Source organism: Nocardioides turkmenicus, assembly GCF_011045035.1.
Lineage (GTDB): Bacteria > Actinomycetota > Actinomycetes > Propionibacteriales > Nocardioidaceae > Nocardioides > Nocardioides turkmenicus.
This window is the reverse complement of record NZ_JAALAA010000013.1, coordinates 55096-146595: the sequence shown is the minus strand read 5'-3', so window position 1 is coordinate 146595 and position 91500 is coordinate 55096. Positions and strand designations below refer to the sequence as shown.

The window sequence follows — 91500 nt, the reverse complement described above, 5'->3', positions numbered from 1 at the left end:
GGGAGGAGGTGGGTGTGGGGCTCGCCGGCGAGCTGGTCGTGGGTGAAGGAGCCGGTGGCGACCCCGACGACGAAGCCGGCCCCGGCGTTGGTGCCGGCGCCGAGGTCGTTGGGGGTGTCGCCGGCGACCAGCACGCGGCGTACGTCCTGGACGCCGGTGGCCTCCATGCAGTGGAAGACCAGGTAGGGGGCGGGACGGCTGGCGGCGACGAGGTCGGAGGTGACGACGGCGTCGACGGTGGCGTCGGAAGCAGGTCCGACGGTCCAGCCGAGGCCGTCGAGGATGGCGGCGGCGATCTCGGCGGAGTAGCCGGTCTGCAGTGCCACCTTCACGCCGCGCGACCGCAGGGCCTCGAACATCTCCGGAACGCCGGGAAACGGCTGGGGCGGGGTCTCGCGGTAGGCGGTGACGAGGCGCTCGCCGAAGCCGTCGAAGATCTTGTCGACCTGGGCGGTGCTGGGGTCCTGGCCGAGTCCGCGCAGCAGCCCCTGGATCGCCTCCCACTTGGAGGTGCCCTTCCACTGCAGCAGCAGGTCGTGGGGCACCGGCTCGCCGGCGGCGTCGGCGACGGTCGACTCGAGCACGTCGTAGACAAGCCCGCCCTCGTCGACGGTGGTGCCGGCCATGTCGAGGGCGGCAAGCTGGAAGGCGGTCACGAGATCTCCTTGAGGATGCGTACGTCGGTGCGGATCCCCGCCGTGGACGGGCGGGTGTTGTCGATGGTGAAGGTGACCCGGTCGGGCCGGTAGCGGTCGTCGGCGTACTCCAGGGGCGTGCCGTCCGAAGAGGTCGCCCGGCGCCGCTCGCGCAGCAGCGGGCTGCCGACGGCGATGTCGAGCAGGTCGGCGTCGGTCTCGTCGGCGGCGACCGCGTCCATGGTGTGCCGGGCGCCGTGCAGGTCGACGCCGGCGGCGGTCAGGTAGGCGTAGAGCGAACCGGTGTCCGGGTCGAAGTCGAAGAGCAGTCGCCCGACGCTCTCGACGAAGGTGCTGCGCTCCAGCATCGCGGGATGGCCGTCGAGGAGGCGGAGCCGGAGCACGTCGACGACTGGGTCGCCCTCCGCGATGCCGAGCGCCTCGGCGGCAGTGGCGGTGGCGCCACGCCGGGCGACCTCGATCGTGCGCTGGCCGGCGGTGTGGCCGATCTGTTCGACCCAGGCGCTGAACGAGATCAGTTGCTCGAAGGGCTGGCCGAGAGCGGTGTCGCGGACCGTTGGCGGGCGACCCTGGCCGCCGCTGAGCAGCCCTTCGCGGCGGAGGGTCGCCAGGGCCGTACGGATCGTGCCGCGGGAGGCCCCGAACTGCTCGCACAGCTGCGCCTCCGAGGGGATCGGGGCGCCGGTCGGGAGCTCGCCGCCGATGATCCGGGCTCGGATGGCCTCGGCGACCTGGGTGTGCAACGGACGGCTCATGCGAGCAGGTTACAACTTGATCAGACAAGTTGGGGCGGTCGAATTGTGAACAGCGAGAGAACGCTGATGAGCAGCGATAGGACACAGGAAAACGGGCGGTTAACTTGTCTGTACATGTTCATCCAGCCTGTTGACCAGGCCGCTGGGGAGACAGAAGTGTTCGGGCCGTGCCAACTCATACGACCACCACCGACACGGCTGCCGACCTCGTCGTCATCGGCGCCGGGATCGTCGGTCTCGCGCACGCCGCCGAAGCACTGGCGCGCGGCCTGCGAGTCCACGTCATCGAGCGCGACGAGCGATCCGTGGGCGCCTCGGTGCGCAACTTCGGACACATCTGCGCCACGGCCCAGTCGGGCCAGGCGCTGACGTACGCCCTCGCCTCCCGGGACCGCTGGGTCGCCCTCGGCACGCGGGCGGGCTTCGAGGTGAAGGAGACGGGCACCGTCGTCGTCGCACGCACCGAGGCCGAGATGGCCGTGGTCGACGAGTTCGCCGCCGCCCGCGGCGTCGAGCAGGCCCGCCTGCTCGACGCGGACGCCACCCGCGAGCTGTTCCCGCCGGCCGCCGCCGACGTCGTCGGTGGCGCTCACCTGCCGCTCGACCTCCGGGTCGACCCGCGCGAGGCCCTGCCCGCGATCGCCGCCTGGCTCGAGGCCCAGGGGGTCCGGTTCAGCTGGGCGACCCACGTCGGCGCCATCGACCAGGTCGCGGACGGCATCGACGTCCGCACCAGCCGCGGAACCGTCCGTTCCGCGTGGGTCGTCCACGCCGCCGGCCACGACGTCGACCGGCTCTTTCCGGAGGTGGCCGAGAAGGCAGGCGTACGCCGCTGCCGGCTGCAGATGCTCGAGGTCGCGCCTCCGGGCGACGTCCGGATCGAGCCGGCGGTGCTGACCGGGCTCTCGATGCTCCGCTACGGCGGGTTCGCCGAGACCACGGCCGCGGCCGGCGTACGCCGTCAGTTCGAGGACGCCGCCCCCGAGCTCCTCGACGTCGTCATGAACCTGATGCTCACCCAACGCCCGGCGACCGACGGCCGGCCCGGCTCGATCGTCCTGGGCGACACCCACCACTACGACCGCACGCACCTGCCCTTCGACGACGAGTACGTCGCCGAGCTGGTGCTGCGGGAAGGGGCGCGGCTGCTCGGAGCCCCGCTCACCGTCCGGCGTCGCTGGCGAGGGGTCTACGCGGACTCCCCGCACACCGACTTCCTCGTCGACGAGCCGTTCCCGGGCCTCCGGGTCGTCTCCGTGACGTCGGGCATCGGCATGACCACCGCACTGGGCCTCGCGCCCACCGTTCTCGACCAGCTGCTCTGATCACAGGAGAAGAACCGACATGTCCAAGCTGCGCTCCCTGACCGCGCTCGCGGGTGCTGCGACCCTGACCCTCGCCCTGGCCGCATGCGGCAGCGAGGCCACTCCCGAGCCCGCCGACGCAGCCGCCGCCGGCGGCAAGGTCGGCCCCGACCAGATCTGCCCCGACGGCACCCTGACCATGGGCGTCGAGCCCTTCGAGGACCCCAAGAACCTGATCCCCGTCTACGAGACCCTCGGCAAGGCCCTCGGCGAGGAGCTCGGCTGCGAGGTCGACGTGCAGATCTCCGACACGTACGTCGCCGAGATCCTCGCCATGCAGAACGGCAAGCTCGACATCGGCCAGTTCGGCCCGCTGGGCTATGTCTTCGCCCAGAAGCAGGCCGGCGCCACGCCGCTGGCCTCCTTCGCCGGGAAGGACGGCAAGGTGTCCTCCTACACCGGTGGCATCTGGGTGCCCAAGGACTCGCCGGTCACGTCGGTCGAGGACCTGAAGGGCAAGACCCTGGCGCTTTCGGAGTCGGGTTCCACCTCCGGTGACGCCGTGCCGCGCAAGGCGCTCATCGACGCCGGGATCGAGAAGGACGTCAAGGCCGAGTACGCCGGGGGCCACACCGAGGCGCTGCTGGCCCTGGTCAACGGGAAGGTCGACGCGGCCGAGATCAACAGCCAGACCCTGGCCTCGGCGACCGCCGAGGGCCAGTTCGACGAATCGGCCTTCCGGCAGGTCTGGGAGTCCGAGCCGATCCTGAACGACCCGATCGCCGCGGGTCCGAACATGACGCCCGAGGTGTCGAAGGCCGTCCAGGAGGCGCTGCTGAGCCTGCCGGCCGAGTCGGTCGAGAAGATCGGCGAGTACCTCGACTTCACCCCGCCGGCCGGCAAGCCGGCGCTGGTCGCGGTGACCGAGGAGGACTACCAGCCCGTGTCGGACCTGGCTGACGCCCTCGACCTGACGACGGACGACCTCTGATGGGCGCTGACCACCTCTCCGGCGCGGCCATGCTGCGCATCGACGGCCTGAGGAAGGCGTTCGGGGAGAAGACGGTCCTGGACGGTCTGGCCTTCGAGGTCGCCTCCGGGGAGGTGGTCAGCCTCCTCGGGGCCAACGGTTCCGGCAAGTCCACCTCGCTGCGCTGCGTGGTCGGTCTGGAGCGTCCCGACGGCGGCACGATCACCGTCGACGGCGTCACCGCCAAGCCCGGCGAGGCGATGCCGACGGTGGCGATGGTCTTCCAGAAGATCCACCTGGTGCCCCGCCGCAGCGTGCTCGACAACGTCTGCGCGGGCGCGCTCGGGCGGCTGGGTCTGAGCCGCTCCTGGTCGGTGCTGGCCTTCCCGCGTGAGGTCCAGGCCGAGGCGATGGCATGCCTGGACCGGGTCGGTCTCGCCGACCGTGCCCGGGAGAAGGCGGGTCGCCTCTCCGGCGGTCAGCAGCAGCGGGTCGCCGTGGCCAGGGCGCTGTGCCAGCGGGCCACGGTGCTGCTCGCCGACGAACCCGTCTCGGCGCTCGACCCGGCCGCCTCCGAGCAGGTGATGAACCTGCTCCGCTCGCTGGCCGACGACGACGGCCTCGCCGTGGCCGCGGTGCTCCACCAGCCCAACCTTGCCCGCCGCTTCTCCGACCGCATCCTCGGGCTCGCCGGCGGGCGTCTGGTCTTCGACAGCCGCAGCGCCGAGGTCACAGACGAGACCGTGGCGAGCCTCTACCGACCTGCCCTGGAGGCGCTGGAGGCGGCCGAGTCCGCCGAGTCTGCCGAGTCCGCGGAGATGAGGGAGTACGCATGACCGACCTGACCAAGGCTCCCGAACCACGCCTCGACATCCCGCCGCGCTTCCGCCCGAGCGGCGTCGCGACCGCGGTGGCCATCACGATCGGCCTGGTCGTCGTGCACTGGTACGCCGCCGTGCAGACCAACACCTCGCCGAAGGAGCTCCTCGAGGGCTGGCGGGGGCTGTGGAACTTCCTCTTCGGGGTCGACCGCACCTACCCGAACGGCAAGACGATCCACCAGGACGGCGCCTTCCCGCTCGACCTGCGCTGGTCCGAGACGATCCGGCCGGGTCTGGAGTACTGCCTGCTGACGATCTGGATCGGCCTGCTCGGCACGACCCTGTCGATCCCGGTGGCGCTCTTCTTCGCGGTGATCTCGTCGCGGACCACCAACCGGTTCGCGCCCCTGTGGCTGACGGGTCGCGCGGTGATGTCGGTGCTGCGCGCCATCCCGGAGACGGTGTACGCGCTGATGTTCATCGCCGCGGTCGGCTTCGGCGCCTTCCCCGGCGTGATCGCGCTGGCCATCCACAACGTCGCGGTGATGGGCAAGCTCTGGTCGGAGGCCATGGACGAGGTGGACCAGGGGCCCGTCGAGGCGCTCCGCGTCGCCGGCGCCTCGCCCGCGCAGTCCGCCGCCCACGCGGTGCTGCCCGCGGTCATGCCGTCGCTGCTCGGCCTGCTGCTCTACCGGTTCGACACCAACGTACGCAGCTCGGTGATCCTCGGCACCGTCGGTGCCGGTGGCATCGGGTTCTTCATCAAGACCGAGGTGGACAGCTTCCACTTCGACACGATGATGACCTACGTCTGCATGGTGATCGTCCTGATCATCGTGATCGACCTGTTCAGCGCCTGGCTGCGCCGGAAGGTCGGCACGGTCTGATGGCACGGGTGGCGGTGTGGCGCGGCGGCGCCGAGGTCACGCTGGAGAACGTCGCCCTGCCCGAGCCCGGGCCGGGCGAGACCCTGGTCGAGATCGACCTCGCGACGGTGTGCGGCTCCGACCACCACACCGTCGCCGGCCGGCGGCCCGGCGCCTGCCCGAGCGTGCTCGGCCACGAGGGTGTCGGCCGGGTCGTCGGCACCGGCCGGCGAGTCGTCTGGGGCGTCACGGTCTCCTGCGGTGCCTGCGACCGCTGCCGGCGTGGCCTCACCGCGAAGTGCCGCTCGGTGCGCAAGCTCGGCCACGAGGCCTACGAGGCGGCCTGGCCGCTGTCCGGCACCTACGCCACCCACGTGCTCCTGCCCGCCGGCACCGCCGTCGTGCCGGTCCCGGACGCGCTGGCCGACGAGGTCGCCGCGCCGGCCGGGTGCGCGACCGCCACGGTGATGGCGGCGCTGGAGCGGGCCGGCTCGCTGCGCGAGCGCCGGGTGCTCGTGGTCGGCGCCGGGATGCTCGGGCTGACCGCGGTCGCCGCCGCGGCCGATGCCGGTGCGGCCGAGATCGTGGTGAGCGACGTCGACCCGGCCCGCCTGGAGCTCGCCCGGGCCTTCGGTGCGACGTGGACGGTGACCGCGGGCCAGGCACTTCCGCCGGTCGATGTCGCGCTCGACTTCTCCGGTGCGGCGGCAGCGGTCGAGGCGGCTCTCGGGGCGCTCGACATCGGTGGCTCGCTCGTGCTCGTGGGGTCGGTCTCCCCGGGACGCGCGATCGCGGTCGACCCGGAGGCGGTCGTGCGTGGGTGGCGGTCGGTCAGCGGCGTACACAACTACGAGCCGCGGCACCTCGAGCAGGCGGTCGCGTTCCTCGCCGCGTCGGAGCGCCCCTGGGCCGAGCTGGTCGAGGAGCCCGTCGGGCTCGACCGGCTCGGCGACGTCCTGACGACGGAGCTGGGGAGACCGCGCGCGTCGGTGCGCCCACGGGAGGACTAGGCTCGCCCCTCATGACCGAGTTCGCCGCCGTGATCCTTGTCGACCGTCGTGGCTGGGTGCTGCTCCAGGAGCGCGACGAGCATCCGACGATCGCGCCGGAGAAGTGGTCCTTCTGCGGCGGACACCTGGAGCCGGGGGAGGACCCGCTGAGCGGCGCGGCTCGTGAGCTCGAGGAGGAGACCGAGGTGCGCCTCGCCCCGGAGACGCTCGAGCTGGTCGGGGTCCAGGAGCTCCGGCACCCCGAGACCGGCACCGACGACAAGATCCACCTCTACGCCGCCGGCGTCGACCTCACCGACGCCGACATCGTCTGCCACGAGGGCCGCCAGATCGTCTTCGTCGACCCCGCGACGGCGCCTGACCTGGACCTCAGCGACTCGGCCCGGATCGGGCTGGCTCGCTTCCTCGGATCGCCCCAGCACGCGGCGCTATCCGGGTCGGAGCCCGTCAGGGTGGAGACGTAGAATCCCCTCCTATGGGTCTCCTCGAACGCATCGCCGCGCCGCAGGATCTTCGTGATCTCTCCGACGACCAGCTCGAGCTCCTCGCGAGCGAGATCCGGGACCTGATGATCCGGACCGTGGCCACCAACACCGGCCACCTCGGTCCCAACCTCGGCGTGGTCGAGCTGACGCTCGCCATGCACCGCGTCTTCGACAGCCCCAGCGACAAGATCGTCTTCGACACGGGCCACCAGTCCTACGTCCACAAGCTCGTCACCGGCCGCGCCGGCGACTTCGGCACCCTGCGCCGCGAGGGCGGGATGAGCGGCTACCCGAGCCAGTCGGAGTCCGACCACGACCTGGTCGAGAACTCCCACGCCTCCACGGCGCTCTCCTACGCCGACGGTCTGGCCAAGGCCTTCACGATCCGTGGCGAGGACCGCCACGTGGTCGCGGTGATCGGCGACGGCGCGCTGACCGGCGGGATGGCCTGGGAGGCGCTCAACAACATCGCGATCCAGCACGACTCCAAGCTGGTCATCGTGGTCAACGACAACGGCCGCTCCTACACCCCGACCATCGGCGGTCTGGCCACCGCGCTGACGTCGCTGCGTACGAACCCTCGCTACGAGCTGCTCCTCGACATGGTCAAGCGCCGCCTCAACGCGGTGCCCGGGATCGGCGCGATGGCCTACGACGCGCTGCACGCGGTGAAGAAGGGCCTCAAGGACGCGGTCGCGCCCCAGGGCCTCTTCGAGGACCTCGGCCTGAAGTACGTCGGCCCCGTCGACGGCCACGACCGGCACGCCGTCGAGCAGGCGCTGACCTCCGCCAAGAAGTTCGGTGGCCCGGTGATCGTGCACGCGATCACCCGCAAGGGCTACGGCTACGACCCGGCCGAGCGCCACGAGGCCGACCAGTTCCACTCGCCCGGCCCGTTCGACGTCCAGACGGGCGCCGAGAAGCCCAAGGGCAGGATCTGGACCGACCACTTCTCCGACGCCATGGTGCGGCTGGGGGAGAGCCGCCAGGACATCGTCGCGATCACTGCGGCGATGATGCACCCGGTCGGTCTGGACGCGTTCCAGGCCCGGTTCCCCGAGCGCACCTTCGACGTCGGCATCGCCGAGCAGCACGCCGCCACCTCGGCCGCCGGGCTGGCGATGGGCGGCCTGCACCCGGTCTTCGCGGTCTACGCGACGTTCCTCAACCGCGCCTTCGACCAGGTGCTGATGGACTGTGCGCTCCACCGCGCCGGGGTAACGTTCGTGCTCGACCGCTCCGGTGTGACCGGTGACGACGGCGCCTCCCACAACGGCATGTGGGACATGTCCCTGCTCCAGGTCGTCCCGGGCCTGCGGCTGGCCGCCCCGCGCGACATCGCCCGCCTCAACGAGCTGCTCGACGAGGCCGTCGAGGTCGACGACGCGCCCACCGTCGTCCGCTTCCCGAAGGGCCCGCCGCCCGAGGACATCCCCACCGTCGGCAAGCTCGGCGGCGCCGACGTGCTCGTCCGCAACGGCACCAAGGACGTCCTGGTCCTCGGCGTGGGCTCCATGGCCGAGGTCGCCGTGGGCGTCGCGGAGCGGCTCACCGCCCAGGGCATCGGCGTCACTGTCGTCGACCCGCGCTGGGTCAAGCCGATCGACCCGGCCCTCGTCGAGGCAGCGGCCGACCACGGCCTGGTGGTCACCATCGAGGACAACGGCGTCACCGGCGGCGTGGGGGCCTCCTTCCTGCAGGCGCTGACCGCCGCGGACGTACGCACCCCGGTGCGGATCCACGGGATCCCGCAGGAGTTCCTCGACCACGCCAAGCGCCCGAAGATTCTCGAGGCGATCGGTCTGACGCCCCAGTCGATCGCCCTCGACACCATCGAGCGTCTGGGTGCTCTCACCCCCGCTCCGCTGCCCCGAGACGTCAGCCTCTGACGCCCGCGGCGCCGAATTTTGACCATCCGGACTCGGTCTCTCCGGTCGAGCCACTGGCGAAGTTCGGCTCCTCTGCGTTTAGAGTGGGGTCCGTCGGGGGCGACGAGGGCCCTCGATTTCGTCACCACACAGCACTCGGGGGAATCCATGCTCTATGACGACCTCGTGGCCGAGTTCGCCTGGTCACCTGAGCAGATGTCGGCGCCGTTCGACCTCAAAGCGGCCGATGAGCAGATCCGCAAGCGGATCGAGAGCCGGCGTCGCTCACCGCAGTCTGCGGTGCGCCAGCAGGCCCCGCGAGAGCGGCAGAGCGCCGGCGCGCCGGAGAAGGCATGAGCTGACGCTCCTGGACAAAGGATCGGCCCCCGACCGCTTGGCGATCGGGGGCCGGGCGCATCCAGGCGTCAGTGGAACTTCTTGCCGGTGACCTTCTCGGAGATGCCCTCGCGGTCGAGGAGCTGGGTGATGCCGCCGTTCCAGAACTGGAAGCCGGCACCGGTGATCATCCCCAGGTCGATGTCCTCGGCGGCCTGGGCGACGCCCTCGTCGAGCATCCGGCGGATCTCGTCGGCGATGGCCTCGAGGGTCTGCTGACGCACCTCCTCGGCGGTCTTGACCACGTCGCCGACGGTGAGGAGCGCCTCGACCTCCGGGTCGAGGGTGCGGCCGTCGGCACCGAAGAACGAGGCCTTCTTGGCCTCGACGACCTTGTGGAGGTTCTCCGAGAGGTAGAACCGCTCGGGGAAGGCCTTCGCCAGGGTCTCGTTGTTGTGGTATGCGATCGCCGGCCCGACCAGCCCGATGAGCTGGTAGGGCGACATCGGGGTGACGCCCGCGAAGGCGGACTCGACGACGTCGATCGGGGTGCCCTCGTCGGCGATCTTCGCGATCTCGCCCATGAAGCGGCCCAGGAGCCGGTTCACGATGAAGGAGGGGCTGTCCTTGACCAGGATCGAGGTCTTCTTCAGCGCCTTGGAGGTCGCGAACGCCGTCGCCAGCGCTGCGTCGGAGGTCTTCTCGCCCTTGATGATCTCCAGCAGCGGCATGACCGCGACCGGGTTGAAGAAGTGGAAGCCCACGACCCGCTCGGGGTTCTTCAGGTCGGCCGCCATCTCCGTGATGGAGAGGGACGAGGTGTTCGTGGCGAAGACCGCGGTCTCCGGCGCGACGGCCTCCGCGTTGGCGAAGACGGTCTTCTTGACGCCCATCTCCTCGAAGACTGCCTCGATGATGAAGTCGGCGTCGGAGAAGGCCTCCGCGTAGTCGACCGAGGAGGTGACCAGCGCCTTGAGGCGGTTGGTCGCGTCCTGGGACGCGCGACCCTTGGCTAGCTTCTTGTCGAGCTCGGCGTGGACGTACGCCACACCCTTGTCGGCGCGCTCCTGGTCGAGGTCGACCATGACGACCGGCACCTTGAGACGCTGGACGAAGAGCAGCGCGAACTGCGAGGCCATCAGACCGGCACCGATGATGCCGACCTTGGTGACCTTCTGCGCGAGCGCCTTGTCGGGCGCACCGGCGGGACGCTTGGCGCGCTTCTGCACCAGGTCGAAGGAGTAGAGCGAGGCGAGCAGCTGCGGGGTCTCGGACATCGCCACGAGCGCGTCGTCCTCGGCCGTGAAGCCCTCGTCGCGGGTCGCGGTCTTGGCCAGCGTCAGCAGCTCGACGGCCTTCTTGGCGGCCGGGGAGGCGTCGCCGGTCTTCGCCCAGGCGAAGAAGCCGGCGTTCTTGGCGGCCTCGTCCCAGGACTCACCACGGTCGATCTCCTCGCGCTCGACCGACACCTTCCCGGACAGGACACCGTCGGCCCACAGCAGCGACTGCTCGAGGTAGTCGGCGCCACCGAACATCGCGTCCGCGATGCCGAGGTCGTACGCCTCGGTGCCCTTGAGCACCTTGCCGTTGTTGAGCGGGTTCTCGATGAAGACCTTGGCGGCCTTGGCCGGACCGATCAGGTTCGGCAGCAGGTAGCCGCCGCCCCAGCCGGGGATGAGGCCGAGCATGACCTCGGGCAGGCCCACGGCCGGCACCGAGTCCTGGATGGTGCGGTAGTCGGCGTGCAGCGCGACCTCGAGGCCGCCACCCAGCGCGAGCCCGTTGATGAAGCCGAACGACGGCTTCTTGGTCCCGTCGTGACCGTCGCCCAGCTTGCGGAAGACCGCGTGGCCGAGCTCGGCGATCGTACGGATCCCCTCGGGGCCGCCCGCCTGCAGCGAGGTCAGGTCGGCACCGGCCGCGAGGATGAACGGCTTGCCGGTCACCGCGATCGCGTCGATCTCGGGGTCGGCCAGGGCCGCGTCGTACGCGGTGTTGAGCTCGACCAACGACTTCGGCCCGAACGTGTTCGGGCGGGTGTGGTCGTGGCCGTTGTCGAGGGTGACCAGGCCGAGGACCTTGCCGGAGGGCAGGGTCACCTTCTGCAGCAGCGCCTTGGTGACGACCTCGTCGTCGGAGAAGAGCTTCTCCACGTCGGCGAGCAGCGTGTTGATGTCCGTCATGTCAGGCCTCCGCGCCGTTCCAGTGAGGGTTCTCCCAGATGACCGTGCCGCCCATTCCCAGGCCGATGCACATGGTGGTGAGGCCGTAGCGGACCTCGGGGCGCTCCTCGAACTGGCGGGCGAGCTGGATCATCAGCCGCACGCCGGAGGAGGCCAGCGGGTGACCGAACGCGATCGCGCCACCGTAGGGGTTCACGCGGTCGTCGTTCTGGTCGATGCCGAAGTGGTCCAGGAACGCGAGCACCTGGATCGCGAAGGCCTCGTTGATCTCGAAGGCCTCGATGTCGTCGATCGTGAGCCCGGCCTTGGCCAGCGCCTTCTCGGTCGACGGGATCGGGCCGACGGCCATGACCTCGGGGGCGACGCCGGCGAAGGCGTACGACACCAGCCGCATCTTGATCGGCAGGCCGAGCTCCTTGGCGACCTCCTCGGAGGCCAGCAGCGAGGCGGTCGCGCCGTCGTTGATGCCCGCCGCGTTGCCCGCGGTCACCCGGCCGTGGGGGCGGAACGGGGTCTTCAGCTTGGCGAGGTCCTCGGTGGTGGTGCCGGGACGCATCGGCTCGTCGGTGGTGGCCAGGCCCCAGCCGTTCTCCGCGCTCCGCGTGGCGACGGGGACCAGGTCGGGCTGGATCTTGCCGTCGGCGTACGCCTTGGCGGCCAGCTCCTGGGAGCGGACCGCGAACGCGTCGGTGCGCTCCTTGGTGATCGCCGGGTAGCGGTCGTGGACGTTCTCGGCGGTGTTGCCCATGACGAGCGCGCTCGGGTCGACCAGCTTCTCGGAGATGATCCGAGGGTTCGGGTCGACGCCCTCGCCCATCGGGTGGCGGCCCATGTGCTCGACGCCACCGGCGATGGCGACGTCGTAGGCGCCGAAGGCGATGCCGCCGGCGGTCGTGGTGACCGCGGTCATCGCGCCCGCGCACATCCGGTCGATCGCGTAGCCCGGGACGGACTGCGGGAGACCGGCGAGCAGGCCGGCGGTGCGGCCGATGGTGAGGCCCTGGTCGCCGATCTGCGTGGTCGCGGCGATGGCGACCTCGTCGATCCGCTCCGGGGGAAGATCGGGGTTGCGGCGCGTGAGCTCACGGATGAGCTTGACGACCAGGTCGTCTGCGCGGGTCTCGGCGTACTGGCCCTTGGCCTTGCCGAAAGGTGTGCGTACGCCGTCGACGAAGACGACTTCTCGCAGCTGTCGGGTCACCGTGTCACTCCATGTGAATTGCCGGTCGGTTGCCGCCGGGCGGCGCTGTTGATGCGGGCACCGGTGGTGCCCCGGCGCTTACATTACCCGCTAGTAACAACGACTGCATCGAGGGGGAGGTCACACCGGCCGTCCGGGGGAGATCGCCGGTCTCCGCGCGTCGACTTGGGAATATCGTGGGCGTCCAGAATGCTGCCCTGTCGTCATGTGGAAGCGTGTATTCAGAAGGTTGAGCCCGAGGGTCGAGATCCCGGGCGAGGCAAGCGACGGCGCGGCCCGTGAGGGCCGTACGCGACGGGAGGAGGCACCGATGGCCGGATCACGTCTGGTGCACATCGTGGACGACCTGCCCGAGGAGATCCTCCTCGCCGGCGGCGACCGGCTGCCGATGGTGGTGGTCCTGGACGGATTCCTCGACGCCGGGAAGGCCTCCGAACGAGCCGCCGCCCACCTGGTCCAGACCTCCCGGCGCGCGCCGGCGGTCGCGACCTTCGAGGTCGACGAGTTCCACGACTACCGGGCCCGGCGCCCCGCGATCTCGTTCGTCAGCGACCACTACGAGTCCTTCGACGCCCCGCGGCTGGTCGTCCGGCTGCTCAAGGACGCCGGCGACACGCCCTACCTGCTGCTGCACGGACCGGAGCCGGACAACCGATGGGAGGCCTTCGCCGGCGCCGTACGCGAGGTCATCGAGCGCCTCGGCGTGACCGAGGTGATCTCGCTCACCTCGGTGCCGATGGCGGTGCCGCACACCCGGCCGCTGACCACGACCAGGCACGCCAACGCCCCCGCGCAGGAGCTCGCCGGCCAGGTCTGGGAGAGCCCCTGGAACGGCGAGATCCGGATCCCGGCGTCCGCCCAGGCCATGCTGGAGATCCGGCTGGGGGAGTGGGGTCTGCCGGCGGGCGGCTTCGTGGTGCACATGCCGCACTACCTGGCCCAGAGCGACTTCCCGGCCGCGGCGGTCGTGCTCGTCGAGGAGCTCGAGCGTGCCGCCCGGCTGACGATCCCCGTCTCCGACCTGGAGGCCGAGGCGCAGCGCCGCGAGGAGGAGATCGCCTCCTACATCGAGGACAATGCCGAGGTGCGGGAGGTCGTCGCCGCTCTCGAGCAGCAGTACGACACCTTCCGGCGCGGCGAGGAGTCCGGGCGCTCCCTGCTCGCGCCCGACGAGCCGCTGCCGACCGGTGACGAGCTCGGCGCGCAGTTCGAGCAGTTCCTCGCCGGGCTGAACGGCCCGGACCCGGATGACAACCCTGAGAAGGATTGAGAGACACTCACTCCCATGACGACCGACGCCGTACCGGCGGATCAGGCAGTGGCCGAGCTGGTAGGCGTGCTCGACCTGGTCGAGATCGACAAGGACCTCTTCCACGGTGCGACCACGACCCGCAACTCGCGTGGACGCGCCTACGGTGGCCAGGTGGCCGCCCAGGCGCTGATGGCTGCCATCCGCTCGGCCGACCCGGCCTTCACGGTGCACTCGATGCACTCCTACTTCCTGCTGCCCGGCGACCCGTCCTACCCGATCGTCTACGACGTGGAGCGGATCCGCGACGGGCGTTCCTTCGAGACCAGGCGGGTCCGGGCGCGGCAGAAGGGCCGCGACATCTACTACCTCACCGCCAACTTCCAGCGTGAGGAGACCGGCTTCGAGCACCAGGACGCGATGCCGTCCGTCCCACCGCCCGAGAAGTGCATCGACTTCCTGAAGATGATGGCCGACTCGGGGTCGCCCGAGGCCGTGTCGCTGGCCCGCGAGTGGGAGGCGGTCGAGGTGCGCGCCGTCGGCAACTCCCTGCTCGGCATCGAGCCCGACCCAGCCCGCCCCGCGCAGCAGCGCCTGTGGATCCGGCTGGGCGCCTCGCTCCCCGACGACCCCGACATCCAGCGCGGCGCCTTCACCTGGGCCTCCGACATCTCGCTCCTGGGCGCTTCCCTGGCCGCCCACTCGCTGGACCACAAGGGCATCCAGATGGCCTCGCTCGACCACACCATCTGGTTCCACCGCCCCTTCCGCGCCGACGAGTGGTGGCTCTACGACCAGGAGAGCCCCTCGGCCTACGGCGGCCGCGGCCTGTCCATCGGTCGCGTCTTCACCGCGGACGGCACCCTGGCTGCCACGGTGGCCCAAGAGGGCCTCATCCGCCCGCCCCGCGCCTGATCCTCCGCCGAGTCGGCCCGTCTTGACGGGCCGACTCGGCGCGTCTGTCTCATCGGCACGCCGGGAATAGGTCGGCGCACTATCGCACAGCCTGGGTGCCTGCCGCGATAGCGCACCCAACCCGCGGGCTAAGGTGGCGCCGTGGACCAGATCACCGTGTACGAGAAGCCGACCTGCACGACATGTCGGAACCTGTTCGCGCTCCTCAAGGAGGAGGGCATCGACTTCGAGAAGGTCGACTACCACGTGCTCGGCCTGCGGGCCGAGGAGGTGCGGGACATCCTCGCGAAGACCGGTCTGAGCGCTCGCGAGGTGCTGCGTAAGCGCGAGCCGGTCTACAAGGAGCTCGACCTCGGCAACCGCGACCTCTCCGAGGACGAGCTGGTCGACCTGATGGTGGAGCACCCCCAGCTGATGGAGCGTCCGGTCGTGCTCAAGGGCGATCGCGGCGTGCTGGCCCGGCCGATCGAGAAGGTACGCGAGCTGTTCTGAGAGGTCGCGTCAGGCGCGGAGCCGCTCGACCGGCTGACCGGTGGTGCGGGTGATGAGGTCGACGTCGTTGTCGGCGTGGAGCACGGTGAGGTCGGCCTCCTCGGCGACCGCCGCGACGAGCAGGTCGGGCACCGAGGGCGGCCGGTGACGGCCGCCGCGCAGCACGATCCGCTGGATCTCCAGCGCCCGCGCCTCCGTACGCGGCGTGAGGGTCGCGAGCGGCATGTGGATGACCGGCACGTCCTCGACGAGCTCGGACCACTCGCGTTCGGTGCGCGCCAGGTGGCCGATCTCCAGCAGTGTCGTGGTGGTGATGCGTACTTGTCCCAGCTCGATCAGGCGGGACCACTTCTCAGCGTCGGGGCTGGTGGACATCCGGGCGAGCGCCGACCGGTGCACCAGCCAGGGTCGAACTACGACCATGCGTCACGCATCAGACCCCGGTCGGCGAGCGGGGCGAACTTCGCGAAGTCCGCGCCGGCCACGGGGCGCGCGGGTGGCAGCGGGCGGAGCGCATCGGGTGTGAACCAACGACGGAGATACTCGTCGCGGGTGAGACCGAGCCGTGTCGCCTCGCTCTCGATGCGCGCGAGCTCGTCATCCGAGAGACCTCGGATCAGTACGTCGGACATGTCTGTCCACCTCCTGGTCGCAAGATGCTAGCGGACGAGAGGTCGTCGGGCCGGGATCAGGGCCGGGATCGGGGCCGGGTCGCGCGGTGGACCCAGGTGGACTCGACCTGCATCCCGACACGGAGGTAGAGGTCCAGAGCGCCGGTGCGGGAGTCGGTCGACAGGGTCGCGCGGGTGGCGCCGTGGGCACGGGCCGCTCCGAACGCGTCGGCCAGGAGTGCTTGGGCCAGACCGCGGTTGCGCTGGTCCTTGCGGGTGGCCAGCTTGCTGACGAAGCCCTCCCGGCCGTCCTCGGTCATCACCAGTACGGCCGCGGCGACGACGTCGCCCTCGGGACCGGTGACGACGCGGATGTTCCACGGCTCGGCGCCGGGCCGCTCGATGACGGTGGCGAGCCAGTCGGTGTAGGGCTCCCGCTCGCGCTCGGACCACTCGAGGAAGGCGTCCTCGATCACGTTCCACACCTGCTCGTGGTCCTGCGGGGTGGCAGCCCTGACGGCGTACGCCTCGGGCAGCTCCCTCACCGGGATCACCGAGTCCTCCGGCAGTGCCAGGACCCAGGACTCCCAGCGGGTGAACCAGCCCAGCGACTCCAGCAGCCGGTCGCCCGGGGAGCCCTGGGGGACCGGCATCCCGATGACCGGCTCGCCGAGCTCGGCCGCGCGGGCGCCGATCCAGCCGGCGAGCGCGGTGCCGATCCCGCGATCCCAGTGGTCGGGGTGGACGGCCGCGTCGGAGCGGGCGCCACCGGAGCACTCGGCGTAGCCGACCAGCTCACCGGTGGGAGCGAACACGCCGACCGTGGCCGGACCGACGTCGAAGGAGGGCCGCTGCCACTCCGCGACGATGTCGGCCTCCTCGATGTGGACCTCGCCGGTGGTGGCCAGCTCGTTCGCCGCCATCACACGGGTCACGGCGTCGGCGTCGGCGAGGGTCAGGGGGCGCTCGGAACAACCCGAAGGGAGCTGGAGTGGGGCAGGCATGCGAGCACGGTCTCACCTGCGGGAGGGCGGCCGCCACGGGTTAAATCGTGGCGGCCGCCCGGTGCCTCACAGCGCGGTGGTGCGCCCCACCAGGTGGAGCGTGTCCGAGCCGCGCTTGTGGAGGGAGAAGTCGTAGCCGTCCAGGTGCTTCAGCGACCCGAAGGCGACGGAGGAGGGCAGGAAGACCGGCTTCTTGAACGCCACGTCCACGCGGACCGCGCCGGGGAGCCGGTTCTCGAGCGCGGCGATGCAGCGCGCCTTGGTCCACATCCCGTGCGCGATCTGCCGCTTGAACCCGAGCGCCTTCGCTGTCAGCGGGTAGAGGTGGATCGGGTTGTAGTCGCCGGCGACCTTCGCGTAGCGCCGCCCCAGGTCGGCCTTCAGCGGGAAGACCGGCCCGGACGGGTCGACCTCGATCAGGTCCGACTTCCAGGAGACGTCCGGGTTGCGCTTGCCGCGCACGAGGTAGGTCGACGTGGACTCCCACACGACCTCACCGTCGACGGTGGCGACCGTCAGGAACCGGTACGCCTTGCCGACCGGGTGCGGCTCGGGCTGTCCCACCGTCGCGGTGACCGCGACGGCCTCGCCGACCGAGATCGGGCGGTAGCCGCTGATCGAGTTCTCGATGTGGACCATGCCCATCGCGGGTGAGGGGAAGTCGGGCGAGGACATCAGCGCCATGTGCAGCGGGAAGGCCAGCATGTGCGGGTAGGGGAGCGGCACGGTGTCCTTGATCGGGAACCCGCACAGCTCGGCGTAGGCGTCGACCGAGGCGCGGTCGAGCTCGACCGGCTCACGGGCGAGGCTCAGCTCCTCGTAGGTCACCCCGGTCTTCTTGATGCCGGGCAGCGCGTTGACGCCCGGGATGGCGGGCAGCGCTGCCCGGAGGAGCAGGCCGGGACCGGACTTGCCGGTGAAGCTGGGCTCGATCCTGGGGGCACTCATCAGGCACCCAGCATCATCTGGCCGCACACGCGCACGACGTTGCCGTTGACGGCGGTGGAGGCCGGCGAGGCGTACCAGGCGATCGTCTCGGCGACGTCGACCGGCAGACCGCCCTGGGCCATCGCGTTGAGGCGCTGGCCGACCTCGCGGGTCGCGAACGGGACCGCGGCGGTCATCTGGGTGATGATGAAGCCCGGGGCGACGGCGTTGATCGTGATGCCGTCGGGAAGCTCCTCGGCGAGCGAGTCGACGAAGCCGATGACCGCGGCCTTGGAGGCGCCGTAGGAGGTCTGGCCCACGTTGCCGGCGATGCCGGCGATCGAGGAGACGCCGATGATGCGGCCGTTGGGGCGGATGAGCTTCTGCTCGAGCAGCTCGGCGGTGATCCGCTCCGGGGCGCTGATGTTGATCTCCAGCACGGTGCCGAAGCGGTCGGCCTTCTGGTTGGCGAGCTTCTTGTCGAGGGTGACACCGGCGTTGTGGACGACGATGTCGACCCCGCCGAACTTCTCCCGCAGGTAGGAGGCGATCGTGGCGGGCGCGTCCTCGGTGGTGATGTCGGCGGTGATGTAGTCGGGGGTGACCTTCTTCAGGTCGTCCTCGGACGGCGGGATGTCGAGGCCGACGACGGTCGCTCCGTCGCGCTGCAGGACCTTGGCGATCTCCTCGCCGATGCCGCGGGCGGCGCCGGTGACGAGGGCGACCTTGCCGGTGAGCGGCTTCTTCACGTCGACCTGCTCGGCGGCGGGGGAGGCGTTCTTGGTGCCGATGCGGACGACCTGGCCGGAGACGTAGGCGCTCTTCGGGGAGAGCAGGAAGCCCAAGGTGGAGAGCAGCGAACCCTCGAAGCCCTCGGCGACGTAGACGAGCTGGACGGTGCCGCCCTTGCCGATCTCCTTGCCGAGGCTGCGGGTGAAGCCCTCCAGGGCGCGCTGGGCGACGCGCTCGCCGCCCTTGAGCTGCTCGGGTGGGGTGCCGATGACGATGACGCGCGGGTTGCTCTCCAGGCTGCGCAGCACCGGGGTGAAGAACTCCTGCAGGGCGACCAGGTCGGTCGTCGAGGTGAGACCGGTGGCGTCGAAGACGAGGCCCTTGAACCGGGCACCTGCTGCCGCGGTGTCGGTCGAGGCGATGTCCAGCTCGCCGAGCAGGCCGCTCAGCGACTCGGCCAGACGACCACGGCCGCCGGTGAGGACGGTGCCCTTCACGAGCGGGGCGCCGGCTGCGTACCGCTCGAGCTTGGCGGGGCTCGGCAGCCCGAGGTTCTTGACGAGGACCTTGCCGATCGCCGACTGGGTGAAGCTCTGGTACTTGTCGCTCATGGTCTGCTCTGATCCTTCTGGACGTGGTCTCTGAGGCGTACGTTGGTATGTTACTGGCCAGTTGTAACTAGGCGTGTAACTCGGTGTCCACTTTTCGTGATCTCCCTGACATACCCTTCTCCAAAGCGCTTCATCAGACAAGGATGAACCCTATGACCACTGCTCAGGCAAAGCGCCGTGTCGCCATCGTGGGCGGCAACCGCATTCCTTTCGCCCGTTCCAACGGCGCGTATGCGACCGCGTCGAACCAGGAGATGTTCACCGCCGTCCTCGACGGCCTCGCCGCTCGCTTCGGCCTCGAGGGCGAGCGCATCGGTGAGGTCGCCTCCGGCGCGGTGCTCAAGCACTCGCGCGACTTCAACCTGACCCGCGAGTCGGTGCTCGGGTCGAAGCTCGCTCCCGAGACGGCCGCCGTCGACCTGCAGCAGGCCTGCGGCACAGGTCTCCAGGCCGCGACCTACATCGCCAACAAGATCGCGCTCGGCCAGATCGACTCCGGCATCGCCGGCGGCACCGACACCACCTCCGACGCGCCGATCGCGCTGGGCGAGAAGCTCCGCAAGGTCCTGCTCGAGGCCAACCGTGCCAAGACCAACGTCGACCGCGTCAAGGCGTTCGCCAAGCTCCGTCCGGCCGACATCATCCCCAACATACCGGCCAACGTGGAGCCGCGCACCAAGCTCTCCATGGGTGAGCACGCCGCGCTCACCGCGCAGGAATGGGGCATCACGCGTGAGGCCCAGGACGAGCTTGCTGCTCGATCGCACCAGAACCTGGCCGCTGCGTACGACGCCGGCTGGTTCGAGGACCAGATCACCCCGTTCCGCGGGCTGGAGAAGGACAACAACCTCCGCCCGGGCTCGACCGTCGAGAAGCTCGCGACCCTCAAGCCGGTCTTCGGTGTCAAGGGTGAGAACCCGACCATGACCGCCGGCAACTCGACCCCGCTGACCGACGGCGCCTCGGCCGTGCTCTTCGCGAGCGAGGAGTGGGCCGCCGCCAAGAACCTGCCGGTCCTGGCCTACTTCGTCGACTCCGAGGTCGCCGCCGTCGACTACGTCGCCGGTGGCGAGGGCCTGCTGATGGCCCCCGCCTACGCCGTCCCGCGCCTCCTCGCCCGCAACGGCCTCACCTTCGACGACTTCGACTTCTTCGAGATCCACGAGGCCTTCGCGTCCCAGGTGCTCTCCACCCTCGCCGCCTGGGAGTCCCCGGACTTCTGCAAGGACAAGCTCGGCCTCGACGCCCCGCTCGGCACCGTCCCGCGCGAGAAGCTCAACGTCAAGGGCTCCAGCCTGGCGGCCGGTCACCCCTTCGCCGCCACCGGCGGCCGGATCATCAACAACCTCGCCAAGATGCTCGACGAGAAGGGCTCGGGCCGCGGCCTGATCTCCATCTGCGCCGCCGGCGGCCAGGGCGTCGTAGCGATCCTGGAGAAGTAGAACCCGCGCGCCGAGGCGTCACCCGCGTCGGCCGAGGCGTCGCTCCCGTCGGCCGAGCTGGCAGTCAGGTGCCAGCTCGGCCGACGTACGTGACGCCTCGACCGTTGCTGACCGCCGAGTCGGTGCCCAGAACCGAGGTCTCGGCGGGGCGCTACTTGGCGGTGAGAGCCAGGGCCGAGGTGACCAGGAAGTCGCGGACCTGGTCGGGGGAGACGGAGCCGACGGTGGGTACGCCGGGGGCGGACTCGGAGACCAGGATGCCGACGCGGGCGAGCTGGAGGGCGCCGAGGCCGGAGGCGTAGAGGGTGTTGGCCAGGAGGTTGGCGTCCTTGACGTGGAGCTCGCCGGAGGCGGCACCGTCCTCGAAGACGGTGGTGAGGATGGTGAGGCAGCCGTTCATCGCTCGGCCGAGGCGGAACAGGGCGCTCTCGGAGAGCTCGTCGAGCAGGTCGGAGCCGCTGCGGCGCATCAGCGTCTGGGCGCAGTCGACGAAGGCAGGGTGCTCGATGCCGTAGTCGACGAAGGTGCCGACGACGTCGCGGACCACGTCGGTGGGCGAGCTGTCGCCCTCGGTGGCGATCAGCATCCGCTCGCGGAGCTCGTCGAGGTAGCCGACCAGGGTCAGCGCGAAGATCTCGTCCTTGCCGGTGAAGTGGCGGTAGACGATCGCCCGGTTGATGCCGACCGCCTTGGCGATGTCCTCGATCTGGGCGTCGCTCACGCCGCGCTCGTCGAAGAGCTTGCGGGTGGCCGCGACGATGTCTGCCTCGCGGGCTCGGCGCCGGGCCGCGGCGGCGGAGCGGCGGCCGTCCGGCTCGGATCCGGAGGTGGTTGGTCGGGTGCTCACACGCACACTGTACGCGGTGTGCAACTCGGAGTTGCACTGCGAGTGCGCGGCCTCACACCTCACTCCTTCAGCAGTGCCCGACGGGCGCCCGCGACATCGTCGGTGGTGACGTAGTCGACGCCGGCGACCGCCGCACGCAGCACGGACGCCGTACCGACCGCGGGCCAGGTGCCGACCTCGGCACCCTGGCTGCGGTAGCGGTTCACGAGGGCGGCGTCGAGCAGCCGGGTGTGGAGGTGCACCTGCGTGAAGGCCCCGTCGTGGAGGTCGGCCGGGTCCGGCTCGTCCTTGACCGCGACCGTCTCCATGCCCGTGCGTTCGGCGCCGGGGAAGTCGAAGTGGCTCGCCTCGAAGCTCATGAAGATCGCCTTGTCGCCGTGTCCCTTCCGGGAGACCCAGGTCGGGCGGAGCGAGACGACCTTGCGGTAGAGCGCGCGCATCTCGTCGGCGCTCTCGCTCTTGAGTTCCACCACGAGCCGTACCCGGTGTCCGTAGAGCCGTTCGGCGGCGTCGATGGCGTCGAAGGTCTCCTCGATGGTCGGCACCCGGACGCCGCGGAACCGCGGTCCCATCCACGAGCCCGCGTCGAGCGACTGCACCTCGGCGAGGGTGAACTCGCGGGGGCTCGCGCTCCGGCGCTCGGGGAAGCGGGTCTCGACGTCGGTCGTACGCCGGAAGTCGCCGTCGTGCAGCAGCACCCACTCGCCGTCGGAGGTCGGCTGGAAGTCCATCTCGATGAAGTCGGCCCGCTGCCGCACCGCGCTGCGGAACGCGTCGAGGGTGTTCTCCGGGTGGTTGCGCGAGTCGCCACGCCACGCCATCACGCCCACCGGCCTGCCCCCGAGTGCATAGACCGCCGCGGCAGGTCCCGTGAACTCCGGCGCGCCCCGGTGCTCCCGGGCGATCGTGCGGAACCGGGTCTTCGCCACGTCCCGGGTCCTGAAGACGTACGTGGCATGGCCGGTGGCGCCGGCGCGGAGGTCGGCGACCGTCCGCCAGCCGTCACCGCTGTCGCGTTGGAGGGTGAGCACCCGTCCAGGGCGCGCCGGAGCGGCGAAGAGCGTGACCCGCACAGCGTCGCCGGCGCGCACCGACCTCGGCATGCTGGTGGTGACGGCCTGCGGCTGCCCGAAGAGCGTACGCGGCGCCGTGACGCGCTCGGGATAGCTCTGCCCGTCGCGCTCGACGCCCGGCGCGAGGACCCGCCAGCGCATCCTCCAGGACGACTGGGTGACGGCGAAGGAGTAGCGGCCCGACTCCGCGACGGTCTGGCGCTGCACCGGTCGCCAGGCGCCGTCGTGGTAGCGCTGCAGCCGCACCTCCCGGCTGACCCCCGAGCCGATCGACCCGGACAGCGTGAACGACTCACCCAGGATCGGTCGGGCGACGCCGGGGGTCGGTGCGGCGACCGTGTCGTCGGCGGAGGCGATCCGGGCGGAGGCCGGCGCGGGGTGGACGGCGGCCGGCCAGAGGATCAACGTCAGCGTCGCGAGCAGCGCGACGAAGCGGGCGTGTGGGGGCACGCCGAGTGAGGTTAGGGGTTCGGTCGGAGCCACCTACACCCGGTATCCAGATCAGGTCACTGTAGATACCCCCTGACCGTTTCGATCGTGTCGGCTTCTTCAGGAAGCTTGTCGTCGCGGTAGCGCACCACCCGAGCGAACCGCAGCGCGACCCCGCCCGGGTAGCGGGTCGAGCGCTGCACGCCGTCGAAGGCGATCTCGACCACCTGCTCCGGGCGCACCTTCACCTGCCAGCCGTCGGTGCCGCCGATGGCGAGCTCGGTGAAGCGCTCGGTCTGCCAGGCCAGCATCTGGTCGGTCATGCCCATGAACGTCTTGCCGATCACCCCCTTGACCAATTGCGCACTTCGAATGATGTCGAGCATTCCCTTGCTCGCGAGGCACGAATATCGGGCCCTTGCTCACAAGAACCACGCCCTACGTGGGGTCAGACAAAAGAGGCAGATGATCAACAACAGGCTCCCAAATGCTCTTCACGGCGTCGTCGTTGAAGTTCGCCCACGTTGAAACGAAGGCTCGGGCCGTAACCTCTTGGCCGAGGAAGTCGAGGTCTTCACCGATTTCCTTGAAGATCTCGTGACGGTCGGTGTTCGTGAGGAGTCTCGTCTTGAGAACTTCGCCGACCTCGTTCTCGTGCCGGGTGTCCATCTGCAGGGCGAGGGTCAGGCGGGGGAGGACCCTGCCGTTGGTTTCGATCAGTTCCGCGAGCTGCTCCACGATTACGGCCTCAGGGTCGGAGGTGCCTGTGAAGAATGTGACGAATGGTGAACCGTCGACGTTTAGATCGTCACGAGACCGAGGGTTGTAGTCGAGTTGCGCCCGCTTGTCGCCATCGAGAAAAGAAAGAGCTTTGAAGCGGCGCGCCGGACTCCTGTTGTTGTGTCGGGCTTGGTCGCGAGCTTGTGCTGCCCCGCCCAAGGCGTGGATCTCAACACCCTTGATGTCGATCCGTCTGTCGGTTAGGTCACCGAAGCGGCGAAGAGTGACCTCCGCCACCAGACTTCCGAAGTTGTCCTCCGCAAAAACAGCTAGGCGTGCGTCGATCTCCCCCGTCAGTGCGCGAAGAGATTCCACGTCCAACTTGCCCTGCGTGAGCTTGCCTCCGTAGGACGACCAAACCGCCTCTCCCGGCAAGGGACTGAGCGCAGCGTTGCTGTGGGTCGTGAAGATGACCTGACAACCCTTCCGTCTGCAGACAGCGATCAGGTATTCAACAAGGCGACGAGTGGCGATGGGATGAAGCCCATTCTCGACCTCTTCGATTAGGATTAGTGCTTGGTCCTCGACCGACTCGATCTCGCTCACGATGCGGATGATGCTGGCCTCTCCCGCACCAAAATGAAACTCTGAGTATCCGGGAGTGTCGGCACTAGACGGCTTGAGTGCGAGGATTGAGTATTTTCCGTTCTCGTCTGCATGCACCTGTAGATAGTCAGCAGCCTTCTTCCCGAGGATGCGCTCGACGGCGGAGACGACTTCCTGAGTAAACGACTCCTCGGTCACTCCAATGAAGTCTCCCTTGGCGAACCGCTGAACGTCGTTTCTCTCAGTGAGCGGCAATGTGCGGTTGACACCGATTACCTTCACGGGCCGAGCCACACCCTTTCGGTTCCATTTACTTCTTGTCACGTCGGCCGTTGCGTCGGTGTAGGACGCCGTACGCGGAACAGACGTGCCGCCGGAGTACACCTCGTACTCGACCTTCCAGCCGCTCATAGAGGAGTCGTAGGTGCCACCTCGGGCGAAAAAGCGACGGGGCTGGACGTCGGCGTAGATCAATCCGGCGGCACCAAGAACGGTCGTCTTTCCCGCGCCGTTGGGGCCAACGAGGGCTGTCACAGGAAAATCGAAGCGAACGTGTGCGTCCCTAAACCCCCGAATTTTCTTGAGATCCATCGACAGCAGGTAGTTGCGGTAGCTGCGTCTGCGAACTCGGTTGAGCAGATCGTTGATCTCACTCGGGCTGATGGCGTTCATCGACTATCCGGTTTCTCCTTCAGTGTCCTTGCCTTTACCGTCGCTTGCTGGGGCAAGAATGCCATGCCTGTGGTTCGTTCGCAGGGGGTTCGCCATTGATGGGTGTCAACGAAGGATGTTTTGCCCGCGCCCTACGGGAGGTGTGATCTCACGGCTTCAATGGTGTCGGCTTCTTCCGGGCGTTTGTCGTCGCGGTAGCGCACCACCCGAGCGAACCGCAGCGCGACCCCGCCCGGGTAGCGGGTCGAGCGCTGCACGCCGTCGAAGGCGATCTCGACCACCTGCTCCGGGCGCACTGTCACCTGCCAGCCGTCGGTGCCGCCGATGGCGAGCTCGGTGAAGCGCTCGGTCTGCCAGGCCAGCATCTGGTCGGTCATGCCCTTGAACGTCTTGCCGATCATCACGAACTCTCCGCCGGCGCCTCGGGCGCCGAGGTGGATGTTGGAGAGCCAGCCCTTGCGGCGCCCCGAGCCCCATTCGATGCCGATGACGACCAGATCGAGGGTGTGGACGGGCTTGACCTTGATCCAGCCCGCGCCGCGCCGCCCCGCCTCCCACGGCAGGCCGACCCCCTTGACGACGACACCCTCGTGCCCGGCGGCGAGCACATCCGTGGCGAACCGCTCCGCCTCCTCGGTGTCGACGGTGACCAGGTGCGGCGGCCGGTGCTGCTCGGGGACGACCCGGTCGAGCTCGGCGAGGCGCTGGTCGAGCGCGAGGTCGATGAGGTCACGGCCGTCGACGTGGAGGATGTCGAAGAAGTACGGCACCACGACCGACCCGGGTGCCGACCGGGTCGCGGTGCGCGAGGCGGTCTCCTGGAACGGCCGCGGCCGCCCGTCGGGGCCGAGGGTCATGGCCTCGCCGTCGAGCACCAGCGTCTCGGCCGGGAGGGAGGCGACGATCTCCGCGACCTCGGGGAGCCGCGCGGTGATGTCCTCGAGGGTGCGGGTCGCGATGCGTACCTCCGAGCCGGACTTGTGGGCCTGGATCCGGATGCCGTCGAGCTTGGTGTCGACCAGGACCGGCTCGCCGAGCTTGGCCATCGCCTCCTCGACCGAACCCGCGGACGAGGCGAGCATCGGCAGCACCGGCCGCCCGACGACCAGGCCGACGTCGGCGAGCGCCTCCTCGCCGTCGAAGGCGAGCCCGGCGACCACCACGGTCGACCCGGCGAGCATGGCGGCGCGGCGTACGGCCGGCAGCGGCACCTCGGCGGCGGCCGCGAGCGCCTCCTGGACGAGCGAGTCGAGGGCGCCCTGGCGCACCTCTCCGGTCACGACGCCCCGCAGCCAGGCCTGCTCGGCCTCCGTCGCCGCGCCGAACAACGCGTCGGCCTCCCGGGCCCGCTCGACGTGCGAGCCCGCTCCCGCGACGCGGGACATCCGCTCGAACGCCTCGTGGACGTCGCCGACCGTCAGCGACGGCTCGGCGGCAGGGGAGGGGAGCGCACTGAGCGAGCGCCAGCCCAGCCCCGTACGCCGCTGCAGCAGCGTGCCGGAGAGGTAGGCCGTGACGACCGGGAGCTCGTTGCGCGCAGCGGCGGACAGACACTCCGCCAGCGCGGCGACCTTCGCCTTCCGCGACCGGGTGGCGGCGACGGCGTTCGAGGTGGAGACGATGTCGGCGAGCAGCATGTCTCCTAGTGAACCTCACGGCGTCGAGACCACCCTTGCGCTACACCGCCACCTGCCGCTCCGGGTCGCGCCCGAGCAGACGCAGCGCGTCACCCCACGGGTCGTCGCCGCGCTCCTCGAGCGGCGCGCCGAACACCGGCGTCCCGCCCGGCGTACCGGCGATCTGCCGGGCCAGGCCGAGCACGAGGCTCACCGTGGCCTCCGACGGCTGATAGTTGCGCCGGAGAGCCGTCGCGACGTCCCAGGCGTGGACGGCGGCGTCGAGCAGCTGCATGCTCAGCGCGACCGCGACGGTCGGTCGGAAGCCGAACTCGGCGAGGTGGATGGTCGCCTCCGGGTCGGCGGCGCCGAACGCCTCCCGCGCCCGGGCCGCGGAGTCCTCCCAGCGGCGGGCGACGTCGTGGGCATTCACGGGCACCGATGCGTACGCAGCGACCGGTGCGTCTCCGTCGGTGACCGCCGCGGCGAAGCCGAGGTTCTGCCCGACCATGTGGCCGAACAGGGCGGCCAGGTCCCACTCGGCGCACGGGGTGGGAACGGTCAGGTCGCTCGCCTCAGCAGCGAGGGCGGTGGCGTCGTCGAGGGCGCGGTCATACTCCGCGAGCATCTCCGTAAAAGTAAGCATATGTAGATCGTAAGCAGGCGTAGACGATATGTCGACCGGTTAACATTCTGCGGTGGATCGACCCGAGCTCGGCTTCCTGCTGTCCCGTCTGATGCGCGAGGTGATGGCTCGCGAGAAGCCGATCCTCGACGCCGCGGGACTGGAGATGTGGGACTACGCGGTACTGACCGCGCTGGCCGACTCGGACGCGCCCACGCAGGCGCAGCTCGCCGCGGCCACGGGACGTGACAAGACCCGGCTGATCGGCAACCTCGACCGCCTCGAGGCCGAGGGCATGGTCGTGCGCCAGCCCGACCCGGCCGACCGCCGCAACCGGATCGTCTCCCTGACCCCTGCCGGCTCGCGGGTCCTCCGCCGATGCCGGGAGGCCATCGAGGCGATGGAGGCCGAGCTGCTGGCCGATCTCGACCCGGCCGACCGGGCGGCGTTCCAGCGGGCACTGACGGCTCTGGTCGAGAACGACCGATGAGCAGCGACCCGATGCCCCTCTCGACCACCTACGCCTGGCTCCGCGACGAGCTGCCCGCCCTCATGGAGCGACGCCGGGCGCCGGCCGCTGCCGTCGGCGTTCTCCTCGACGGCGAGGTGGTCGACCATGCGTGCGGAATCCTCAACCTCGACACCGGGGTCGAGGCGACCACCGACTCGCTGTTCCAGATCGGCTCGATCACCAAGCTGTGGACCACCGACCTGGTGATGCAGCTCGTCGACGAGGGCACGATCGCCCTCGACGACGAGGTGGTCCGTCATCTGCCGGGCTTCCGGGTCGCCGACGAGGAGGCGACCCGGACGATCACCGTCCGCCACCTGCTCTCGCACACGGCCGGCTTCGAGGGCGACATCTTCACCGACCACGGACCCGGCGACGACGCGGTCGAGCGGTTCGTCGACTCGATGGGCGACCTGCCGCAGATCTTCGGGCCAGGGGAGCGGTTCTCCTACTCCAACGCAGGATTTGCGGTGCTCGGACGTCTGGTCGAGGTGCTGCGCGGCACCACCTGGGACCGGGCGCTCCACGAGCATCTCGCCGCGCCGATGGGCCTCACCCACCTCGCCACGACGCCCTACGACGCGATCCGGTTCCGCGCCGCGATGGGCCACATCGATCCCGCGCCGGACCACGTCCTCCGTCCCGGCCCGTCCTGGGGGATGGCCCGCGCCAGCGGTCCCGTCGGCGCGATGCTCTCGATGCGCGTACGCGACCTGCTCGGCTTCGCCGCCATGCATCTGGCCGGCGGGACCGCCCGCGACGGCACCCGCGTCCTCTCGGCCGCCTCCTGCGCCGACGTGCTCACCAGTCAGGTCGACCACCCCGCGTCCATGCGCTCCGAGGCGCGCGGCCTGGGGTGGTCCCTCGACGACACCAGACAGGGGATCGTCGGCCACGACGGCCAGACGATCGGGCAGTCGGCGTTCTTCCGGATGGTGCCAGAGCACGGTCTGGCGGTCGCGCTCCTCACCAACGGCGGCGACACCTGCGGCCTCTACCACGACGTGGTCGGTCACCTTCTCCACGACCTCGCCGGCGTACGCATCGCCCCCGACCCGGTGCCACCCGAGCAGCCCCCGGCGGACTTTGACGCCGACCGGCTGCTCGGCACCTACCGCGCCCGGATCGTCGACTGGACGCTGCGCCGGAACCCCGACGGGCGGCTGTGGGTCGAGGAGATCCCGGGACCCGAGGCAGCCGCCGTCGGCGACCAGCCGCAGAGCTACGAGGTCCTCCCGTACGCCGCCGACCAGGTCGTCACCGCCGACGCGCTGCACGGCGCGCACCATGTCTTCGGGTTCACCGGCAGCGACCCGGGTGGCCGGGCGACGCATCTGACCACGAGCCGGGTCTTCCCGCGGGTTAACCTCGAGGCATGAGTGCGCAGCGGACGGTCCGTCCGGGCTATGCGGTGGGCCTCGCCTCGATGCTGCGGCCGCTTCGGCGCGGGCTCGGAGACCCGACGTACAAGATCATCGGCGAGGACCACTGGCGAGCCGTCCGTACGCCACACGGACCCGCCACGCTCAGGCTGCGGCAGCGCGACGCCGAGGTCGAGTCCGAGGCGTGGGGCGAAGGGGCCGAGTGGGCGCTGGAACAGGTGCCGGCCCTGCTCGGCGCCGATGACCGGCCCGAGGAGTTCCACACCGACGACCCGCTGGTCGCGACGCTGCTCGAGCGCTTCGAGGTGCCCCGCTTCGGACGCACCGGGCTGGTGATGGAGGCGCTGGTGCCCTCGATCATCGAGCAGAAGGTCACCAACAACGAGGCGTTCCGAGGGTTCGGCAACCTGGTCCGGCGTTTCGGCGAGGTCGCTCCTGGCCCCGGCGCCGACCACGGGCTGCGCCTGCAGCCGACTCCGGAGACCCTGCGCACCATCCCGAGCTGGGACTGGCTGCGGATGCCGGTCGACCCGGCCCGCTCGAAGGCGGTGCTGCAGGCCGCCCGGGTCGCGAGCGCAGTCGAGCGCACCGCCGGGCTTCCCGGCGAGGAGGTCGAGCGACGGCTCACCACCATCCCGGGCATCGGCGAGTGGACCGTCGCCGAGGTGCGCCAGCGGGCCCTCGGCGATCCGGACGCGGTCAGCTTCGGCGACTACCACCTGGCCAAGGACGTCGGGTGGGCGTTGACCAACAAGCCGTGGGACGACGATCGGCTTCGCGACTATCTGGAGTCCTTCCGGCCGCATCGCGGCCGCGTCGTCGCGCTCATCTATCGGGGGGCTGGGAAGCGGCCTCGGCGGGGGCCGAAGATGTCGCCTCGCACGCATTTGCCTTCTTGAGCTTCTGGTTTTACTGCCGAGTCGGCGCATCAGCCCCCTCTGGCTCGCTTCGCTCGCCAGGCACGGGGGCAGATCCGCCGACTCGGAAGGCCCTCAGAGCAGCGGTCGCAGCGGAGTGAGGACGAGCTCGGTGAACTTGCGGTGGATGTCGCGGGCGGCCCACTCGGCGGCGGTCAGCTCGAGCGCGTTGGACTCGTCGCGGGAGAAGATCTCCTCCATCTGCTTGGCGACGTCGCGGTCGAAGATCTCCAGGTTGATCTCGTAGTTGCCGGTGAGCGAGAGCCGGTCGATGTTGGCGGTGCCGACGGTGGACCAGAAGCCGTCGACGGTGGCCGTCTTGGCGTGGATCATCGCATCCTTGAACCGCAGGATCCGCACCCCCGCGTCGAGCAGCTGGGAGAAGTAACCGCGCGAGATCCAGTCGACGACGACGTGGTTGGACTTCAACGGCAGCAGGATGCGTACGTCGACCCCGCGCTGCGCGGCGGCCTTGAGCGCGTTCACGAAGTCCTCGTCGGGGACGAAGTAGGCGGTGGTCAGGTAGATGTTGCGGGAGGCCCGGTTGATGGCCTCGAGGTACATCGAGCGGATCGGGAACATCCACAACCGGGGTACGTTGCGGTGGAACCGCAGGTCGGGGTCCCAGGAGGGCGCGGTCTCGATGAGCAGCGGACCCTCGGCGCCGGTCCGGTGGGTGAGCGGGTGCGGCCGCCGGCGGTTGAGGTTCCAGAAGTCCGCGAACGCGCGGCGGAGGTCCCACACGCCGGGCCCGGTGATCCGCACGTGCGTGTCGCGCCACTCGGTGGCGTACGCGGTGCCGATGTTGTAGCCGCCGACGAACCCGACGGTGTCGTCGACGACCAGGATCTTGCGGTGGTCGCGGCCGTAGCGGGAGAGGTCGAAGAAGCGCCAGCCGGCCGCGTAGGTGGGATAGCGCAGCACGTGCATACCCTCGGGGAACCGCTTGAAACGGGACGGCACCACGAGGTTGGCGAGCTCGTCGAAGATGCAGTAGACCTCGACGCCCCGCTCGGTCGCCGCGGCGAGCGCCTGCTTGAACCGCTGACCGACCTCGTCGCCCTTCCAGATGTAGGTCTCCAGGAAGATCTGCTTCTTCGCGCCGTCGATGGCGGCGATCATGTCGTCGTAGAGGTCGTTGCCGAAGGTGTAGGTGGTCACCGTGCCGTCGCCGACGTTGTTGGTCCGCGGCGGTGTGACCGGGAACGGCTTGGCCCGCCGGCCGCCTTTCCTGCGGCTACGGTAGGCGTCGACGAGGCTCATCGCGACGGCAAGCGCCACCGGGACGCCGAAGACGACGAGGAGCAGGCGGCGTAGGAACCTCATGACGCCCCCCGGCGACAGTCTCATCACAGTCCCCAATCTAACCGGCCGATCGCGCCGAGACACACCGGTGCGCACATCTGCGACGCGGGGACGGCTCCGATGCGCCTGCCCGGCCCGGGACCAGCATGCGAGAACCGCCTTCACTGATCGGTACGCCGGGGTGGAGGATCCTGTGATCCCCGTCACCTACTGGCGGGTAAGTCGTTGGACCGAAATACCTCCCACCCCGTTCCGCGACATGTCGGAGCCGGGTCGTTGCCCTCAGAACTGAAACGTGTTCTACTACAGGCTTGAAACGTGAGCCCAGTCACAAGACCTCGCGGAAGGTGAAGGATGGCAGTGCAGTTCGCCTCGCTGGTCCGAGGCGTGGGCGGGATGGGCTTGATGACCGGAGAGGTCGTCAAGGGGACGTTCACGACCAAGTTCCAGCTCCGCGAGTTCCTCGAGCAGGCGTGGTTCATCACCAGCGTCACGATGATGCCCGCAGTGCTGGTCTCGATCCCGTTCGGAGCCGTCATCTCCCTCCAGGTCGGCAATCTCGCCGGCCAGCTCGGGGCGCAGTCGTTCGCGGGGGCGACGGCGGTGCTCGCGGTGGTCCGGGAGGCGGCGCCGATGGCGGCCGCGCTGATCATCGCCGGCGCCGCCGGGTCGGCGATCTGCTCCGACATGGGCTCACGCAAGATCCGTGAGGAGATCGACGCGATGGAGGTGCTGGGCATCGACCCGGTCGTCCGGCTGGTGATCCCACGGGTCCTCGCCTGCCTGTTCGTGAGCGTGATGATCAACGGGATCGTCATCGCGACCGGGATCGGCGGCGGCTACTTCTTCACGGTGATCGTCCAGGGCGGCTCGGCCGGTGCGTTCCTGTCGAGCTTCACCGCGCTGGCCAGCCTGCCCGACCTCTACATCTCGATGGTGAAGTCGGCCCTGTTCGGGTTCCTGGCCGCGATCATCGGCGCCTACAACGGCCTCAACGCCCAGGGTGGTCCCAGCGGTGTCGGCCGAGCGGTCAACGAGGCCGTGATCATCGCCTTCATGATGCTGTTCGTCCTCAACTCCATCATGACCGCGGTCTACTTCCAGATCGTTCCTCAGGACGGGTTGTGATCCCCGGTGTCCAGCACGCTCGCCCAGGTGGGCAACCAGATCGTCAAGGAGCAGCGCCAGGCCGTCGAGGGCTATGGCGACCAGCTGATCTTCTACGCCAAGGCGCTGGCCTGGGCGCCGCGCGCCGTCCGCCGCTACAAGCGGGAGGTGCTCAACATCCTGGCCGAGGTCGCCTTCGGCGCCGGTGGCCTGACCATGATCGCCGGCACCGTCGGAGTCATCGCCTTCATGGCCTTCTTCGCGGGTTCCGAGGTCGGCATCCAGGGCTACGCGAGCCTGAGCCAGATCGGTGTCGCGAAGTTCTCCGCGTTCATCTCGGCCTTCTTCAACACCCGCGAGGTCGCGCCGCTGATCTCCTCGATCGCGCTGGCCGCGACCGTCGGCTGCGGCTACACCGCGCGGCTGGGCGCGATGCGGATCTCGGAGGAGATCGATGCGCTCGAGGCGATGGGTGTGCCGAGCCTGCCCTACCTGGTCACCACCCGGATGATCGCCGGCTTCCTGGCCGTCATCCCCCTCTACATCGTCGCGCTGTGCGCCTCCTACCTCAGCCCCCGGCTGATCACGACGCTGATGTACGGGCAGTCGGGCGGGACGTACGACCACTACTTCCTGGCGTTCCTGCCTCCGATCGACATCCTCTACAGCTTCCTCAAGCTGATCATCCTGGCGGTCGCGATCATCCTGATCCACTGCTACTACGGCTACACCGCCTCCGGCGGCCCGGCCGGGGTCGGCATCGCGGTCGGCAAGGCGATCCGTACGTCCATCGTGACCGTCGTCGTCGCCGACTTCTTCCTGAGCTTCGCGATCTGGGGCTCAACGACCACCGTCCGGATCACGGGTTGAGGGCGGTGCGGACGACATGTTGATGGGAATCCAGCGCGACACCCGCGCCGAGCACACCAAGCTCTTCGTCTCCGGGATCGCCTTCACGGTGACCCTCGCCCTGCTCATCACGCTGTGCGTGGCGATCTACCAGAAGGCGTTCGTCCAGTTCACCACGGTCAGCGTGGAGGCCGACCGGGCCGGCCTGCAGCTGCCGCGCTACGGCGACGTCCGCATGCACGGCGTCATCGTGGGCCAGGTCCGCGAGATCCGTCAGGACGGCAAGAAAGCCGTCATCGAGCTCGGCCTCGAGCCGGAGCAGGCCGAGCGGATCCCCGCCAACGTCAGCGTCGCGATCAAGCCGACGACGCTGTTCGGGCAGAAGTACGTCGAGTTCGTCGACCCCGAGGGGGAGCGCACCGGCGCGCTCAGTGACGGCACCGTGATCCCCGCCGACCGGGTGCGCACCAGCGTCGAGCTCGACGTGATCCTGGCCCGGCTGTTCCCGCTGCTGAAGTCCATCCGGCCCCAGGACCTCAACAGCACCCTGCACGCCCTCGCCACGGCGCTCTCCGGCAACGGCGAGAAGCTCGGCGAGACCCTGGTCCAGCTCAACGACTACCTCGAAGAGATGAACGTCCACCTCCCCACACTCGAACGCGATCTCGAGGACATGGCCGACGTCGCCGAGACCTACTCCATGGCCGCGCCCGACCTGGTCAAGGTCCTCGAGAACACCACGACCACCGCCACGACCGTCTCGGAGCAGCGCCGTCGTCTCGGCGGCCTGCTCACCTCCGTCACCGGCGTCGCCGACACCTCGAAGAACCTGCTCGCCGAGAACGAGAAGGCGATCAGGTACGAGACCGAGCTGGCCGTCCCGCTGCTCAAGCTGCTCGCCGACTACTCCCCGGAGTACACCTGCCTGCTGCGGGGCCTCGACGACTACACCGAGCTGCTGGCGACCGTCTTCCAGCAGAACCGGGTGCGCCAGACGATGGTCATGGACGGCACCCAGAAGCCGGCGTACGGCCGTGACGACCGCCCCGAGTGGGGCGAGATCGGCCACGGGCCGTGGTGCGACGGGTTGCCGACCCCGAAGGTGCCGGCCGGCCCGATGGAGCTGGAGAACGGCACCGAGGACGTCCCGTGGGCACCAGGGAACGGAGGTCTGCAGTGAACAAGCGCGACCTCAAGACCGCGGTGGCCGGCACTAAGCTGGCGATCTTCACCGTGATCTCGATCCTCGTCACCGGCACGCTCGCCTCGATCATGGGCAACGTCGGGTTCGGCGACCGGGTGCCCTACCGCGCCGAGTTCACCACCGCCTCGGGTCTGAGCGAAGGGGACGACGTACGCGTCGCCGGCATCACCGTGGGCGAGGTGCTCTCCGTGGAGATCGAGGGCGGCGACCACGCGATGGTCACCTTCCGGGTCGACAAGACGGTCCCGCTCACGACCGCGAGCGGCGCCCAGGTGCGCTACCTCAACCTGGTCGGCGACCGCTATCTCGCGCTCACCCAGGACGCCGGGCAGCAGCCCGAGGCCGAGGCGGCGCCGTTGCGGGAGGGTCAGACGATCGCGATGGCCAACACCACGCCCGCGCTCGACCTGACCGAGCTCTTCAACGGCTTCCAGCCGCTCTTCCAGGCGCTGCAGCCCAAGGACGTCAACAAGCTCTCGCTCAACCTGATCCGCGTGCTCCAGGGCGAGGGCGGCACGGTCGCGAGCCTGCTCTCGGAGACTGCCGAGCTGACCAGCGCCCTGGCCGAGCGCGACCAGCTGATCGGTGACGTGATCACCAACCTGTCCAAGACGCTCAACACCGTCAACGAGCACCACACCGAGCTGGCCGAGCTCATCCAGCAGCTCAGCGGCTGGATGAAGGACCTGGCGCGCGACAAGGAGGCGATCGGCGACTCGATCTCCTCCATCGGCGACCTCACCGACGAGCTGGCCGGGCTGCTCACCGACGTACGCCCGTTCCTGAAGGAGGACATCAAACAGCTCAAGCGCGTGATGGACATCCTCAACAAGCCGGGCAACCAGAAGCTGCTCGACCGGACCCTCGAGCGGCTCCCCGAGACCCTGGAGTCGCAGGCGCGGATCGGCAGCTATGGGTCCTGGTACAACTACTACCTCTGCGACCTCGACTTCTCGATCAAGCTGCCCTCCCTCGGTGAGGTGCTCGACAACTCGCCCGCCGTCAAGGCGATCCAGAAGCAGCTCGACGACGTCGCGTTCTACAGCCGGGCGGAGAGGTGCAAGCTATGAGTGAGCGCCAGCGAACGACCATCGATCTCAGACCGGTGCGTCCGTATCCTTGCTTCTCCTCGACGGAGGTGCCGGTCTGATGGCACATCACTCCGATACTCAGCTCAAGCGCACCGGCGTGATCACGATCGTGGCGATCGCGCTGGCGCTCACCGCGGCGTTCAACCTGCGCAAGCTGCCGTGGTTCGCCGGCACGACCTACCAGGCCGAGTTCTCCGACACCAGCGGCCTGCACGTCGGCAACCGGGTGGAGATCGCCGGCATCCGGGTCGGCCGGGTCAGCGACATCGAGATCCAGGGTGCCAAGGTGGTCGTCTCCTTCTCCGTCGAGGGCACCGAGATCGGCCACCGCAGCGAGGCGAAGATCGGCGTGCTCAACCTGCTGGGGGAGAAGTACCTCGAGATCACCCCCCAGGGCGGCTCGACGCTGGACGCCGGTTCGACGATCCCGCTGGCCCGCACCAGCGCCGGCAGCGACATCGTCGGCACCTTCGGCGACCTGACCGAGACCACCGAGGCGATCGACACCCAGCAGCTCGCCAAGGCACTGACCACGATGTCGGGCACGCTCGACAAGGCCGGCCCCGAGGTGCAGGGCGCGTTCCAGGGCATCGCCGCGCTCTCCCAGACGATCGCCGCCCGCGGCGACGAGCTGGAGTCGCTGCTGCAGGACGCCGAGAAGGTCGTGCAGCTCGTCAACGAGCGCAAGCAGGACATCATCAGCGTGATGGAGAACGGCGACCAGGTCTTCGCCGAGCTCATCCAGCGTCGCCAGGCCATCCACCAGCTGCTGGTCAACGCCACCGCGCTGGCCGAGCAGCTGCAGGCCCTGGTGAAGGAGAACCAGAAGCAGATCGGTCCCGCGCTGGACGCGCTCAACCAGGCGCTGAAGTTCCTCAACGCCCGCGACGAAGACCTGACCAAGACCATCCAGAACTACGGGCCGTACGCGTCGATCCTGATCAACATCATCGGCACCGGCCCCTGGTTCGACGCCTACCTCGCCAACCTGACCGGCATCGTGAGCGGCGAGTTCGTGCCGGGACGACGACCAGGGATCGTGCAATGACCAGCATCATCGAACGACTGACGGATTCGCCGCGGCGTGTCGCCGCGCGACGTCGCGGCGCGGCGTATGTCCCGGCCGCGGGCAGCGAGCGGCCGTCAGGGCCCAGCCTGAGGTCCAAGTGGGCTGCGCTTCCGGTCGCGCTGGTGGTGATGTGCGGGCTGCTGCTGGTCTCCGAGGTCGCCGCGCCCGACACCAAGCTGGTGACCGCCAGCTTCCCGCAGGCGGTGAGCATCTACGAGGGCTCCGACGTCGTGATCATGGGCGTGAAGGTCGGCAAGGTCGCCTCCCTGGAGGCGAAGGGCGATCACGTGGACGCGGTGATCGAGTACGAGAGCGACTACAAGCTGCCCAAGGACGTCAAGGCGGCGATCGTCACCCCGACCCTCGTCGCCGACCGGTTCATCCAGCTGACGCCCGCCTACACCGGCGGTCCGACCCTGGCCGACGGCGGGGAGATCCCGATCGAGCGCACCGCGGTGCCGGTCGAGCTCGACCGGATCTACGCCAGCCTCTCCGAGCTGACCACGGCGCTCGGTCCCAACGGTGCCAACAAGAACGGCGCGCTGAGCGACGTCCTGAGCGAGGGGGCGGACGCCCTGGAGGGCAACGGCAAGCTCGGCAACCAGGCGATCGCCGACATGTCCGAGGCGGCCCAGGTGCTGGGCGGCAACTCCGAGCAGCTCTTCAGCACGCTCTCGCAGCTCTCCGAGGTCACCCGGACGCTGGCCCGCAACGACGAGACCACCGAGAAGTTCCTGACCGACCTCTCGACCGTCTCCACCCAGCTGGCCGGGGAGAGCGACGAGCTCGACCAGGCGCTCGCCGCGATCGCGCAGGCGGTCAAGGTGACCAAGTCGTTCGTCGAGAACAACTCCGACGCCCTCGTCGGCGACGTCAAGGAGCTCAACAAGACGCTCAACATCCTGGCCAAGGAGAAGGAGACCCTCGGCACCGTCGTCGACCTGGCGCCGCTCGGCCTCGGCAACCTGGCCGAGTCCTTCGACCCGGCCTCGGGCTCGGTCGGCTTCCGGCTCCAGGTCGGCCCGATCGGCTCGGACCTGTCGAACATCCTCTGCATGATCGTCGAGAACGACCAGATCCCCGGGGCCAAGGAGATCTGCGCACTGTTCAAGGCGCTGCTGCCGAACGGCTCGACCGCGCCGGCCGGCCAGGCGCTCACCGAGGGCAGCGCGCCCACCGACCGTGACACCGAGACCGGCCTGCCGCTCGACACCGGCACCCCGGCCAAGCAGCCGGAGGTGGAGCCCGAGGTGGTCACCGAGGGCGGGATCGGCGCGCTGAGCGGGTCGCTGCAGGACCTGATGTCAGGAGGCAGGAAGTGAAGCTGAGAGCCTTCCTGGCGATGCTCGGCATCGTCGCCGTGGCCAGCGGGTGCGGCGTACAGGCCTATGACCTGCCGCTTCCCGGCAAGGAGGTCGGCGAGGGCGACGGCTACGTCGTCACCGCGGAGTTCAACGACGTCGTCGACGTGGTGCCGCGCACCAAGGTGATGGCCAACGACGTGCCGGTCGGCCAGGTCGACAAGGTCGAGCGGGAGGGCTGGCACGCGAAGGTCACCATGACCATCCGCAAGAACATCGAGCTCCCGGCCGACGCGCTGGCCAACGTACGCCAGACCAGCCTGCTCGGGGAGAAGTACATCGCCCTGGTGGCGCCCGAGGGGTCCACCATCGCCAGCGCAGGCAAGCTCGGCGACGGCGCGACCATCGGCCTCGACCGCACCAACCGCAACCCCGAGGTCGAGGAGGTGCTCGGCGCGCTCTCCTTCCTGCTCGCGGGCGGCGGCGTCGGGCAGCTGAAGACGATCAGCGACGAGCTCAACACGATGATGGACGGACGCACCGGCGACATGCGGGCGCTGCTGGGCAACCTGGAGACCACGGTCGCCTCGCTCAACCAGCAGAAGGGCTCGATCATCAGGGCGATGGAGCAGGTCGACCGGCTGACCCGCACCCTCAACAAGGAGGCGAAGTCGATCGAGGCGGCTATCGACTCCTTCGGGCCGGCGCTCGAGGTGCTCCGCCAGCAGCACGCCGACCTGATGAAGATGATGAAGGCGCTCGACCGGCTCGGGGTGGTCGCGACCCGGGTGATCAACCAGAGCGGCGCCAACCTGACCACGGCGCTGGAGGAGCTGGCGCCGACGCTGCGCGAGCTCGCCGACGCCGGTGACTCGCTGCCCCGCGGCCTGATGATGGCGGCCAGCTTCCCGTTCCCCGAGAACGCCTCCGGACTGGCGATGGGCGACTACTCCAACGCTCTGTTCCACATGGACCTCGACCTCGGCAAGCTGGTCGGCAGCCTCACCAACGGCGAGTCGCCGGGCCTGCTGCCGCAGGTCTTCCAGATCTGCCTGTCCTACTCCAAGGGGTGCGAGGCGATCCAGCCGCTGGCCAAGGCGCTGTGCGACCTGACGAACATGCAGATCGTCTGCTCCGTGGTCGGCAAGGAAGACACCGCGGCGAAGCCCGGCGAGAAGACGCCGAAGCTGCCCGACATGTCCGACCTGCTGCCCAAGAGCTCGACCTCGACCAAGACACCGGGACTCAACAACCTGGTCCCGGAGATCGCCGAGGGCCTCTCCGCGCCCACCGACACCGAGTCGCCCACGGCCGAGCCGACCGCCGGAGGCCTGGCCGGCCTCCTCGGACTGCTGAGAGGCGGTAACTGATGACACGGAGCGTACGCAACAAGCTGGTCGTCTTCCTGGTGCTCGCCGCAGTCGGCATCTTCTACGTCTCGGCCGCCTACCTCGGCGTCGTCGACCGGGTCCTGGGCCGCCACGTCGACGTCTCGGTCGACCTGCCGGCCTCCGGCGGCCTCTACGTGGGCAGCGAGGTGAACTACCGCGGCATCAGCATCGGCCGGGTGGCCTCGATGACCGTCACCGACGAGGGCGTACGCGCCGGGCTGGAGCTCGACCCCGGCACCCAGGTGCCCAAGGACGCCAAGATCGAGGTCCACAACCTCTCGGCGGTGGGGGAGCAGTACGTCAACTTCATCCCCGAGTCGGCCTCCGGCCCCTACCTCGCCGAGGGCGACGTCGTGACCGCCGGGCCTGAGTCGATGCCCGGCACCACCGACGAGCTGCTCACTGAGCTCAACAGCTTCACCACCTCGATCAACGGTGAGGACCTGAGCACCGTGGTCGCCGAGCTCGGCACGCTGTTCCGCGGCAACGCCGAGAACCTGCGTACACTGCTCGACTCGGGCTCCACGCTCGTCGACGAGGCCTCGGCACACCAGAAGGAGACCATCCGCCTCCTCAACACCAGCCAGACCGTGCTCCAGACCCAGAAGGAGCACAGCGGCGACATCCGCGAGTTCGCGGACGGGCTCGAGGAGGTCACCGCGACCCTCGACAAGCGCGACCCGGAGCTGCGCGAGATCCTGCAGGGCGGCGAGGCGACCGCGGTCCAGGTGCAGTCGCTGCTCGACGGCCTGCAGCCGCTGCTCCCGGTCTTCCTGGCCAACCTCAGCACCGTCAACGAGGTGCTCACCGCCCGGCTGCCGGCGATCGAGCAGACCCTGGTGACGTTTCCGCGCGTCGTGGCGACAGGGTGGACCGGCTCGCCCGGTGACGGCTACGGTCACCTGTCGATGGGCTACACCTACACGACACCACCGTGCCAGGAGGGCTACAAGCCTGCCGACCAGTGGATCCCCGGGACCGTGATGGAGGACCAGCCGCTCTACCCGGCCAAGTGCACCGACGAGCGTGCCCAGCCCGGCTACCAGGGCGACAACCCGATTATGCAGCGCGGCGTCAACATGGTGCCCAAGCCCGAAGGTGTCGGGAAGTACGTCACGACCTACGACCCGAAGACCGGCCGCACCCAGCTCCCCGACGGAAAGACGGTCACGATGTCCAGCCCGACCGAAGACGGAGGCCTCGTCTCCGCCCTGTCCGACGACTCCTGGCGCTCGATGATCCTGGGAGAGGAGTGAGTCCGAATGAGCTCTGACAATCCCCTCGAGGTCAAGCTCTCCCTCGCCAGACTGGGCCGGGTCAACACCGTGCTGGCGGCGCTGGTGGTGATCCTGGTCGTGCTGGCGGCCGCCGTCTTCATCGGCGGTGCCCGGGTGCTGCCCTGGACGACGCCCGCGGAGGCCGCGGCCGCCGACTACGACGAGGTGAAGGCGGTCGCCGAGGAGGGGGTGATCGCCTTCCTCGACGTCGACTACCGCGACATGGACCCGCGGATCCAGGCGGTCAAGGAGATCTCGACCGGCACCTTCGGCAAGGAGTACACCGCCATCGCCGAGCAGATCCGGCAGGCCGCCATCCCCGCCCAGACCATCTCCAAGGGCAAGGTCAAGCAGGTCGGGATCCGCGCGATCGGGTCGAAGAAGGCGGTCGTGCTCGTCGCCGTCGACTCGGTCGTCACCAGCAGCCAGACCGCAGAGCTGAAGAAGAGCGACACCTGCCCCTACGACGGCGCGCGGTGCTCGAAGTACCGCTTCAAGGTGTCGCTGGCCAAGACGAAGGACGGGTGGCGCATGTCCGACCTGGCAGGAGTCAACTGATGAGCGAGCGTCAGCGAGTGAACAATGGGATCCTCATCGGGGCGCGTCCGTACCCTGGCGCTTGCGCTACGGAGGTGGCCCGATGACAGGCGTACGGGCGAACGGATCGGTCTCCACCGGCCAGAAGGAGTGCCCCTTCTGCGCGGAGACGATCAAGGCGGCCGCGATCAAGTGCCGTTATTGCGGGTCCGACCTGCTGCCTCCGGCCGAGGAGGCAGAACCGCAGGACGTACGCGACGAGGTGGCTGCTCCGGAGGACGTGGAGACCGAATCGGAGCCTCAACCTGAGGATGAGGGTGAGGCTTCGGGCGAGGCGCGGGCCGGGTTCACGGAGCGGTGGCTGGGTGACGGGAGCCGGGTGCTGACAGCCGTTCTCGGCGTACTCGTCCTGGTGGCCGGTGGTCTGCTCTGGCTGGCTGTCGACATGGCGTCGAAGGACGACGTGGCGCCCGGTGGCGAGCTGACCGCGGCCGGGTCGCGGGCGGCGATCATGGAGCACTCGGTCGGGCTGACCCAGACGGTGATGTCGTACCAGGCCGCCAGCGCGGAGAAGGACATCGCAGCGGCGAAGAAGCTGATGACGCCGGCGATGCAGAAGGAGTATGACAAGACGCTGCCCGGCGAGGACAAGCGCAAGGAGCAGGCCGATCTCGGGATCAAGGTCGACGCCCAGGTCGCGCCGCTCTCCGAGGAGGGCGCGAAGGCGGCCGAGGAGGGCAAGGCCTGTGTCGACGAGGACTGCGCCGCCTCGATCATCTCCGCCACCGAGGAGTCCGCGAAGGTGCTGCTCTTCGTCAACCAGAGCGCGAGCGCGCCGAAGACCAAGAACACCGTGGTCAGCCCGACATGGGAGGTGCTCACGCTGGTCAAGGAGGACGGCGGCTGGCTGATCTCCGAGATGAAGGCTGCTTCGTAGTCGAAGCGGAGCCCGAGACGATGGGCCTAGTCTCACCAAGAGGCCCCCTCCAGGGGAGCACTCCATTCTGTTATGGTAGAACGTGTTCTAGTTTCACCGCTCTAGGAGGGCACATGGCCGGCTCGCGCCAGTCCGTTCAGCTGACCGAAGCCGAGATCGAGGAGTTCCTCGGCTCGCAGATGAAGGTGCAGGTCGCGACCGTCGGAGCCGACGGCGCTCCGCACCTGACCACGCTGTTCTACGTGCTCGACGAGGGAAAGATCGTCTTCTGGACCTACGGGTCCTCGCAGAAGGTCCGCAACCTGCGCCGCGACCCGCGGGTCACTTGCCTGGTCGAGGACGGCGTGGACTACTTCGAGCTGCGCGGGGTGAGCATCACCGGCAAGGCGCGGCTCGTCGAGGACTACGACGAGATCAAGAGCATCGGGTCGCGGGTGATGGCCCGGATGGCCGACGGCGCCGACCTGGGCGAGCTCGGCGAGGACCTGGTGTCGAAGCAGGCCCACAAGCGCGTCGGCATCGTCATCGAGCCCGACAAGATCGCAAGCTGGGACCACCGCAAGCTGGGCGCGCTGCCCGGTCAAGGCTGACGTCGATGATGACGAGGACAAGGAGACGGACATGGCAAAGGTGATCGCGGACTTCGACCTGTGCGAGTCCAACGGGATGTGCGAGTCGTTCGCGCCCGACGTGTTCGAGATCGACGACGACGACTACCTGCAGATCGCGGACCCGACAGTGACCGACGAGAACCGTGACCGCGTCGAGCAGGCCGTGGCCGGCTGCCCCAAGGCGGCCCTGAGGATCGAGGAGTAGCACCACGTGAGTGTTGACCTGACAGGCAAGATCGCGATCGTCACCGGTTCCGGGGCGGGGCTCGGGCGCGCCGAGGCGGTCGCCCTCGCGCGTGCGGGCGCGCGGGTGGTGCTCAACGACCTGCCCGGCGCCGCCGAGGAGGCCGCCGAGGAGATCCGCGGGTTCGGTGGCGAGGCGGTGATCGCCGCCGGCGACGTGAGCGAGCGCGCCACCGCCGACGCGATGATGGCCGCCGCCGTCGACGGGTTCGGCGGCCTGGACATCGTGGTCAACAACGCGGGCATCACCCGCGACAAGATGCTCTTCAACATGTCCGACGAGGAGTTCGACCTCGTCGTACGCGTCCACCTGCGCGGCCACTTCCTGCTCACCCGCAACGCCTCGGCCCACTGGCGCTCGGTCGCCAAGTCGACCGGCGCACCGGTCGACGCCGCGGTGGTGAACACCTCCTCGGAGGCGTTCCTGTCCGGACCCCCGGGGCAGGCCAACTACGGCGCCGCGAAGGCCGGGATCACCGCGCTGACGATGTCGACGGCCCGCTCGATGGGTCGCTCCGGCGTACGCGCCAACGCGATCTGCCCGCGGGCGGCGACGGCGATGACCGAGGGTGTGCTCTCGGGCGACTCCTACGGGCCCGAGCACGTGGCGCCGCTGGTCACCTATCTCGCCTCGCCCGCTGCCGCTGCGATCACCGGGCAGGTCTTCGTGGTCTACGGCGGGATGATCGCCGTGCTGGCGCCGCCGACCGTCGCGGAGCGGTTCGACAACGCCGCCTGGGACCTCGACTCGCTCGACAAGGAGGTCGGCGGCTGGTTCGCCGACCGCGACCCCGCGGCCGGGTTCTCGGCCGACTCGATCATGCAGCTCAAGCTGAAGGAGCAGTGATGGCACGTCTCGAAGGCAAGATCGCGATCGTCACCGGCGGCGCGCAGGGCCAGGGAGCCGCGATCGCGCGCGCCTTCGTCGCCGAGGGCGCCAAGGTGGTCATCGCCGACGTGGCCGACGAGCCCGGCAAGCTGCTCGCCGAGGAGCTGGGGGAGTCGGCGCTCTTCGTGCACCACGACGTGAGCTCGGAGGAGTCCTGGACGTCGCTGGTGGCCGAGACTGGCGCTGCGTACGGTCCGGTCAACGTGCTCGCCAACAACGCCGGCATCCTGCGCTTCGGCGAGATCCTGACCCAGCCGGTCGAGGAGTTCGAGCTGCTGTGGCGGGTCAACACCCTCGGCTGCTTCCTCGGCATGCGCTCGGTGATCGCGACGATGAAGGAGCACGGCGGTGGCTCGATCATCAACGCCTCCTCGATCGAGGGCCTGGCCGGGATGGCGTTCGTGGCCGGCTACACCTCCACCAAGTTCGCGATCCGTGGGATGACCAAGGCCGCCGCCCTCGAGCTCGGCCCCAGCGGCATCCGGGTCAACTCCGTCCATCCCGGCATGATCGACACCCCCATGACCCGCGGCGTCGGCGCCGACGACGCCGCGATGGAGTTCGGCGGCTCCAAGGTGGCACTCAAGCGCGTCGGCCACCCCGAGGACATCGCCCCGCTCTACGTCTACCTCGCCTCCGACGAGTCTGGCTTCGTCACCGGCGCCGAGATCGCCATCGACGGCGGCGCCACCGCCACCCACGCGTACGGCGGCTGACGAGTCGGTCGAGTCGGCGACGCTGAGGGTCGTTCTGCGGCATACTTCCGCGGGAAGGTTTCTGTCAGCGGGGACGAGCCGAAGGCCATCAGAACATTGTCTCGAGGACGCAGCGCGATCGTCACCATGGCGGTGTTCGCAGTCTTCGCATGGGCGTACCTGTTCGCGCTGGTGGTCCCGATCGAGACCGGCAGAGCGTACTCGATCTGGTATGAGCGCGGCCTGGGATGGTTTGGGGCGCTGGTCTCCGAACTGTTGACCAGTGTGTCGTTCCTCTGGGGGACGATGGTCAGGTACGAACACACCGATCCGCCGGTGTCGGCGTGGCCGACCGTGGTCTTCGCGCTGGTGCTCGTCGCGGTCGTCTACACGATCCTTCGCAACGGTCCCGAGGCTCCGGGTGGTGTCGCCGGGCGAGTTCTCGCGGGTGCACTGATCGCGGGCGGACTCACCAACCTGTTCGGCATCGTCCTGCACGCGGCGAGGATGTTGGAGTACGCCGATTCGTTCGCCAGCTTCGTCCCGGTGTGGTCGGACGACGGCGTCTGGCTCGGCATCATCATCGGGGCCGTAGGCGGCTTCGTGGCGTACACCGTGGCGCTCCTCATCCATCTTGCGTCGACCCTTCGGGAAGGTGCGGACTCCGCCGAGGGGCGGCGTAGGCCGGCCTCCGCTGTCGGAAGGACGGGAGCCCGCTGGGTCGCGACCTGCGCGGTGATGCCCCTGCTGCTGGTGGTGCTCGTCGGCGGACTGGTCTGGGACTACGGTCCGGATGCCGATGTCGACGCGTTCAGTGAGCCGCGGGACAGATGGGTGCGGCTGGTCTGGTTCCTCCACGCCAGACTCGGTGCGCCGGCTGACCCGACCTCACTCAGCGGCACGTTCGACACCTCGGTCTGGCTTCCGCGCGCACTGACCTCGGCCGCCTTCCTCATGCTCCTCTGGGTCTGCGTGCTGCTGTTGGTCGCGCGCTGGCGGGGCGGAGGCAAGCCGAACGTCGTCGGTGTCGTGCTGCAGGTCTGGGGGCTCGTGGCGGTGGTCGCCATCGTCGTGGGACTGCTAGAGGGCGTTGTTCTGCCGCCTCCCTATGACGGCATGTTCGCTTACCACATCGCGCTGGGCAACGTTACCGATGCGGTTCGTTTCGCGACCTGCTTCGGATGGCTCGCCGGCGTTGCGGTCGCGTTGGCTCGCCGGCCCTCAGACGGCCCCGCGGTTGAGGCGGAGCCCGATGACGTCGTTCTCGAAGGGAGTGTGGACTGATGGAGGAGGAGGCACCCGAGAAGTCCCCGGATGCGATGGCACATGCGACGGAGGGCAGGCCGGAGTCCGATCAGCAGCGCGAGGGCGCCACGCGGTCGATCATGAGGTTCACGAAGAAGCACGTGCTGTTCGTCTCAGCGGCCATCGCAGCGGCGGTGCTCGCGGTGTTCACCAGTGGTCTGGCGAATCTCGTCACCGGACTGCTGCCCGACGGTTGGGACGAGCCGGGCAGCGGCATCAAGGTCGTGGACGTACGCCGGCAGCCGATGAGTGGCCCGGTGCTGATCCCGGAGGCGGTGGAGTTCGATGACATGACCGACGCCAGGAAGAAGGTCAACGATCCTGATTGGGAAGCGCAGCACGAGTGGTACGCCGCCGGCCGCGTGACATGGGAGGTCACGCTCGTCGGCCGCCACCGCGACCCGGTTGTGATCACCGACCTGCGCCCCGAGCGGACGGGCCCATGCACTGAGCGGATCGAACGAGGCACCCTCGTCGACGACATCCCGCAGGGCGAGGGCGACAAGATCGAGCTGAGGACGGCCATCGACGCCGGCTCGCCCGAGCTGATCTCGGTCGAGGACGGCACGGCGTACTTCGACAACGGCACGGTGACGCTCGAGAAGGGTGAGACCGTGATCATCGCCATTCAGGCGACCAGCGCGAGGCAGACCTGCCAGTGGGTGCTCGAGGCAGACTATGTCGACAACGGCAAGCGCGAGACGATGACGATCAACGCCCCCGGCGACCGCCCGTTCGCGATCACAGGTTACGGCGAAGACCTCCCCTACGAGCTCATCTGGGCGGAGGCCTGCAACAGCCGCGCGATGACGCCTGAGGAGGCGTCCGCGTCCAAGAAGCCGGCCGATTGCAACTAGGTCGAGTGGTCGCCAAGGCAGGCCGAGGCGTCAGGTACGTCGTTCGACACGTCAGCGGGCTGCCGACTCGGCCGACGTAGGTGACGCCTCGGCCGACCGGAGTGCCGGTGAGATCCAGGGTCAGCGCAGCAGGAGGCGTACGGCGACGTCGATCGACTTCTCGACGTCCTGCTCGTCCATGCGGCCGGTGACCCAGGAGATGAGGGCGGAGAGCCATACGTCGGAGATGATCCGGATGATGGCGGCCTCCTCCTCGGTGACCTCTCCGTGGTCGGGGGCGCCGTGCATGGCGCGTGCGATGACGGTGGTCAGGCTGGTGCCGACCTCGTGGATCTCGCCGGTCACCGACTGGTCGGCGAACATGAAGGCGCGGACCAGGGCCTCGGTGAGCTTCGGCTGCTTCTGCAGGGCGCGGGTGCGGCGGTTGAGGACGTACATGATCCGCTCGTGAGCGGTGTCGCCCGGGGTCGCGCGGACGGCGGAGCGCTCGACGTCCTTGGTGAACTCGCGCGCCAGGGCGGAGACCAGCAGGTGGATCTTCGAGGGGAAGTAGCGGTAGAGGGTGCCGAGCGCGACCTCGGCCTGCTCGGCGACGGCCCGCATTTGGACGGCGTCGAAGCCGCCCTCGGCAGCGAGCGTGATCGTGGCATCGAGGATGCGCCGCCGGCGCTCTCGCTGGGCCGCGGACCCACCGGTGGGTGCGGTGGCCGGGGTGGGGCCATCGGTGTTGCGCGGCTCCGCGCTGACGGACGTCACTGGTTGTCCCCCTAGGACTATGACCGGATCTCGATCTGTGGTTTCCAGGCTAACCGCATCGGCACCTGGGAGTGAAACACGTTCCTTCGTGAGTCTAGACTTGCAACACGTTCTACATCAGTCTCTATTCCAGAAGGCCGCGGAAATAGTAGGAGGTCCCTGTGCCGATCGGCATCACCGACGAACACCAAGCCCTCAGCGAGAGCCTGCGCGACTGGGCGAAGGGCCTGGGTGGGATCGCGCTGGCGCGGGCCGCCGAGGGCACCGCCTCCGCGGACTTCGACGAGGTGTGGCGAGGTGTCGAGGAGTACGGTGTCGCCGGCATCGCGGCGCCCGAGCCGAACGGTGGCGGCGGCACGCTGCTGGACGCCGCGGTCGCGCTCGAGGCCTGCGCCCACGAGCTGCTTCCGGGTCCGCTCCTCGGCAGCGCGGTGGCCGCCTTTCACGCAGGCGCGGCGCAGCTCGACGACGTCGTCGCGGCCGTCACCGCTGGGGGATGCGGGATGGCGCTCGACCCGGTCCTCGAGGTCGGGGAGCGTCTCGCGGGCACCGTTCCGGTCGTCTACGACGGCGGAGGAACGGCCCACCTGCTGGTCGGCGCCCGGGACCGTGACGGCGCGGAGCGCTGGTTCGTCCTCGGGGCGGAGCAGGTCGACGTACGTCCCCAGGTAGGCCCCGATCTGACCCGGCGGGTCGCCGAGGTGCAGGTCGACATCGACGCCGGCGAGGCCGTCGAGGTCCCCGGCCTGAGCGGCGCCGCGGTGCGGCGTACGGCACTCACGCTCGCCGCCGCGGAGGCCTCCGGGATCGCGCAGTGGTGCCTGACCACGGCGGTCGAGTACGCCAAGGTGCGCGAGCAGTTCGGCGCTCCGATCGGGTCGTTCCAGGCGATCAAGCACCTCTGCGCGCAGATGCTGGAGACGGCCGAGGCGGTCGCCGCGACGGCCTGGGACGCGGCCGCCTCGGCCGAGACCGCGCTGTCCGAGGGTGGCGACGCCGACCAGTGGGCCTTCGCGGCGGAGGTCGCGGGCGTCACCGCGCTCGACGGCGCGGTCCGGGCGGCGCAGGACTGCATCCAGGTCCTCGGCGGCATCGGCTTCACCTTCGAGCACGACGCCCACCTCTACCTGCGCCGCGCGGTCGCTCTGCGCAGTCTCCTCGGTGCCGGCGACGCCCACGCGGTCGCCCTCGCCCGGCATGCGGTCGCCGGCACCCGCCGCTCGGTCCGGGTCGACCTCGACGGCCAGGACCAGGACGTACGTCCCCGGGTGCGCGAGACGGTCGCCGCGATCGCCGCCCGTCCGGAGGCCGAGCGCCGGGACGCGCTCGTCGAGGCCGGCTATCTGGCGCCGCACTGGCCGGCTCCGTACGGTCTCGGTGCCGGGCCGGTCGAGCAGCTCGTCATCGACGAGGAGCTCGCGGCGGCGGGGGTGGCCCGGCCCGACATCAAGATCGCCGGGTGGGCCGTGCCGACCATCCTCAGGCACGGCACCGACGCCCAGCGCGAGCGGTTCGTCCACGCCTCGCTGCGCGGCGCGATCGTCTGGTGCCAGCTCTTCAGCGAGCCCGGCGCCGGCTCCGATCTGGCCTCGCTGTCCACTCGTGCCGAGCGGGTCGAAGGCGGCTGGCGGCTGACCGGGCAGAAGGTGTGGACCTCGCTGGCGGCCGAGGCCGACTGGGCGATCTGCCTGGCGCGTACGAACCCCGACGTCCCCAAGCACAAGGGCATCACCTACTTCCTCGTGGACATGCGCAGCGAAGGGATCGACGTGCGTCCGCTGCGCGAGCTGACCGGTGACGCCCTCTTCAACGAGGTCTTCCTCGACGGCGTGTTCGTGCCCGACGAGCTCGTGGTCGGCGAGGTCGACGGCGGCTGGCGCCTGGCCCGTACGACGCTGGCCAACGAGCGGGTCGCGATGGCCTCGACCAACCTCGGTGGCAGCGTCGAGCGGGCGGTTGCGCTCGCCGGCGGCCGGGGTGACGCGGAGCTCGCAAGGGTCGGCCATGCGGTCGCCCTCTCCACGGTCTGTGCTCTGCTCGGCGTCCGCTCCACGCTCAAGGCGCTCGCCGGCCGCGGGCCGGGCGCGGAGTCGTCGGTCGCCAAGCTGCTGACGGTGCGCAACCGCCAGGATGCCTCCGAGCTCGTCGTCGACCTGCTCGGTCCGCTCGCGGTCACCGACGACCCGCAGGTCCGCGAGGACCTGCACCAGTCGCAGCTGACCCGCTGCCTCTCGATCGCCGGAGGCACCACCCAGGTGCTCCGCAACGTGGCCGCGGAGCAGATCCTGGGGCTGCCGCGCTAGGTGCTCGAATTTCCGCGGCAGCGGGGTCGCCGACCCGCTAGCATCTGGCGGCGTACCCACCTGTCGATCAGGAGAGCGCGTGAGCGAGAACGCCGCGGCGAGCGGAGGGGACGATCCGGGACAGAGCGCTGACGGAGGCATCGCCTCGCTGCGCTACATCCTGGAGCAGACCATCAGGCAGGTCGGGCCGTTCCACGAGGACGCCCGCGTGGCGAGGCGGCAGCTCGCGCTGGCGATCCTGCGTTCTCGCGACGGTGGCGGTTCGCTGGGCTACGTGAAGGTGTTCGAGGACCACCTCCGGGAGACCGAGCGCGAGGAGGGCGGGTTCAGCTGGCAGGCGCGGGCGGCCCGAGCCGAGCTCGGCGAGGCCTACCGGAACTACCTGAACGAAGCCCGCGAGATCGAGCTCTACGAGCAGCACCTGGCGGCGGCTCGCGAGGACACCATCGAGGAGATCTGGGCCCGGCAGGACCTGGCCAACGTCCTCGCCGACACCCACCAGCTCAACGCCGCGCTGAAGCACTACGAGAAGAACTACGAGGTCTCCCGCCGGCTGCGTGGCCGCTACGACCGCTACACCGACCGTGCCCTGCGTCTGCGCGACTGGGCCCGGGACGCGATCGACCATCGCCACAACGACATCGGGGACGACGGCAGCAAGCCGGTCGAGCGCCCCGTCATGCGGCCGCCGGGCCGGCGTCACGCGGTGCCGCTGGAGGACGGGGCCGCCTCGGCCGACCTGCTCGGCATCGACCGCGACGTCGACGCTCTCGGCCGGATGATCGCAGCCCGGTCGACCCAGCCGCCGCTCTCGATCGCGCTGATGGCTCCCTGGGGCGGCGGCAAGTCGACCTTCATGCGGTTGCTCAAGCACAAGGTCGAGGTCGAGCTCCCCGACAAGGACGACGACAACTTCCACACCAGCGTCGACGTCGTCGAGTTCAACCCGTGGCACTACAGCGACACCCACGTGATGGTCGGCATGTCGCGGGCGATCTTCGAGTCGCTCAAGCGCTACCTGGAGGACCAGGACCTCAAGCGCAGCCGTCCGGGCACGAACGGCGAGGGCTCCTACAAGGAGCAGCTCGCCGACCGGACCGCACTGACCGCCGCGCGGCAGCGGCTGGAGAAGACCCAGGACGAGCTGCGCACCAACTCCGTCATCCAGCGCCCACGCGCGACGATGCTGGCGCTGCGTACGCTTCCGAACCTGCTCTTCGGGCGCAACCACCGAGTGATGCGGTTCGCGCTGATGTTCAACGCGGCCGCCCTTGTCGCCGCCGTCATCGGGATGGTGGCCTGGGACGCCTGGGGCCTGCAGGCCCTGGAAGGGACCCGGGCCTGGCTCGAGGGGCTGATCCGGAGCCAGCCCGCGCTGCTGGCTGTGATCGGACTCGCCGCGGCCGCCCTGGAGGGCCTTCCCAAGCAACGTGCGATCCGCCGCAAGATCGCGTCGGGCTCGACCTGGCTGGTCGGCTTCGTCGCGGCCGGTGTCGACGCCGAGCTGGAGCGGCTCGACGACGAGCTGGCCAAGACGGAGGGATCGGCGACGACGAAGGTCGTCGCGGACCTGGAGACGATCCTGCGTGACCCGGAGCGTGCGGCCGAGCGGGATGCGCAGCTGGGCATCGTCGGCGTGCTGCAGCGCCAGTTCGAGGAGCTCGCCGAGGCGGTCCGCAACGACGGCAGCACACGCGACCCGCTGCGGCTCAAGCGGATCGTCCTGCACGTCGACGACCTCGACCGCTGCCGTCCGGAGCGCGTCGTGGAGGTGCTGCACACGCTCAACCTGCTCCAGGCCACGAGCCTCTTCGTGATCGTGGTCAGCATCGACCCGCGCTGGCTTCGGCGCGCCATGTGGGACCTGGAGCCGGTCGCGGCGATCGACCTGGAGAAGGCCGAGGTCGCGGGCCGGCTGCGCACCGAGATCGGCGACCCGCTGGAGTTCTTGGACAAGGTCTTCCAGATCCCGTACGCCCTGCGGCCGATGAACGCGACCAACGCCGAGGACTACTTCACCAGCCTGGTCAACCAGAAGGAGCTGGTCGACCCGATGCCGCCACGAGCCGAGCCCGCGGCGACATCGGGAGGTCGCCCGGGCGGAGGCGGTCCGGCGAGCACCGAGGAGCCGCCCGCGCACCCGTTGACCGTGACCCCGCGCGAGTGGGACTACCTGCGGCCGCTCGCCGCAGGTCAGCAGACACCGCGGGCGGTGAAGCGGTTCTTGAACCTCTACCAGCTGCTCCGGCTCACCACGAGCCTGCGGATGGAGGGTGAGACCGAGATGCTCGGCGACGACGTGCACGGCGACCGGCGGGCCGCGGCCATGCTGCTGGCGATCCTGGTCGGCGCTCCCCGCCAGGGCTCGGAGCTGCTCGGGGAGATGCTGAAGACCGACCACCAGGACAGCGACCTGACCGAGCTGGTCGACGCCCTGCAGACGCGACACCTGCGCGATCCCCAGGGCCGTCACGGCCGTGGCCGGCAGGAGGCGGTCGGTCCGTGCGAGACCTGCGCCGCCTGGTTGCGGATCTCGATGGTGGTCAAGCAGAAGACCTCGATCGAGGATCCGCCGACCCTGGTCCGCGACTTCCGGCCGTGGGTGGGGGAGGTCTCCCGGTTCAGCTTCCACACCGAGGCGATCGGTCTGGCCGGCGTGGGCTCGGGAGCACAGCTCGACACCCCGTGATCCGTCGCTCGTCCTGGGACGGGCGGTGACAGTGAAACTAGAACGCGTTACAGTTCTGGCCATGGGAGAGGCCACAGGAGCAGAGACGCTGGAAGCCGTACGCAGCGTGGCGGCCGAGGTCCTCGGCCGGGAGTCCGACCGCGGCGACTGGTCGGCCTGGGCGAGCGCCGGCCTGACCGCGCTGCCCGTGCCGGAAGCCCAGGGCGGCGAGGGGTTCGGCCTCGCCGAGATCGCGGTGCTGCTCCGCGAGGCCGGGTGCCACGCGGTGCGCGTGCCGGTGTGGGAGACCCTTGCCGTGGGGGCGCTGACGCTGGCGCGCCATGGGACACCGGAGCAGCGGGACGCGATCCTGCCCGGCGTGGCCAGCGGCGAGACGCTGCTGACCCCGGCCTGGCTGGAGCCGGGACGAGCGGAGACGCCCTCGGCGACCTACCGGGACGGCACCGTGAGCGGACGCAAGACCGGCGTGACGTACGCCGCCGCGAGCACGCGCCTGCTGGTCACCGCGACCACGGCCGACACCAGGGAACCGGTCGTGGTGCTGGTCGATCCGAACGGTCCTGGTGTCACGCTGGCCCCGGCCAGCGCCTCGGGCGAGGTCCCGCAGCACACCGTCGTGCTCGAGGACGTCCCGGCCGAGCCGCTCGGGGAGGGCGCCTTCGAGGCGCTGACGGGTCTTGCGACCGCCGGGCTGGCCGTGACCGCGGCCGGTGTGCTCGCCGGTGCACGGGATCTCACCGCGGCGTACGTGAGCGACCGGCGGCAGTTCGGCCGGGCACTCGCGGAGTTCCAGGCGGTCGCGCTGCAGATGGCCGACGTCTACGTCACCTCCCGCACCCTCGACCTCGCCGCCGACAACGCGGTCGCCGCCGTCGACGCCGGCCGCTCGACCCCGACCGACCTGACGGTCGCCGCCTACTGGGCCAGCCAGGTCGCGCCGTACGCGTTCCGCACCTGTCACCACCTGCACGGCGGCATGGGGGTGGACGTGACCTACCCGCTGCTCGCGTTCACCACCTGGGGCACTGACATCGCTCACCTGCTCGACACCCCGGCCGAGACCGTCCCGGTCGAGGCCGCCGAGGCCAAGAACCTCGAGCTGACCGACGCGCAGCGCAGCCTGAAGGCCGAGGTCAGGGCCTACTTCGCCGGCCTCTCGCACGAAGGCGAGCCGGGCGACCCCGGTCCCGAGGGTTCCTGGGACCGGCACGGTCCGACCTACCAGAAGCTCATCAAGCAGCTCGGCGACGACGGCTGGATGGGCGTCGGCTGGCCCAAGGAGTACGGCGGTCATGGCCTCGGTGAGGTCGAGCAGACGATCTTCGCCAACGAGGCGCAGTACGCCGACGTGCACCTCCCGGCGGTGACCCTGCAGACGGTCGGCCCGACGCTGATCCGCTACGGCACCGACAAGCAGAAAGAGATGCTCCTCAACCGGATCCTCGCCGGCGAGGTGCACTTCGCGATCGGCTACTCCGAGCCCGAGGCCGGCACCGACCTGGCCTCGCTCCGCACGACGGCCAGGCGCGACGGCGACCACTACGTCGTCAACGGGCAGAAGCTGTGGACCACCGGCGGCCACGCCGCCGACTACATCTGGCTCGCCGTGCGCACCGACCCGGGCGCCCCCAAGCACAGGGGCATCTCGATCCTCATCGTCGACACCACCGACCCGGGCTTCTCCTGGACCCCGATCATCACCGCCGACGGCTCCCACCACGTCAACGCGACCTACTTCAACGACGTGCGCGTCCCGGCCGACATGCTGGTGGGGGAGGAGAACAAGGGCTGGAAGCTGATCACCACCCAGCTCAACCACGAGCGCGTCATGCTCGGCCCGGCAGGACGGATCGAGGGCCTGCGCGACCGCGTCCTCCGCTGGGCACAGGCCCAGGGCATCACCGACAGCCCGGACGTACGCGCACTGATCGGTAAGACCACCGCAGTCTTCCGGGTCAACGAGCTGCTCAACTGGGCGGTCGCCAAGGCCGGCGAGGCCGGCGAGATCGAGGTCGCGGACGCGTCCTCGTCGAAGGTCTTCGCCGCCGACCAGGTCCAGCACCTGCTCGCCGACCTGATCGCACTCGTCCATCGCCATGGCGACCCCGGGGATCCGGTCACGAAGAGCCTGCTCGACTATCTCGACGCCCAGGCGAAGCGGAACCTCGTGCTCACCTTCGGCGGCGGCGTACAGGAGGTCCAGCGCGAGCTGATCGCGATGTTCGGCCTCGGGATGCCGAGGGTGCCGCGATGAGCGAGAAGCCCCGAGATGTGCACAGCCTGGTGGACGAGGCCGTCCATGAGAAGATCATGGCCGCCGCCGAGGAGATCAAGGCGTGGGGTGAGGCCGCGGAGCGCGACGCCCGCGACCTGGTCAACCAGCCGACGATCAACAACTGGCTCGAGGCAATGGGCCTGGAGTCCGAACGGTTCCACCAGGGCGAGGCGCCGCCGTCGATGGCGCAGGTCTGGACGATGTACGGCCAGGGCGGCAAACACCCCGACCGAGACCCACTGCACGCGATGATGAACGTGCTCACCGACGCCGGCTTCGACGGCGTCCTCGGCACCAACTCCGAGCAGAGCTACGACCGCTACCTCCGCGTCGGCGAGCAGGTCCGCGTCACCACGGCCCTCGACTCCGTCGTCGGCCCGAAGAGCACCGGGATGGGTGCCGGCTACTTCGTCACCTCCAGGAGCACCTGGTACGTAGGAGACGAGCGGGTCGCGACCATGCTGTTCCGCGTCCTCAAGTTCATCCCCAAGGTGACGGCATGAGCGGCCCGGTGCGGCCGGTGATCGGCCGGGACAACGCGTACTTCTTCGAAGGCACCGCCAAGCAGGAGCTCCGCATCCAGAGCTGCAACGCCTGCGGCACTCTGCGGCACCCGCCTGGCCCGGCGTGCCTGAGCTGCGACGCCTACGACCGCGGGCATGTTGTGGCCCGGGGCGAGGGCACCGTCTACTCGTTCACCGTCGTCCACGCGCCGAAGCTGCCCGGCAAGGAGCTCCCGCTGGTGGTGGCCCTGCTGGACCTGCCCGAGGGCGTACGCATGGTGGCTGAGGTGACCGGCGTGCCACCCGACGGTGAGGACGGCCTGCGGATCGGCGAGCGGCTGGTCGTCGACTGGAACGTCATCGACGAGGAGCTGACGCTCCCGATCTGGAGGAGGCCCTGATGAAGGCTGGCGACGAGATCCCGGTCTGGGAGCTCCCGATCACCCCGACGCTGGTCGTCTCGACCGCGCTGGCGACGCGGGACTTCCAAGACGTGCACCACGACCGCGACCGTGCCCAGGCGGCCGGCTCCAAGGACATCTTCATGAACATCCTGACCTCGACGGCGCTGTGCGAGCGCTACGTCACCGACTGGGCGGGCACCGACGTTCAGATCAAGGGCATCTCGATCCGGCTGGGGGCCCCGGCCTACCCCTACGACACGCTGTCGTTCTCGGGCGAGGTCACCGACGTCACCGACGGGATCGCCACGATCAGCGTCACCGGCGCGGTCTCGCTCGGGGCGCACGTGACCGGAACGGTCAGGGTCGCCGCATGAGCTTGAGCGGGAAGGCTGCGATCGTCGGCATCGGCGCGACGGAGTTCTCCAAGGAGTCGGGGCGCTCCGAGCTCCAGCTGAGCGTCGAGGCGACCAGGGACGCGCTCGCGGACGCTGGCCTCGCCCCGGCAGACGTCGACGGGCTGACCACGTTCACCATGGACACCAGCTCCGAGATCGCGCTGGCCCGCGAGCTCGGGCTCGGCGACCTGAGGTTCTTCTCGCGGATCAACTACGGCGGCGGCGCGGCCTGCGCGACGATCCAGCAGGCCGCGATGGCGGTCGCGACAGGCGTCGCCGACGTCGTGGTCGCCTACCGCGGCTTCAACGAGCGCTCGGGCCAGCGGTTCGGCCAGGTGCAGCCCTGGGCCGCCCAGCAGGTCAACACCAACGGCATCGACAACGCCTGGACCTACCCGCTCGGTCTCTCGACCCCGGCGGCGACGGTCGCCATGCAGGCGCGGCGCTACATGCACGACTACGGCGTGACCAGCGCGGACTTCGGTGCCGTCGCGGTCGCCGACCGGCGCCACGCCGCGACCAACCCCGCTGCCTTCTTCTACCAGAAGCCGATCACGCTCGAGGAGCACCAGGCCTCCCGGACGATCGCCGACCCGCTGCACCTGCTCGACTGCTGCCAGGAGTCGGATGGCGCCGTCGCGATCGTCGTCACCAGCCCCGAGCGGGCCCGAGACCTGCCCAACCCGCCGGTCACCATCGCCGCTGCCGCCCAGGGCAGCGCCGCCGACCAGTACGTGATGACCTCCTACTACCGCGACGAGATCGGCATCCCCGAGATGGGCGTGGTCGCCAAGGATCTGTGGCGCCAGTCCGGCCTCACCCCGGCCGACATCGACACCGCGGTGCTCTATGACCACTTCACCCCCTACGTACTCATGCAGCTCGAGGAGCTCGGCTTCTGCGGCAGGGGAGAGGCCAAGGACTTCGTACGCGACGGGGCCATCGAGCTCGGCGGACGACTGCCCGTCAACACCCATGGCGGCCAGCTCGGCGAGGCCTACCTGCACGGCATGAACGGCATCGCCGAGGGCGTACGGCAGGTGCGCGGCACCTCGGTGAACCAGGTCGCGGGCGCCGCGCATGTGCTCGTGACCGCCGGCACGGGCGTACCCACGAGCGGGTTGGTGCTCAAAGTGGACAGATGATGGTGTTGGCCGAGCAGCCCCGCCGCAGCGATGGTCCCGCGTACACTGGTGCCGTCGATGTAAGCCCACGTGAAGACGCAATGGTGGGGCAGATGGGCAGATTCCCTGTAGGCGCACGGGCGTTGGGGCGCCAGACAAACGCTTCGCGATCGCTTCTACATGCCGTTCTCATCCCGACGGTTGCGCTTGCAGTCGGGATGGCATGCGGCGGTTGTGGTACCCAGAACGAGTCCTCTGCGAGTGGGGACCGTGATGGCAAGACGCATGGCGCGGAAGCTCTTTCAGAGCCGTCGTGTGGCGAGGTCTGGTCTGATCCAGAGCCTGGCGGTCTGACGGTCGACGTTGGGTGGCCAGACTCGGTCAGTGCCGCCCGAGGATCCACCATACGCGTAACGGTTGCGAACAACACTCGCCAGAAGCTTAGCGGCTCCGCATCATGGCAACTGCTACTTCTCGACGGCGAAGCGCGAGTGGTGGCCGTCCTGATCGACCCTTCGCTTTCCGATCAAAGGTGGGAACTGGAAAGTGGGCACACGAAAATCGATGCGATGTCGGTGAAGCGCTTTGTGGAATGCCAGACCCTGAACATCCTGAGTCCAGGCACATATGGAGCCGTGGTCAGGGTTAAGTTTGCAGGTCGTTGGGGTATTGATCACGTTGGGGAAATCGCTGTGAAACAGTAGGGTTTCCCGGCGACTTCTACACGCTTAAGGTGGAGCAATCATGGCGACACCAGGTGCACGTTCGTGGCATTTAGGGCCCCCGAAAGACCTCGATAGAGCCAGTCTCCGAAACAGTCGGTGCCATTTCGAGTGTACGCGACCGTCGTAGTGTTGGTTTCGGCGACCAGCCCGTAACCAACGTGCGCGACATAAACTGGACCTCCGCTGTCGCCATAGCAGGCCGCCCCTTGCGACACTCCGCCAACGGTGTCTTGTATTACTCGAGCGAAGCCCGTGTTTCCAGTGAGTGGGCTCTGATATCCGACGCTTTTCACGTATCCGCAACTTGTCCCGCCGGTTGTGCCTGACGCGCATACGTAGTGGCCGACCAATGGTCCGCTTGTCCCAGGGGTTGCGGATATGGTATATGACTCATTCCGGGTTGTCGGGTATGAAGGGCTCGAGCTTGACGCGACGAATACGCGGTTGGGCCCAGCGGCGATGGACGATGACTCGCGGATGATCCCGGCATCCTGGCTGGATGTGTACACGCCGTTTCCATGTTGCGGGCCGACGGCGTATGTAGAGATGCCGTCTGACCAGATTGCGGACCAAGCAGTTCCGGGCGCGGCAAAGCAGTGAGCTGTCGTTATCAGGTATCTCAAGTTGTCAGAATTGCTTGCGACATTGAACCCGGCGCTGCAAGCGGCACCAGCTCTAGTGATCCCAACACCGCCGCGGATTGGGTCGCTGCAGCCCATCAAGACGGTGGGCGAGGGATACGAGCATGCAAGTTGGGCCTTCCGCGGGTCTTCAAGTGGGCCATCATATAAGCGGGTCGTGACAGCGCTTCCGTAATCTGACGCAATTTCAGATCTAGCAGTTTCGAGGTAGTTGGATGAACGGTTGAGGAAGACCTCCACAGAGTTCGACCAAATGTCAACTGCGGTGGCGACTCCGTCTTCAAGGGCGAGGCCCGTGCGTATAGTGTTTTGAACTTGTTCAAGGTGCTGGAGCGAGTGCGCAACCGGATCTACTTCATATCTCGTACCCTGCGGGAGCATTGACCGAATAGATTCATTGACGCGCGTGTCTAGGGATGTAAAGAGAAAATGAGGGGTTCCGTCTCTATCGCGATCAATGTATGCGCCCCCGAACGTCTCCGGATAAGCCTCTTGCAGCTTCTTAGAAGCTTCTATAAGTATAGGTTGGAGTTCGATCCTGGCCTCGGCGGTCGCTGGGTCCATTCCGTAGAAGCCAACGAGGTGTGCGGCGGCCGGGTCGATATTCCCCGCCTCCTGCGCGTAGGCACGGGTGCCGAGTGGCATGACCGCCATTGGTAATATGGTGAGCAGTGTGATGACCAGGGACCTCACGGTTCTCCGTTTAATATCAATCACGCTGCGTCGAGTCTTAGACATGAGTTCGGCTTACCCGATCTCCTGTCGTGGGCGCAATACTGCGGAGAAGTTCAACGGCCGGTCTGAGAATTTATTCCCCTGGTCCCTATTGACGTGGCCAAGGTGGGTAATGTGGTTACGGCCCCAATGGTATCCAGTTCCAGGACCTTGGTAACGAGTCCCGCGCGTTGCACGGAGGCGACAGCCGAAGGCGTGTGCCCAGGTGCGCGGTACATCGGTGAACCAGCTCGACGGAGCCTCCCATGTGCTCGTCACCGCGGTCACCGGCGTACCGACGAGCGGATTGGTGCTGAAACGTTGATGCGGACGCGGCGGTAGGTATCAGCGACCGAGGATCTCGTCGGCAAGTCGGTGTAGCGGTATGACCAGGTCGGTGTAGTCGCCCATGCGGGTGCGGCTGAGCATGCGTGCGATCGCGAGGAGCTGTGCACGACGCCCGTCGGGTGAGTCGAGCACGTGGGTGAAGCGATGCCGGATCGTGGCCGCGGTTTCGGGCAGGAGGAGGCTGTGGCAGTACAGGGTGGCGATGTCGTAGCCGGATGGGGCCAGGCCCCACTGTTCCCAGTCGAGGATGACGAGAGTGGGGGCGGTGAGGTTTGCCCAGTGCAGGTCGCCGTGAGAGGCCACCCAGCGCTCCACCTGGGGGTGGATGCGATCGCCGAAGTATTCGCGCAGTTGCTGGGTGACGTCGTCCTGGTCCTTCGTTTGCCGCGTGGTGGACACGGTGGCGAGCGCATCGAGCGACGTACGCAGCTGGTCCAGCCACACGTCGTCGATGGCCGGAGGTGCTGTCGCGGCGGGAACGGGCGAGGCCGGAGCTTGGTCGACCAGCGTCATCACCTCAGTGCGGAACCAACGCTCCTCGTCACGGATCTCGGTGGAGTCGAGGACGATCGGCTTGGGGACGCCGAGGATCTTGTTGGCTTCGGTGTTGCCGACCCAGAACGGCGCTTCAGCCCACTGGGGTTGCTCGGTGACGGTGCGAACCCAAACTCTCTGACCATCGCGCGTGGCGCTGCCGGACACAGAACGGTCGTACCAGCCCCACCGCCGCTCCGGATCCAGGACGCAGCCGAGCGTGCTGGCGGCCTCCAGGTGCGAGTCGGTGAGGCGTCGGCGGTGGGCCTGGTCGGCTGGGCTGAGGGACGTGCTCACCGGTGGGTGGTCTCCTCGTCGATGACGTGGCGAAGGTAGGCGCGGGGGTCGGTCATGTAGCGGCGCCAGTGGAAGACCAGGTCGAGGTCTTCCCAGGCTGCGCGGCGGAAGCCGTGCTCGCCGACCTCGATGATGTCGGCTCCCGGGGTTGCGGCCAGAACCGGGGAGTGGGTGGCGCAGATGACCTGGGCGCCGGTCTGGCCGAGCTCGTGCATGAGCGAGACGAGGCGGACGCTCGAGGTGAACGACAGTGCGGCCTCGGGCTCATCCATCAGGTAGAACCCGGGCTCGTCGAACATCGCGTCGAACACGGTGAGGAACCCCTCGCCGTGACTCTGGGTGCTGGTGTCGTCCTCCCAGTAGCCCGGCAGCCCGTTGACGGTCTCCATGAACCCGAAGGCGGTCTCGGCACGAAGGAAGTAGCCCTTGCGCCGCCGGCGAGAGCCGCGACGTGCGGTGTGCCCGGCGGCGGTGGTGTCGAAGTCGACCACCTCACCCAACGGGGTCTTGGGCCGGTCGTTGACGTACTTCCGGCCGGCGCGGCCGCCGTGCGCATCCAGTCCCCATGCCTCGGCGAAGGCCTCCACCAGAGTGGACTTGCCCGACCCGTTCTCGCCCACCAGGAACGTGACCGGGCTGCGGAACTCCATGCCTTCACGAGCGAGCTGGTTCACGCAGGGTATGTCGAACGGCCAAGCCCACACGTCAGGGTCCCCGGCGGGCAGATGGCGGTTAGGGATGTACGCGCGCGTCGCGAGCAACGAGTCCACCTGCACAACGGTACGGGCTAGTGCTCGTAGAATGGCCAGCAGCGGCGCCCGGGCCCGCACGGTTGGCATGAGGGGCTGCACTTCGGGCTGCAGTTCGGGTTGCAGGCCGGGCCGCACCGGGGGTGGCACTTGGGGTTGCAGGCGGGGCTGCATGGCGTCGAGGGGCGGCAGGCCACGGTGTCTTCCCCCATCTCAGCCTCGTGCTCGTGATCGCAGTGGTGATCGGTGAAGCCGAGCTCGGTGCGGCGCTGGGTCATCGCCGGGCCGGTGACGATGTCGACCAAGGTGGCGTGGTGGACGTTCCCGGCCGACATCCACCGTGAGAAGACGCAGGGCCAGACCGACCCGTCCGGGCCTACGGCGACCACGCCGTCGCCGCAGTTGCCGCACAGCTCCGCGATCGAGGCGTCGCGGTCGCGGAGCCCTCGGCCGACCTGGCGCAGATGGTCCACGCCGAACTCGGTCACGCCCACGTCGGCCAACTCGCGTGCCGCTGCATCGACGTCCTGGCCCTCGCGTATCCCGATGATGCCCGCGCGCACCGGGATTCCGCGGCGTACCGCCTCTGCGAGGTTGTCCTTCGTGCGGGCGTGGGTGTTGCGGCGCACGATCAACTGATGCTCGCCAGGGTCGGTGGAGTACCAGGAACAGGCGAGACGTACACCCGGCTGATCGAACGCCTTCCACAGGACAGGGGAGACGTGAACGAGGTTGGAGAAGACCTCCACCTCGAGACCCCGCTCAAGGGCATACTCGATGAGAGCCGACAGATCAGGGTGAAGGGTTGGCTCGCCGCCGATGAACTGCACCATGGTCACGCCGAGTGCCACGCACTCGTCGATGATCCGTTCCCAGTCGGTGACGGTCATGGTGCCGTGGTTCCCGGCTGGCCCAGACTCGGCGTAGCAGTGGACGCACTCGAGTTGGCAGCGGCCGGTGATCTCCAGCCACACGAACCCGAGACGGCTACTTGCTGCCGAGGGGACATCCTCGATGATCTGGATCATTGGGTGCTCCTCGCAGGGATGATTTCGGCTGTGCTGGCCTCGGCAACCCGCCGCCACAGACGATTGAGGCGACGGGCCGGCGAGGAGACTTAGAGGTTCTGGTGAGAGGTGGCGTCGTTGAACACGTCTTCGTGGTGGAACTCCGCGAGCAGTCCGGCTGCCGTCGCGGCTGCGGTCGTGATGGTCTCCCTGGGCACGTCGCACATCCTCAGCACCGCTTCTGCGATGCGATTCGCTCGCTGTGGGGTCATCGCCGTCCCGGCGTTGCGGATGCCGGTGACGACTTCGATCGAGTGCATCAACATCTCGCCCAGCTCTGGGGCGTCGATGTCAGCGGTCACGGCGACTGAGGCGGCTTGGAGGCCGATGCGGCCGTAGGCGTCAACCAGTTCGCGGCGGGTGTGCTGGAACTCGGTGTAGATCTCGCTGTTGGTTACGTCGGACTGGGCGTAGAGGATGCCGACGTTGTGGGGTGCCTCGGCCAGAGTTCGGATGTCGATCAGCGCGAGGAGGTAGAGCGCGGTCGCGTGAGTCTCGGGCGGTACGAGCGCCTCGATCTTCTCGACCTTGTCCACTGTGGGACGTACAGAGCGCTGCAAGAGCTCGGCGAGGATCTCGTCCTTCCCGGCGAAGTGGTAATACAAGCTCGCTTGCCGAATGCCGACCCGCTCCGCGATCTCCCGGGTCGAGGTAGCCGCAAAGCCGCGAGTGACGAACAGTTCCGCCGCCGCGTTGAGCACCTGGTCACGTGGCGATGCGGCGCTGGTGCTTGGGACATGCCGCGGACGTCCGGGGGCCGCACGCCGAGATCTCATTCAATTTCCTCCGGTTGGTGGCGACGGTGGCCACGTATGCTCGTGGCGTCACACAGGTCGCTGGCGCACTTCGCCTGGATTCAGCGTTGAGGGAACGGGACCGACATCTCCACGAACACTCGGTAGACATCAACCGATATCGGCGGACATCGACCGACATTCAGGCTGAGTCACTGACGTCGGGCCGTGTGCTCGGGCAAGGTGTAAACAGGAGGACGACCAAATGACATCAACTGCACCTCGTACGACGCTCGAGGCGATCAAGATCGAGCGCGGTCTGACCTGGCGTGATGTCGCCCGTTCGGTTGAACGCGCCTCGGCGACGGCCGGTGGTCGGTCTGTAACGCTCTCCGAGGATCACGCGCGGCGACTTGGCACCCGCGCGCTCGGCGAGGTTCAGCCGACACCGGCGATCGCTCGGGCGTTGGAAGGCGCTTTTGGTCATCCGGTCGCGGTCCTTCTCGGGCCCCACGATCCGGCTGCAACAGCGCCGGCCGGACGCCCCAGCTACCAGGAGGCTCTCACCATGGCTGCCGAGAAGGCCCGCCACCTAGCACTGAACATGCCCGGCATCGACGACTACTCCCTGCTCGAAGAAGAGCTGCGCGACCTTGCCCGGGCCTACCCGGTGCAGGCTCTTCCCGAGTTGATCAACCCGCTGGTCACGCTCCAGGACGCCGTTCACCAGGCGATCCTGACCCCCCGCCGACCGGGCGACGCCGCCCAGCTCTTCAGCATCGGCGCCGTCACGGGCGGAATCCTTGCCAAGGCGTCCCATGATCTCGGTGACCCGCGAGCCGCCGTTACCCAGGCGCGCACCGCACTGATCCTCGCCGAGCAGGCCGGAAACACGACCGTTGCGGCCTGGCTGAACGGGCTGATGGCCCTGATCGTCTACTGGGACGGTCGGCCACAGGAGTCGCTCCGCTACGTCGACCGAGGCTTGGCAACGAACGCAGTGAACAGCGCCACGCTGTGGCTGGAGTCGTCAGGCGCACGAGCATGGGCCCGCCTCGGCAACGAGGAGCAGGCGACCCAGAGCATCCACCGTGCCGATGAGATCGCCGACGCCATGGAACCCACCGACCTCGATGGACTCGGTGGCATCCTCACCTTCACCGACGCACGCGCCGCCTACTATGCCGCTGACGCCTTGAGCTGGCTACCCAACCACCCTGAAAGCGTTGGTGCCGCACAAGAGGCAGTCGACGCATACAGCGACGACACACGAGACACCTGGGCCTTCGGCGATGCCGCCGGAGCTCGGTGTGATCAAGCGATCATCCGGATCGCCAACGGCGAGGTCGAGGGGGCGGCTGAGTCCATCGCCCCGGTGCTCGAACTCCCACGTGACCTTCGGATCGGGGGCGTCGTGAAGAGCGTCCAACGAGTCGGAGCTGCGGCTGACGCGGCCTCCGATAGCAAGGCCGCCGACGAGCTGCGCGGTCAGGTCGAGGCCTTCGTCGCTCGACCGTTGACGATGCACCCATGACAGGGCGTACCCCGTCTGAGCCTCTCAGACTGCCTGCAGGTTCGTTGCTGCTGCGAGACTTCGAGGCAAGCGACACCGACGGCGTACTTTCGATTGTCGGCGACGAGCGAGTCACTTACTGGCTCAGCTTCGCATCTCGTGATCGAGCTGAGGCGCAATCCATGCTCGATGGGATCCTCAAGCGACAGCTTGAGACGCCACGCAGCGAGTATTACCTTGCCATCGCTGATTCGGACTCCCCAGAGACCGTAATCGGGTTCGTCCGTCTCGGCCTGGGAGGAGTCAAGGCCGCCGACTTGGGCTACGCGTTGCGACACGAGTGGCAGGGCCGCGGCATTGCTCGAGCGGCGGTGTCGCGGATGATCGAGTTCGGATTCGGAGACCTCGGCCTGCACCGACTGACGGCCAACATCGGGCCACAGAACACCGCCAGCATGCGGCTGGTGGAATCGCTGGGCTTCCAGCGCGAGGGCACGATCCGCGACCACGTACACACCAACGGAGCCTGGCGCGACAGTGTCTCCTTCTCACTACTCGAAGGTGAGTGGCAGCCCGCGGCCGTGTGACGCTCGCGCCCGGGGGACCAAGGTATCAACGTTCTGTCCGGCCTGGAGATGTTTCGTCGCGGCAGCCTCCACGGCGCTACTCCCGGCGCCGGAGCTCAGGTCGCCGTTCTTGACGGCTACGACCATGGGTTGACGTCGATGGCAACCATCGCGTCCGCCCCAGGAGTCACCGCTGAACTCCCTCATGGGCTGCGCTGTGCTGCTGAAGCTTGCGCAAACTCTTGCAGCGACTTGCTCCGCCCTGCGCTGCTTCTTTGAGATGTCTCCCCGCAAGGGGTTGACGTGTGACAGCGATCACTTCTACCGTCGGGCTGCAAGATCTTGCAGCAAGATTCAAGCGATCAGGCCCGTGCATCTCCGGCCGTACGCCCCCACTACGTCGCCAAACAGCTCTGGGAGGAACCATGGCCAGAAAGTCGATATCTGCCACCCTTGCCCTCGCGGCGGGAACCGCCGCCGCCCTCACCTTCCCCGCCCCAGCACAGGCCGCGCCGCCGGGAGACAAGGACGTCACCGCGGTGATGTTCGAATGGAAGTTCGCCTCGGTTGCCCGCGAATGCACCGACACCCTGGGCCCGGCCGGCTACGGCTACGTCCAGGTCTCCCCGCCCCAGGAGCACATCCAGGGCCCGCAGTGGTGGACGTCCTACCAGCCCGTCAGCTACCGGATCGCGAGCCGGCTAGGTGACCGCACCGCCTTCAAGAACATGATCGACACCTGTCACGCCGCCGGCGTGAAGGTCGTCGCCGACGCCGTCATCAACCACATGTCCGCAGGCTCCGGCACTGGCACCGGCGGGTCGTCCTACAGCAAGTACGCCTACCCCGGCCTCTACTCCTCCTTCGACCTGGACAACTGCACTGCGCAGATCACCAACTACCAGGACCGCACGAACGTCCAGGAGTGCGAGCTGGTCGGCCTCGCCGATCTCGACACCGGCGAGGACTACGTACGCGGCAAGATCGCCGGCTACCTCAACGACCTGCTCTCGCTCGGCGTCGACGGCTTCCGGATCGACGCCGCCAAGCACATGGCCGCCTCCGACCTGGCGAACATCAAGTCCCGGCTGAGCAACCCGAACGCCTACTGGAAGCAGGAGGCCATCTTCGGCGCGGGCGAGGCGGTCTCGCCCAGCGAGTACCTCGGCAACGGCGACGTCCAGGAGTTCCGCTACGCCCGTGACCTGAAGCGGGTCTTCAACAACGAGAACCTCGCCTACCTGAAGAACTACGGCGAGGGCTGGGGCTACATGTCCTCGGGCAGCTCAGGCGTCTTCGTCGACAACCACGACACCGAGCGCGGCGGCGACACCCTCAACTACAAGGACGGCGCCAACTACACCCTGGCCAACGTCTTCATGCTGGCCTGGCCCTACGGCTCGCCCGACATCAACTCCGGCTACGAGTGGAGCGACAAGGACGCCGGCCCGCCCAACGCCGGCAGGGTCGACGCCTGCTGGCAGGACGGCTGGAAGTGCCAGCACGCCTGGCCCGAGATCAAGAAGATGGTCGCCTTCCGCAACACCGCCCGCGGCCAGGCCGTCACCGACTGGTGGGACAACGGCTACGACGCCATCGCCTTCGGACGAGGCAGCAAGGCATACGTCGCGATCAACCACGAGTCCTTCTCGCTGACCCGCACCTTCCAGACGTCGCTGGCAGCGGGCACCTACTGCGACGTACAGAGCGGCAGGAGCGTCACCGTCAACGGCTCCGGCCAGTTCACCGCCACCCTCGGCGCCAACACCGCCCTGGCGCTGCACGTCGGCGCCAAGTCCTGCAGCTGATCCCTCGGCCGACCGCCCGGCGCCGACCCCCATGGGCGCCGGCCGGTCGGCCACTTCGCGCGACCCGCACGACCCTCGCATGCCCGGCACAATCAGAGAGGCCCTCACAGTGAATCGAAGAAGTGGCGCACCCGGCGCGCCCCGGATGGCGGCGACCGTGGTCGCGGCCGCAATGCTCGCCACGGCGCTGCAGACGGCCACACCGGCCTCGGCGGCGGCACCTCCGAAGCCGCCCTCGGACGCGAAGCTGGCCGCCGAGCCCGCCCGCCACGAGGCGACGCAGGAGCAGTTCTACTTCGTGCTGCCCGACCGGTTCGCCAACGGCGACACCTCCAACGACAAGGGCGGCCTGACCGGCTCGCGGCTGTCGACCGGGTTCGACCCGACCGACAAGGGCTTCTACCAGGGCGGTGACCTCCAGGGTCTCACCGAGCGCCTCGACTACATCAAGGGCCTCGGCACCACCGCGATCTGGATGGCGCCGATCTTCAAGAACAAGCCCGTCCAGGGCGAGGGTGCGAACGCCTCGGCCGGCTACCACGGCTACTGGATCACCGACTTCACCCAGGTCGACCCGCACTTCGGCACCAACGAGGATCTCGAGACGCTCGTCGACGAGGCCCACGCCAAGGGCATGAAGGTCTTCTTCGACGTCATCACCAACCACACCGCCGACACCGTCAACTACGCGGAGAAGAAGTACGGCTACCGCCCCAAGGGCGCCTTCCCCTACCTGGATGCCGAGGGCCGCCCGTTCGACGACGCCGATCCCGCCTCGGATCGTGTGAAAGTCGATGGCGACTCGTTCCCCTACACCCCGGTCAACACCGGCGAGATGGTGCCGTCCTGGCTCAACGACCCGACGCTCTACCACAACCGCGGTGACTCCACCTGGGAGGGCGAGTCGACCACCTACGGCGACTTCAGCGGCCTGGACGACCTGTGGACCGAGCGCCCCGAGGTCGTCGAGGGGATGAAGAAGATCTACCAGCGCTGGGTCCGCGACTTCGACATCGACGGCTTCCGCATCGACACCGTCAAGCACGTCGACCTGGACTTCTGGACCGAGTGGGCGACCGCACTGGACGCCTACGCCGCCGAGCAGGGGCGCGAGGACTTCTTCATGTTCGGCGAGGTCTACTCCGCCGACACCGACGTCACCTCGCCGTACGTCACCCGCGGCCGCCTCGACTCCACCCTGGACTTCCCGTTCCAGGACGCCGCCCGCGCGTACGCCTCGCTCGGCGCCCCGGCCGACCGGCTCGCAGGGGTCTTCGCCGACGACTACAAGTACGCCACCGACAAGGCCAACGCCTACGAGCAGGTCACGTTCCTCGGCAACCACGACATGGGCCGGATCGGCACGTTCCTTCGAGCCGACCACCCGGACGCGAGCGACGCCGAGCTCGTCCAGCGGGCCCGGCTCGCCAACGAGCTGATGTTCCTCTCCCGCGGCAACCCGGTCGTCTACTACGGCGACGAGCAGGGCTTCACCGGCGCCGGCGGCGACAAGGACGCTCGCCAGACGCTCTTCGCGTCCGAGACTGCCGACTACCTCGACGACGACCAGCTCGGCACCGACCGCACCCATGCTGCCGACGCGTACGACACCAGCCACCCGATCTACACCGCCATCGCCGCGCTGGCGAAGGTCCGCAAGGACCACCCGGCCCTGACCGACGGCGCCCAGAAGGAGCTGCACGCGGAGGGCTCCGTCTACGCGTTCTCCCGCACCGGCGATGACCGCGAGTACGTGGTCGCGGTCAACAACGCGACCGAGCCGAAGACCGTCAGCCTGCCCGTCGAGTCGGCGTCCTTCGAGACGATCTACGGCGGCGAGGCCACCGCAGCGTCCGTCGGCGGCGAGATCGAGGTGACCGTCCCGGCCCTGTCCTCCGTCGTGCTGCGCGCCGAGTCCGAGCTCCCCGACGCCGGCGCGAGGCCCACGCTGACGCTGACCGCCCCCGAGGCCGGTGCCACCGGCACGGTCACGCTCTCCGCCGACCCGGGGGAGACCGACGGCGCCCGCGTCGTCTTCGCCGCCCAGATCGGCAACGGGAAGTGGCGCACTCTCGGCTCCGTCGACCACGCGCCCTACAAGATCACCCAGTACGTCCCCGCGGCCGTGGCCGAAGGCACTGCTCTGCGCTACAAGGCCGTGGTCGTCGACCGTGACGGACGCACCGCGAGCGACCTCGCCGAGACCACGGCCGGGAAGGCTCCCGAGGCGGAGAACCCGAGCGCCGTCGACCGCGACTACGCGGTCGTGCACTACCGGCGCGCCGACGGCGACTACACCGGCTGGACGCTGCGAGCCGGCGACCAGAGCGGCGAGTTCAGCGGCCGCGACGCCTACGGTGCCTTCGCCTGGATCAAGCTCCCCGACGGCGCGTCCTCGGTGACGTACACGGTCGAGAAGGACGGCGCCACGGACGGCACCGAGCAGACGATCGACCTCGCCGAGACCGGCGAGGTCTGGGTCGAGGCCAGCGGCGACGGTCAGCTGACCACCAGGCCCGACGGCGTCTACCCGGCGCCGGACACGTCCAAGGCCGTCATCCACTTCCACCGTCCCGACGGCGACTACGACGGCTGGGGCCTGCACACCTGGACCGGCGCCGCGAGCCCGACCGAGTGGTCCAAGCCGCTGCAGCCCACCGGCAAGGACGCGTACGGCGTCACCTTCGAGGTGCCCCTCGTCGACGGCGCGACCTCGCTCAACTACATCGTCCACAAGGGCGACGAGAAGGACATCCCCAACGACCGCTCGCTCGACCTGACGACGTACGGCCACGAGGTGTGGCTCAACTCCGGCGACACCGGCTACCTGCTGCCGTCCGTCGGCTCGGCCCCCGAGCTCGATCTGACGAAGGCGCACGCGCAGTGGATCGACGAGACCACCGTCGTGCTGCCGGAGGAGAAGGCGAGCGGGTCGGCACTGTCCACGCAGCTGGTCTACGACCGCGACGGCGGCATCACCGTCGAGGACGGTGCGCTCAGCAGCGAGGGCCGCTGGCTGCGGCTCCAGCCCGCGTCGCTGACCGACGAGCAGGAGGCACGGTTCCCGCACCTGAAGGAGTACGCCGCGTTCACCGTCGACACCCGTGATCGTGACCGGATCCGCGAGGCCCTCGCCGGCCAGGTCGTGCTCACCCAGCGCATCGGCAACGGCGCCCTGGTCACCGGCACCGGCGTCCAGACGCAGGGCATCCTCGACGACCTCTACGCCGAGAAGGCGGAGAAGGCGTCGCTCGGGCCGGTGTTCAAGGGCGGCAAGGCCACGCTGTCCGTGTGGGCGCCGACCGCCCACGACGTGAAGCTCGAGCTGGGCGACAGGACCGTGCCGATGCGCCGCGACCACGCCAGCGGCGTCTGGTCGGCGACCGGCTCTGCCGCGGCCTGGCGCGGCAAGGAGTACCGCTACGTCGTGACGGTCTGGGCGCCGAGCGTGCAGAAGCTCGTCACCAACAAGGTCACCGACCCCTACTCGGTCGCGCTCACCGCCGACTCCGAGCGCAGCCTCGTCGCCGACCTCGGCGACGGATCGCTCGCCCCGAAGGGCTGGTCGACGCTGAAGAAGCCCGAGGCCGTGGCCTTGAAGGACGCCCAGATCCAGGAGCTCCACATCCGCGACTTCTCCATCGAGGACGCGACCAGCGACCACCCGGGCCGCTACCTCGCCTTCGCCGACAAGGACAGCGACGGCGCCAAGCACCTGCGGAAGCTCGCCGAGTCCGGCACGTCGTACGTCCACCTGCTTCCGGCCTTCGACATCGCCACGATCCCGGAGCGGAAGTCCGACCAGACCACCCCCGACTGCGACCTCGAGTCCTATGCGGCCGACAGCGAGAAGCAGCAGGAGTGCGTCGCCGCAGCGGCGGCCCGGGATGCGTACAACTGGGGCTACGACCCCTACCACTACACCGTCCCGGAGGGCTCCTACGCCACCGACCCGGACGGCGCCGACCGGACCGTTGAGTTCCGGCAGATGGTGAAGTCGCTCAACGAGGACGGCCTGCGGGTCGTGATGGACGTGGTCTACAACCACACCACCAGCAGCGGCCAGGCGAAGACGTCCGTGCTCGACCGGATCGTGCCCGGCTACTACCAGCGGCTCCTCGCCGACGGCTCCGTCGCCACCTCCACCTGCTGCGCGAACACCGCGCCGGAGAACGCGATGATGGGCAAGCTCGTCGTCGACTCGATCGTCACATGGGCCAAGGACTACAAGATCGACGGCTTCCGCTTCGACCTGATGGGCCACCACCCCAAGGCCAACATGCTGGAGATCCGCAAGGCCCTCGACGCCCTCACCCTCGAGAAGGACGGCGTCGACGGGAAGAGCATCATCCTCTACGGCGAGGGCTGGAACTTCGGCGAGATCGCCGACGACGCCCGCTTCGTGCAGGCCACCCAGAAGAACATGGCCGGCACCGGCATCGCCACGTTCAGCGACCGGGCCCGGGACGCCGTACGCGGTGGCGGCCCGTTCGACGCCGACCCCGGTGTCCAGGGCTTCGCGAGCGGTCTCTACACCGACCCGAACTCCTCGGCCGCGAACGGCACCGAGGCGGAGCAGCGGGCGCGGCTGCTGCACTACCAGGACCTGATCAAGGTCGGGCTCTCCGGCAACCTCGCCGACTACTCGTTCACCGACACGAACGGTCGCCAGGTGAAGGGCGCCGAGGTCGACTACAACGGCTCGCCGGCCGGCTACGCGGACGAGCCCGGCGACGCGCTCGCCTACGCCGACGCCCATGACAACGAGTCCCTCTACGACGCGCTCGCCTTCAAGCTGCCCGCGTCCACCAGCACCGCGGACCGCGCTCGGATGCAGGTGCTCGCGATGGCGACCGCCGCGCTCTCCCAGGGGCCGGCGCTCTCCCAGGCCGGCACCGACCTGCTGCGCTCGAAGTCGCTGGACCGCAACTCCTACGACTCCGGCGACTGGTTCAACGCGATCCACTGGGACTGCGAGGACGGGAACGGCTTCGGGCGGGGGCTGCCTCCGGCGGCCGACAACAAGGACAAGTGGCCGTACGCCAAGCCGCTGCTCGCGGAGGGGAACGTCCCCGGCTGCCCGGAGATCGAGGGTGCCTCGGCGGCTTACCAGGAGCTGCTGAGGATCCGTACGGACGAGGCTGCCTTCCACCTGGCCACGACCGCCCAGGTCCAGGAGAAGCTGTCGTTCCCGCTCTCGGGGAAGGAGGAGACGCCGGGCGTCATCACGATGCGCCTCGGCGACCTCGTGGTCGTCTTCAACGCGACCACGCAGACGCAGCAGCAGAGGATCACGGAGGCCGAGGGCGCCGGCTACCGCCTGCATCCGACGCAGGCCGACGGCTCCGACGAGGTCGTGAAGTCGTCCGCCTTCGACTCGGGATCCGGCACCTTCACGGTTCCCGCGCGGACGGTGGCGGTCTTCACCCGCTGACCCGAGAAATGGACGCGGCCCCGGCTCTTCGAGCCGGGGCCTGCGGCTTCCTGCCGGAAGCTGGGCGTCAGATCAGGACGGGCTGTTGCCGAAGACAGCGCCGACCACCACGAGTGCGATGACGACCAGGGCGGCGACGACCATGAGGCCGGCCGGGCTCCGGAAGTCGAACATAGGGATTCCTTTCGGCTAGTACGGCGACAGGCGTCGAGTGGGGACCGATGGCCTGCGGACGCGTCGGAAGCCAGGCACTGGCGATGTCCGCGGCGTCGCGTATACATAACCAGCCGAGCTCGCGATGCGCGTAGGGCACAAAGTCCCAAGTTTTACCGAAGTCATTCACGTTCGAAGGGATATGTGATATGGCAACAGTTCGCTCGATGGGCGTCTCCACAGACTAGCCGTACGCCCCTGCCGGCCGGGCACCGGTCCGACCTGAGACGCCGAGGCTGTGAGCCCCATCACCGAGGTCGGGGCGTCCTGGTGCGGTCACAGTCCGGCGGCGTGCCGGCCGGCCCGCCGTCCGAAGTACGAGCCGTCGCCCAGCTGCATGCCGGAGGCATAGCCCTTGGCGTCCTGGGCGAGGTTGGCCGCACAGGCGCCGGCGGCGTAGAGACCGGCGATCGCGGAGCCGTCCTCGCGGCGTACCTGTCCGTCGACCGTGGTCGCCAGACCGCCCATCGTGAAGCCGGCGTACATCGCCTTGCCGAGGGAGAGGTCGTAGGCGCCCCACGGGCCGGTGTCCTGCGGCTCGGTCCACTCGGGTGCCTTGTGGAGCTCCGGGTCATCGCCGTCGGCGGCGTGGGTGTTGTAGGAGGTCAGCGTCTCGTTCAGCGCCTCGAAGGGGACCCCGAGCCCCGCCGCCATCTCCTCGACCGTCTCCCAGCCGTCGATGAACGGGCACAGCGGCATCGTCGGATGCTCGATGTGGGCCGAGTCGACGATCAGGAAGGCCGCTGCGTCCGGCTGCTCCATGACGAAGGCGGCGGTACGCGCGTGGTAGGAGTCCTCCGCCACGAACCGCTTGCCGTGCTTGTTGACGATGATGCCGGTCAGCAGGATCGAGGGTGGGTAGAAGGGCGCGGTCTGGAACGGCTCGTCCATGAACCGCCAGCGGCCGCCCGCCGACGCGCCCAGGCGCAGCCCCAGGCCGTCGTCGTAGGTCGAGGCCAGGGGGAAGAGCTTCTCGCCGAGCCGGGGCGTGTGCTCGGCGACCATGTCGGCGTTGCCGACGAAGCCGCCGGCGGCGAGGATCACCGCGTTGGCGCGGATCGCGCCGCGCTCCTCGAAGCGGCGCCAGGCCAGGCCGACGACCCGGCCGTCTTCGATCACCAGGTTGGTGGCACCGGTCTCGTAGCGGATCTGGGCGGTGGTCTCGGCCAGGCGGTCGGCCATCCGGTCCACGACCAGCTTGGCTCCGCCGGTGTCGCCCGGGACCGGCACCTTGTGGCCACGCGGCGCGGGGACGGCGAGGTCGCGGAAGGGGTGGACCTTCTCGTTGCCGGTGTACATCAGCCCCTCGGTGCCGGGCTGGATCACCGCCTTGCCGGGCCAGAAGGAGCGCTCGAACTCGAAGCCCAGCGCCTCGAGCCAGTCGAAGTGCTCGACCGAGTCGTCGCAGTAGGCCCGGATCTTGTCGTCCTCGGGCTCCTTGGAGACGGCGTGGATGTAGTTGAACATCTCCTCGGGTGAGTCCTCGATCCCGGTCGCCTTCTGCACCGCCGTCCCGCCGCCGAGGTAGAAGTGGCCACCCGCCATCGCCGAGGTGCCGCCGGGCTCCGCCGCGCGCTCCAGGAGGATCGTACGGGCTCCTGCGCGGGCTGCCTCCAGTGCCGCGGCCCCACCGGCCACGCCGAAGCCGACCACGACCACGTCGGTCTCCTCCGACCAGCCGCCGAAGCGCTCCGCGACGTCGGCGGGGGAGAGTACGTCGGGCAGTGCTGTCCCGCTCATGCTGCCGCCCTCCCGTGTAACACGTCGTTCGTAGGACTATCCGGTCGTTCGAGTAGGGCGAGTAGTCCTACGAACAGCGTGTTACAGCTGTTTCGGCCCGCGCCGCTCATCGCACCTCCTCGCTTCGCTCGGTCGCTCCCTCGCTCGGCGCGAGCGGACGAGCAAGCTCGCCGCTCGACCTCGCTCCGGTCGCCTCCACGTAGCAGTCGGCGAGGACCGGTGCGCCGTCGCGGGCCGGATCTTCGGACGAGATCGTGGCCCTGACCAGGATCCTGGGCTCCTCGTCCCAGGCCTCGATCGAGATCGTCTCGCCGGGGAAGACGATCCCGGCGAACCGGGCACCGAAGCCGGCGACGCGGGTCGCGTCACCGTCCAGCAGCAGCCCGGTCGCCTCGCGCAGCACGATCCCGTAGGAGCACAGCCCGTGCAGGATCGGCTTGGGGAAGCCGGCCTTCGCGGCGAAGGCGGGGTCGGCGTGCAGCGGGTTGCGGTCGCCGCACAGCCGGTAGAGCAGCGCCTGCTGCTCCGTCACGTCGTACGCAGCGACAGCATCGGGCGCGCGGTCGGGAACCGGCACCGACGTGGACGGTCCGCGTTCACCGCCGAAGCCGCCCTCGCCGCGTACGAAGATCGAGCTTCTGACGGTCCACAGCGGGTCGCCGCCGGGGGTGGTGGCGACCCCCTCCTGGACGATGACGGCAGCCTTGCCCTTGTCCCAGACCTCCGCGATCCGGGTCGAGACGACGGCCTCGCCGGAGGTGGGGATCGGGCCGTCGACGCGGATCTCCTGGGAGCCGTGGAGCACCGCGGCCAGGTCGATGTCGCAGCCGGGCAGGTCGAGCGACGGCGGCTCGGTGACGTGGAAGGTCGGTGCCACGACGCCGAACGACGGAAGCACGGTCAGCGCCTCGGAGTCGAGCGTGTAGCGCAGCGCGGCCGGGTCGGTCGCGTCACCGGGACGCGAGCCGGCGCCGATGCCGAGGTGGTAGAGCAGCACGTCGGAGGAGGTCCACGAGAACGACTGCGACGGCAGCGAGGCGCCGATGGCCTTGGTCGGGTCGATGGGCATCAGTTGTCCTCCTCGGTCGAGACGGCGCAGTCCTCGGCGGCCAGGTAGCCGAAGACCAGGGCGGGGCCGATGGTGGCGCCGGGGCCGGCGTAGGTGCGGCCCATGACGGCGGAGGAGACGTTGCCGGCGGCGTACAGGCCCTCGATGGCGGAGCCGTCGGGCCGCAGGACGCGGGCGCGCTCGTCGGTGACCAGGCCGCCCTTGGTGCCGAGGTCGCCGGGGGCCATCTTGACCGCGTAGAAGGGCGCCTGGTCGATGACGTTGAGCGAGCAGTTCGGCGTGACGGTGGGGTCGGAGTAGTACTTGTCGTAGGTGGACTCGCCGCGGTGGAAGTCCTCGTCGACGCCTGACCTGGCGAACCCGTTGAAGCGCTCCAGGGTCTCGCGGAGCCCGTCGACGGGCACCTCGATCTTCTCCGCGAGCGCTTCGATCGTCGACGCCTTCACGACGACCCCGCTCTTGAGCCAGCGTCCCGGGAACGGCTGGCCGGGGCCGAGCCCGGCGAAGATGTAGCGGTTGCGGTAGCGCTGGTCGAAGACCAGCCAGGCCGGGACGTGGGAGACACCCGTCTCTTGACCGCGATAGATCTCGTGCACGGCCTCGACGTAGGGGAGCGCCTCGTTCATGAACCGCTTGCCGGCGCCGTTGACGATGATCGAGCCGGGCAGGTTGCGCTCGGCGAGCGCGAACCACGGGCGGCCCGGGAACGGGATCGTCGGGCCCCACCAGGACTCGTCCATCAGGTCGGTGTCCGCGCCGGCCGCGATCCCGGCGAGGATGCCGCCGCCGGTGTTGGAGAAGGCGCCGGTGGTCCACTCGACCGAGGTCGGGGCGGGCAGATACTTCTCGCGCATCTCCAGGTTCCGCTCGAACCCGCCGGAGCCCAGGATCACGCCGCGCCGCGCCCGGATCACGCTCGTCGGACCGGACTCCCCGTGGCGCACCTCGACGCCCACGACGCGACCACCCTCGGTGACCAGGCCGACGAGCTCGGTCTCGTAGCGGACGGGGACGCCGGCGTCCATGAGCCCCTTGCGCAGGGCGATCGCGAGCGCCGCGCCCATGGCGTACATCTTCCTGCCGAGCAGGCCGGCGAGGATCCGGGCGACGGCGATCTTGACCATCGTGATCGGGCCCCGGATGGTGCGCATGCCGAGGCTGATCTTCCGGAAGTCGGCCTGGGTGACGACCATGTTGGCCGGCGACTTGGTGTAGGGCGGGTGCAGCCGGTCGAGCTCGGAGCCGATGATCCGGGCATCCAGCGGGACCGGCTCGACGGAGCGGCCCGCGCCGCGGCCGCCGGGTGCCTCGGGGTGGTAGTCGGCGTAGTCGGGCACCCATGTGAACCGCACCGGGGTCTTCTCGCACACGAACGAGAGCACCTCGGGGCCGCGGTCGAGGAAGGTCTCGCGGCGCTCGGCCGGGACGACGTCGCCGACGATCGACTCGAGGTAGAGGCTGGCGGCCTCGGGGGAGTCCTTCTGGTGTGCGGCCTGGAGGGCGTGGTTGCGCGGGATCCACACGCCGCCTCCGGAGCGGGACGTCGAGCCGCCGAAGTAGGCGCTCTTCTCGACGACGACGGTCTCGAGCCCGTGGCGTCGGGCTGCAGCCAGTGCGGCGGTCATCCCGGCACCCCCGGCGCCGACGACGACGACGTCGTACGTCTCCTCGCCGTCGGCCGCCTCGGTCTTCGACTTCTCCATGGTGCTCCTCAACCTCGCCTGTCCCATAACTGAAACACGTTCTACCATAGACGACAGTCCGGGAAACACGCCCAGGGACTCGACAAAACTGAAACGTGTTCTAGTATTGACCCATCGGCAGCGCGCGGACCGCGCCGGCCGACGACATCTGGGACACCATGCAGGAAGGCAGAGCGGTGAGCGAACCGACACAGCGCCCCCACAAGGACGCACAGACCGTCAGGGACGGGGTGCAGGACCTGCTGCCCACCATCCGGGAGCGCGCCGAGGGGACCGAGCGCCTGCGGGTCGTGCCCGAGTCGAGCGTGAAGGAGCTGGAGGAGGTCGGCTTCTTCAAGCTGCTGCAGCCGGCCCGGTTCGGCGGGCTCGAGGCCGACCCGGTCGACTTCTACACCTGCGTACGCGACATCGCCTCCGCGTGCGGCTCGACCGGCTGGGTCTCCAGCGTCCTGGGCGTGCACCCGTGGCAGATCGCGCTGTTCGCCGACGAGGCCCAGCAGGCGGTCTGGGGCGAGGACCCCGACACCCGGGTCTCCTCCTCCTACGCACCGATGGGCAAGGCCTCGTTGACCGAGGGCGGCTTCAACCTCTCCGGACGCTGGTCCTTCTCCTCCGGCTGTGCCCACGCCACCTGGGTGCTGCTCGGCGGCCTCGTCTTCAACGAGGAGGGCCAGGTGGTCGACTTCCGTACGTTCCTGGTGCCCCGGGAGCGCTACGAGATCGTCGACGTCTGGAACGTCGTGGGCCTGGCCGGCACCGGTTCCAACGACATCGTGGTCGAGGACGTCTTCGTCCCGGAGGCGTTCACGCTGTCGATGGCCGAGACCGGACGCTGCAAGGGTCCCGGCCAGGAGGTCAACACCGGTGATCTCTACAAGCTGCAGTTCCACTCGCTGTTCACCACCACGATCACCACGCCCATCATCGGGATGGCCCGCGGCGCCTACGAGGAGCACGTGGCGATGCAGCAGAACCGGGTCCGCGCCTCCTACGGCGAGAAGGCGTCCCTGGACCCGTTCGCCGCGGTCCGGGTGGCGACCGCGTCCTCCGACATCGACGCCGCCTGGGCGCTGCTGATGAACAACATCCGCGAGCAGCAGGCCTACGTCGCCCGCGGCGAGAAGATCCCGATCGCCCAGCGGCTGCGGATCCGCCGCGACCAGGTCCTCGGTACGCAGCGGGCGATCGACGCGATCGACCTGCTGTTCGAGGCCTCCGGCGGCCGGGCCCTGGCCAACGGCACCCCGCTCCAGCGCGCCTGGCGCGACGCCCACGCCGGCCGCGTCCACGCCGCCAACGACCCCGAGCGCGCGCTGCAGATGTACGGCGCCTCGGAGTTCGGGCACAAGGTCGACCCGGGGATGTACTGATGACGCTCTCCAAGGACGACGTCGCGCACGACGTCGCGATCAAGACCGAGGCGGCGGGGGAGATCTCGCTGCGCTACTACGACCTGGGATCGGGCGACGAGGACCGGCTGCCGCTGGTGATGCTGCACGGTGGTGGCCCCGGGGCCTCGTCGTGGTCCAACTTCGGCTCCGCGCTGGAGGGCTTCGCGGCCGACTTCCGCACGATCCTCGTCGACCAGCCCGGCTTCGGCGCCTCGGACAAGCCGGAGGTGGTGGGCAACTACTACCGCTTCGCCGGCGACGCGGTGATCGCGCTCCTCGACGAGCTCGGCCTCGAGAAGGTGCACCTGCTCGGCAACTCGCTCGGCGGCGGGACCGCGATGCGGATCGCGCTGACGTACCCGGACCGGGTCGGCAGGCTGGTGCTGATGGGGCCGGGCGGGCTCTCGCTCAACCTCTTCCATGCCGACCCGACCGAGGGCGTACAGCGCCTGATGGACTTCTCCGGCAACCCCACCCGCGAGGCGCTGAAGGCGTTCATCTCGACCATGGTCGTCAACCAGAAGCTGGTCACCGACGAGCTGGTCGAGGAGCGGTTCGCCGACGCGACCGCGCCCGGCGCACGCGAGGCGATGGCGTCGATGGGGTGGTCGTTCTACAACCCGGAGACCGCCGAGGACGGCATGCTCTGGCGCGAGGCGCACCAGCTCAAGCACCACACCCTGCTCACCTGGGGACGCGAGGACCGGGTCAACCCGCTCGACGGCGCGTTCCCCGCCCTGAAGCTGATCCCCAAGGCGCAGCTGCATGTCTTCCCGCGGTGCGGGCACTGGGCACAGATCGAGGCCGCGGACGAGTTCCGCGAGATCGCGGTTTCGTTCTTGAAGAGGCACAAGGAGCGTACTGCCGAGGAGAAGCGATGAGCATCGACATCAAGTCCATGGGCTACGTACGCGTCGCCAGCACCGACCTGGAGGCGTGGCGTACGTTCGCGGAGAAGGTCCTCGGTCTGATCACGGCGAAGGGGCCGAACCCGGAGCACCTCTACTACCGCATCGACGAGGTTTCGGCCCGGCTCGTGATCGAACCCGGCGACCACGACCAACTCAGCTGCGTCGGCTGGGAGGTCGCCGACCACACCGCGCTGGGGCAGGCCCGCGAGCACCTGGAGAAGTCAGGTGTCGAGGTGGAGGAAGGCACGCCCGAGGAGCTCGCCGAGCGCCGGGTGCAGGAGATGCTGCGCTTCCGCGACCCGTTCGACAACGTCTTCGAGCTCTTCCACGGCATCACCTACGAGCGCCGCCCCGCGGTCTCGCCCTACGGCCACACCTTCGTCACCGGCGACCAGGGGATGGGCCACGTGGTGATCCCGGTCAGCGACGACGTACAGGCGCTGGAGTTCTACCGCGATACCCTCGGGTTCCGGCTGCGTGACTCGATGAGCATGCCCGGCGAGTTCGCCGGCAAGGAGCCCGGCACCAAGATCTGGCTGCGCTTCCTCGGGATCAACCCGCGCCACCACTCGCTGGCCTTCCTGCCGTTCCCCAACGACTCCAAGTGCGTCCACATCATGCTCGAGGTCGACAAGCTCGACGACGTCGGCCGGGCGCTGGAGCGGGTCAAGAAGTACGGCGCGAAGCTGTCGGCAACCCTGGGCCGCCACATGAACGACGAGATGGTCTCCTTCTACGTGAAGTCGCCGGGCGGGTTCGACATCGAGTTCGGCACCGAGGGGCTCCAGGTCGACGACGAGAAGTGGGTTGCCCGGGAGTCCACGGCCGTCTCGTACTGGGGCCACGACTTCGGCGTAGGCCAGTGATCGGGTATGCGTATAGAGGTGCCTGATGGGATGTCTCCCGATGCCGCCGAGAGCTGGCCGCATCCGGAGCTGATCGAGTCCTTCCACGGTCGCTTCGACTTCGAGGCGCCACCGTCTCCGCCGGAGACCCCTGCGGACGCCGAGGCGGACGCCCGGTTCCGTACGGTGCTGGGCCGGTTCGCCTCCGGGGTCACCGTGATCACGGCGCAGACCGCGGAAGGGCCGGTCGGGATGACCTGCCAGTCGTTCTCCTCGGTGTCGCTGCGGCCACCGCTGATCCTGTTCGCGCCCACCAAGTCCTCGCGCGCCTGGGCCCGGATCCGCCGGGCGGGACACTTCTCGGTCAACATCCTCGCCGCCGGCCAGGAGGCGGTCTCCAACCAGTTCGCCTCGCGAGCGGTCGACAAGTACGCCGACATCTCCTGGACCCCGTCGGCCCACCACGGCGACCCGCACCTGTCCGGCGCGGTCGGCTACCTCGACTGCGCCGTCCACTCGGTCCACGAGGAGGGCGACCACTACCTCGTCGTCGGTCGTGTCCTCGACCTCGAGGAAGGCACCGCCACCGAGCCGCTGCTCTTCTTCCGCAGCAACTACCGCGAGCTGGGCTGAGGCGGGCCCGTCAGGGGAGCTCGTCGAGGCGGCGGATGGCGTCGGCCTCGTCGGGGTCGGGGGTGGCCTCGTCGAGGAATGCCCGGGTGACCTCGACCGCGACATCGGGCGCGAGCCGCTTGAGGCTCATCGCGAGGACGTTGGCGTCGTTCCACAGCCGCGCCCCGCGGGCGATCCAGGGTTCCCAGGCGAGGGCGGCGCGTACGCCGGGGACCTTGTTGGCGGCGATCGCCGTGCCGGTGCCGGTCCAGCACATCACCACCCCGACGTCGGCGCGGCCCTCGACGACGGCTCGGCCGATGCCGGCGCCGAGGTCGAGCCAGGAGTCGGTGTCGACGACCTCGACCTCGCCGCGCTCCCGCAGCTCCGCGAGCACGGCTCGGGTCGTCTCGTTCTCGTCGTCGCTTCCGAAGGCGATCCGCATGGTGTCGAACCTACCGCCGTCCTCAGGCGTGCGTGGCCGGTCCGCCGGGTCCGGTCAGTTTCGCGCTGGGCTGGTCCTTGAGACTGGTGGTGAGCTCCCAGGTGCGCTCGTAGCCGGTGTGGGCGATGCGCCAGCCCTGCGGCGTACGCACGTAGCGGTCCTCGTAGAACGCGGCGCCCTCGAGGGCGAACTCGAAGGCCGGGGCGAAGACCTTGTCGTAGAGGTACCAGCGGCCGGTGGCGGCGTCGCCGTCGACGGCGATCTCGGGGTGGTGGAGGTGGTGCATCGTGATGATCTCGGCCGGCAGGTTGGTACGCATGTAGTCGACAAGCTCGCCGGGGGAGCCGAAGGAGAGCCCGGCGTAGTCGGCGGTCGCATCATCGCTGAAGCAGCCGGCGAACTCGTCCCACTGCTTGGTGTCGAGGAGGCGTACGTAGCGGTACTTGAGCTGCTCGATCTCCCTGATGTCACTCATGGCCCGAGCATAGTAGAACGTGTTCTATAAATGGGTGGCCTTTGTCGTGCCGTTCCGCCGCCGGTCGGCCGTACGTCACGACAAGGACCGCCGCCGAGGTGCAGGATCGCGGTGTGGACGGGATGGTCGAGCTGCGCGCGCGGCGCGCGGCACTGCTGGCGAACCCGCGGCTGACCTGGGTCTTCGGTGCCGACGACCCGGGAGTCGTGATGCGGGAGGCATGGGCCGGCGAGCTGCGGCTGCGGATCCACGTCCCGCAGGCCCGGCCGGCCCCTGTCGAGGGATGGCCGATCGTGCTGGCGTTCCACGGTGGTGGTTGGTGCTGGGGCTCGCCCGAGCAGTCGCGTTGGATGGCCGGGCGGATCGCCGCCCGAACCGGAGCCGTCGTCGTCGCGCCGGCCTACCGGCTCGCTCCGGAGCATCCCTACCCGGCTGCTGTCGAGGACTGCTGGACGGTACTGACGTGGGTGACGACGCACGCCGCCGACCTGGGTGCGGATGCCGGCCGGATCGCGGTGCTGGGCGACAGTGCGGGCGGGACGCTGGCGGCTGTCATGGCGCTCCGCGCCCGCGACGAGGGCGGACCGCAGGTCCGCGGCCAGGTGCTCATCTACCCGCTCGTCGACCTCGTCGGCCTGCGCGGGCCAGGATTTGGCGGGATCGTAAAGCACTACCTCGGCGGTGACGGGTCGCGCGCTGAGGAGTGGGCGGCCTCGCCGCTGCGCGCGGCGTCCCACGCTGGCCTGCCGCCGGCCCTTATCCTCACCGCCCGGTTCGACCCGCTCCGCCGGCATGCCGAGCGCTACGCCGAGGTGCTGCGTACGGCTGGGGTGGAGGTCGCCGTGCACAGCCCCACCCTGGCGACCCATGCCTATCTCACCCTGCCCGGGATCTCGCCCGCTTCCCGCGCCGGCCTGACTCGCGTGGTGACTTTCCTCGACCAGGTGCTGGTCAGCAAATGACGCCGACTCGGCGCGTCTGTCCCACGTGAGAATGCCGAGTCGGCGCAACTGTCTCGGGGAAGAGCGCCGAGTCGGCGCAACTGCTCCGAGCGCTCGGGACATTCGCGCCGAGTGGGCGCCGAAGTCTGGGACAGATGCGCCGACTCGGCGACGGGTGGTGGGACAGTTGCGCCGGGTCGGCGGTCAGGTGAGGTTCAGGCGGGTGGCGAGCTTGTCGAGGTAGGTGAGTACGCCGGCGGGTTCCGTGTCGGGGACGCCCCAGATCAGCTCGTCGGCGACGGACCACTCGGCCAGATCCTCGGGCGTGGGGCGCCTAGCGACCAGCACCCGGACCTCGGGCTTGCCCTCGCGTCCGGCCGACTCCCACTCGTCCTGCAGCGCTTTGACCTTGTCGCCGATACCGGCCTCGGTCGGGGTCGACATCCAGCCCTCGGCGTTGCGGGCGATCCAGCGGAATGTCTTGGGGCCGCCGCCGGCGCCGACGATCGTCGGGATCCGCCCCTGCGGCGGCTTCGGGTAGGCCCAGGAGGGACCGAAGGAGACGAACTCGCCGTCGTAGGCGGCCTCCTCCTCGGTCCACAGGGCGCGCATCGCCTCGAGGTACTCCTTCAGCGCGGTGCGCCGGCGGTCGCCGGGGATGCCGTGGTCGGCGAGCTCGTCGGTGTTCCAGCCGAACCCGACGCCGAGCGACACCCGGCCGCCGGAGAGGTGGTCGAGGGTCGCGATCGCCTTGGCGAGGGTGATCGGGTCTGACTCGACCGGCAGTGCGACCGCGGTCGAGAGCCCGATCCGCGAGGTGACCGCGGCGCAGGTGCCCAGCGTCACCCAGGGGTCGAGCGTACGCAGGTAGCGGTCGTCGGGAAGCTCGGTGCCGCCGGTGGGGTGCAGGGCGTCGCGGCGTACCGGGATATGGGTGTGCTCGGGCACGTAGAACGTGTCGAAACCGCGCTCCTCGGCGGCGGAGGCGAGCTCGGCGGGCGCGATGCCGCGGTCCGAGGTGAACAGGACGATGCCATGGCGCATGACACAACACTAGAACGTGTTCTAGTGTTTGCGGAAGGGATCACCGGGAGAGAGAAGTGAACATGGAAGCCGACTACATCGTCGTGGGAGCGGGGAGCGCGGGATGTGCCACCGCCCGCAGGCTGGCCGAGAGCGGTGCCAGCGTGATCGTGATCGAGGCGGGCTCCAAGGACACCGCCTTCGGGATCAAGAACCTGCTCGAGCTCCCCGGTGCGGTCGCCGCGATGCTATCCACCCCGCGGCTGAAGAAGCTCGTCGACTGGGGGTACAAGTCGGTCCCGCAGAGCGCCGCCCTCGACCGGGTCATCCCGATGACCCGTGGCAAGGTGCTCGGTGGCTCCTCGTCGATCAACGGCATGCTCTGGGTGCGCGGAAACCGCCAGAACTTCGACGACTGGGCCGCCGATGGTGCGACCGGGTGGTCCTATGACGACGTTCTCCCCGCCTTCAAGCGGATGGAGGACTTCGAGGGCGGCGCCGACGAGTTCCGCGGCGAGGGCGGGCCGGTGAAGGTGCGCTACCAGAAGGACCTCACCCCGGCTGCCCAGACGTGGCTCGACGAGGCGCCCAAGCGGCTCGGGGTGAGCGCGCTCGACGACTACAACGGCAAGGTGCAGGAGGGCGTCGGCGTCGTCCAGCTGTCTGCGTCCGAGGGACGCAGATACTCCGCCTCGAAGGCCTACCTGCGCGAGAACCCGCTGGACAACTTGCTGATCCTCACCAAGGCGCAGGTCACCCGGGTACGCATCGAGGGATCGCGCGCGACCGGCGTCGAGGTGGTCGGCGCGGACGGGGAGAAGCAGACGATCCGGGCGACCCGCGAGGTCGTCGTCTCGGCCGGCGTGTACGGCTCGCCGCACCTGCTGATGCTCTCCGGCATCGGCCACGCCGACCACCTCCGCGACCACGGCATCCAGGTCCACGCCGACCTCCCGGTCGGCGACAACTTCCACGACCACCTCTTCGTGCCGGTCTCCTTCCGGATGGACTCGGCGCTGCGGCGGCCCACGCCGGCGTACTTCGCGGCCGGCTTCGCCAAGTCGCGGCTCACCCGCAAGGGCTGGGCAGCCGGCTCGCAGTTCGAGGCCTTCGGTTTCGTACGCAGCGCCCTGGCCGGCCAGGTCCCCGACCTGCAGCTGCACGTCCTCTACTGGGTCTACCCGTTCCCGAACCAGGACGGCGAGAAGGCGATCCGGCCACCGACGAACAAGCCCGGCCTGTGCATCCTGCCGACGCTGATCTACCCCGAGAGCCGAGGCACCGTACGTCTGGCCAGCGCCGACCCGCTGGCCCACCCGCTGCTCGACCCGGCGTACCTGAAGGCGGGCAAGGACACCGAGGTGCTCCTCGACGGGATCGCGAAGGTCCGCGAGATGATGGTCGGCCTCGGCGACAACCAGGGCGAGATCACACCCGGTCCCGACTATGCGGGCGCCGAGGCGACCCGTGAGCTGCTGCCCAACATCGTGCACAGTGTCTACCACGGTGTCGGCACCTGCCGGATGGGATCGGACGAGCGCGCGGTGGTCGACCCGTCCCTGCGGGTACGAGGCATCGACGGCCTGCGGGTCGCCGACGCGAGCGTGATGCCGTCGATCACCGGCGGCAACACCAACGCACCCGCGATCATGATCGGGGAACGCGCCGCCGACCTGATCCTGGGGGTGGCCTGATGTCCGACCTGCTGCTGAGCGAGGACCGTGACCGGGTTCGTACGCTGACCCTCAACCGCCCCGAGCAGCTCAACGCCTTCAACCAGGCGCTCTACGTCGCGCTCGCCGAGGCGCTGCGCGCGGCCGACGAGGACCCGGAGGTGGCCGTGGTGCTGCTGACCGGGACCGGGCGCGCGTTCTCGGCAGGCACCGACCTGGTCGAGATGAAGGAGACCGCCTCGGGTGTCGGCGGGGCCACGGAGGACGGCGCCTCGCACGGGTTCGTCGGCCTGCTCGACTCCCTGGTGGCCTTCTCGAAGCCGTTGGTCGTCGCGGTCAACGGGCTCGGGCTCGGCATCGGCGCGACCCTCCTCGGGTATGCCGACCTTGTGCTCGCCTCCACCGCGGCGAGGTTCAAGACGCCGTTCACCACCCTCGGGGTCGCGCCGGAGGCGGCGTCGAGCTTCCTGTTCCCGCGGCTGATCGGCCGGCAGAACGCCGCCTGGATGCTGCTGTCGGGGGAGTGGATCGGCGCCGAGGAGGCGCATGAGATGGGGCTCGTGTGGCGTGTCACCGAGCCTGACGATCTCCTCGCCGCCGCCTGGGCTCACGCCGCGACGCTCGCGACGCGCCCGATCAGCAGCCTGGTCGCGGTCAAGGAGACGATGACGGCATCGCTGCGCCCGGGGATCGAGGCCGCCCGGGAGCTGGAGAACGCCAAGTTCGCCGAGCTGCTCGGCGGGCCCGCCAACATGGAGGCGCTGGTCGCCTTCGCCGAGGGGCGCGAGCCCGACTTCACCAGGCTTCCGCCGGGGGTCTGAACGAGCCGGCGCGGGTCAGTGGGATCGGTGTGGCCGGTGGTCGAAGCTCCCGTACCGGTCGCTGCCGTCCAGGTTGTGCTTGCGCTCCATCTCGGTGAGATCGCGCTCGATCTGGCGGCCGCGACGCCGGTCGAGGAACGCGGCGATCAGCATCAGGACGGTCCAGAACACGATCATCCCGATCGTGACCGCGATGACTGCGCTGTTCATCGGTGATCAGCTCCTCTGTGGTGGCTCTATCTGCTCGTGGCCAGGTCCGCCGGGACCGGGCTCGGCGCTGAGCATGATGTGGTCGACGATCTCGAGCCCGGTGTCGTGCTCCCGGACGACCTCGATGACCGTGGCCCGGCGCTCCTCGGAGGCCACCTCGCCGGAGACGACGAGGTGGTCGCCGCGTACCTGGACCCGGATGCCCAGCTCGTTGGTGCGTGGGTCGGTCGCGATGTCGCGCTCGAGATCTCGTGCAAGCTGTTCGTTCATGCCGACCTCCTGGGGACGACGTCGTAGACGCGGAACGCTGCCTGGATCACGGGTTGGGCGACGTTGCGTACGGGCACCCCGGCCGGGGTGAGGCCCTTCTCTCGTCCGGCGTGGGCGTGGCCGTGGAGAGCCAGGTCGACGCCGGTCTCGTCGATCGCCTCGCCGAGCCGGTAGTTGCCGAGGAACGGCCAGATCTCCTTCGGCTCCCCGACCAGGGTCTCGTCGACGGGAGCGAAGTGGGACAGGGCGACGGTCACGTCGGGCTCGTCGCCGAGGTCGTCGAGGGCTTTGCGCAGCACGTCGGCGGTCTCGATGCCATGGCTCGTGAAGGCCTTCATCTGCGGCTCTCCGAAGTCGGCCGCGGAGCGGCCGAGGAAGCCGAGACAGAAGCCCTTGACCCCGGCGACGCCGAGCCGGCCGGCGTCCGTGTCGAGGGTGGTCGAGGTGCCCTCGAGCACGGTCATCCCGCGGTCCTCCAGCAGCCGGGTGATGTCCCGTTCGGCTCCGGAGTGGTAGTCGTGGTTGCCGAGCACGACAAGGACGGGTACATCGGCGGCGCCGAACTCGTCGGCGAACGCCTCGGCCTCCTCGAGCGTCCCGTGCTGGGTGAGGTCGCCGGCGACCAGAAGCGCGTCGGCCTCCTCGGAGATGCCCTCGAGCAGCGGTGCATAGCGTCCTCGCAGGTCGTCAGCGAGATGTACGTCGCCGACGGCTGCCACACGAATCGGATCAGGCATCGTCACCTCCCACGATGTCGAGTGCGTCCAGTAAGCCGAGCGCGGCCTGCGCGAACGGGCTCCGCTTCGCCTCCTGCCGCACCAGCTGCCAGTCGATCTGCTCGCGCAGCGCCCGGGCGCTGCCGAGGATCGGAGAGATGTCGCAGGCGTGCTCGCTCAGTGCGAGCATGCGCGAGACCACCAGGTCCGTCGCCGACATGACGGGCATCATCACGGAGTCGACCGGCAGATCGGTGCACCGCACCAGCAGGCCCTCGTCGACCGGTCCGGTCGGCAGCCGGTGGATCAGGTCGACGACCACGGTGTCGCGACCGACCTTCACCAGCCAGTCCTCGGGGGCGGCGACCGACTCCATCCCGTTCTCGAGCAGCGCCTGCACGGCCTCGTCGACGCAGTCCTCGGGCAGGACGAAGTCGACGTCGTGAGTGCTCTCGGGCCCGCCACGGGTCCAGACCGCGTACCCGCCGGCCAGCGCGAACGGGATCTCGGCGGCCTTCAATGTCGCGCCGACCCGCTTGAGTACTTCGCGTTGTCGCTGGAGCTCCTCGCCCAGCACGTCAGTTCTCGGCATGCCTGTGCGGTACCCCGGATCAGTCCTGATCACCCCTTGCCCAAAACGAGAACGTGTTCTAATCTGGACACGTGTCCAGCGCAACGAGCACCCGGCAGGCGGAGACGGTCGAGCGACTCTTCGCCGCCGGCCTGGAGGAGCTGCGTGAGGTCGGGCACGAGGCACTGACGATCCGCTCGGTCGCCGCCAGGGCGGGAGTCTCCTCGGCGACGGCGTACACCTACCTCGCGTCCAGGAGCCACCTCTTCGCCGAGCTCTTCTGGCGCCATCTCACCGAGGCGCCGGGGCCGGCGACGGGTGGGTCGCGCGCGGAGCGGGTCCAGGAGGCCGTACGCGGCCTGACCACGCGGATCGCCGAGGAGCCCGCGCTCGCGGCCGCGGTGACACCGGCCCTGCTGGGCAGTGACGCCGACGTCGCGCGGCTGCGCCTGCGGATCGGGGCCGAGTTCGCCGCGCGGTTCGAGGCGGCGCTCGGCGACGGCGCCGAGGAGGCCGTGCGTGAAGCGCTGCTCCTCGCCTTCTCGGGTGCGCTGCTGCAGGCGGGGATGGGCCTGATGACCTACGACGAGATGGCCGACCGGCTCGCCCCGGTCGTCGCCGTGATCGTCCGCGAGCGCCGTATCGAGCCTGTCGAGATGGAGTGAGATGACCAGCACCACCACCGAGATCTTCGACCCCTACGACTACGACTTCCACGAGGACCCCTACCCGGTCTACACCCGGCTGCGGGACGAGGCGCCGCTCTACCACAACGCCACCGACGACTTCTGGGCGCTGTCCCGGCACGCCGACGTGCACGCCGCGGTCAAGGACGACGTGACCTTCTCCAACCGGATGGGGGTCTCGCTCGACGCCAGCGCCTGGAATCCCGGCGCCCATCGGGTGATGTCGTTCCTCGCCCTGGACGGCGCCGCGCAGACCCGGCTGCGCAAGCTGGTCTCGGCCGGCTTCACGCCCCGGCGGGTCCGCGAGCTGACCCCGCAGATCCAGGCTCTTGCCGACCACTACCTCGACAAGCTGGCCGCGGTGTCCGCGGACGGTGGCGAGGCGGACTGGATCGCCGAGCTCGCCGGCAAGCTCCCGATGGACGTCATCTCGGAGATGATGGGCGTCCCCGCCGCCGACCGCGACGAGGTGCGGCGGCTGGCCGACCTGGTGGTGCACCGGGAGGACGGCGTACGCGACGTGCCGGAGGCCGGGATGACGGCTGCGCTGGAGCTGATCGGCTACTACTCGGAGATGGTCGCGCGGCGGCGCCGGCAGCCGAGCGACGACCTCACCTCGGCGCTCGTCGCGGCCGAGGTCGACGGCGACCGGCTGCTCGACCACGAGGTGATCGCGTTCCTGTTCCTGATGGTCGTGGCCGGCAACGAGACCACCACCAAGCTGCTCGGTAACGCGCTCTTCCACCTCGGCGCCCACCCCGCGCAGCTCGCCGACGTCTTCGCCGATCTCGGGGACTCCGCGTTGGTCGGCTCGTGGATCGAGGAGACCCTGCGCCACGACACGTCCAGCCAGATGCTCGCGCGCTACGTCGCTCAGGACGTCGAGCTCCACGGCCAGGTCGTCCCCGCCGGATCGAAGCTGCTCGTCCTGCTCGGGTCCGCCAACCGCGACGAGCGGGTCTTCACCGCGCCGGACGTCTTCGACGTCCACCGCCCGGCCGACGAGCTCGGCAGGATCATGAGCTTCGGCGTCGGCCGGCACTTCTGCCTCGGTGCCAACCTCGCCCGTCTCGAGGCCCGGGTCGTGCTGACGGAGCTGGTGCGGCGTACGTCGGGGTTCGAGGTCCACGCCGACCGCGCCGTCCGGGTGCACTCCACGAGCGTGCGCGGGTTCGCCGAGCTGCCGGTCACGCTCTCCTGGAGGGCGCGATGAGCGCCGTGGATGTTCACCGAGGTACCTCGGTGAGCGATCACTCCCTTTGTGGAGCTCCGCGAAGGCAGTGCGCATTCGCCGAGTTACCTCGGTCAGCATCCAGGGAGGACGCATGAGCAAGTACGCACAGCCCGACCGCCGCCCGGCGGTGATCACCGGCGCGTCGTCAGGGATCGGTGCGGAGACCGCGAAGGCGCTGGCCACGGCCGGGTTCCCGGTGGCCCTGGGCGCCCGGCGCCTCGACCGGGTCGAGGAGATCGCCGCCGCGATCCGGGCCGAGGGGGGAGAGGCGGTCGCGCACCCGCTCGACGTGACTTCCGACGACTCGGTGGCCGAGTTCGCCGCGAAGGTGGCCGCCGACCTCGGCGACGTTGAGGTCCTGGTCAGCAACGCCGGCGTCACCCACCCCGGCGCCACCGTCGACGTCCCGACCGAGGCCTTCGCGAGCCAGGTCGACATCAACCTGCTCGGCGCCCACCGGGTCCTGCGCGCCTTCGGGCCCGGGATGATCGAGCGTCGCCGCGGCGACCTGGTCTTCCTCTCCTCCGACGTGGCGCTGAGGCCGCGACCGTTCATGGGAGCGTACGCCGCCTCGAAGTGGGGCCTGGAAGGCATGGTCGGCGCGATCCAGATGGAGCTCGAGGGCACCGGCGTCCGGGCCTCGATCGTGCGACCCGGTCCCACCCACTCCGACATCGGCAACGACTGGCCCGCCGAGCTCGGCGGCTTCGTGCTGGAGCAGTGGGTCCGCTGGGGCCTCGCCCGGCACCCGCACTTCCTCAAGGCCCGTGCGCTCGCCGACGCGATCACCACGGTCGTGACCGCCGCCCGTGGCGTCCACATCAGCACCATCGACGTCAACCCCGAGGCACCCGTCGAGGAGAGAGCATGACGATCCCCACCGTCTCCACCGTCCTGGACGACCAGGACCCGAGCGTCCCCGAGATCATCCGCGGCACCGGGCACCTGCCCGAGATGCGGGTCGACCCGATCTCGCTGTTCACCCGCGTCCGCGAGGAGTGCGGCGACCTCGGTCGCTTCCGGCTCGCCGACAAGGACGTCGTCCTGGTCACCGGGGCCGAGGCCAACGAGGCGTTCTTCCGGGCGCCCGACGACGTGCTCGACCAGGCGGCGGCGTACCCGTTCATGACGCCGATCTTCGGCAAGGGCGTCGTCTTCGACGCCTCACCGGAGGAGCGGCAGCAGATGCTGAAGAACCAGGCGCTGCGCGGCGACATGATGCGTGGGCACGCGCAGACGATCGAGGCCGAGATCCGCCGGATGATCGCCGGCTGGGGCGAGGAGGGCGAGATCGACCTGCTCGACTTCTTCGCCGAGCTTACCATCTACACGACCTCGGCCTGCCTGGTCGGCAAGCCGTTCCGAGAGGAGCTCGATTCGTCCTTCGCCCAGCACTATCACGAGCTGGAGCACGGCACGGACGCGATCGCGTACGTCGACGCGTACGCGGACATCGAGAACTTCCGGAGGCGCGACGCCGCCCGGGAGCGGCTGGTCGCGCTGGTCCAGGCGATCATCGACAAGCGGCTCGCCCGAGGCAAGGTGCCGCGTGAGGAGCGTGACCTGCTCGACGTGCTGATCTCGATCGACATGGACACCGACACCATCACCGGGATCTTCATCTCGATGATGTTCGCCGGCCACCACACCTCCTCGGGCACGGCCTCATGGGCGATGATCGAGCTCCTGCGGAACCCCGAGGTCATGGGCGATGTCGTCCAAGAGCTCGACGAGCTCTACGCGGATGGGTCGGAGGTCAGCTTCCAGGCGCTGCGCTCGATCCCGGTGCTGGAGGCCGCGCTGAAGGAGACCCTGCGGCTGTACCCGCCGCTGATCATCCTGATGCGGCTGGTGCGCGAGGACTTCGA

The 91500-nt window shown here is 69.2% G+C and carries 84 protein-coding genes (1 of these 84 only partly in view); 53 read left to right on the top strand and 31 right to left on the bottom strand.

All coding sequences use genetic code 11. From position 1 onward, the window contains the following. A partial coding sequence (locus G5C66_RS16500) for a phosphonatase-like hydrolase (RefSeq protein ID WP_338144203.1) occupies nucleotides 1-656 on the bottom strand: 656 nt, incomplete at its 3' end. After that, nucleotides 653-1411, bottom strand: coding sequence for a GntR family transcriptional regulator (locus G5C66_RS16495; protein WP_165112044.1), 759 nt, complete (start codon nucleotides 1409-1411; stop codon nucleotides 653-655). The genes G5C66_RS16495 and G5C66_RS16500, both read right to left, overlap by 4 nt. A gap of 167 nt (nucleotides 1412-1578) precedes the next feature. Between G5C66_RS16495 and G5C66_RS16490 the strand changes: the two genes are divergently transcribed. The 8 genes from G5C66_RS16490 (at nucleotide 1579) to G5C66_RS16455 (ending at nucleotide 9092) form a co-directional block, all read left to right on the top strand. After that, nucleotides 1579-2736, top strand: coding sequence for a TIGR03364 family FAD-dependent oxidoreductase (locus G5C66_RS16490; protein WP_165112043.1), 1158 nt, complete (start codon nucleotides 1579-1581; stop codon nucleotides 2734-2736). 19 nt (nucleotides 2737-2755) lie between these two features. Further along, complete coding sequence (locus G5C66_RS16485) at nucleotides 2756-3706, top strand: phosphate/phosphite/phosphonate ABC transporter substrate-binding protein (RefSeq protein WP_165112042.1); 951 nt, start codon at nucleotides 2756-2758, stop codon at nucleotides 3704-3706. Further along, complete coding sequence (locus tag G5C66_RS16480) at nucleotides 3706-4521, top strand: phosphonate ABC transporter ATP-binding protein (protein ID WP_165112041.1); 816 nt, start codon at nucleotides 3706-3708, stop codon at nucleotides 4519-4521. Before G5C66_RS16485 ends, G5C66_RS16480 begins: the two co-directional genes overlap by 1 nt. After that, nucleotides 4518-5393 (top strand): phosphonate ABC transporter, permease protein PhnE, encoded by an 876-nt coding sequence (gene phnE / locus G5C66_RS16475; protein ID WP_165112040.1) that lies wholly within the window; start codon nucleotides 4518-4520, stop codon nucleotides 5391-5393. Before G5C66_RS16480 ends, phnE begins: the two co-directional genes overlap by 4 nt. After that, nucleotides 5393-6382, top strand: coding sequence for a zinc-binding dehydrogenase (locus tag G5C66_RS16470; RefSeq protein WP_165112039.1), 990 nt, complete (start codon nucleotides 5393-5395; stop codon nucleotides 6380-6382). Before phnE ends, G5C66_RS16470 begins: the two co-directional genes overlap by 1 nt. An 11-nt stretch (nucleotides 6383-6393) precedes the next feature. Beyond that, nucleotides 6394-6846 (top strand): NUDIX hydrolase, encoded by a 453-nt coding sequence (locus G5C66_RS16465; protein WP_165112038.1) that lies wholly within the window; start codon nucleotides 6394-6396, stop codon nucleotides 6844-6846. Between the two features lie 11 nt (nucleotides 6847-6857). Beyond that, nucleotides 6858-8756, top strand: a complete 1899-nt coding sequence (dxs, locus tag G5C66_RS16460; RefSeq protein WP_165112037.1) for a 1-deoxy-D-xylulose-5-phosphate synthase — start codon at nucleotides 6858-6860, stop codon at nucleotides 8754-8756. Between the two features lie 147 nt (nucleotides 8757-8903). Beyond that, nucleotides 8904-9092: a hypothetical protein gene (locus G5C66_RS16455; protein WP_165112036.1), complete on the top strand. Its 189-nt coding sequence runs from the start codon at nucleotides 8904-8906 to the stop codon at nucleotides 9090-9092. A gap of 68 nt (nucleotides 9093-9160) precedes the next feature. Here G5C66_RS16455 and G5C66_RS16450 read toward each other — a convergent pair whose 3' ends face one another. Together G5C66_RS16450 and G5C66_RS16445 are read right to left on the bottom strand one after the other, a co-directional pair. Continuing rightward, the gene (locus G5C66_RS16450; protein ID WP_165112035.1) at nucleotides 9161-11254 is read right to left on the bottom strand and encodes a 3-hydroxyacyl-CoA dehydrogenase NAD-binding domain-containing protein; all 2094 of its coding nucleotides are present in this window, start codon (nucleotides 11252-11254) and stop codon (nucleotides 9161-9163) included. A gap of 1 nt (nucleotide 11255) precedes the next feature. After that, complete coding sequence (locus G5C66_RS16445; protein WP_165112034.1) at nucleotides 11256-12455, bottom strand: thiolase family protein; 1200 nt, start codon at nucleotides 12453-12455, stop codon at nucleotides 11256-11258. A gap of 310 nt (nucleotides 12456-12765) precedes the next feature. Between G5C66_RS16445 and G5C66_RS16440 the strand changes: the two genes are divergently transcribed. From G5C66_RS16440 to G5C66_RS16430, 3 genes are all read left to right on the top strand, one after another. After that, nucleotides 12766-13725, top strand: a complete 960-nt coding sequence (locus G5C66_RS16440; RefSeq protein WP_165112033.1) for a PAC2 family protein — start codon at nucleotides 12766-12768, stop codon at nucleotides 13723-13725. Nucleotides 13726-13740: 15 nt separating this feature from the next. Then, complete coding sequence (locus tag G5C66_RS16435; RefSeq protein ID WP_165112032.1) at nucleotides 13741-14619, top strand: acyl-CoA thioesterase; 879 nt, start codon at nucleotides 13741-13743, stop codon at nucleotides 14617-14619. A gap of 141 nt (nucleotides 14620-14760) precedes the next feature. Next, nucleotides 14761-15111, top strand: coding sequence for an ArsC/Spx/MgsR family protein (locus tag G5C66_RS16430; protein WP_165112031.1), 351 nt, complete (start codon nucleotides 14761-14763; stop codon nucleotides 15109-15111). A 9-nt stretch (nucleotides 15112-15120) separates the two neighbouring features. On the opposite strand, the gene G5C66_RS16425 is transcribed toward G5C66_RS16430, so the two are convergent. The 5 genes from G5C66_RS16425 to G5C66_RS16405 all read right to left on the bottom strand — a co-directional run bounded on the left by G5C66_RS16425 (nucleotide 15121) and on the right by G5C66_RS16405 (nucleotide 18996). Beyond that, nucleotides 15121-15534 (bottom strand): PIN domain-containing protein, encoded by a 414-nt coding sequence (locus G5C66_RS16425; RefSeq protein ID WP_165112030.1) that lies wholly within the window; start codon nucleotides 15532-15534, stop codon nucleotides 15121-15123. After that, nucleotides 15525-15743, bottom strand: coding sequence for a type II toxin-antitoxin system VapB family antitoxin (vapB, locus tag G5C66_RS26530; protein WP_165112029.1), 219 nt, complete (start codon nucleotides 15741-15743; stop codon nucleotides 15525-15527). Before vapB ends, G5C66_RS16425 begins: the two co-directional genes overlap by 10 nt. A gap of 56 nt (nucleotides 15744-15799) precedes the next feature. Further along, complete coding sequence (locus G5C66_RS16415; RefSeq protein WP_165112028.1) at nucleotides 15800-16726, bottom strand: GNAT family N-acetyltransferase; 927 nt, start codon at nucleotides 16724-16726, stop codon at nucleotides 15800-15802. Nucleotides 16727-16792: 66 nt separating this feature from the next. After that, on the bottom strand, nucleotides 16793-17674 hold the full coding sequence (locus G5C66_RS16410; RefSeq protein WP_206444189.1) for a MaoC/PaaZ C-terminal domain-containing protein: 882 nt from the start codon (nucleotides 17672-17674) through the stop codon (nucleotides 16793-16795). Beyond that, nucleotides 17674-18996, bottom strand: coding sequence for a 3-oxoacyl-ACP reductase (locus G5C66_RS16405; protein ID WP_165112027.1), 1323 nt, complete (start codon nucleotides 18994-18996; stop codon nucleotides 17674-17676). Before G5C66_RS16405 ends, G5C66_RS16410 begins: the two co-directional genes overlap by 1 nt. Before the next feature lie 152 nt (nucleotides 18997-19148). Here G5C66_RS16405 and G5C66_RS16400 point away from each other — a divergent pair, with 152 nt between their 5' ends. Continuing rightward, nucleotides 19149-20438, top strand: a complete 1290-nt coding sequence (locus G5C66_RS16400) for an acetyl-CoA C-acetyltransferase (RefSeq protein ID WP_165112026.1) — start codon at nucleotides 19149-19151, stop codon at nucleotides 20436-20438. A 151-nt stretch (nucleotides 20439-20589) separates the two neighbouring features. Here the strand turns inward: G5C66_RS16400 and G5C66_RS16395 are convergent, their stop codons facing one another. The 6 genes from G5C66_RS16395 to G5C66_RS16370 form a co-directional block, all read right to left on the bottom strand. Beyond that, nucleotides 20590-21285, bottom strand: a complete 696-nt coding sequence (locus tag G5C66_RS16395; RefSeq protein ID WP_165112025.1) for a TetR family transcriptional regulator — start codon at nucleotides 21283-21285, stop codon at nucleotides 20590-20592. Between the two features lie 59 nt (nucleotides 21286-21344). Then, the gene (locus tag G5C66_RS26885; protein ID WP_165112024.1) at nucleotides 21345-22808 is read right to left on the bottom strand and encodes a glycerophosphodiester phosphodiesterase family protein; all 1464 of its coding nucleotides are present in this window, start codon (nucleotides 22806-22808) and stop codon (nucleotides 21345-21347) included. Between the two features lie 56 nt (nucleotides 22809-22864). Further along, entirely contained in the window at nucleotides 22865-23173 is a 309-nt protein-coding gene (locus tag G5C66_RS16385) for an ATP dependent DNA ligase (RefSeq protein ID WP_241248585.1), read from the bottom strand. Between the two features lie 52 nt (nucleotides 23174-23225). Further along, entirely contained in the window at nucleotides 23226-24785 is a 1560-nt protein-coding gene (locus G5C66_RS16380; protein ID WP_165112023.1) for an ATP-dependent nuclease, read from the bottom strand. A gap of 131 nt (nucleotides 24786-24916) precedes the next feature. Then, nucleotides 24917-26422 carry an ATP-dependent DNA ligase gene (locus tag G5C66_RS16375; protein ID WP_165112022.1) on the bottom strand — a complete coding sequence of 502 codons (1506 nt, stop codon included), beginning with the start codon at nucleotides 26420-26422 and terminating at the stop codon, nucleotides 24917-24919. 40 nt (nucleotides 26423-26462) lie between these two features. Further along, nucleotides 26463-27047 (bottom strand): TIGR03086 family metal-binding protein, encoded by a 585-nt coding sequence (locus tag G5C66_RS16370; RefSeq protein WP_165112021.1) that lies wholly within the window; start codon nucleotides 27045-27047, stop codon nucleotides 26463-26465. A gap of 52 nt (nucleotides 27048-27099) precedes the next feature. Here G5C66_RS16370 and G5C66_RS16365 point away from each other — a divergent pair, with 52 nt between their 5' ends. From G5C66_RS16365 to G5C66_RS16355, 3 genes are read left to right on the top strand one after another with little or no spacing between them, the layout of a single operon-like run. After that, entirely contained in the window at nucleotides 27100-27516 is a 417-nt protein-coding gene (locus G5C66_RS16365; RefSeq protein WP_165112020.1) for a MarR family transcriptional regulator, read from the top strand. Next, on the top strand, nucleotides 27513-28916 hold the full coding sequence (locus tag G5C66_RS16360) for a serine hydrolase domain-containing protein (RefSeq protein ID WP_241248584.1): 1404 nt from the start codon (nucleotides 27513-27515) through the stop codon (nucleotides 28914-28916). The genes G5C66_RS16365 and G5C66_RS16360 overlap by 4 nt, the downstream gene beginning before the upstream one ends. Next, a complete protein-coding gene (locus G5C66_RS16355) occupies nucleotides 28913-29818 on the top strand; it encodes a DNA-3-methyladenine glycosylase family protein (RefSeq protein ID WP_165112019.1) in 906 nt (301 codons plus the stop codon). Before G5C66_RS16360 ends, G5C66_RS16355 begins: the two co-directional genes overlap by 4 nt. 93 nt (nucleotides 29819-29911) lie before the next feature. Here the strand turns inward: G5C66_RS16355 and G5C66_RS16350 are convergent, their stop codons facing one another. Further along, a complete protein-coding gene (locus G5C66_RS16350) occupies nucleotides 29912-31162 on the bottom strand; it encodes a phospholipase D-like domain-containing protein (protein ID WP_165112018.1) in 1251 nt (416 codons plus the stop codon). A gap of 333 nt (nucleotides 31163-31495) precedes the next feature. Between G5C66_RS16350 and G5C66_RS16345 the strand changes: the two genes are divergently transcribed. From G5C66_RS16345 to G5C66_RS16270, 16 genes are all read left to right on the top strand, one after another. Then, nucleotides 31496-32269 carry an MlaE family ABC transporter permease gene (locus tag G5C66_RS16345; RefSeq protein WP_008360228.1) on the top strand — a complete coding sequence of 258 codons (774 nt, stop codon included), beginning with the start codon at nucleotides 31496-31498 and terminating at the stop codon, nucleotides 32267-32269. A 6-nt stretch (nucleotides 32270-32275) separates the two neighbouring features. After that, on the top strand, nucleotides 32276-33118 hold the full coding sequence (locus G5C66_RS16340; protein ID WP_165112017.1) for an ABC transporter permease: 843 nt from the start codon (nucleotides 32276-32278) through the stop codon (nucleotides 33116-33118). 22 nt (nucleotides 33119-33140) lie between these two features. Then, on the top strand, nucleotides 33141-34277 hold the full coding sequence (locus G5C66_RS16335) for an MCE family protein (protein WP_241248583.1): 1137 nt from the start codon (nucleotides 33141-33143) through the stop codon (nucleotides 34275-34277). Further along, complete coding sequence (locus G5C66_RS16330; protein WP_165112015.1) at nucleotides 34274-35371, top strand: MCE family protein; 1098 nt, start codon at nucleotides 34274-34276, stop codon at nucleotides 35369-35371. Before G5C66_RS16335 ends, G5C66_RS16330 begins: the two co-directional genes overlap by 4 nt. Nucleotides 35372-35450: 79 nt before the next feature. After that, complete coding sequence (locus G5C66_RS16325) at nucleotides 35451-36440, top strand: MCE family protein (protein ID WP_165112014.1); 990 nt, start codon at nucleotides 35451-35453, stop codon at nucleotides 36438-36440. After that, on the top strand, nucleotides 36437-37783 hold the full coding sequence (locus G5C66_RS16320; RefSeq protein WP_165112013.1) for an MCE family protein: 1347 nt from the start codon (nucleotides 36437-36439) through the stop codon (nucleotides 37781-37783). The genes G5C66_RS16325 and G5C66_RS16320 overlap by 4 nt, the downstream gene beginning before the upstream one ends. Continuing rightward, nucleotides 37780-39132 carry an MCE family protein gene (locus G5C66_RS16315; protein WP_165112012.1) on the top strand — a complete coding sequence of 451 codons (1353 nt, stop codon included), beginning with the start codon at nucleotides 37780-37782 and terminating at the stop codon, nucleotides 39130-39132. Before G5C66_RS16320 ends, G5C66_RS16315 begins: the two co-directional genes overlap by 4 nt. Then, a complete protein-coding gene (locus G5C66_RS16310; protein WP_165112011.1) occupies nucleotides 39132-40409 on the top strand; it encodes an MCE family protein in 1278 nt (425 codons plus the stop codon). The genes G5C66_RS16315 and G5C66_RS16310 overlap by 1 nt, the downstream gene beginning before the upstream one ends. 6 nt (nucleotides 40410-40415) lie before the next feature. Next, nucleotides 40416-40988 (top strand): hypothetical protein, encoded by a 573-nt coding sequence (locus G5C66_RS16305; protein ID WP_165112010.1) that lies wholly within the window; start codon nucleotides 40416-40418, stop codon nucleotides 40986-40988. Nucleotides 40989-41070: 82 nt separating this feature from the next. After that, nucleotides 41071-41904, top strand: a complete 834-nt coding sequence (locus tag G5C66_RS16300; RefSeq protein ID WP_165112009.1) for a hypothetical protein — start codon at nucleotides 41071-41073, stop codon at nucleotides 41902-41904. A gap of 113 nt (nucleotides 41905-42017) precedes the next feature. Beyond that, nucleotides 42018-42494, top strand: coding sequence for a pyridoxamine 5'-phosphate oxidase family protein (locus tag G5C66_RS16295; protein WP_165112008.1), 477 nt, complete (start codon nucleotides 42018-42020; stop codon nucleotides 42492-42494). A gap of 31 nt (nucleotides 42495-42525) precedes the next feature. Further along, on the top strand, nucleotides 42526-42720 hold the full coding sequence (locus G5C66_RS16290; protein WP_165112007.1) for a ferredoxin: 195 nt from the start codon (nucleotides 42526-42528) through the stop codon (nucleotides 42718-42720). Between the two features lie 6 nt (nucleotides 42721-42726). Beyond that, nucleotides 42727-43605, top strand: coding sequence for an SDR family oxidoreductase (locus tag G5C66_RS16285; RefSeq protein ID WP_165112006.1), 879 nt, complete (start codon nucleotides 42727-42729; stop codon nucleotides 43603-43605). After that, nucleotides 43605-44363, top strand: coding sequence for a glucose 1-dehydrogenase (locus G5C66_RS16280; RefSeq protein ID WP_165112005.1), 759 nt, complete (start codon nucleotides 43605-43607; stop codon nucleotides 44361-44363). Before G5C66_RS16285 ends, G5C66_RS16280 begins: the two co-directional genes overlap by 1 nt. A gap of 171 nt (nucleotides 44364-44534) precedes the next feature. Next, a complete protein-coding gene (locus G5C66_RS16275) occupies nucleotides 44535-45626 on the top strand; it encodes a hypothetical protein (RefSeq protein ID WP_165112004.1) in 1092 nt (363 codons plus the stop codon). Then, nucleotides 45626-46504, top strand: coding sequence for a hypothetical protein (locus tag G5C66_RS16270; protein WP_165112003.1), 879 nt, complete (start codon nucleotides 45626-45628; stop codon nucleotides 46502-46504). The genes G5C66_RS16275 and G5C66_RS16270 overlap by 1 nt, the downstream gene beginning before the upstream one ends. A 120-nt stretch (nucleotides 46505-46624) precedes the next feature. On the opposite strand, the gene G5C66_RS16265 is transcribed toward G5C66_RS16270, so the two are convergent. Beyond that, nucleotides 46625-47260, bottom strand: a complete 636-nt coding sequence (locus tag G5C66_RS16265) for a TetR family transcriptional regulator (protein WP_165112002.1) — start codon at nucleotides 47258-47260, stop codon at nucleotides 46625-46627. Between the two features lie 161 nt (nucleotides 47261-47421). Here G5C66_RS16265 and G5C66_RS16260 point away from each other — a divergent pair, with 161 nt between their 5' ends. From G5C66_RS16260 to G5C66_RS16230, 7 genes are all read left to right on the top strand, one after another. Further along, the gene (locus G5C66_RS16260) at nucleotides 47422-49563 is read left to right on the top strand and encodes an acyl-CoA dehydrogenase family protein (protein WP_165112001.1); all 2142 of its coding nucleotides are present in this window, start codon (nucleotides 47422-47424) and stop codon (nucleotides 49561-49563) included. Nucleotides 49564-49642: 79 nt separating this feature from the next. Beyond that, nucleotides 49643-52252, top strand: coding sequence for a P-loop NTPase fold protein (locus G5C66_RS16255; RefSeq protein WP_165112000.1), 2610 nt, complete (start codon nucleotides 49643-49645; stop codon nucleotides 52250-52252). A 61-nt stretch (nucleotides 52253-52313) separates the two neighbouring features. Beyond that, nucleotides 52314-54506 carry an acyl-CoA dehydrogenase family protein gene (locus G5C66_RS16250; protein ID WP_165111999.1) on the top strand — a complete coding sequence of 731 codons (2193 nt, stop codon included), beginning with the start codon at nucleotides 52314-52316 and terminating at the stop codon, nucleotides 54504-54506. After that, on the top strand, nucleotides 54503-55030 hold the full coding sequence (locus tag G5C66_RS16245; protein WP_206444187.1) for an FAS1-like dehydratase domain-containing protein: 528 nt from the start codon (nucleotides 54503-54505) through the stop codon (nucleotides 55028-55030). The genes G5C66_RS16250 and G5C66_RS16245 overlap by 4 nt, the downstream gene beginning before the upstream one ends. Further along, a complete protein-coding gene (locus G5C66_RS16240) occupies nucleotides 55027-55431 on the top strand; it encodes a Zn-ribbon domain-containing OB-fold protein (RefSeq protein ID WP_206444186.1) in 405 nt (134 codons plus the stop codon). The genes G5C66_RS16245 and G5C66_RS16240 overlap by 4 nt, the downstream gene beginning before the upstream one ends. Next, nucleotides 55431-55808, top strand: a complete 378-nt coding sequence (locus tag G5C66_RS16235; RefSeq protein ID WP_165111998.1) for a MaoC family dehydratase — start codon at nucleotides 55431-55433, stop codon at nucleotides 55806-55808. Before G5C66_RS16240 ends, G5C66_RS16235 begins: the two co-directional genes overlap by 1 nt. After that, nucleotides 55805-56974: a lipid-transfer protein gene (locus G5C66_RS16230; protein WP_165111997.1), complete on the top strand. Its 1170-nt coding sequence runs from the start codon at nucleotides 55805-55807 to the stop codon at nucleotides 56972-56974. The genes G5C66_RS16235 and G5C66_RS16230 overlap by 4 nt, the downstream gene beginning before the upstream one ends. Nucleotides 56975-59378: 2404 nt before the next feature. Here the strand turns inward: G5C66_RS16230 and G5C66_RS16225 are convergent. The 4 genes from G5C66_RS16225 to G5C66_RS16210 all read right to left on the bottom strand — a co-directional run bounded on the left by G5C66_RS16225 (nucleotide 59379) and on the right by G5C66_RS16210 (nucleotide 62729). Continuing rightward, the gene (locus G5C66_RS16225) at nucleotides 59379-60083 is read right to left on the bottom strand and encodes a phosphotransferase (RefSeq protein WP_165111996.1); all 705 of its coding nucleotides are present in this window, start codon (nucleotides 60081-60083) and stop codon (nucleotides 59379-59381) included. 125 nt (nucleotides 60084-60208) lie between these two features. Further along, nucleotides 60209-60886, bottom strand: coding sequence for an AAA family ATPase (locus G5C66_RS16220; RefSeq protein WP_338144202.1), 678 nt, complete (start codon nucleotides 60884-60886; stop codon nucleotides 60209-60211). Between the two features lie 113 nt (nucleotides 60887-60999). Then, nucleotides 61000-61989, bottom strand: coding sequence for a radical SAM protein (locus G5C66_RS16215; RefSeq protein ID WP_206444185.1), 990 nt, complete (start codon nucleotides 61987-61989; stop codon nucleotides 61000-61002). Between the two features lie 89 nt (nucleotides 61990-62078). After that, nucleotides 62079-62729 carry a TetR/AcrR family transcriptional regulator gene (locus G5C66_RS16210; protein ID WP_338144201.1) on the bottom strand — a complete coding sequence of 217 codons (651 nt, stop codon included), beginning with the start codon at nucleotides 62727-62729 and terminating at the stop codon, nucleotides 62079-62081. A 298-nt stretch (nucleotides 62730-63027) separates the two neighbouring features. On the opposite strand from G5C66_RS16210, the gene G5C66_RS16205 reads away from it, so the two are divergent. From G5C66_RS16205 to pulA, 4 genes are all read left to right on the top strand, one after another. Beyond that, entirely contained in the window at nucleotides 63028-64296 is a 1269-nt protein-coding gene (locus G5C66_RS16205; RefSeq protein ID WP_165111993.1) for an NsdA family TPR-like regulatory protein, read from the top strand. A gap of 44 nt (nucleotides 64297-64340) precedes the next feature. Next, nucleotides 64341-64862 carry a GNAT family N-acetyltransferase gene (locus G5C66_RS16200; protein ID WP_206444184.1) on the top strand — a complete coding sequence of 174 codons (522 nt, stop codon included), beginning with the start codon at nucleotides 64341-64343 and terminating at the stop codon, nucleotides 64860-64862. 404 nt (nucleotides 64863-65266) lie between these two features. Next, nucleotides 65267-66649, top strand: a complete 1383-nt coding sequence (locus G5C66_RS16195) for an alpha-amylase (protein WP_165111991.1) — start codon at nucleotides 65267-65269, stop codon at nucleotides 66647-66649. Between the two features lie 109 nt (nucleotides 66650-66758). Beyond that, a complete protein-coding gene (gene pulA, locus G5C66_RS16190; RefSeq protein ID WP_338144200.1) occupies nucleotides 66759-72083 on the top strand; it encodes a pullulanase-type alpha-1,6-glucosidase in 5325 nt (1774 codons plus the stop codon). Between the two features lie 489 nt (nucleotides 72084-72572). Here the strand turns inward: pulA and G5C66_RS16185 are convergent, their stop codons facing one another. From G5C66_RS16185 to kstD, 3 genes are all read right to left on the bottom strand, one after another. Then, nucleotides 72573-74036 (bottom strand): FAD-binding protein, encoded by a 1464-nt coding sequence (locus G5C66_RS16185; protein WP_165111990.1) that lies wholly within the window; start codon nucleotides 74034-74036, stop codon nucleotides 72573-72575. 106 nt (nucleotides 74037-74142) lie between these two features. After that, nucleotides 74143-75105: a MaoC/PaaZ C-terminal domain-containing protein gene (locus G5C66_RS16180; protein WP_241248582.1), complete on the bottom strand. Its 963-nt coding sequence runs from the start codon at nucleotides 75103-75105 to the stop codon at nucleotides 74143-74145. Beyond that, nucleotides 75105-76808, bottom strand: coding sequence for a 3-oxosteroid 1-dehydrogenase (gene kstD / locus G5C66_RS16175; RefSeq protein ID WP_165111989.1), 1704 nt, complete (start codon nucleotides 76806-76808; stop codon nucleotides 75105-75107). Before kstD ends, G5C66_RS16180 begins: the two co-directional genes overlap by 1 nt. 176 nt (nucleotides 76809-76984) lie before the next feature. On the opposite strand from kstD, the gene hsaA reads away from it, so the two are divergent. From hsaA to G5C66_RS16155, 4 genes are read left to right on the top strand one after another with little or no spacing between them, the layout of a single operon-like run. Continuing rightward, complete coding sequence (gene hsaA / locus G5C66_RS16170; RefSeq protein WP_338144199.1) at nucleotides 76985-78178, top strand: 3-hydroxy-9,10-secoandrosta-1,3,5(10)-triene-9,17-dione monooxygenase oxygenase subunit; 1194 nt, start codon at nucleotides 76985-76987, stop codon at nucleotides 78176-78178. After that, nucleotides 78178-79080, top strand: coding sequence for a 4,5:9,10-diseco-3-hydroxy-5,9,17-trioxoandrosta-1(10),2-diene-4-oate hydrolase (gene hsaD, locus G5C66_RS16165; RefSeq protein ID WP_165111987.1), 903 nt, complete (start codon nucleotides 78178-78180; stop codon nucleotides 79078-79080). Before hsaA ends, hsaD begins: the two co-directional genes overlap by 1 nt. Then, nucleotides 79077-79976 (top strand): iron-dependent extradiol dioxygenase HsaC, encoded by a 900-nt coding sequence (gene hsaC / locus G5C66_RS16160; protein ID WP_206444183.1) that lies wholly within the window; start codon nucleotides 79077-79079, stop codon nucleotides 79974-79976. The genes hsaD and hsaC overlap by 4 nt, the downstream gene beginning before the upstream one ends. A 30-nt stretch (nucleotides 79977-80006) precedes the next feature. Then, nucleotides 80007-80588: a flavin reductase family protein gene (locus G5C66_RS16155; RefSeq protein ID WP_165111986.1), complete on the top strand. Its 582-nt coding sequence runs from the start codon at nucleotides 80007-80009 to the stop codon at nucleotides 80586-80588. Between the two features lie 10 nt (nucleotides 80589-80598). Here G5C66_RS16155 and G5C66_RS16150 read toward each other — a convergent pair whose 3' ends face one another. Together G5C66_RS16150 and G5C66_RS16145 are read right to left on the bottom strand one after the other, a co-directional pair. Continuing rightward, nucleotides 80599-81012: an RpiB/LacA/LacB family sugar-phosphate isomerase gene (locus G5C66_RS16150; protein ID WP_165111985.1), complete on the bottom strand. Its 414-nt coding sequence runs from the start codon at nucleotides 81010-81012 to the stop codon at nucleotides 80599-80601. Nucleotides 81013-81034: 22 nt separating this feature from the next. Beyond that, complete coding sequence (locus G5C66_RS16145; protein WP_165111984.1) at nucleotides 81035-81487, bottom strand: nuclear transport factor 2 family protein; 453 nt, start codon at nucleotides 81485-81487, stop codon at nucleotides 81035-81037. A gap of 122 nt (nucleotides 81488-81609) precedes the next feature. On the opposite strand from G5C66_RS16145, the gene G5C66_RS16140 reads away from it, so the two are divergent. Further along, nucleotides 81610-82449, top strand: coding sequence for an alpha/beta hydrolase (locus tag G5C66_RS16140; RefSeq protein WP_165112052.1), 840 nt, complete (start codon nucleotides 81610-81612; stop codon nucleotides 82447-82449). A gap of 183 nt (nucleotides 82450-82632) precedes the next feature. On the opposite strand, the gene G5C66_RS16135 is transcribed toward G5C66_RS16140, so the two are convergent. After that, nucleotides 82633-83472, bottom strand: a complete 840-nt coding sequence (locus G5C66_RS16135; protein WP_165111983.1) for an LLM class F420-dependent oxidoreductase — start codon at nucleotides 83470-83472, stop codon at nucleotides 82633-82635. A 62-nt stretch (nucleotides 83473-83534) separates the two neighbouring features. Between G5C66_RS16135 and G5C66_RS16130 the strand changes: the two genes are divergently transcribed. Both G5C66_RS16130 and G5C66_RS16125 read left to right on the top strand, forming a co-directional pair. After that, nucleotides 83535-85145, top strand: coding sequence for a GMC family oxidoreductase (locus tag G5C66_RS16130; RefSeq protein WP_165111982.1), 1611 nt, complete (start codon nucleotides 83535-83537; stop codon nucleotides 85143-85145). Next, nucleotides 85145-85945: an enoyl-CoA hydratase-related protein gene (locus G5C66_RS16125; protein WP_165111981.1), complete on the top strand. Its 801-nt coding sequence runs from the start codon at nucleotides 85145-85147 to the stop codon at nucleotides 85943-85945. The genes G5C66_RS16130 and G5C66_RS16125 overlap by 1 nt, the downstream gene beginning before the upstream one ends. Before the next feature lie 15 nt (nucleotides 85946-85960). On the opposite strand, the gene G5C66_RS16120 is transcribed toward G5C66_RS16125, so the two are convergent. The 4 genes from G5C66_RS16120 to G5C66_RS16105 are packed head-to-tail and all read right to left on the bottom strand — an operon-like array spanning nucleotide 85961 to nucleotide 87733. Further along, the gene (locus G5C66_RS16120; protein WP_165111980.1) at nucleotides 85961-86155 is read right to left on the bottom strand and encodes a hypothetical protein; all 195 of its coding nucleotides are present in this window, start codon (nucleotides 86153-86155) and stop codon (nucleotides 85961-85963) included. Nucleotides 86156-86161: 6 nt separating this feature from the next. Beyond that, nucleotides 86162-86425: a BON domain-containing protein gene (locus G5C66_RS16115; protein WP_165111979.1), complete on the bottom strand. Its 264-nt coding sequence runs from the start codon at nucleotides 86423-86425 to the stop codon at nucleotides 86162-86164. Next, entirely contained in the window at nucleotides 86422-87162 is a 741-nt protein-coding gene (locus G5C66_RS16110) for a metallophosphoesterase family protein (RefSeq protein ID WP_206444182.1), read from the bottom strand. Before G5C66_RS16110 ends, G5C66_RS16115 begins: the two co-directional genes overlap by 4 nt. Beyond that, complete coding sequence (locus G5C66_RS16105; protein ID WP_165111978.1) at nucleotides 87155-87733, bottom strand: nucleotidyltransferase family protein; 579 nt, start codon at nucleotides 87731-87733, stop codon at nucleotides 87155-87157. Before G5C66_RS16105 ends, G5C66_RS16110 begins: the two co-directional genes overlap by 8 nt. Nucleotides 87734-87804: 71 nt before the next feature. Between G5C66_RS16105 and G5C66_RS16100 the strand changes: the two genes are divergently transcribed. The 4 genes from G5C66_RS16100 to G5C66_RS16085 all read left to right on the top strand — a co-directional run. Beyond that, complete coding sequence (locus G5C66_RS16100; RefSeq protein WP_165111977.1) at nucleotides 87805-88377, top strand: TetR family transcriptional regulator; 573 nt, start codon at nucleotides 87805-87807, stop codon at nucleotides 88375-88377. 1 nt (nucleotide 88378) lies between these two features. After that, nucleotides 88379-89611, top strand: a complete 1233-nt coding sequence (locus tag G5C66_RS16095) for a cytochrome P450 (RefSeq protein WP_165111976.1) — start codon at nucleotides 88379-88381, stop codon at nucleotides 89609-89611. A gap of 112 nt (nucleotides 89612-89723) precedes the next feature. After that, complete coding sequence (locus G5C66_RS16090; protein WP_165111975.1) at nucleotides 89724-90503, top strand: SDR family oxidoreductase; 780 nt, start codon at nucleotides 89724-89726, stop codon at nucleotides 90501-90503. Next, nucleotides 90500-91500 carry the 5' portion of a cytochrome P450 gene (locus tag G5C66_RS16085; RefSeq protein WP_241248581.1) on the top strand. Its footprint extends 370 nt past the window's final position, so the window shows 1001 of its 1371 coding nt (coding positions 1-1001); it begins with the start codon at nucleotides 90500-90502; its stop codon lies beyond the right edge, outside the window. The genes G5C66_RS16090 and G5C66_RS16085 overlap by 4 nt, the downstream gene beginning before the upstream one ends.

Bases quoted from the DNA above. Each gene is read 5' to 3' on its own strand.
- G5C66_RS16495 (WP_165112044.1), bottom strand. From the start codon at position 1,411: ATGAGCCGTCCGTTGCACACCCAGGTCGCCGAGGCCATCCGAGCCCGG.
- G5C66_RS16485 (WP_165112042.1), top strand. From the start codon at position 2,756: ATGTCCAAGCTGCGCTCCCTGACCGCGCTCGCGGGTGCTGCGACCCTG.
- G5C66_RS16480 (WP_165112041.1), top strand. From the start codon at position 3,706: ATGGGCGCTGACCACCTCTCCGGCGCGGCCATGCTGCGCATCGACGGC.
- phnE (WP_165112040.1), top strand. From the start codon at position 4,518: ATGACCGACCTGACCAAGGCTCCCGAACCACGCCTCGACATCCCGCCG.
- G5C66_RS16470 (WP_165112039.1), top strand. From the start codon at position 5,393: ATGGCACGGGTGGCGGTGTGGCGCGGCGGCGCCGAGGTCACGCTGGAG.
- G5C66_RS16465 (WP_165112038.1), top strand. From the start codon at position 6,394: ATGACCGAGTTCGCCGCCGTGATCCTTGTCGACCGTCGTGGCTGGGTG.
- dxs (WP_165112037.1), top strand. From the start codon at position 6,858: ATGGGTCTCCTCGAACGCATCGCCGCGCCGCAGGATCTTCGTGATCTC.
- G5C66_RS16455 (WP_165112036.1), top strand. From the start codon at position 8,904: ATGCTCTATGACGACCTCGTGGCCGAGTTCGCCTGGTCACCTGAGCAG.
- G5C66_RS16450 (WP_165112035.1), bottom strand. From the start codon at position 11,254: ATGACGGACATCAACACGCTGCTCGCCGACGTGGAGAAGCTCTTCTCC.
- G5C66_RS16440 (WP_165112033.1), top strand. From the start codon at position 12,766: ATGGCCGGATCACGTCTGGTGCACATCGTGGACGACCTGCCCGAGGAG.
- G5C66_RS16435 (WP_165112032.1), top strand. From the start codon at position 13,741: ATGACGACCGACGCCGTACCGGCGGATCAGGCAGTGGCCGAGCTGGTA.
- G5C66_RS16425 (WP_165112030.1), bottom strand. From the start codon at position 15,534: ATGGTCGTAGTTCGACCCTGGCTGGTGCACCGGTCGGCGCTCGCCCGG.
- vapB (WP_165112029.1), bottom strand. From the start codon at position 15,743: ATGTCCGACGTACTGATCCGAGGTCTCTCGGATGACGAGCTCGCGCGC.
- G5C66_RS16415 (WP_165112028.1), bottom strand. From the start codon at position 16,726: ATGCCTGCCCCACTCCAGCTCCCTTCGGGTTGTTCCGAGCGCCCCCTG.
- G5C66_RS16410 (WP_206444189.1), bottom strand. From the start codon at position 17,674: ATGAGTGCCCCCAGGATCGAGCCCAGCTTCACCGGCAAGTCCGGTCCC.
- G5C66_RS16405 (WP_165112027.1), bottom strand. From the start codon at position 18,996: ATGAGCGACAAGTACCAGAGCTTCACCCAGTCGGCGATCGGCAAGGTC.
- G5C66_RS16400 (WP_165112026.1), top strand. From the start codon at position 19,149: ATGACCACTGCTCAGGCAAAGCGCCGTGTCGCCATCGTGGGCGGCAAC.
- G5C66_RS16385 (WP_241248585.1), bottom strand. From the start codon at position 23,173: ATGCTCGACATCATTCGAAGTGCGCAATTGGTCAAGGGGGTGATCGGC.
- G5C66_RS16380 (WP_165112023.1), bottom strand. From the start codon at position 24,785: ATGAACGCCATCAGCCCGAGTGAGATCAACGATCTGCTCAACCGAGTT.
- G5C66_RS16375 (WP_165112022.1), bottom strand. From the start codon at position 26,422: ATGCTGCTCGCCGACATCGTCTCCACCTCGAACGCCGTCGCCGCCACC.
- G5C66_RS16370 (WP_165112021.1), bottom strand. From the start codon at position 27,047: ATGCTTACTTTTACGGAGATGCTCGCGGAGTATGACCGCGCCCTCGAC.
- G5C66_RS16360 (WP_241248584.1), top strand. From the start codon at position 27,513: ATGAGCAGCGACCCGATGCCCCTCTCGACCACCTACGCCTGGCTCCGC.
- G5C66_RS16355 (WP_165112019.1), top strand. From the start codon at position 28,913: ATGAGTGCGCAGCGGACGGTCCGTCCGGGCTATGCGGTGGGCCTCGCC.
- G5C66_RS16350 (WP_165112018.1), bottom strand. From the start codon at position 31,162: ATGAGGTTCCTACGCCGCCTGCTCCTCGTCGTCTTCGGCGTCCCGGTG.
- G5C66_RS16345 (WP_008360228.1), top strand. From the start codon at position 31,496: ATGGCAGTGCAGTTCGCCTCGCTGGTCCGAGGCGTGGGCGGGATGGGC.
- G5C66_RS16335 (WP_241248583.1), top strand. From the start codon at position 33,141: ATGGGAATCCAGCGCGACACCCGCGCCGAGCACACCAAGCTCTTCGTC.
- G5C66_RS16325 (WP_165112014.1), top strand. From the start codon at position 35,451: ATGGCACATCACTCCGATACTCAGCTCAAGCGCACCGGCGTGATCACG.
- G5C66_RS16320 (WP_165112013.1), top strand. From the start codon at position 36,437: ATGACCAGCATCATCGAACGACTGACGGATTCGCCGCGGCGTGTCGCC.
- G5C66_RS16310 (WP_165112011.1), top strand. From the start codon at position 39,132: ATGACACGGAGCGTACGCAACAAGCTGGTCGTCTTCCTGGTGCTCGCC.
- G5C66_RS16305 (WP_165112010.1), top strand. From the start codon at position 40,416: ATGAGCTCTGACAATCCCCTCGAGGTCAAGCTCTCCCTCGCCAGACTG.
- G5C66_RS16300 (WP_165112009.1), top strand. From the start codon at position 41,071: ATGACAGGCGTACGGGCGAACGGATCGGTCTCCACCGGCCAGAAGGAG.
- G5C66_RS16295 (WP_165112008.1), top strand. From the start codon at position 42,018: ATGGCCGGCTCGCGCCAGTCCGTTCAGCTGACCGAAGCCGAGATCGAG.
- G5C66_RS16290 (WP_165112007.1), top strand. From the start codon at position 42,526: ATGGCAAAGGTGATCGCGGACTTCGACCTGTGCGAGTCCAACGGGATG.
- G5C66_RS16280 (WP_165112005.1), top strand. From the start codon at position 43,605: ATGGCACGTCTCGAAGGCAAGATCGCGATCGTCACCGGCGGCGCGCAG.
- G5C66_RS16270 (WP_165112003.1), top strand. From the start codon at position 45,626: ATGGAGGAGGAGGCACCCGAGAAGTCCCCGGATGCGATGGCACATGCG.
- G5C66_RS16250 (WP_165111999.1), top strand. From the start codon at position 52,314: ATGGGAGAGGCCACAGGAGCAGAGACGCTGGAAGCCGTACGCAGCGTG.
- G5C66_RS16245 (WP_206444187.1), top strand. From the start codon at position 54,503: ATGAGCGAGAAGCCCCGAGATGTGCACAGCCTGGTGGACGAGGCCGTC.
- G5C66_RS16240 (WP_206444186.1), top strand. From the start codon at position 55,027: ATGAGCGGCCCGGTGCGGCCGGTGATCGGCCGGGACAACGCGTACTTC.
- G5C66_RS16235 (WP_165111998.1), top strand. From the start codon at position 55,431: ATGAAGGCTGGCGACGAGATCCCGGTCTGGGAGCTCCCGATCACCCCG.
- G5C66_RS16230 (WP_165111997.1), top strand. From the start codon at position 55,805: ATGAGCTTGAGCGGGAAGGCTGCGATCGTCGGCATCGGCGCGACGGAG.
- G5C66_RS16215 (WP_206444185.1), bottom strand. From the start codon at position 61,989: ATGATCCAGATCATCGAGGATGTCCCCTCGGCAGCAAGTAGCCGTCTC.
- G5C66_RS16205 (WP_165111993.1), top strand. From the start codon at position 63,028: ATGACATCAACTGCACCTCGTACGACGCTCGAGGCGATCAAGATCGAG.
- G5C66_RS16195 (WP_165111991.1), top strand. From the start codon at position 65,267: ATGGCCAGAAAGTCGATATCTGCCACCCTTGCCCTCGCGGCGGGAACC.
- G5C66_RS16185 (WP_165111990.1), bottom strand. From the start codon at position 74,036: ATGAGCGGGACAGCACTGCCCGACGTACTCTCCCCCGCCGACGTCGCG.
- G5C66_RS16180 (WP_241248582.1), bottom strand. From the start codon at position 75,105: ATGCCCATCGACCCGACCAAGGCCATCGGCGCCTCGCTGCCGTCGCAG.
- kstD (WP_165111989.1), bottom strand. From the start codon at position 76,808: ATGGAGAAGTCGAAGACCGAGGCGGCCGACGGCGAGGAGACGTACGAC.
- hsaD (WP_165111987.1), top strand. From the start codon at position 78,178: ATGACGCTCTCCAAGGACGACGTCGCGCACGACGTCGCGATCAAGACC.
- hsaC (WP_206444183.1), top strand. From the start codon at position 79,077: ATGAGCATCGACATCAAGTCCATGGGCTACGTACGCGTCGCCAGCACC.
- G5C66_RS16155 (WP_165111986.1), top strand. From the start codon at position 80,007: ATGTCTCCCGATGCCGCCGAGAGCTGGCCGCATCCGGAGCTGATCGAG.
- G5C66_RS16150 (WP_165111985.1), bottom strand. From the start codon at position 81,012: ATGCGGATCGCCTTCGGAAGCGACGACGAGAACGAGACGACCCGAGCC.
- G5C66_RS16145 (WP_165111984.1), bottom strand. From the start codon at position 81,487: ATGAGTGACATCAGGGAGATCGAGCAGCTCAAGTACCGCTACGTACGC.
- G5C66_RS16140 (WP_165112052.1), top strand. From the start codon at position 81,610: ATGGTCGAGCTGCGCGCGCGGCGCGCGGCACTGCTGGCGAACCCGCGG.
- G5C66_RS16135 (WP_165111983.1), bottom strand. From the start codon at position 83,472: ATGCGCCATGGCATCGTCCTGTTCACCTCGGACCGCGGCATCGCGCCC.
- G5C66_RS16130 (WP_165111982.1), top strand. From the start codon at position 83,535: ATGGAAGCCGACTACATCGTCGTGGGAGCGGGGAGCGCGGGATGTGCC.
- G5C66_RS16125 (WP_165111981.1), top strand. From the start codon at position 85,145: ATGTCCGACCTGCTGCTGAGCGAGGACCGTGACCGGGTTCGTACGCTG.
- G5C66_RS16120 (WP_165111980.1), bottom strand. From the start codon at position 86,155: ATGAACAGCGCAGTCATCGCGGTCACGATCGGGATGATCGTGTTCTGG.
- G5C66_RS16115 (WP_165111979.1), bottom strand. From the start codon at position 86,425: ATGAACGAACAGCTTGCACGAGATCTCGAGCGCGACATCGCGACCGAC.
- G5C66_RS16110 (WP_206444182.1), bottom strand. From the start codon at position 87,162: ATGCCTGATCCGATTCGTGTGGCAGCCGTCGGCGACGTACATCTCGCT.
- G5C66_RS16105 (WP_165111978.1), bottom strand. From the start codon at position 87,733: ATGCCGAGAACTGACGTGCTGGGCGAGGAGCTCCAGCGACAACGCGAA.
- G5C66_RS16095 (WP_165111976.1), top strand. From the start codon at position 88,379: ATGACCAGCACCACCACCGAGATCTTCGACCCCTACGACTACGACTTC.
- G5C66_RS16090 (WP_165111975.1), top strand. From the start codon at position 89,724: ATGAGCAAGTACGCACAGCCCGACCGCCGCCCGGCGGTGATCACCGGC.